Source organism: Williamsia herbipolensis, from assembly GCF_000964005.1.
GTDB classification, from domain to species: domain Bacteria; phylum Actinomycetota; class Actinomycetes; order Mycobacteriales; family Mycobacteriaceae; genus Williamsia_A; species Williamsia_A herbipolensis.
This window is the reverse complement of sequence record NZ_JXYP01000018.1, coordinates 57672-171150: the sequence shown is the minus strand read 5'-3', so window position 1 is coordinate 171150 and position 113479 is coordinate 57672. Positions and strand designations below refer to the sequence as shown.

General features: G+C 69.8%; 111 protein-coding genes, 4 tRNA genes and 1 pseudogene (2 of these 116 only partly in view). 58 read left to right on the top strand and 58 right to left on the bottom strand.

What is annotated here, in order from left to right; all coding sequences use genetic code 11:
• The 3 genes in view from ruvB to ruvC are tightly spaced (each overlapping or abutting the next) and all read right to left on the bottom strand, a layout consistent with a single transcriptional unit that may run on beyond the window.
• Positions 1 to 148 carry the 5' portion of a Holliday junction branch migration DNA helicase RuvB gene (gene ruvB, locus TU34_RS09485; protein ID WP_045822596.1) on the bottom strand. 965 nt of this gene lie to the left of the window's left edge, so the window shows 148 of its 1113 coding nt (coding positions 1–148); the start codon lies at positions 146 to 148; its stop codon lies off the left edge, out of view.
• On the bottom strand, positions 145 to 747 hold the full coding sequence (gene ruvA, locus TU34_RS09480; protein WP_045822595.1) for a Holliday junction branch migration protein RuvA: 603 nt from the start codon (positions 745 to 747) through the stop codon (positions 145 to 147). The genes ruvB and ruvA overlap by 4 nt, the downstream gene beginning before the upstream one ends.
• On the bottom strand, positions 744 to 1349 hold the full coding sequence (ruvC, locus tag TU34_RS09475; RefSeq protein ID WP_203225430.1) for a crossover junction endodeoxyribonuclease RuvC: 606 nt from the start codon (positions 1347 to 1349) through the stop codon (positions 744 to 746). Before ruvC ends, ruvA begins: the two co-directional genes overlap by 4 nt.
• Before the next feature lie 89 nt (positions 1350 to 1438).
• On the opposite strand from ruvC, the gene TU34_RS09470 reads away from it, so the two are divergent.
• Entirely contained in the window at positions 1439 to 2053 is a 615-nt protein-coding gene (locus TU34_RS09470) for a nucleoside/nucleotide kinase family protein (protein WP_052688837.1), read from the top strand.
• A gap of 1 nt (position 2054) precedes the next feature.
• Here the strand turns inward: TU34_RS09470 and TU34_RS09465 are convergent, their stop codons facing one another.
• The 12 genes and pseudogenes from TU34_RS09465 to TU34_RS09410 all read right to left on the bottom strand — a co-directional run bounded on the left by TU34_RS09465 (position 2055) and on the right by TU34_RS09410 (position 12848).
• Positions 2055 to 2810 carry a YebC/PmpR family DNA-binding transcriptional regulator gene (locus TU34_RS09465; protein WP_045822593.1) on the bottom strand — a complete coding sequence of 252 codons (756 nt, stop codon included), beginning with the start codon at positions 2808 to 2810 and terminating at the stop codon, positions 2055 to 2057.
• Between the two features lie 103 nt (positions 2811 to 2913).
• Positions 2914 to 3531 carry a pyridoxal 5'-phosphate synthase glutaminase subunit PdxT gene (gene pdxT, locus TU34_RS09460; RefSeq protein WP_045822592.1) on the bottom strand — a complete coding sequence of 206 codons (618 nt, stop codon included), beginning with the start codon at positions 3529 to 3531 and terminating at the stop codon, positions 2914 to 2916.
• Positions 3528 to 4376, bottom strand: coding sequence for an acyl-CoA thioesterase (locus tag TU34_RS09455; protein ID WP_045822591.1), 849 nt, complete (start codon positions 4374 to 4376; stop codon positions 3528 to 3530). The genes pdxT and TU34_RS09455 overlap by 4 nt, the downstream gene beginning before the upstream one ends.
• Entirely contained in the window at positions 4376 to 5170 is a 795-nt protein-coding gene (locus TU34_RS09450) for a PP2C family protein-serine/threonine phosphatase (protein ID WP_045822655.1), read from the bottom strand. The genes TU34_RS09455 and TU34_RS09450 overlap by 1 nt, the downstream gene beginning before the upstream one ends.
• A gap of 70 nt (positions 5171 to 5240) precedes the next feature.
• On the bottom strand, positions 5241 to 6164 hold the full coding sequence (pdxS, locus tag TU34_RS09445) for a pyridoxal 5'-phosphate synthase lyase subunit PdxS (protein ID WP_045822590.1): 924 nt from the start codon (positions 6162 to 6164) through the stop codon (positions 5241 to 5243).
• 186 nt (positions 6165 to 6350) lie between these two features.
• Positions 6351 to 6839: pseudogene (locus TU34_RS09440) on the bottom strand (exopolyphosphatase); the annotation flags it as partial.
• A gap of 57 nt (positions 6840 to 6896) precedes the next feature.
• Positions 6897 to 8021 carry a glycosyltransferase family 4 protein gene (locus tag TU34_RS09435; protein ID WP_082080079.1) on the bottom strand — a complete coding sequence of 375 codons (1125 nt, stop codon included), beginning with the start codon at positions 8019 to 8021 and terminating at the stop codon, positions 6897 to 6899.
• 16 nt (positions 8022 to 8037) lie between these two features.
• On the bottom strand, positions 8038 to 8952 hold the full coding sequence (locus TU34_RS09430; RefSeq protein WP_045822588.1) for a phosphatidylinositol mannoside acyltransferase: 915 nt from the start codon (positions 8950 to 8952) through the stop codon (positions 8038 to 8040).
• The gene (gene pgsA / locus TU34_RS09425; RefSeq protein ID WP_045822587.1) at positions 8949 to 9641 is read right to left on the bottom strand and encodes a phosphatidylinositol phosphate synthase; all 693 of its coding nucleotides are present in this window, start codon (positions 9639 to 9641) and stop codon (positions 8949 to 8951) included. The genes TU34_RS09430 and pgsA overlap by 4 nt, the downstream gene beginning before the upstream one ends.
• A 1-nt stretch (position 9642) precedes the next feature.
• On the bottom strand, positions 9643 to 10200 hold the full coding sequence (locus tag TU34_RS09420; RefSeq protein ID WP_045822586.1) for an ATP adenylyltransferase: 558 nt from the start codon (positions 10198 to 10200) through the stop codon (positions 9643 to 9645).
• Positions 10197 to 12269, bottom strand: a complete 2073-nt coding sequence (gene thrS, locus TU34_RS09415; protein ID WP_045822585.1) for a threonine--tRNA ligase — start codon at positions 12267 to 12269, stop codon at positions 10197 to 10199. Before thrS ends, TU34_RS09420 begins: the two co-directional genes overlap by 4 nt.
• 96 nt (positions 12270 to 12365) lie before the next feature.
• A complete protein-coding gene (locus tag TU34_RS09410) occupies positions 12366 to 12848 on the bottom strand; it encodes a TIGR02611 family protein (RefSeq protein WP_082080078.1) in 483 nt (160 codons plus the stop codon).
• Between the two features lie 303 nt (positions 12849 to 13151).
• Between TU34_RS09410 and TU34_RS09405 the strand changes: the two genes are divergently transcribed.
• From TU34_RS09405 to TU34_RS09370, 9 genes are all read left to right on the top strand, one after another.
• Complete coding sequence (locus tag TU34_RS09405; protein ID WP_045822584.1) at positions 13152 to 14318, top strand: tyrosine-type recombinase/integrase; 1167 nt, start codon at positions 13152 to 13154, stop codon at positions 14316 to 14318.
• A 205-nt stretch (positions 14319 to 14523) separates the two neighbouring features.
• On the top strand, positions 14524 to 14754 hold the full coding sequence (locus TU34_RS09400) for a hypothetical protein (protein WP_045822583.1): 231 nt from the start codon (positions 14524 to 14526) through the stop codon (positions 14752 to 14754).
• Positions 14755 to 14914: 160 nt separating this feature from the next.
• Entirely contained in the window at positions 14915 to 15118 is a 204-nt protein-coding gene (locus TU34_RS22975) for a helix-turn-helix domain-containing protein (RefSeq protein ID WP_082080076.1), read from the top strand.
• A gap of 91 nt (positions 15119 to 15209) precedes the next feature.
• A complete protein-coding gene (locus TU34_RS22330) occupies positions 15210 to 17777 on the top strand; it encodes a bifunctional DNA primase/polymerase (RefSeq protein WP_052688836.1) in 2568 nt (855 codons plus the stop codon).
• Between the two features lie 282 nt (positions 17778 to 18059).
• On the top strand, positions 18060 to 18536 hold the full coding sequence (locus TU34_RS09390; RefSeq protein WP_045822582.1) for a hypothetical protein: 477 nt from the start codon (positions 18060 to 18062) through the stop codon (positions 18534 to 18536).
• Positions 18533 to 19012 carry a hypothetical protein gene (locus TU34_RS22325; protein ID WP_052688834.1) on the top strand — a complete coding sequence of 160 codons (480 nt, stop codon included), beginning with the start codon at positions 18533 to 18535 and terminating at the stop codon, positions 19010 to 19012. Before TU34_RS09390 ends, TU34_RS22325 begins: the two co-directional genes overlap by 4 nt.
• A 228-nt stretch (positions 19013 to 19240) precedes the next feature.
• On the top strand, positions 19241 to 19501 hold the full coding sequence (locus TU34_RS09380) for a hypothetical protein (protein ID WP_045822581.1): 261 nt from the start codon (positions 19241 to 19243) through the stop codon (positions 19499 to 19501).
• Positions 19498 to 20217, top strand: a complete 720-nt coding sequence (locus TU34_RS09375; RefSeq protein WP_150116470.1) for a hypothetical protein — start codon at positions 19498 to 19500, stop codon at positions 20215 to 20217. Before TU34_RS09380 ends, TU34_RS09375 begins: the two co-directional genes overlap by 4 nt.
• 148 nt (positions 20218 to 20365) lie before the next feature.
• On the top strand, positions 20366 to 20920 hold the full coding sequence (locus tag TU34_RS09370) for a hypothetical protein (RefSeq protein ID WP_045822580.1): 555 nt from the start codon (positions 20366 to 20368) through the stop codon (positions 20918 to 20920).
• Position 20921: 1 nt separating this feature from the next.
• Here the strand turns inward: TU34_RS09370 and TU34_RS09365 are convergent, their stop codons facing one another.
• The 7 genes from TU34_RS09365 to TU34_RS09335 all read right to left on the bottom strand — a co-directional run bounded on the left by TU34_RS09365 (position 20922) and on the right by TU34_RS09335 (position 26232).
• Entirely contained in the window at positions 20922 to 21332 is a 411-nt protein-coding gene (locus TU34_RS09365; protein WP_045822579.1) for a hypothetical protein, read from the bottom strand.
• Positions 21329 to 22816: a terminase large subunit domain-containing protein gene (locus TU34_RS09360; protein WP_238981232.1), complete on the bottom strand. Its 1488-nt coding sequence runs from the start codon at positions 22814 to 22816 to the stop codon at positions 21329 to 21331. The genes TU34_RS09365 and TU34_RS09360 overlap by 4 nt, the downstream gene beginning before the upstream one ends.
• A gap of 62 nt (positions 22817 to 22878) precedes the next feature.
• Entirely contained in the window at positions 22879 to 23151 is a 273-nt protein-coding gene (locus TU34_RS09355; RefSeq protein WP_045822578.1) for a hypothetical protein, read from the bottom strand.
• 40 nt (positions 23152 to 23191) lie between these two features.
• Entirely contained in the window at positions 23192 to 23503 is a 312-nt protein-coding gene (locus tag TU34_RS09350; RefSeq protein ID WP_052688832.1) for a hypothetical protein, read from the bottom strand.
• Between the two features lie 329 nt (positions 23504 to 23832).
• Complete coding sequence (locus tag TU34_RS09345; RefSeq protein WP_045822577.1) at positions 23833 to 25059, bottom strand: ApeA N-terminal domain 1-containing protein; 1227 nt, start codon at positions 25057 to 25059, stop codon at positions 23833 to 23835.
• Positions 25060 to 25150: 91 nt separating this feature from the next.
• Positions 25151 to 26041, bottom strand: coding sequence for a hypothetical protein (locus TU34_RS22320; RefSeq protein ID WP_052688831.1), 891 nt, complete (start codon positions 26039 to 26041; stop codon positions 25151 to 25153).
• 116 nt (positions 26042 to 26157) lie between these two features.
• A tRNA-Val gene (locus TU34_RS09335) sits at positions 26158 to 26232 on the bottom strand.
• 241 nt (positions 26233 to 26473) lie between these two features.
• Between TU34_RS09335 and TU34_RS09330 the strand changes: the two genes are divergently transcribed.
• The 3 genes from TU34_RS09330 to TU34_RS09320 all read left to right on the top strand — a co-directional run bounded on the left by TU34_RS09330 (position 26474) and on the right by TU34_RS09320 (position 26743).
• Positions 26474 to 26546, top strand: a tRNA-Gly gene (locus TU34_RS09330).
• A 24-nt stretch (positions 26547 to 26570) separates the two neighbouring features.
• Positions 26571 to 26644 (top strand) — tRNA-Cys (locus TU34_RS09325).
• Between the two features lie 24 nt (positions 26645 to 26668).
• A tRNA-Val gene (locus TU34_RS09320) sits at positions 26669 to 26743 on the top strand.
• 139 nt (positions 26744 to 26882) lie between these two features.
• Here TU34_RS09320 and TU34_RS09315 read toward each other — a convergent pair.
• Positions 26883 to 28202, bottom strand: a complete 1320-nt coding sequence (locus tag TU34_RS09315) for a tyrosine-type recombinase/integrase (RefSeq protein ID WP_082080074.1) — start codon at positions 28200 to 28202, stop codon at positions 26883 to 26885.
• Positions 28203 to 28607: 405 nt separating this feature from the next.
• On the opposite strand from TU34_RS09315, the gene TU34_RS24620 reads away from it, so the two are divergent.
• The 7 genes from TU34_RS24620 to TU34_RS23900 all read left to right on the top strand — a co-directional run bounded on the left by TU34_RS24620 (position 28608) and on the right by TU34_RS23900 (position 33565).
• On the top strand, positions 28608 to 28808 hold the full coding sequence (locus TU34_RS24620; RefSeq protein ID WP_082080073.1) for a helix-turn-helix transcriptional regulator: 201 nt from the start codon (positions 28608 to 28610) through the stop codon (positions 28806 to 28808).
• Between the two features lie 113 nt (positions 28809 to 28921).
• Positions 28922 to 29983: a bifunctional DNA primase/polymerase gene (locus TU34_RS22315; RefSeq protein ID WP_082080071.1), complete on the top strand. Its 1062-nt coding sequence runs from the start codon at positions 28922 to 28924 to the stop codon at positions 29981 to 29983.
• Positions 29980 to 31137, top strand: a complete 1158-nt coding sequence (locus TU34_RS09305) for an AAA family ATPase (protein ID WP_082080070.1) — start codon at positions 29980 to 29982, stop codon at positions 31135 to 31137. The genes TU34_RS22315 and TU34_RS09305 overlap by 4 nt, the downstream gene beginning before the upstream one ends.
• A gap of 313 nt (positions 31138 to 31450) precedes the next feature.
• Positions 31451 to 31705 (top strand): hypothetical protein, encoded by a 255-nt coding sequence (locus tag TU34_RS09300; protein WP_045822575.1) that lies wholly within the window; start codon positions 31451 to 31453, stop codon positions 31703 to 31705.
• Positions 31702 to 32778, top strand: coding sequence for a hypothetical protein (locus TU34_RS09295; protein ID WP_150116469.1), 1077 nt, complete (start codon positions 31702 to 31704; stop codon positions 32776 to 32778). Before TU34_RS09300 ends, TU34_RS09295 begins: the two co-directional genes overlap by 4 nt.
• Positions 32775 to 33023, top strand: a complete 249-nt coding sequence (locus tag TU34_RS09290; protein ID WP_045822573.1) for a hypothetical protein — start codon at positions 32775 to 32777, stop codon at positions 33021 to 33023. The genes TU34_RS09295 and TU34_RS09290 overlap by 4 nt, the downstream gene beginning before the upstream one ends.
• A gap of 395 nt (positions 33024 to 33418) precedes the next feature.
• Positions 33419 to 33565, top strand: coding sequence for a hypothetical protein (locus TU34_RS23900; RefSeq protein WP_160298515.1), 147 nt, complete (start codon positions 33419 to 33421; stop codon positions 33563 to 33565).
• Between the two features lie 6 nt (positions 33566 to 33571).
• On the opposite strand, the gene TU34_RS09285 is transcribed toward TU34_RS23900, so the two are convergent.
• On the bottom strand, positions 33572 to 34210 hold the full coding sequence (locus TU34_RS09285; protein WP_045822572.1) for a hypothetical protein: 639 nt from the start codon (positions 34208 to 34210) through the stop codon (positions 33572 to 33574).
• A 1187-nt stretch (positions 34211 to 35397) separates the two neighbouring features.
• Between TU34_RS09285 and TU34_RS09280 the strand changes: the two genes are divergently transcribed.
• Positions 35398 to 35694: a putative quinol monooxygenase gene (locus TU34_RS09280; RefSeq protein WP_045822571.1), complete on the top strand. Its 297-nt coding sequence runs from the start codon at positions 35398 to 35400 to the stop codon at positions 35692 to 35694.
• Between the two features lie 143 nt (positions 35695 to 35837).
• Here the strand turns inward: TU34_RS09280 and TU34_RS09275 are convergent, their stop codons facing one another.
• Positions 35838 to 36293 (bottom strand): hypothetical protein, encoded by a 456-nt coding sequence (locus TU34_RS09275; RefSeq protein WP_045822570.1) that lies wholly within the window; start codon positions 36291 to 36293, stop codon positions 35838 to 35840.
• A 146-nt stretch (positions 36294 to 36439) separates the two neighbouring features.
• Here TU34_RS09275 and TU34_RS09270 point away from each other — a divergent pair, with 146 nt between their 5' ends.
• On the top strand, positions 36440 to 36988 hold the full coding sequence (locus TU34_RS09270; RefSeq protein WP_082080093.1) for a GNAT family N-acetyltransferase: 549 nt from the start codon (positions 36440 to 36442) through the stop codon (positions 36986 to 36988).
• A 10-nt stretch (positions 36989 to 36998) separates the two neighbouring features.
• Here the strand turns inward: TU34_RS09270 and zapE are convergent, their stop codons facing one another.
• Positions 36999 to 38012, bottom strand: coding sequence for a cell division protein ZapE (gene zapE, locus TU34_RS09265; RefSeq protein WP_045822569.1), 1014 nt, complete (start codon positions 38010 to 38012; stop codon positions 36999 to 37001).
• Positions 38013 to 38046: 34 nt separating this feature from the next.
• Here zapE and TU34_RS09260 point away from each other — a divergent pair, with 34 nt between their 5' ends.
• The 4 genes from TU34_RS09260 (at position 38047) to msrB (ending at position 42153) form a co-directional block, all read left to right on the top strand.
• Positions 38047 to 38796 carry a pyrimidine reductase family protein gene (locus tag TU34_RS09260; protein ID WP_045822568.1) on the top strand — a complete coding sequence of 250 codons (750 nt, stop codon included), beginning with the start codon at positions 38047 to 38049 and terminating at the stop codon, positions 38794 to 38796.
• A 32-nt stretch (positions 38797 to 38828) separates the two neighbouring features.
• On the top strand, positions 38829 to 40421 hold the full coding sequence (locus TU34_RS09255) for an alpha/beta fold hydrolase (protein WP_045822567.1): 1593 nt from the start codon (positions 38829 to 38831) through the stop codon (positions 40419 to 40421).
• Positions 40422 to 40558: 137 nt separating this feature from the next.
• Positions 40559 to 41719 (top strand): glycosyltransferase family 87 protein, encoded by a 1161-nt coding sequence (locus tag TU34_RS09250; RefSeq protein ID WP_045822643.1) that lies wholly within the window; start codon positions 40559 to 40561, stop codon positions 41717 to 41719.
• A complete protein-coding gene (gene msrB, locus TU34_RS09245) occupies positions 41716 to 42153 on the top strand; it encodes a peptide-methionine (R)-S-oxide reductase MsrB (RefSeq protein WP_045822566.1) in 438 nt (145 codons plus the stop codon). The genes TU34_RS09250 and msrB overlap by 4 nt, the downstream gene beginning before the upstream one ends.
• A gap of 30 nt (positions 42154 to 42183) precedes the next feature.
• Here the strand turns inward: msrB and hemQ are convergent, their stop codons facing one another.
• The 3 genes from hemQ to hemE are packed head-to-tail and all read right to left on the bottom strand — an operon-like array spanning position 42184 to position 45391.
• Positions 42184 to 42879: a hydrogen peroxide-dependent heme synthase gene (gene hemQ, locus TU34_RS09240; protein ID WP_045822565.1), complete on the bottom strand. Its 696-nt coding sequence runs from the start codon at positions 42877 to 42879 to the stop codon at positions 42184 to 42186.
• Entirely contained in the window at positions 42876 to 44336 is a 1461-nt protein-coding gene (locus tag TU34_RS09235) for an FAD-dependent oxidoreductase (RefSeq protein WP_203225428.1), read from the bottom strand. Before TU34_RS09235 ends, hemQ begins: the two co-directional genes overlap by 4 nt.
• Positions 44333 to 45391, bottom strand: coding sequence for a uroporphyrinogen decarboxylase (hemE, locus tag TU34_RS09230; RefSeq protein ID WP_420835171.1), 1059 nt, complete (start codon positions 45389 to 45391; stop codon positions 44333 to 44335). Before hemE ends, TU34_RS09235 begins: the two co-directional genes overlap by 4 nt.
• Positions 45392 to 45524: 133 nt before the next feature.
• On the opposite strand from hemE, the gene TU34_RS09225 reads away from it, so the two are divergent.
• The gene (locus TU34_RS09225; RefSeq protein ID WP_065973552.1) at positions 45525 to 46118 is read left to right on the top strand and encodes a DUF3000 domain-containing protein; all 594 of its coding nucleotides are present in this window, start codon (positions 45525 to 45527) and stop codon (positions 46116 to 46118) included.
• 11 nt (positions 46119 to 46129) lie between these two features.
• Positions 46130 to 47455, top strand: a complete 1326-nt coding sequence (locus TU34_RS09220; protein WP_045822563.1) for an HRDC domain-containing protein — start codon at positions 46130 to 46132, stop codon at positions 47453 to 47455.
• A 16-nt stretch (positions 47456 to 47471) separates the two neighbouring features.
• Here TU34_RS09220 and dxs read toward each other — a convergent pair whose 3' ends face one another.
• Genes dxs through TU34_RS09205 form a run of 3 tightly spaced genes read right to left on the bottom strand, consistent with a single transcriptional unit; the run spans position 47472 to position 52883 of the window.
• Positions 47472 to 49427 (bottom strand): 1-deoxy-D-xylulose-5-phosphate synthase, encoded by a 1956-nt coding sequence (dxs, locus tag TU34_RS09215; RefSeq protein WP_045822640.1) that lies wholly within the window; start codon positions 49425 to 49427, stop codon positions 47472 to 47474.
• Between the two features lie 31 nt (positions 49428 to 49458).
• Positions 49459 to 50817: a class I SAM-dependent RNA methyltransferase gene (locus tag TU34_RS09210; RefSeq protein WP_045822562.1), complete on the bottom strand. Its 1359-nt coding sequence runs from the start codon at positions 50815 to 50817 to the stop codon at positions 49459 to 49461.
• Positions 50814 to 52883: an APC family permease gene (locus TU34_RS09205; protein ID WP_045822561.1), complete on the bottom strand. Its 2070-nt coding sequence runs from the start codon at positions 52881 to 52883 to the stop codon at positions 50814 to 50816. The genes TU34_RS09210 and TU34_RS09205 overlap by 4 nt, the downstream gene beginning before the upstream one ends.
• A gap of 89 nt (positions 52884 to 52972) precedes the next feature.
• Between TU34_RS09205 and TU34_RS09200 the strand changes: the two genes are divergently transcribed.
• Positions 52973 to 53635 (top strand): potassium channel family protein, encoded by a 663-nt coding sequence (locus TU34_RS09200; RefSeq protein ID WP_045822560.1) that lies wholly within the window; start codon positions 52973 to 52975, stop codon positions 53633 to 53635.
• A gap of 46 nt (positions 53636 to 53681) precedes the next feature.
• Positions 53682 to 54341, top strand: a complete 660-nt coding sequence (locus TU34_RS09195) for a potassium channel family protein (RefSeq protein ID WP_045822559.1) — start codon at positions 53682 to 53684, stop codon at positions 54339 to 54341.
• Here TU34_RS09195 and TU34_RS09190 read toward each other — a convergent pair.
• Both TU34_RS09190 and TU34_RS09185 read right to left on the bottom strand, forming a co-directional pair.
• A complete protein-coding gene (locus TU34_RS09190) occupies positions 54331 to 55071 on the bottom strand; it encodes a DUF3159 domain-containing protein (RefSeq protein ID WP_420835170.1) in 741 nt (246 codons plus the stop codon). The two genes, TU34_RS09195 and TU34_RS09190, sit on opposite strands and share 11 nt — an antisense overlap.
• On the bottom strand, positions 55061 to 55435 hold the full coding sequence (locus tag TU34_RS09185; protein ID WP_045822558.1) for an OB-fold nucleic acid binding domain-containing protein: 375 nt from the start codon (positions 55433 to 55435) through the stop codon (positions 55061 to 55063). Before TU34_RS09185 ends, TU34_RS09190 begins: the two co-directional genes overlap by 11 nt.
• Positions 55436 to 55538: 103 nt before the next feature.
• Between TU34_RS09185 and TU34_RS09180 the strand changes: the two genes are divergently transcribed.
• Complete coding sequence (locus TU34_RS09180) at positions 55539 to 56270, top strand: hypothetical protein (protein ID WP_045822557.1); 732 nt, start codon at positions 55539 to 55541, stop codon at positions 56268 to 56270.
• 28 nt (positions 56271 to 56298) lie between these two features.
• Here the strand turns inward: TU34_RS09180 and TU34_RS09175 are convergent, their stop codons facing one another.
• Together TU34_RS09175 and dut are read right to left on the bottom strand one after the other, a co-directional pair.
• Positions 56299 to 57180 carry a DUF3710 domain-containing protein gene (locus tag TU34_RS09175; protein ID WP_045822638.1) on the bottom strand — a complete coding sequence of 294 codons (882 nt, stop codon included), beginning with the start codon at positions 57178 to 57180 and terminating at the stop codon, positions 56299 to 56301.
• 5 nt (positions 57181 to 57185) lie between these two features.
• Positions 57186 to 57671 (bottom strand): dUTP diphosphatase, encoded by a 486-nt coding sequence (gene dut, locus TU34_RS09170; protein ID WP_045822556.1) that lies wholly within the window; start codon positions 57669 to 57671, stop codon positions 57186 to 57188.
• Between the two features lie 22 nt (positions 57672 to 57693).
• Here dut and TU34_RS09165 point away from each other — a divergent pair, with 22 nt between their 5' ends.
• Positions 57694 to 58209, top strand: coding sequence for a DUF3093 domain-containing protein (locus TU34_RS09165; protein ID WP_045822555.1), 516 nt, complete (start codon positions 57694 to 57696; stop codon positions 58207 to 58209).
• Between the two features lie 118 nt (positions 58210 to 58327).
• Here TU34_RS09165 and TU34_RS09160 read toward each other — a convergent pair whose 3' ends face one another.
• Positions 58328 to 58627 (bottom strand): DUF4193 domain-containing protein, encoded by a 300-nt coding sequence (locus TU34_RS09160; protein ID WP_045822554.1) that lies wholly within the window; start codon positions 58625 to 58627, stop codon positions 58328 to 58330.
• 374 nt (positions 58628 to 59001) lie between these two features.
• Here TU34_RS09160 and cei point away from each other — a divergent pair, with 374 nt between their 5' ends.
• Positions 59002 to 59688, top strand: coding sequence for an envelope integrity protein Cei (gene cei / locus TU34_RS09155; RefSeq protein WP_045822553.1), 687 nt, complete (start codon positions 59002 to 59004; stop codon positions 59686 to 59688).
• A gap of 18 nt (positions 59689 to 59706) precedes the next feature.
• Here the strand turns inward: cei and TU34_RS09150 are convergent, their stop codons facing one another.
• The gene (locus tag TU34_RS09150; protein ID WP_045822552.1) at positions 59707 to 60555 is read right to left on the bottom strand and encodes an inositol monophosphatase family protein; all 849 of its coding nucleotides are present in this window, start codon (positions 60553 to 60555) and stop codon (positions 59707 to 59709) included.
• A gap of 236 nt (positions 60556 to 60791) precedes the next feature.
• On the opposite strand from TU34_RS09150, the gene ppgK reads away from it, so the two are divergent.
• Entirely contained in the window at positions 60792 to 61610 is an 819-nt protein-coding gene (ppgK, locus tag TU34_RS09145) for a polyphosphate--glucose phosphotransferase (protein WP_045822551.1), read from the top strand.
• 160 nt (positions 61611 to 61770) lie between these two features.
• Positions 61771 to 63147: an RNA polymerase sigma factor gene (locus TU34_RS09140; protein WP_045822550.1), complete on the top strand. Its 1377-nt coding sequence runs from the start codon at positions 61771 to 61773 to the stop codon at positions 63145 to 63147.
• A gap of 66 nt (positions 63148 to 63213) precedes the next feature.
• On the opposite strand, the gene TU34_RS09135 is transcribed toward TU34_RS09140, so the two are convergent.
• Positions 63214 to 63765, bottom strand: coding sequence for a hypothetical protein (locus tag TU34_RS09135; protein WP_045822549.1), 552 nt, complete (start codon positions 63763 to 63765; stop codon positions 63214 to 63216).
• Between the two features lie 106 nt (positions 63766 to 63871).
• On the opposite strand from TU34_RS09135, the gene TU34_RS09130 reads away from it, so the two are divergent.
• Both TU34_RS09130 and TU34_RS09125 read left to right on the top strand, forming a co-directional pair.
• Positions 63872 to 65119 (top strand): sensor histidine kinase, encoded by a 1248-nt coding sequence (locus TU34_RS09130; RefSeq protein ID WP_052688828.1) that lies wholly within the window; start codon positions 63872 to 63874, stop codon positions 65117 to 65119.
• Entirely contained in the window at positions 65116 to 65757 is a 642-nt protein-coding gene (locus TU34_RS09125; protein ID WP_045822548.1) for a response regulator, read from the top strand. The genes TU34_RS09130 and TU34_RS09125 overlap by 4 nt, the downstream gene beginning before the upstream one ends.
• A 64-nt stretch (positions 65758 to 65821) precedes the next feature.
• On the opposite strand, the gene TU34_RS24560 is transcribed toward TU34_RS09125, so the two are convergent.
• Entirely contained in the window at positions 65822 to 67180 is a 1359-nt protein-coding gene (locus TU34_RS24560) for a DUF952 domain-containing protein (RefSeq protein ID WP_052688827.1), read from the bottom strand.
• Positions 67181 to 67339: 159 nt separating this feature from the next.
• On the opposite strand from TU34_RS24560, the gene TU34_RS09115 reads away from it, so the two are divergent.
• A complete protein-coding gene (locus tag TU34_RS09115) occupies positions 67340 to 67546 on the top strand; it encodes a DUF7455 domain-containing protein (protein ID WP_045822547.1) in 207 nt (68 codons plus the stop codon).
• A gap of 100 nt (positions 67547 to 67646) precedes the next feature.
• Here the strand turns inward: TU34_RS09115 and TU34_RS09110 are convergent, their stop codons facing one another.
• Positions 67647 to 69341: a DEAD/DEAH box helicase gene (locus tag TU34_RS09110; protein ID WP_238981227.1), complete on the bottom strand. Its 1695-nt coding sequence runs from the start codon at positions 69339 to 69341 to the stop codon at positions 67647 to 67649.
• A 145-nt stretch (positions 69342 to 69486) separates the two neighbouring features.
• On the opposite strand from TU34_RS09110, the gene TU34_RS09105 reads away from it, so the two are divergent.
• Positions 69487 to 70704, top strand: a complete 1218-nt coding sequence (locus tag TU34_RS09105) for a YihY/virulence factor BrkB family protein (protein ID WP_052688826.1) — start codon at positions 69487 to 69489, stop codon at positions 70702 to 70704.
• Here the strand turns inward: TU34_RS09105 and TU34_RS09100 are convergent, their stop codons facing one another.
• Positions 70705 to 70947: a DUF3039 domain-containing protein gene (locus TU34_RS09100; protein ID WP_045822545.1), complete on the bottom strand. Its 243-nt coding sequence runs from the start codon at positions 70945 to 70947 to the stop codon at positions 70705 to 70707.
• Between the two features lie 90 nt (positions 70948 to 71037).
• Here TU34_RS09100 and TU34_RS09095 point away from each other — a divergent pair, with 90 nt between their 5' ends.
• The 3 genes from TU34_RS09095 to TU34_RS09085 all read left to right on the top strand — a co-directional run bounded on the left by TU34_RS09095 (position 71038) and on the right by TU34_RS09085 (position 74069).
• Positions 71038 to 71379, top strand: a complete 342-nt coding sequence (locus TU34_RS09095; RefSeq protein WP_052688825.1) for a DUF3099 domain-containing protein — start codon at positions 71038 to 71040, stop codon at positions 71377 to 71379.
• 43 nt (positions 71380 to 71422) lie between these two features.
• On the top strand, positions 71423 to 72925 hold the full coding sequence (locus TU34_RS09090) for a DUF7782 domain-containing protein (protein ID WP_045822543.1): 1503 nt from the start codon (positions 71423 to 71425) through the stop codon (positions 72923 to 72925).
• A gap of 151 nt (positions 72926 to 73076) precedes the next feature.
• Positions 73077 to 74069: a sigma-70 family RNA polymerase sigma factor gene (locus tag TU34_RS09085; RefSeq protein WP_045822634.1), complete on the top strand. Its 993-nt coding sequence runs from the start codon at positions 73077 to 73079 to the stop codon at positions 74067 to 74069.
• A 4-nt stretch (positions 74070 to 74073) separates the two neighbouring features.
• Here the strand turns inward: TU34_RS09085 and TU34_RS09080 are convergent, their stop codons facing one another.
• Together TU34_RS09080 and TU34_RS09075 are read right to left on the bottom strand one after the other, a co-directional pair.
• Positions 74074 to 76800 (bottom strand): bifunctional acetate--CoA ligase family protein/GNAT family N-acetyltransferase, encoded by a 2727-nt coding sequence (locus TU34_RS09080; RefSeq protein WP_065973550.1) that lies wholly within the window; start codon positions 76798 to 76800, stop codon positions 74074 to 74076.
• Positions 76793 to 78076 carry an acetoin utilization protein AcuC gene (locus tag TU34_RS09075; protein ID WP_238981226.1) on the bottom strand — a complete coding sequence of 428 codons (1284 nt, stop codon included), beginning with the start codon at positions 78074 to 78076 and terminating at the stop codon, positions 76793 to 76795. The genes TU34_RS09080 and TU34_RS09075 overlap by 8 nt, the downstream gene beginning before the upstream one ends.
• Before the next feature lie 124 nt (positions 78077 to 78200).
• Here TU34_RS09075 and TU34_RS09070 point away from each other — a divergent pair, with 124 nt between their 5' ends.
• Both TU34_RS09070 and galE read left to right on the top strand, forming a co-directional pair.
• Complete coding sequence (locus tag TU34_RS09070) at positions 78201 to 78881, top strand: iron-dependent transcriptional repressor DtxR (RefSeq protein WP_045822631.1); 681 nt, start codon at positions 78201 to 78203, stop codon at positions 78879 to 78881.
• 16 nt (positions 78882 to 78897) lie between these two features.
• On the top strand, positions 78898 to 79884 hold the full coding sequence (gene galE, locus TU34_RS09065) for a UDP-glucose 4-epimerase GalE (protein ID WP_045822542.1): 987 nt from the start codon (positions 78898 to 78900) through the stop codon (positions 79882 to 79884).
• Between the two features lie 17 nt (positions 79885 to 79901).
• Here galE and TU34_RS09060 read toward each other — a convergent pair whose 3' ends face one another.
• The 4 genes from TU34_RS09060 to TU34_RS09040 all read right to left on the bottom strand — a co-directional run bounded on the left by TU34_RS09060 (position 79902) and on the right by TU34_RS09040 (position 83573).
• Positions 79902 to 80954 carry a DUF4192 domain-containing protein gene (locus tag TU34_RS09060; RefSeq protein WP_045822630.1) on the bottom strand — a complete coding sequence of 351 codons (1053 nt, stop codon included), beginning with the start codon at positions 80952 to 80954 and terminating at the stop codon, positions 79902 to 79904.
• 88 nt (positions 80955 to 81042) lie between these two features.
• Positions 81043 to 81753, bottom strand: coding sequence for a DUF5642 family protein (locus tag TU34_RS22305; RefSeq protein ID WP_052688823.1), 711 nt, complete (start codon positions 81751 to 81753; stop codon positions 81043 to 81045).
• A 108-nt stretch (positions 81754 to 81861) separates the two neighbouring features.
• Positions 81862 to 82488 carry an MBL fold metallo-hydrolase gene (locus tag TU34_RS09045; RefSeq protein ID WP_045822539.1) on the bottom strand — a complete coding sequence of 209 codons (627 nt, stop codon included), beginning with the start codon at positions 82486 to 82488 and terminating at the stop codon, positions 81862 to 81864.
• Positions 82485 to 83573, bottom strand: coding sequence for an S-(hydroxymethyl)mycothiol dehydrogenase (locus TU34_RS09040; protein WP_045822538.1), 1089 nt, complete (start codon positions 83571 to 83573; stop codon positions 82485 to 82487). The genes TU34_RS09045 and TU34_RS09040 overlap by 4 nt, the downstream gene beginning before the upstream one ends.
• Positions 83574 to 83841: 268 nt before the next feature.
• Here TU34_RS09040 and TU34_RS24285 point away from each other — a divergent pair, with 268 nt between their 5' ends.
• The 4 genes from TU34_RS24285 to TU34_RS09015 all read left to right on the top strand — a co-directional run bounded on the left by TU34_RS24285 (position 83842) and on the right by TU34_RS09015 (position 88555).
• Positions 83842 to 84855, top strand: a complete 1014-nt coding sequence (locus tag TU34_RS24285) for a proteasome assembly chaperone family protein (RefSeq protein ID WP_045822536.1) — start codon at positions 83842 to 83844, stop codon at positions 84853 to 84855.
• Positions 84855 to 87383 carry a DEAD/DEAH box helicase gene (locus TU34_RS09025; protein WP_065973561.1) on the top strand — a complete coding sequence of 843 codons (2529 nt, stop codon included), beginning with the start codon at positions 84855 to 84857 and terminating at the stop codon, positions 87381 to 87383. Before TU34_RS24285 ends, TU34_RS09025 begins: the two co-directional genes overlap by 1 nt.
• 96 nt (positions 87384 to 87479) lie before the next feature.
• Positions 87480 to 88109, top strand: coding sequence for a DJ-1/PfpI family protein (locus tag TU34_RS09020; RefSeq protein ID WP_045822535.1), 630 nt, complete (start codon positions 87480 to 87482; stop codon positions 88107 to 88109).
• Positions 88106 to 88555, top strand: a complete 450-nt coding sequence (locus tag TU34_RS09015) for a MarR family winged helix-turn-helix transcriptional regulator (RefSeq protein WP_045822534.1) — start codon at positions 88106 to 88108, stop codon at positions 88553 to 88555. The genes TU34_RS09020 and TU34_RS09015 overlap by 4 nt, the downstream gene beginning before the upstream one ends.
• A gap of 31 nt (positions 88556 to 88586) precedes the next feature.
• Here TU34_RS09015 and TU34_RS09010 read toward each other — a convergent pair whose 3' ends face one another.
• Positions 88587 to 89822, bottom strand: a complete 1236-nt coding sequence (locus TU34_RS09010; protein ID WP_045822533.1) for an aminotransferase family protein — start codon at positions 89820 to 89822, stop codon at positions 88587 to 88589.
• A gap of 118 nt (positions 89823 to 89940) precedes the next feature.
• Between TU34_RS09010 and hrpA the strand changes: the two genes are divergently transcribed.
• Complete coding sequence (gene hrpA / locus TU34_RS09005) at positions 89941 to 93984, top strand: ATP-dependent RNA helicase HrpA (protein ID WP_082080062.1); 4044 nt, start codon at positions 89941 to 89943, stop codon at positions 93982 to 93984.
• Here the strand turns inward: hrpA and nrdR are convergent.
• On the bottom strand, positions 93922 to 94422 hold the full coding sequence (gene nrdR, locus TU34_RS09000) for a transcriptional regulator NrdR (protein ID WP_045822627.1): 501 nt from the start codon (positions 94420 to 94422) through the stop codon (positions 93922 to 93924). The genes hrpA and nrdR overlap by 63 nt on opposite strands.
• Positions 94423 to 94545: 123 nt before the next feature.
• A complete protein-coding gene (locus TU34_RS24280; RefSeq protein WP_052688822.1) occupies positions 94546 to 95037 on the bottom strand; it encodes a LysM peptidoglycan-binding domain-containing protein in 492 nt (163 codons plus the stop codon).
• Between the two features lie 202 nt (positions 95038 to 95239).
• Here TU34_RS24280 and lexA point away from each other — a divergent pair, with 202 nt between their 5' ends.
• Positions 95240 to 95920, top strand: a complete 681-nt coding sequence (gene lexA / locus TU34_RS08990) for a transcriptional repressor LexA (protein WP_045822532.1) — start codon at positions 95240 to 95242, stop codon at positions 95918 to 95920.
• An 84-nt stretch (positions 95921 to 96004) separates the two neighbouring features.
• Positions 96005 to 96868, top strand: coding sequence for an SDR family NAD(P)-dependent oxidoreductase (locus TU34_RS08985; RefSeq protein WP_045822531.1), 864 nt, complete (start codon positions 96005 to 96007; stop codon positions 96866 to 96868).
• A gap of 22 nt (positions 96869 to 96890) precedes the next feature.
• On the opposite strand, the gene TU34_RS08980 is transcribed toward TU34_RS08985, so the two are convergent.
• Positions 96891 to 98630 carry a phosphoenolpyruvate--protein phosphotransferase gene (locus tag TU34_RS08980; protein ID WP_045822530.1) on the bottom strand — a complete coding sequence of 580 codons (1740 nt, stop codon included), beginning with the start codon at positions 98628 to 98630 and terminating at the stop codon, positions 96891 to 96893.
• Positions 98631 to 98825: 195 nt separating this feature from the next.
• Here TU34_RS08980 and TU34_RS08975 point away from each other — a divergent pair, with 195 nt between their 5' ends.
• The 4 genes from TU34_RS08975 (at position 98826) to TU34_RS08960 (ending at position 103099) form a co-directional block, all read left to right on the top strand.
• Positions 98826 to 99593 (top strand): DeoR/GlpR family DNA-binding transcription regulator, encoded by a 768-nt coding sequence (locus TU34_RS08975; protein ID WP_045822529.1) that lies wholly within the window; start codon positions 98826 to 98828, stop codon positions 99591 to 99593.
• Entirely contained in the window at positions 99590 to 100564 is a 975-nt protein-coding gene (locus TU34_RS08970) for a 1-phosphofructokinase family hexose kinase (RefSeq protein WP_045822528.1), read from the top strand. Before TU34_RS08975 ends, TU34_RS08970 begins: the two co-directional genes overlap by 4 nt.
• A gap of 102 nt (positions 100565 to 100666) precedes the next feature.
• Positions 100667 to 102802, top strand: coding sequence for a PTS fructose transporter subunit IIABC (locus TU34_RS08965; RefSeq protein WP_082080061.1), 2136 nt, complete (start codon positions 100667 to 100669; stop codon positions 102800 to 102802).
• Positions 102803 to 102838: 36 nt separating this feature from the next.
• Positions 102839 to 103099 carry an HPr family phosphocarrier protein gene (locus TU34_RS08960; protein WP_045822527.1) on the top strand — a complete coding sequence of 87 codons (261 nt, stop codon included), beginning with the start codon at positions 102839 to 102841 and terminating at the stop codon, positions 103097 to 103099.
• 150 nt (positions 103100 to 103249) lie between these two features.
• On the opposite strand, the gene hflX is transcribed toward TU34_RS08960, so the two are convergent.
• The 4 genes from hflX to TU34_RS08940 all read right to left on the bottom strand — a co-directional run bounded on the left by hflX (position 103250) and on the right by TU34_RS08940 (position 107537).
• Positions 103250 to 104683, bottom strand: coding sequence for a GTPase HflX (hflX, locus tag TU34_RS08955; protein ID WP_045822624.1), 1434 nt, complete (start codon positions 104681 to 104683; stop codon positions 103250 to 103252).
• A gap of 212 nt (positions 104684 to 104895) precedes the next feature.
• A complete protein-coding gene (gene dapF, locus TU34_RS08950) occupies positions 104896 to 105816 on the bottom strand; it encodes a diaminopimelate epimerase (protein ID WP_238981225.1) in 921 nt (306 codons plus the stop codon).
• Between the two features lie 9 nt (positions 105817 to 105825).
• Entirely contained in the window at positions 105826 to 106758 is a 933-nt protein-coding gene (miaA, locus tag TU34_RS08945; protein WP_238981224.1) for a tRNA (adenosine(37)-N6)-dimethylallyltransferase MiaA, read from the bottom strand.
• A gap of 50 nt (positions 106759 to 106808) precedes the next feature.
• On the bottom strand, positions 106809 to 107537 hold the full coding sequence (locus TU34_RS08940) for a class III extradiol ring-cleavage dioxygenase family protein (RefSeq protein WP_045822526.1): 729 nt from the start codon (positions 107535 to 107537) through the stop codon (positions 106809 to 106811).
• 186 nt (positions 107538 to 107723) lie between these two features.
• Here TU34_RS08940 and TU34_RS08935 point away from each other — a divergent pair, with 186 nt between their 5' ends.
• Positions 107724 to 109283, top strand: a complete 1560-nt coding sequence (locus TU34_RS08935; RefSeq protein WP_082080087.1) for a DUF349 domain-containing protein — start codon at positions 107724 to 107726, stop codon at positions 109281 to 109283.
• A 19-nt stretch (positions 109284 to 109302) separates the two neighbouring features.
• Here TU34_RS08935 and TU34_RS08930 read toward each other — a convergent pair whose 3' ends face one another.
• On the bottom strand, positions 109303 to 109953 hold the full coding sequence (locus TU34_RS08930) for an Rv2732c family membrane protein (protein WP_082080085.1): 651 nt from the start codon (positions 109951 to 109953) through the stop codon (positions 109303 to 109305).
• Positions 109950 to 111506 (bottom strand): tRNA (N6-isopentenyl adenosine(37)-C2)-methylthiotransferase MiaB, encoded by a 1557-nt coding sequence (gene miaB, locus TU34_RS08925; RefSeq protein WP_045822523.1) that lies wholly within the window; start codon positions 111504 to 111506, stop codon positions 109950 to 109952. The genes TU34_RS08930 and miaB overlap by 4 nt, the downstream gene beginning before the upstream one ends.
• A gap of 196 nt (positions 111507 to 111702) precedes the next feature.
• Between miaB and TU34_RS08920 the strand changes: the two genes are divergently transcribed.
• Both TU34_RS08920 and TU34_RS08915 read left to right on the top strand, forming a co-directional pair.
• Positions 111703 to 112431, top strand: a complete 729-nt coding sequence (locus tag TU34_RS08920; RefSeq protein WP_203225432.1) for an amino acid ABC transporter ATP-binding protein — start codon at positions 111703 to 111705, stop codon at positions 112429 to 112431.
• Positions 112431 to 113479, top strand: the 5' portion of a protein-coding gene (locus TU34_RS08915; protein ID WP_045822521.1) for a glutamate ABC transporter substrate-binding protein. 4 nt of this gene lie beyond the right edge of the window; the window shows 1049 of its 1053 coding nt (coding positions 1–1049); it begins with the start codon at positions 112431 to 112433; its stop codon lies beyond the right edge, outside the window. The genes TU34_RS08920 and TU34_RS08915 overlap by 1 nt, the downstream gene beginning before the upstream one ends.

Here is a 113479-nt window from a genome sequence, read left to right as displayed (position 1 = left end):
CCCGTGGCTGGCCGATGAAGTCGGTGAGGCTGCGCGGACGCAGGTTGGTGTCGAGATCGCCGTCGGAGGTGACGGTGAACGGGCTGACATCACGATCGTCGGTGGACGAACCGGGGTCGCCGGCGCCACCGAAGGTGTCCTCGCTCATCGCGCGCCCCGGCCGAGGGAGGCCAGCGCGGTGCGCAGCGTGCGGGCGGAGTCGGCGTCGGGTTCGTCGGCGAGGACCGCGGCCACGGCGCGTTCGGCGGCCGGCGCGGGGAAGCCCAGACCGACGAGGGCCTCGACGACCTGATCGCCGACGCTCATCGAGGCCACGACACCGGCACCCGAGTCCGGTGTCGCGCCCGTCCTGTCGACCTTGTCGCGCAGCTCGACCACGAGCCGCTCCCCGACGCGCTTGCCGATACCCGGGACCGTGCACAGCGCCTTGACGTCGGAATCGGCCAGCGCGTGCCGCAGCGCCGCGGGCTCGAGCACCGCGAGGGTGGCCATGGCGAGACGGGGCCCGACCCCGGTGACGGTCTGCAACAGTGCGAACAGATCACGCGCGTCGGGTTCGGTGAACCCGTAGAGCGTCATCGAGTCCTCGCGCACGATCATCGCCGTGAGCAGCGTCGCCTCGCTCCCCCGCTGCAACGACGACAGCGTCGACGGAGTCGCGAGAACGCGGTAACCCACACCGCCGCAGTCGATCACGACATGGTCGAGCGCGATGTGCAGGACGGGGCCGCGTACCGATGCGATCACCGTGGGGTCCTGTTCGCGGCGACCTTCGCGCGACGGTCGGCGTCGGCCGCGGCGGCACGCGCGACGGCGGCCCGGGCCGCGGCCACCTGCACCGCGGCACGGGCCTCGGCGGCGGCGAGCCGCTCGGCGATCGGACCTCGCCAGCAGTGACATATGGCCAGGGCGAGGGCGTCGGCGGCGTCGGCGGGCTGCGGCTTGGTCTGCATCCCGAGGATGCGGGTCACCATCGTGGTGACCTGCGCCTTGTCGGCGCGACCGCTGCCGGTGACGGCGGCCTTCACCTCACTGGGGGTGTGGAAGCGCACCGGGATGCCATGCTGGGCCGCGGCGAGCGCGACGACGCCGCCGGCCTGCGCCGTCCCCATGGCGGTGCTCACCTGGTTCTGCGCGAAGACCCGCTCGACCGCGACGACGTCGGGGCGGTGGGTCTCGATCCAGTGGACCGCCGCGGAGTGGATCGCGAGGAGGCGTTCGGCGAGATCCATGTCCGACGGTGTGCGCACGACATCGACGTCGAGCGCGGTGACCGCCCGGCCCCCACCGGACTCGACGAGTGCGATACCGCACCGGGTCAGGCCGGGATCGACTCCCATGACACGCACGCATTCTCCCGCCGCAGACGAACAACTGTTCGAGATACTAGCGGTCCGGGCCGACGTCGTCGCCGATCGACACGACACAATGGACGCCGATGCCCACCTACCGTCCGACCACCCCCGACGCCCTCGTCGACCTGTGTGTCGAGGTCATCACCCGACGCCCCGGGGTGGTCGTGGCCGGTGTCGACGGCGCCGACGCAGCGCATCCGACCGACCTGGCCGAGCGTGTGGCCGCCGCGTTGCGCGCGACGGGGCGGGCCGCGGGGGTGGTCGCGGTCGGCGACTACGTGCGTCCGGCGTCGGTGCGGAAAGAATTCGGGCACACCGACGCCGAGAGCTACCGGACCATGTGGTTCGACTACGCCGCCCTCGACCGCGAGGTCGTCACCGCCGTCCATCGCTCGGGCTGCTGGTTGCCGCGTCTGTGGGACGAGGCGACCGACCGCTCGCCGCGGGATCGGCCGACCACAGCGGCGGCCGACCAGGTGCTGATCATCGCCGGACCGATGCTGCTCGGACGTGGTCTGGCCCTGTCACCGACGGTCCGCCTGGAGATGAGTGCGGCCGCGCTCGGGCGCCGCACACCCGACGCCGATCGATGGACGGTCGACGCCCTCGTCGAACACACCGACGACATCGGTGATCTCGCCGACATCAGCGTCCGCTACGACCACCCGGACCGTCCCGCGGTGGGCGGGATCGGCTGATTCAGTCCTTGTCGAGCTCGGCGAGGACCTCGTCGCTGATGTCGGCGTTGCTGTAGACGTTCTGCACGTCGTCGGAGTCCTCGAGCGCGTCGATGAGCTTGAACACCTTGCGTGCACCCTCGGCGTCGACCGGGACCTCCACCGACGCACGGAAACTGGCCTCGGCCGAGTCGTAGTCGATACCCGATTCCTGCAGTGCGGTGCGCACGGCCACGAGGTCGGTCGGCTCGCTGATGATCTCGAAGGAGTCGCCGAGGTCGGTGATCTCCTCGGCTCCGGCCTCGAGAACGGCGTCGAGGACCTGGTCCTCGGTCTGGTCGGCCTTCTCCAGCGTGACCACTCCGCGCCGGGTGAACAGGTAGGAGACCGACCCCGGATCGGCCATGTTCCCGCCGTTGCGGGTCATCGCGGTGCGCACCTCGCCCGCGGCACGGTTGCGGTTGTCGGTGAGGCACTCGATGAGCACCGCGACACCGTTGGGGCCGTAGCCCTCGTACATGATGGTCTGCCAGTCGGCGCCGCCGGCTTCCTCGCCGCCACCGCGCTTACGGGCGCGCTCGATGTTGTCGTTGGGCACCGAGGACTTCTTCGCCTTCTGGATGGCGTCGAAGAGCGTCGGGTTGCCCGACGGATCGCCGCCACCGGTGCGCGCCGCCACCTCGATGTTCTTCACCAGTTTCGCGAACATCTTGCCGCGCTTGGCGTCGACCACCGCCTTCTTGTGCTTGGTGGTGGCCCACTTGGAATGGCCGCTCATCGCCGGTGCCCCTCTCTCCTGGCCGCGCCGTGGAGTCCGCGCGTGCCGTACGTCATGCTGCGAGAAGCGATGTTACCCGCCGGGCCAGGTCGTTCCGTCGACGTCAGGCGCCTGCGGCGACGATGTCGGTGAAATAGCGGTGGATGCGCAGATCGCCGGTGACCTCGGGATGGAACGACGTCGCGACCACCGAGCCCTGCCGCACCGCGACGACGCGTCCGGCCGCGGGGCCGTCGGGAACGCGCCCGAGCACGGTAACCCCCGCGCCGGTCGCCTCCACCCACGGCGCGCGGATGAACACCGCCCGCATCGGCCCGCCGGGGACGTCGGTGATGTCGATGTCGGTCTCGAACGACTGCACCTGACGTCCGAAGGCGTTGCGCCGCACCGTGATGTCGAGAGCGTCGAGGTGGTGGGCGTCGGGGCGGGTGTCGAGGACGTCGGACGCCAGCAGGATCATGCCCGCGCACGAACCGTAGGCGGGCATGCCCTCGGCGAGTCGGGTCCGCAGCGGCACCAGCAGGTCCAACAGGTCGAGCAGTCGACTCATGGTGGTCGACTCGCCGCCCGGGATGACGATGCCGTCGATCGCGTCGAGTTCGGCGGGACGGCGGACCGTGACGGCGGTGGCCCCGGCGGCCTCGAGCGCGGCCACGTGTTCGCGGACGTCCCCCTGCAGGGCCAGCACGCCGATCGTCGGCCTCCGGTCGGTGCCGCTCACCCCTGTCGGGCGTGCTGATCAGTCGGCATGGTGCGACCCACCCGGGCCAGACCCTCCTGGGTGACCGCGGCGACCATCCGACCGCTCGTGTCGAAGATGCGGCCCTGGGTGAGCGCGCGACCGTCCTCGGCCGAGGGCGACGTCTGGTCGTAGAGCAGCCACTCGTCGGCGCGGAACGGCCGCAGGAACCACATCGCGTGATCGAGCGACGCCGACTGGGGGTTGGAATCGGGGTGGGCGACCTTTGCCGAACCGAGCAGCGTCATGTCGCTCATGTAGGCCAGCGTGCACACGTGGAACACCTGGTCGTCGGGCAGCCGGTGGCGGTACTTGAACCACACCCGCTGCTGGGCGGCGAAACGCTCGGCCCGGACCATCTGATCGGCCGGGACGATCCGGATGTCGAAGTTCTCCCACTCGCGGAACACCGATCGTTGTGCCTCGGTGCGGGTCTGGAACGGGTCCTCGAGCGTCTCCGGGTCGGGCGCGGGCGGCATCTCGTCCTGGTGCACCAGTCCCTCCGACGGCACCCCGAACGACGCCGACATGGTGAAGATCGCCTCGCCCGCCTGCACGCCGGTGACCCGACGCGTACAGAACGAGCGGCCGTCACGGATCCGGTCGACGAGGAAGATCGTCGGCTCGTCGGGGTTGCCCGGTCGCAGGAAATAGCCGTGCAGGGAGTGGACGCGGTACTCGGGTGCGACGGTGTGGGTGGCCGAGACCAACGCCTGTCCGGCGACCTGGCCGCCGAAGGTGCGCAGCAGCTGGCTGGTGTAGGCCTTGCCGCGATAGATGTCGGCGTCGATCGGCTCGAGTTCCAGGATCTCCTCGATCGTGGCCATCAGTCCTCTTCTCCCAGTTGACGAACCGCCGCGACCACGACGGTGACGTTGTCGCGCGCCCCCAGCGCCAGCGTCGCCGACACCAGTTCGGCGGCGAGCGCGTCCGGTGTCGCGGCGCGCTCGGCGATGATCTCCTCCAACTCGGAATCGGGCAACTCGCCGGTGAGCCCGTCGGAACAGATCAGCACGACGTCGCCGGCGACGACCGGGAACACGAAGAAGTCGGCCTCGGCGTCCATCCCCGCGCCCAGTGCGCGCGTGATGACGTTGCGACGGGGGTCGACGCGGGCCTGTTCCGGGGTGAGATGCCCCGCGTCGATGAGCTCCTGGACCTGCGAGTGGTCGGTGGTCACCTGCTCGATGACGGCGTCCGACCAGCGGTAGGTGCGCGAGTCCCCGATGTTGACCACCAGCCAGTGCGGGGCGCCCTCATAGTCGACGATGAGCGCGCCGGTCACCGTGGTGCCCGCGCGCCGGCCGTTGGCCGAGTCGATGTCACCGATGTCGTGGGCGGCGGTACGCAGAGCGCCGAGGACGGCGTCGCGGGTGGTCGTCAGATCGGACGGTTCGACGGCGCCCAGGGCGGCCAGCGCTGTCTCGCTGGCGATCTCCCCGCAGTCGTGACCACCCATGCCGTCGGCCAACAGGTAGCGCCGATCGGTGACCAGCGCCGCGTCCTCGTTGGCCTCGCGGACCAGGCCGACATCGCTGACCGCAGCCCAGTCGATCCCGAAGCCGCCGACCTCGTGGGACCCCGAGGCCGCGGAATCGCGCACTGTCGCCACCGCTGCCATCGTCATCGCCCGCCCGTCGTCATCGTCGCCATCGTCGCTCGTGCACCCCCGCGCGCACCGCGGCTACCGGCTACCAGCCCCGCTCGGCGAGCCGGTGCCCGACGGGGAGCTGCTCGACGTTGATGCCGACCATCGCCTCCCCCAGACCGCGCGAGATCTTCGCCAGCACGTCCGCGTCGTCGTGGAAGGTGGTGGCCTGCACGATCGCCGACGCACGCTCGGCCGGGTTCCCGGACTTGAAGATGCCCGAACCGACGAACACGCCGTCTGAGCCGAGCTGCATCATCATCGCCGCGTCGGCCGGGGTCGCGATGCCGCCGGCGGTGAACAGGGTGACCGGGAGGCGTCCGAGACGAGCCACCTCGACCACGAGGTCATAGGGCGCCTGCAGCTCCTTCGCCGCGACATAGAGCTCGTCGGCCGACAGCGAGGTGAGGCGACGGATCTCGCCGCCGATGGTGCGCATGTGCGTGGTGGCGTTGGAGACGTCGCCGGTGCCGGCCTCGCCCTTAGAACGGATCATGGCCGCTCCCTCGGAGATACGCCGGAGCGCCTCACCGAGGTTGGTCGCACCGCACACGAAGGGCACGGTGAAGCGCCACTTGTCGATGTGGTGGGTGTAGTCGGCGGGGGTGAGGACCTCCGACTCGTCGATGTAGTCGACACCGAGACTCTGCAGGATCTGGGCCTCGACGAAGTGACCGATGCGGGCCTTGGCCATCACCGGGATCGACACCGCGGCGATGATGCCGTCGATCATGTCGGGATCGCTCATCCGCGACACGCCACCTTCGGCACGGATGTCGGCGGGAACGCGCTCGAGGGCCATGACCGCGACCGCACCGGCGTCCTCGGCGATCTTCGCCTGCTCGGCGTTGACGACGTCCATGATGACGCCGCCCTTGAGCATCTCGGCCATACCGCGCTTGACGCGCGCCGTCCCGGCACCGGTCGGCTGATCGTGCTCGGTGGTTGCCTCGCTGGTCACTGTCATGTCTCCTGACGTACGTACTGCCTCGGTCGCGGCGGCCACGACCGGTGATTCCCGCAGTGGGGTGTCGCGTAATTCTAGGCCCACCACCGGCGGCGTCCCGCCGTGGCCTCCGACGCGGTCACCAGCACCGATGGCGACCATGACGGTGGTCACACCGGTTGCGCGCCCGCGAGCTCAGCCGAGGACGCGTTCGACGATCTCCAGGTATCGCGGCTCGGGGGCGGTACCACCGAGGCGCAGCAGTCGCACCGGACCACGCCCGCGCAGCGCGAGGGTGTCGCGGACGGCGTCGTTGTAGAACCGGCGCGAGATCATCACGCGGGTGTCGGCGTCGGCGAGCTCGGCGACCAGCTGGGCGCGCAGTGTCGACGAGTCGACCTTCGCGAGCTGGGCCGACACCTCGTTCTCGGCCAGATCGCGGTCGGCGCGATCGGCCCGTTCGGCGCGGTCGGCGCACGCGATCAGCTCGCGACCGTCGGCGCCGAGGCCCGCCCCGATGGTGCGGGCGACCACCGCGCGACGTGCCAGGGCGGCGTCGAGGGCCTGCCACGCGAGGTCGACGCGCACGTGGAGTCGGTCGAGTCGGTTCGCCGTCTTGTAGATCCATCCGATGCCGACGGACACGATCGCCACCACGATGGCAACGATCAGGATCGTCACAGCCGAAATTGTCATCATCTGCCCCTTCGATCAGTGGTCGGTCGGTTCGCCCGGTCTGCGCCGGGGCGGGTGTCAGTCGCTGACCGACACCTTCCCGGAGCCCACGGTGACCGACTCGTAGACCTGGAGGATCTGGTCGGCGATCCGCGACCAGTCGTACCGGCGGGCGCGCTGCTGTGCCCGGGCGACCAGCTCATGTCGTGTGTCGTCGTCGGCGAGGACCTCGATGACGCCGGAGGCCAGTGCGGCCGGATCCCCCGCGCGGACGAGTCGTCCGGCGCGTCCGTCGTCGAGGACGCGACGGAACGCGTCGAGATCGCTCGCGATGACCGCGGCGCCGGCCGCCATCGCCTCGACGAGCACGATGCCGAAGCTCTCGCCGCCGAGGTTGGGCGCGCAGTAGACATCCACCGACGCCAACGCGCGCGCCTTCGTGGCGTCGTCGACCTGCCCGAGGAACACCAGGTGATCCGCCAGCGCGCCCGCACGTCGGCGCATCGCCCGCTCGTGGCCACTGCCGACGACGAGGACCGTGATGTCGGGGAACGACCGGACGATGCGCGGCAGGGCGCGCATGAGCACGTCGATGCCCTTGCGGGGTTCGTCGTAGCGGCCCAGGAACAGGATCGATCGTCCCTCGCGGGGGAAGCCCTCGAGCGGTGTCGCCTCGGCGAAGGAGTCGACGTGGATGCCGTTGGGGATCTCGACCGCGTCGGACCCCAGCGATTCCATCTGCCAGCGGCGCGCGAGCTCCGACACGGCGATCTTGCCCATGATCCGCTCGTGGTACGGACGCAGGATGCCCTGGAAGGTACTGAGCCACAACGACTTCGTGGTGGAGGTGTGGAAGGTGGTGATGATCGGACCCTGCGCGACGAACAGCGACAGCATGGAGATGCTCGGCGCGTTCGGCTCGTGGACGTGCAACACGTCGAAGTCGCCGTCACGGATCCAGGTGCGCAGTCGACGGTAGGCGGCGGGCCCGAAGTTCACCTTCGACACCGAGCCGTTGTACGGGATGGCCAGCGCCGGTCCGACCGACACGACGTAGTCCGGCAGCGACGAGGTGTCGGCGGCCGGGGCCAGGACGCTCACGGTGTGGCCGCGCTCGATGAACACCTGCGCGAGTTCCACCACGTGCGCCTGCACACCACCGGGGGTGTCGAACGAGTACGGGCAGATCATCCCGATCCTCATCGCTGCACGATCCCCGTCATCGCCCGGACTCCCCGTGGATGCGGTCCCGCCGCTCCTGCGACCAGTCGGCCTCCCAGAGGGGCTGCAGCATGTGCCAGTCCTGCGGGTGCGCGGCGATGTTGCGTTCGAACACCTTCGCCACCCGCTGGGTCGCGTCGGCGACTCCCCCGCTGACGTCGACCGGCGGGTCGCACAGGATCTGCGACGACGCGCCGTCGGTGAAGAAGTGGTGGACCGGCATGAGAGCGGCGCCGGTCTCGATCGCCAACTTGGCCGGGCCCGCCGGCATACGCGTGGGTTCGCCGAAGAAGGTGACCGGCACCCCGTGTCGTGCCAGGTCGCGTTCGCCGAGCAGACACACGACGCCACCGGCGCGCAGCCGATCGGCCAGCAGGCCGAACGGGGGTTGCTCGCCGCCGCTGAGCGGGAAGATCTCGAAACCGAGACTCTCGCGGTAGGCCACGAACTTCTCGAACAGCGACTCGGGCTTGAGTCGTTCGGCCACGGTGGCGAACTGGCCCGTCTGCTGCACCAGCCACACCCCGGCCATGTCCCAGTTGCCGCTGTGCGGCAGCGCGAACACGACGCCCTTGCCCTGGTCGTAGGCGGTGGTGAAGTGCGCGAGATCGTCGGGTGCCACGTACACCCGGGAGGCGGCGGTGGTGAAGTCCATCGCCGGCAAGCGGAACGCCTCGAACCAGTAGCGGGCGTAGGAGCGCATCGCCTCGCGCATCAACGACTCGGGCACGGCATCGGGGGGCACGCCGAGCACCCGGGAGAGGTTCCGTCGCAACTGCTCCGGGCCGCCCCGCGACCCGATACGGGCGCCGGCCGCCTCGAAGGCGCGACGTGTCCGGGCCTCGGGCAGTCGGCGCACCACCGACCAGCCTGCGCCGTACCCGAGGTCGGCGACGCGCTCGCCGAAGGTCACGCGGGCGACTCCGGGGTCGACTGTCCTGAACCGCTCGCGGTCTCGGGGTCGGCGGGGCGACCGATGGGCAGCAGGTCGCGAGCCCCGGGAGAGTTCGAGATCGAGAGCATCCGCTGTCCGACCGTGACGACGCTGCCGACGGCCAGCAGCCACACCGCGACGTCGATCAGCCACGGCATGCCGAGCTCGCTGAACCCGGCCCCGACCAGGATGATGATGAGCCGCTCGGGACGCTCGATGAGGCCGCCGTTGCCATCGAGTCCGCTGGCCTCGGCGCGCGCCTTCGCGTACGAGATGACCTGTGAGGTGACGAGGCAGATCATCATCCCGACGAACAGCACCGGGTGGTCCTCGGTCTGCAGGCACCACCACCCCAGCGCCGCGAAGATGGCCCCGTCGGCGATGCGGTCGCAGGTCGCGTCGAGCACGGCGCCGAAGCGTGTGCCGCCGCCGCGTTCGCGGGCCATCGCGCCGTCGATCATGTCGAACATGACGAACAGCCAGATGACCAGCGCCCCGGCGAGCAGGTGCCCCATCGGGAACAGGGTCACCGCCGCCGCGACCGATGCGACGGCGCCGATGACGGTCATCGAGTCGGGCGTGAGACCGGCCTTGAGCAACACCCGCGCGATCGGCACGGTGATCTTGCTCATCCCCGCGCGACCGGTGATGGAGAGGAATCTGGCCATGTCAGTCCTCGAGAGCCGTCCACGCATCGGCGAGCAGGACCCGGGTGTCGCGCAGCAGCTGCGGCATCACCTTCGTCTCGCTGATCACGGTGATGAAGTTGGCGTCGCCGCCCCATCGCGGCACGACGTGCTGATGGAGGTGCTCGGCGAGTGAACCACCCGCCGCGGCACCGAGATTGAGTCCGACGTTGAACGCGTGCGGCCGCGACACCGACTTGATCGCGCGGATCAGTCGCTGCGTGAACGCCATCAGTTCCGCGCTCTCCTGCGGCGTGAGGTCCTCGAGGTCGGCGACCTGTCGGTACGGCACGATCATCGAGTGCCCGGGGTTGTACGGGTACAGGTTCAGCACGGCGTACACGCTCTCACCGCGCGCGACGACCAGCCCGTCCTCGTCGGACATCGTGGGGATGTCGATGAACGGGTGCGTCGAGTTCGCCGAACCCGAGCTCGGCTCCTTGATCGACGACGTGATGTAGGACATCCGGTGCGGACTCCACAACCGCGACAACCGGTCCGGCTCACCGGCGCCGCTGTCGTGGATCTGCTCGCCGGTCACGAGTCGCCGGCGGGTGCGGGTGCGAGGGCGGCGAAGAACTCCGCGGTGGGCGATTCGTTGCGCCGTGTGGTGATCCAGTCGGCCACCGCTGCGACCGCGGAGTCGACCGGAACCGAGTTGACCTGTGTGCCGTCACGGAACCGGAAGCTGACAGCACCGGACTGCTGGTCGCGGTCGCCGGCGAGCATCATGAACGGGACCTTACCGGTGGTGTGGTTGCGGATCTTCTTCTGCATCCGGTCCTCGGAACGGTCGACCTCGGCACGGATGCCGTGCGCCCGCAGCTTCGCGATCACCCCGTCGAGGTGATCGGCGTAGTCCTCGGCGACGGGGATACCGACGACCTGCACGGGCGACAGCCACGCCGGGAACGCGCCCGCGTAGTGCTCGGTGAGCACACCGAAGAAGCGCTCGATGGAACCGAACAGCGCCCGGTGGATCATGACCGGCCGGTGCTTGGCGCCGTCGTTGCCGGTGTACTCGAGTTCGAAACGCTCCGGCAGGTTGAAGTCGAGCTGGATGGTCGACATCTGCCAGTGCCGCCCGAGCGCGTCTTTGACCTGCACCGAGATCTTCGGACCGTAGAACGCCGCGCCACCGGGGTCGGGAACGAGGTCGAGCCCGGAATCGGCGGCCACCTGCGCCAACGTCGCGGTCGCTTCCTCCCACGCGTCGTCGGAACCCACGGACTTGTCGGGATTGCGGGTCGACAGCTCAAGGTAGAAGTCGTCGAGACCGTAGTCCTTGAGGAGATCGAGGACGAAGGTCAGCAGGGACGTCAGCTCGCCCGCCATCTGCTCACGCGTGCAGTAGATGTGCGCGTCGTCCTGGGTCATGCCGCGCACGCGGGTGAGGCCGTGGATGACGCCGGACTTCTCATAGCGGTAGACCGACCCGAACTCGAACATCCGCAGCGGCAGTTCGCGATACGACCGGCCACGCGACCGGAAGATCAGGTTGTGCATCGGGCAGTTCATGGGCTTGAGGTAGTAGTCCTGGCCCGGTTTGCGCACGGTGCCGTCGGCGTTGAGCTCCTCGTCGACGTGCATCGCCGGGAACATGCCGTCGCGGTACCAGTCGAGGTGGCCCGACACCTCGAACAGGTGCCCCTTGGTGATGTGCGGGGTGTTGACGAACTCGTACCCCGCCGCCGAATGCCGCACCCGCGAGTAGTCCTCGAGTTCCTTGCGGATGATGCCGCCCTTGGGGTGGAACACCGGCAGGCCGGAACCGAGCTCGTCGGGGAAGCTGAACAGGTCGAGCTCGACGCCGAGTCGACGGTGATCGCGCTTCTCCGCCTCGGCGAGCAGCTCGAGGTAGGCGTCCTGGGCCTCCGTCGATTCCCACGCGGTCCCGTAGATGCGCTGCAGACCGGCGTTGGCCTGGTCGCCGCGCCAGTAGGCCGCGGAGCTGCGGGTGATCTTGAACGCGGCGATGTACTTGGTGGTCGGCACGTGGGGACCACGGCACAGGTCGCACCAGATCAGTTCCCCGGTGCGGGGATTGAGGTTGTCGTAGGCGGTGAGCTCTCCCCCGCCGACCTCCATCACCTCGGGGTCGTCGGCCGAGCCTTTGTCGTCGACCAGCTCGAGCTTGTACGGCTCGGAGGCGAGTTCGGCCTTGGCGGCGTCGAGGGAGTCGTAGACGCGGCGCGAGAAGCGTTGGCCCGACTTGATGATCTGCTTCATCTTCTTCTCGAGCGCGACCAGGTCGTCGGGCGTGAAGGGATCCTTCACGTCGAAGTCGTAGTAGAAGCCGTCGGTGATCGGCGGGCCGATCCCGAGCTTGGCGTCGGGGAACAGCTCCTGGACGGCCTGGGCCAACACGTGCGCCGCGGAGTGTCGGATGACGCTGCGTCCGGCCTCGCTGGCGGCGATCACGGGCTCGACGTCGGTGTCGGTGGCCGGTACCCACGAGAGATCGCGCAGCGCACCGTCGGCATCGCGCACCACGACGACCGCCTCGGGTCCCTTGTTCGGGGCGTCCGCCTCACGCAGCGCGGTGCCCGCCGTGGTCGCGGCCGGCACACGGATCGTGGCGGGGCTGGCGACCACAGAATTCTCAGGCACGGACTTCGACTCCTCGAGGTGAAGACAGGAACGAACCCCGCGGCCGGACGACCACGGGAGGAATGCCTGTAGATGGTATCGGCGATGGGGGGACGGTCAGAAGATCGGGCTGTCCAGCCACGACGGGTCGTAGCCGACCCACCCTCCGACCAGCGCGAGAGCGCCGAGCAACCACAGCGTGGCCAGCACGATCGCGAAGGTGAAGATCCCGAACAGCGCCTGCACCGACCAGTGTTGAACCTTGATCCAGTCGGCGAAGGCGTCGTACTTGGCGCGGGCGAAGATCAGGAGTCGGTGCGCCCAGGAGAACTCCGTCGCGAGGATGCCGAGGCCGGCGAACACGATCAGCCAGCCCGGTCCGGGGTACGGGATCGCGATGATCCCGACGACGAGGACGGCGGTGCCGATCACGCCGACCGCGATGCGGTACGCGAGGTTCAGGGTCGGCTTCTCGGCGATCTTGTCGCGTCGACGCTGCAACGCGTCGGGCAGCAGCCCACCGGGTTCGCTGGCGTGTGCGGTGTCGGTGCGGGCGCCGTCGGTCGACTCGTCGGGAATCGCGGCAGGCTGGTCGGTCATCGCAGCGTCGTCCTCACTGACTCTTCCGGTGTGCACCACATCGGAACGAGGTGGCGTCGGGGACAACCCTACGGAATCGGACACTCACGGTGTCCCGTCCGAAAGGACGAGATGAGGCGGGGGTGGTCCCGGCTGGGATCGAACCGGCGGGACGGGCCGAGCGAATGTGGCCGCAAGCTGCGCGTTCAGGGCTAACATTGCAGGTAGAGAACCGATCGAGTGTTGGTCTCTGTCGGTGTGAGTTCGCCTCTGTGGGTCTCACTATTGCCCAACTATTGCCCGCCACTATTCCTCGGAGACCCCGTGCCCCCAACGCCCAAGACTCGCACCCGCCGCTCGTTCGGACGCCTTCGCCAGCGATCGTCGGGGCGCTGGCAGGCGTCGTACCTTCACCGCGGTGCGACCCACCTCGCGCCGCACACGTTCCCGACCAAGGACTCAGGCGCGGCCTGGCTGCTCGCCGAGCAGGATCTCATCGACCTCGACAACCGACGGCCCGGCGAGTGGTCGCCGCCGTCGGAGCGCGCCCAGCGCGAGAAGGCCGCACAGCTGACTCTCAAGACGTACGCCGAGCGGTGGCTGGCTCACCGCAACATCTCGCGGCGCACCCGCGACTCGTATCGGTCGGCGTTGGAGCTGCACATCGTGCCGGTTCTCGGCGACCACGTGCTCGCCGCGATCACCACCGACGACGTGCGCGCCTGGTACGCCGGGATGGGCACGGAGTACCCCACTCGCAACGCGCGGACCTACGGGGTGTTGACCGCAGTCCTTAACACCGCGGTCGACGACGGCCTCATCGAGCGCTCCCCCGCTCGTATCAAGGGCGCGTCGGCGGTCAGGCAGACGAAGCGCGGCGGCGTCGTATTGCTGGAGCCCGCCGAGCTGTCTGAGCTGGCAGCTGCGATGCCTGCACCGCTGCGACTGGCCGTCCTGCTGGCCGGGTGGTGCGGGATGCGCCGCGGTGAGGTGTTCGCCCTGACCCGAGCCGATATCTCCGTCGACTGCGCGACCCTCCGCATCACCAAGGGTGTGACCTACCGCAACCGCGAGTACGTCGTCGGCCTGCCCAAGACGCGCGAGTCCAACCGCACGGTGACGGTGCCGCCACACCTGCGGGAGGTCATTGCCGCTCACCTGAGCCAGCATGTCAGCGACGAGCGGACCGCGCTGCTTTTCACCGATCCGGTCTCCGGTGAGCACTACGCCGAGGGCCGGTTCCGCGTGCCGTTCTTCGCTGCGCGTACCGCGATCGGCAAGCCCGAGCTGCACTTCCACGACCTGCGCCACTTCGGCGGCGTGATGGCGGCCCTGACCGGCGCGACGACCCGCGAGGTCATGGACCGCCTCGGCCACACCACCAGCACCGCAGCGATGCGCTATCAGCACGTCGCGGCCGGGCGGGCCGATGCCCTCGCGGACAGGCTGTCGCTGCTCGCAGCGGCGCCCATGTCTGCCGAAACCGACTGAGCCGCAGCTCACTACGCACAGACTCGCGGGTTCCAACCGATACCCGCCCAAGTCCGCTAATATCAGGACTTGGCCGCATCTAGTCCCCGGCCAGCTCACGCGCCCGCTCATGTTCACGCCTGCTGATCACCCTCAGCGCCACGCTCACGCCCACGTTCACGTTTACGCCTGGGACGCAATCTGTTGAGCACACGGAGCACCTGCGATGAGCACCACTACCCCTCGAACCACCCCGACCCCCGGCGGCACGATCTGGGAGTCGATCCCCCAGGCGGCCAGGCGAACCGGGTTCGGCCCCGACTTCATCCGCGACAAGGTCGCTGACGGCAGTTTGTGCGGCTACCGCGCAACTCAGAAGCCCGGCGCTGCGATCCGCGTCAAGGCCGCCGACGTCGACGCAATGTTCGTCCCGATCATCCCTGAGGACGTCCGATGACCACCGCCGCGCCGATGGGACGGCGCCGCCCTCCGAGTGGCCTCATGAGGACAGCGCCGCCATCAGCCCACAGCTGGGCCGACAGCGCCACAGTATCGCTGCATGGTGCACACCTAGTGTCATCCGTAGTCGCCTGCACTCGGCGAGGAGGAGACGAAAGATGCTGACACGCAACAATACCGAGCCTGTTGGTGTTCTGACCGCGCGCGAGGCGGCGGCCGAGATCGGGGTCTCACTGGCAACGATCCGGCGCCGGGTCGCCGACGGCTCCCTGCCGGCGCACCGGGTTGGCGGGCGTCCTGGCGCCGCGGTGCGGATACGCCGTGCCGACCTTGACGCCCTGTTGGTTCCCACGCGCGAGTGAGATCCCCGTGCGCGCGATCCACCCCTGAAACCAAGAGAACCCCGCCCGGTGCCCACCGGGCGGGGCCGAACCCCTCGAAACGAGCCGAGCCATGACTCTCGACCAGAATACTAAACACTCTGCCGCTAGCGCGGTCTCGCGCGCCGAGGCGTTGACCCAGCTGCTCGCGGAAGCACCCGAGCCGGGGGACATCGACGATGTGCGCGTCCAGCTCAATGCTCTCTCAGATGAGGGAGCGCACATCCTGTTCTGCCACCCCGGCACAAAGATGCCCGCCGACCTGCGCGGTTCCGGCCAGCGGCGCGCGGCGGACAAGGCCGCCCAAGAGGCCGCACGCGCGGCGGGAGACGTTGGCTGGCAACGTCGCAAGGCCAGTCGCGGGGTCCACCTCGCGACCGACGACCCCGCGCACCTGAGCGGCTTCCTCGACGCCCACGTCGAGGCCCACGGCAGCCAGACACCGACGAACATCGCGGTCGCCGTAGGACCGTCGCGGATCGTCGTCGTCGACTGCGACACCGCCGAACAGGCCGCAGCGTTCCGCGCTACCGCCGGGCTTACCGAGGATGCATCTCCGACCGTCAGGACGCCGGGCGCCCGGGATGAGCACGGCGGGTGGGTCCACCGCGACGGCGGTCACTGGTGGTTCGTCGTGCCCGAGGACGTTGAACTGCCCGGCGCAGCAGGGTCGCTGACCGACCCGGAGGGCAAGTACGCCGTCATGTGGTCGGGCAGTTATGTCCTGATGCCGCCCTCGGTGCGCCCCGAGGGGCGGTACGAGACGGCCGGCAAGGTCGAGATGCTTCCCCACTGGCTGCACGAGCGGATAAGCGCGCACGGCTCGGCGCGAGCTGCACGGGCCGACCGGGCGTTCGACGCCAACAGCCCCACCGCTGATCGCATCGAGCAGTGGGGCGCGTCGGTGACGTGGGCGGAGATTCTGGAGCCGCTGGGGTGGACCGAGAGGCCGCGCCCCGAGTCATGCGGCTGCCCGACGTTCACCGCCCCGGGTGCCCACGCCTCCCCCAAGTCTGCCGTCGGTCACGAACGGGGGTGCACCCTCTGCCGCGACTCCATCGACCCGCCGCTTCACCTGTGGACCGATCACGACGTCGAGCCGTTTGAACGGCTTTATGCCAAGGGCAAGACCACCATCACCCGGCTCGACGCCGTCGCCGCGGGGTACTACGACCACCAGATCGGGGCGGCTATGACCGACCAGGACCTGCACGACGACAGCAACGTGCTGACGCTCCCCGGCTCGCTGCACGGGAAAATCACGCCCCCTGCTGCGCAAATCGCCGGCAAGCCCTCGTTGCGAGGACGTGCGGACACCCGGCTGCCTGAGGAGTTCTGGGCGGCGCGGCCTGCGCTGGCCCACATCCGGGCTGCGGCTCACTCGGGGGTCAACAGCGCCGACGCGGTGCTGGGGGTCGTCCTGGCGCGCCTGAGTGCCAGCGTGGACCCGGTCGTGCGCGTCCGAACTGGGGTCAAGAGTCCGCTGCCGCTGAACACCTTCGTCGGCGTCGTCGGGTCGAGCGGTACGGGCAAGTCGAGCGCCGCGACCGAGGCCGAGAACCTGATCAACGCCGCCCCCGTCGACCCGCTCGACAGTCGGCTGATCGCTGGCGGGCGGGCGCTCAAGGAGATGCCTGTTGGCACGGGTCCCGGCGTCGCGGAGGCGTTCATGGGGCCGGACCCGGATCGCCTCGCGGCCAAGTCCGCACGGTGCCAGGTGGTCCACAACCTACTGATGCAGTGCGATGAGGGCGCCTCGTTGGTCGCCGGGATCATCGACAACAAACGGGGGCAGGACATCGGACCGACGCTGCGGTCGGCGTGGAGCGGGAAGCTGCTAGGCCAGGGCAACGCATCCGTCGAGCGGCGCCGCGAGGTGCGCGTCTACAGCGTGGGGCTGGAGGTGGGGTTCCAGCTCGAAGCGATCGCGGCGCTGTCGACGCCGGAACAGATGGAGTACGGCACCCCCCAGCGGTTCCTGTTCGTCTCGGCGACCGACCCGTCGATCCCCGACGTCGCCCCGGTTCACCCCGGGCCGCTGGCGGTGACGCTGCCTGCGGAGCCCCTCACGTACGACGACGAGCTGTGTGAGTGGGTGCGGTCTGCGGCGTTGGCTCGCGCACGCGGTGAGGTCGACGGCGGCAACGCGGATCCGATGCAGGCGCAGCGGCCCGCGACGGTTGCCCGGCTCGCGGCGCTGCTCGTGATCCTTTGCGACCCCGGGCGCACCGTGGTCCACCGCGACGACGTCGAGCTCGCCGAGATGCTGATGAGCACCTCGGCTGCTATACACACGACCGCACTGGAATGGCGGCGGGATCGTGTCGAGGCCGAGGAGGAGCGCCTTACGGAGAAGCGCATCAGTGAACAGGTCGCGGGCGCTCTGGCCCTCGACGGCCGGGCGGATGAGCTGACGAGGGTGCGGACCCGCATCCTGCGCTACCTCGCCGAGGCTGACGGCCCGGCGTTGTGGAACGGCACTGAGGGGCTGCGCAAGCGGAAGTTCAAGGCGAACCTGCGCCGCATCGCAGACACGGCGCTGGAGGGGCTGGAGGACGAGGGGGCGGTCGAGCGGAACGCCGACGGGCTCGTGAAGCTGACCCCTGCGGGTGGGTCGTTGGCGACCCCCTCGGCGGGGTGAGGGGGGTCAGGGGGGTCGCTATTCGACCCCCCCGGTCTCGCGCGTCATACGATCCAATTCTCTACTCTATTTTCCCTGGTCGCCCGGCTTCGCCGACCGAGCCGTGCGAGCCGAGTCCGCGTTCACGACCGGGGGGGTCGACCCCCGACCCCCCGCGACCCCCCTCGATCGAATAGTGCCAGAGCCGTGCAGCCCGGGCGGCGAACTCCGTTGTGTCGCAGTGCCACAACCCCTAACACTGTCGGCGTTCTCGGGTGCACGTAGTTGAGACACCATGGAGACATGGCACCGAGCATGAGTCGTGAGGACAGTCGGCGGCGTGCCGAGCGCGCGCACCGGTTGCGGTCACTCGGGCGAACGTGGCAGGAGATCGCCGACGCCGAGGGGTTCCAGAGCCGCGGCGCCGCGCAGGTCGCGGTGCGGCGGTTCGTGAGTGCTGAGCCCGCCGAGGGTGTCGATGAGGTCCGGCGCTCGGCCAGCGAGACGCTGCGGATCGTCCGGTCAGTCCTCGTCGGCCGATTCGCTGAGGCCGCCCGTTCTCGCGATGACGAGACTCTGGTCAAGCTGAGCCGCGAGGTGCACCGCAACCTCGGTCAGTGGGCCACTCTCGTCGGCGCCAACGCACCCGAGCGTCACGAGCATGACGTTCAGGTGACCCAGACCGCCTCGGCCATTCTCGATCGCGCCGAGGCCGACCTGCTCGCCCTCGCCCAGACTCGGCCGGCGCCGATCATCGACGCGGAGGTCATGGACTCATGAGCAGCCACACCGTCACCACCGACGACGTCGTCAAAGCTGGCATGGCGGTCGCCCGCGACGCCGCCGAGGGCAGGCTCGACCCCGCCACTCTGACCGCTGAGTTCGCCGCTGAGGCTCGAGAACTGTTCGGGCGGGTGATAGGCCCCAAGGATGCGCTGTGGCCGCTACAGGTTGACGTCGCCCGTCAGGTGCTCGGGCTCGCCGGCATCGGTGGCGACGAGCTGTCCGAGTGGACCGCGGTCGCACGCCTGCGCGAGGGCACCACCGAGCCCGAGCCGGTCGCCGACGTGATCGAGATCGACCCGGGCACAACCGAGCCCGGCCCTGCCGAGGCGGCGCCGGCCACCAGCGCCGACCGGCTGCGGGCCGTGCTGGCCGCCGATGACCTCGCCGCACAGACCAGCGGGCCGAGGGTGCCGCCGGAGCTGAGGGCGCAAATCGAGCGGCGGGTCGCCGAGCTGGGCACCGAGACCTAGACATACCAACGCATTCCACCTCCGGCCGGGTTAAACCCAGCCGGTGCGTGCAGCTCAGGCCGCTATTCGCCTCGCCTGGGCTCCTACTTGGCTCCGTTGCGCCGATTGTGCGCCTCATCCGCCGCAACACTTAGCCCACCTGACAACCCCGACTGTGTTAGCGAAAGTGGCTGCGCCCCTGCGTGACTGCGCGGCTGCGCTGCATGCAGGCAGCCTACTGTTCGCCCCATGGCCCCCACCGTCTCCCCGCCCGACCTCACCGGCATAGATCCGTCGACCAAGTCCGCGATCGAGTGGGGCACCCGCCTCGCCGCCCTCGCGAGCCACGGCACGCCCCACGACGACCCGCGAGTCGTCGAGGCCCGCGCCGCCCTCGCATTCCACCGCGTCAAGCGCGCCATCGACGCCGAGCGCGGGCAGCTCGACGAACACCACCTCGACGCCCTGTGCGAGTCGCTGCGGGCCGCGCAGGCGGGAGTGCCGGCGTGACGCGCGCACTGCGACGACGGCGGGTGTTCTCGTTCGCCGAGCCCGCGCTGCCCGACGCCCCCGCTGAGCGCCAGGCCGCCCAACGCGAGCGCCGCCGCGCGCACCTGACCGTTGTCCTCGACGGAGGTTTCGACCTGGCCCTCGAGGTGGCCGCCTCGCTCGACCCGCTGGCCGATCGGGCGGCAGCTGCGACATCCTCCCGGGCTGTGCGCGCAGCGATCGACGACGTCGCCGACGCCGTGGACGGACTCGTCGCCGTCGTCGCCCGCCTTCTCGCCGAGTCAGACGCCCACCACCGCACCGCGGGCCTGCCGTTCGAGCAGGCGGCGTCTGCGCGGCGCGCACTGCTGCAGCTGCACCGGCGGCCCACGGCCCCGCAGATCGCCGACGGCGCCATGGCGGACGGAACGTGGGCCGAGGCTCTGACCGACCACGCCGCGTCGGCCTCGGACCCGTTGGCGGCGCTGCTGGTCCGCGCTCTGCCGCCGGGCGCGACTCGCGGCGCCCTGTCTGCCTCCGAGCGGGTACTCGAGCCGCTGCGCGACCTCGACGCTGCGTGCACCGCGTTGAGCCGCGCACTCGACCGCGCCGAGCAGAGCGGCGGCACCACCGACCTCATCGCCGACCGCGAACGCCGTCACCGCGACGAGGCCCGAGCGACCCTCACCGACCTGGGCGTCGAGCTGACCGCAGACGAACGCGGTGGCGCCCTTTGACCACCTACGCGAGGCGACGAGTAACCGGGAAGTTCCTCGCCGCCGACATGGCCGTCGCCGGGGGCGGTGCTGGTTACGGACCGGCCGCCCTCGGCGCCGACCCGCGTGACACCGATGTAAGCACGATCTGAGAATCAGGAGACCCACCATGACGATCACCGAACCGACCGTGGACCCAGCGCTGCTCGAGCGTATGGCCACGAGCTTCCACGAGGCGGGCCACGCCCTCGTCGGCCGCGTCCTGGGCGTTTCCACCGGTGTGACCCGTATCAAACGCGCCGAGCTCGTGGCGGCCGGTGACGCGAGCGGGCACGCCGGCCGGTGCACGTTCGGCATCACCGCCGACGGGTACGGGCAGGCGCCGTTGTCGGCAACGTGGGCGGGCCCACTGGCCGAGGAGAGGTTCCTGCGCGGGCCGTCGATGTCGCTGAGCCACGTCCGCGACGCGCTCGCCGATCACCTCGACGACCGGGCGGTGATACAGGCGCGGGACTACGCGCTCGACGGTGGGGCGGAGCTCGACGACGCCCGCGCCTCGGTGGAAGTGCTGTGGCCGTTCATCACCGACCTCGCCACCAGGATCGAGGCAAACGGCTTCGCCGACGACGGCGACGTCCGTGCCGTTCTCGCGCTGCCCGCGACCGGTGACGTCACCGCCGAGCTGCAGCAGCTGCGCAGGACCGTGCTCGGCCTGTTCGGCTGAGCTAGTGAACCGGGCACCCGCCCGCGAGGATCACGCTCGGCACATCGGGCACCGCTTCGGCGTCGGCGAACTCGGGCGCCCACCCACCGCACGCCGGGCACAACGCCGCCCCGGTGAATTCGACGACGTCGAGCCCGAGCAGGAACATCGGCCAGTCCGAGACGTGACCGACTGCCAACTCGGCCTCGGCCTCGCTGGTGCAGAACGCGTTCATCGGCTTGGCGGCGCACCGAGGGCACTGGCACGGCGCACTCTGCGGTGTCAGCAGCGCAGCGAGAAGGCGGGCGCGACCCGTCGACCGGAGCGTGCCGTTGAGGTCCGCGCACGGGCACTCGGGCACGCTGCACACCTCACCGCCCTGCACTGTCAGGCACGGCAGGTCGGTCGCGTCGCCGTCGTACAGGTCGCTCATCCGGCGCGCCCATCGGTGATTCGGCGGCGGTGAGCGTCGAGGCTGGCCACCGGCGGGCCGTCGCTGACCCGGCGCGCGAGCGGGCCGCCGAGCCCGCGACCGTCGCCGAGTCGCCCTGTCGGGGCGATGATCCGAGAACCCGACCGCGCGGCGTGCGAGCAGACGTCGTGGGCAATCACCGCGGCGGCGAGGGCGTCGGGCTGGTGCTGCCCTGACTGCCACCGCGTCGCGGCCTCCTCGAATGCCGGCAGGTGCCCGGCGATCCTGCACGTTCCGGTCTCGAGGGCCTGCAGCAGCGGCGAGCTGCGCGCCATGGCATCGCCGCGACCGCGACCGGATCCCTTCGGCGGCCAGGCGGTGACCCGGATAGGCCGCTGGGGGCGGTACCGTGCCAGCGCCTCGAGGACCACACGGCGATACGTGGTCCCGGCGGCGAACGACTCGACCGCGATCTCGCTGGCCTGCAGCTCGATCGCGAGCTCGACGGCGCGGCGCGCCCATTGATCTGATGTCATCTGCGCCGAGGCATCGGCGACGAGTGAGACCACACCGTCGCGCCCGAGGCAGGCGGCGACGATTCCCGCGGCGTCCCCGGTCCCTGAGTCCGCGGGGTCGACGGCGACCACGGTCATCGTCGGGGCGACCGGGGCCGCGGCCACCCGCCATCTGTCGAGCCAGTGCCCCTTGATCAGCCCGCCCGATGGCGCCGACGGCACACCGAGATAGAGCGCCGCCCAGGCGCGTTCGCCAGACGTGCGGCGCTGGGCGGCGAAGTGGTCAGCGGTGTAGCCCAGCGCCGAGACCATCGCGACGCCGGGCGCACGCCGCAACGCATCGGGGACGCCGGCCTCGGCGACCGCGGGGACGTTCGTGTGCGTCCACACGTCGGGCTCGGCCTCGAGCAGCTCCCCGGCGAGGTCGCGTTCGTGCCACCTCGTCATCACCAGCAGCACGGAGCCGCCGGGGTGGACGCGGGTCGCGAGCGTGGAGCGGTATTCGTTGACGACACGCCGCCGGTGTGCGGCCGAGTCTGCCTCGGCGGCGTCCTTGACGACGTCGTCGAGGATGAGCACGTCGGCACCGAACCCGGTGACGCCGGAATTGATTCCGGTCGCCAGCAGCCCACCTCGTCGTCCCTCGACCCGCCACCTGCCCACCGCGGTCTTGTCGGCGGCGAGTGCAATCCCCAGGGCCGCGCCGTGCTCGGCGATCAACGCCCGGGCCTCGCGGCTGTGCGACTGCGCGAGGTCGTCGGCGTAGCTGACCAGCACCACCTGTGCGTCAGGGTCGCGCCGCAGGGCCCACACCGTGGTCCACACCGCCAGCAGCCGCGACTTTCCGGTGCGCGGCGGCGTGGTCACGATGTCGCGCTGGTCGGGCTCGGTCACCGACCGCACGGCGACATCAGACAGCAACCGGATCGTCGGCGTCACCCGGAAGCCGGGCTCGAACTTGCGCGCCAGCTCAGCCGGGTTGTCGGGCATGAACCGACTACGAGCAGCAGCCAGCGCACCCGCGGCGACCATCGAGCGCACCGCAGCAGTGGTCACGCGACCGCGCGTTCGAGGATCGGCCGCGAGTTGATCATGACCACGTCGGCGCCAGGGCGCAGGCAGGTCCAGGTGATGCGCCCCTCCCCGATCAGCCGACCGAGCAGCGCCTGCCGCCGAGTTCGACTGAGCCCCTTCAACAACGGGCGCAACTCGCGCCACGCCATCGGCTGGTGCACCTCGGCCAGCTCGCGGAGAACCGCCTCGGCCGCGGGGTCGGGGTCAGTCAGGTCGGGCATCTCGAACTCGATCTGGGTTCGGTTCGTCATCGGGGCTCCTCGGGGGGGTCGTGTTGGGACGACGCCGCAGCTAACGCGGCGGGGGAAGTTCGGCGAGTTGGTCGAGGACGCGGTCGACGTTCGCCTGGGTCATCCGACCGGACTCGACCTCAGCAGTCAGACGGCGCGAGACCGCCCACCAGGCGAGTGCGGAGCGGGCCTCGTCGACCCGCTCCCCCGTCGTCTCGCCGCGGCTGGCGAGCACCGCCAGCCGTGCAGACCACGACCGCGGGTCGCGCGAGCGAGGGTGGCTGACGGTGTCGGCGTGCGCGACGCCCCCCTGATCTGCGCTGGCAGACAGAGAGGTTCGGCCGGTGGGCTGTGGTGTCGGTGATGTGCTCATGCCCGAACGCTACGAAACGAGGGTGCAGCGCTACGGAACGCTGCGTAGCCCGCCGGACTGCGTTGTCGGACGCCGTCGCTACCGTGTGGCTCACTCGTCGCGGGCCGAGGAGGTCACCCGCGTGTCCCGCGTCATCGAGTGGAAGCCGCGCCGCTGCCCTGTCTGCGGTAGTGACTGGCGTCCGCCCCGAACACACCTCGTCGGCTGGGCCAATCAGCGCCCAGTCCCCCTGCCGCACCTGGGTGTGCCGCCGCTGCGAGGCCGTCACCTACCGCGGCGACCTCCCCGCCGCCGGCGGCCCAGACGTCCTCGACGGGTCGGCCTGAGTCTTACGGTGCCGAGATCGCGTCGCGCTCGCGGATGTGGGCCTCAAGGTTGGCGCGGTAGAACCCGTAGCGCTGGTGATCATCGACGGCAGCCTGCATCTCGGCGGCGTCGAGACCAAGCTCAGCTAGCAGACAGACGCGCAACACCCACATCGTCGTCGACTCTGCGATGAGCCAGTCCCAAAACACCTTCTCGAACGGGCGGCCGGTGTTGTGGTGTGCGAGGTCATTCCGGGCCTGCCTGACCAGCTCAGCCCAGCCAGCGCCGACAGACCCGGTGAGGTCGGGCTCGGGCAGGATCGCGGTCGCTCGGGCGTAGAGGTCTCGGGCGCGATCGACGAAGTAGGTGTCATCGTCCGTGACCAGTCGTTTGTGGATGCCCTCGATGAGCGAGCCAGAGACCAGCGCGCTCACCTGGACAGCGACCGCCTCGGGTGGGAACGCGACAGCCGCCGCGAGCCCGTCCATCCGTTTTTCGAGAGCGAGCCAGTCGGCGAGGCGCTGCAACGTCAGCCAGCTCGGCGGGAGCAGGTCGTCGGGGCTCGGCCACGAGGTCTCAGTCGGGTCCTGATCGCGCGTCAGCACTATGAGCCACTCTGGGGCGCCGGCAGCCCGCACGTTGACCGTGAGAAGTGTCAGCTCGGCGCCCAGCGCCAGCATCGCGATTGTCTGCATTGAGCGCAGGCTGCGGTCGGCCGACCGGATCGTCAGCGGCGCCACGGGTCGGTATTCGAACGAGACCACCCCCTCGCTGTCGCGCGAGCAGCTGAGTTCGCCAGCGGCGGTGGTGACCGTCTCGGCGTCGGCGAGGTGAGACCACCAGCCCGGGGTGTCGAGGACGAACCGCACGGCGTCGAGCGCTGTGTCGTGGCCCGGCAGGTGCGCCCCGACGATAAGCGTCTGGACGTCCCACCGCTGACCGAACGCCGTGGCTACGCTGCCGAAGCTCGGCGGGCCGAGGTAGGCATCGACGCATGTGACCGGCCCTCGGTCGGTGTCGCCGTGCAGGACTCGGGGCGTGCCGTCCTCCACGATCTTGTACGGGTCGCCCGATTGGATGATCGTGGTGGTGCCATTCGAGTGCTCGATCGGGGCGGCCACCTCGTCGATGACTCGCATCGCGAGGACCAGCTCAGCCTTGGCGCCAGGCCCCCAGCTGAGCTGCCCGTCGGCCGCACGGTCGTGTGTCGTTGCGATCCAGAAGCGGCCATCGGCCTTGAATGGCTCCATGTCAGGCACCGTAAACCGGCGGCTACCTCACCGTCGGGCAGAACGCGGCAAGTTCAGTCGGTCGACCGATGCGGCTCCCTGGGCCGCCGTCTTAGGTGCTGAGCGGCCACTCGCTTCGCTCGGTGGCGTAGCCGCAAGCTGAGCACTCCTGCCACACCTCAAGGCGCTCATCGTCGGTCCAGTCGGTTGTCTCCGAGAACCGACGAGACCCGCATTGAGGACACTCAACGGGGCTATCCCGCTCGATGTAAAGGCGCATATGGGAGAACAGTTCGAGAGCGTGCTCGACCGCATTGAACGCGATCGCGGCGTCAGGTTCTCGCGCGGATGAGTCGTGCTGCAGGTGCACGACCAAATCCCACGCTCTGTCCCAGACTCCCCGTAGGTAAGCGCGTTGCCGCCGCTTGGTCGACAGCTTGCCGGCGAACACCTCGAGCCAGCCCTTGACGTTGGCCAGCTGAGGGCGATCGGTCACATCGCTAACCCAGTCATCGTCGGCATAATCCGACACGAGCGCGATCATCGCCTCGCGCAACCTGACGCCGACCGTCTGGAAGTCCTCGGTGTCTCGCGCTGCCGCCCACGCCTCGCCAGCGTCGTCGAGCTTGCGCCATGACCGCTCACTCACCGAGCGCGCCTCGGGGGCGACTTCGCCGCGGTCGCGTTCCCACAGCCGCGTCATCAAACCGAGGTGGAACGAGAAGGCGTAGTCGGCGGAGATGAAGTCATCTTGGCTGTACAGATTGGTCATGTTGGTGATCACCCACCAACGACTGCGCACGCAACGCACGTCGAACACCTCGAAGCTGCGTTCGAGCAAGCGGTGACGTTTTACCAGCGCGACCGACTCAACCTCATCGTCGCCCCCGTACCCCTGAGCCTCGACGTATTGGCGAATGTTGCGCTCCTCGGCCGTCTCGTCACGACGAGTCTGGCGCAAGGTGAAGTGCCGGTTCGACTCGCCACTTAAGTCGATGAGCATCCGACCACTTCGCTCAAGCAGGCGGCGGACCCGAGTGTGAGCGGGCATCCGACCACCTTTCGAGCGGCGCTCTACGGCCCGGTAATAGCCCGAACCGGGCGAATAACGCCTCTACCTGGTGGTCCCGGCTGGGATCGAACCAGCGACCTTCCCGGTGTGAACGGGACGCTCTTCCACTGAGCCACGGGACCGCGATCGGCGTGGTGTTCCTCGCCGACGACCGCAGAACGTTATCACGACGACAGGGTGATCCCGCCAATCGAGGTCAGACGTCTCGTGGCCGCCCGCGGCCCGTCGCGACCGTCGAAACGGCGACGTCTCATCGGTGGTGTGTCCCCGGGGACTCACCGATGACCAGCGGATTTGTTGGGTCGCCCGCGATTCGGATAGTGTTTCGCTTCGCACCGCGAGCCCACAAGGTTTGCGGCGCACGCGGACGTGGCGCAGCTGGTAGCGCACAACCTTGCCAAGGTTGGGGTCGCGGGTTCGAATCCCGTCGTCCGCTCGGAAGAGCGATTGAGTCCACCGTGGCGGTGTGGCCGAGTGGTGAGGCAACGGCCTGCAAAGCCGTGCACACGGGTTCGATTCCCGTCGCCGCCTCCACGAGCGTTTCCCAATTAAATACCCGCGCGATTAGCTCAGTGGGAGAGCGCTTCCCTGACACGGAAGAGGTCACTGGTTCAATCCCAGTATCGCGCACCAGAGTTAGACCAGTTGAGAGGCGGTTTCCGAGAGTGTCGGGGGCCGCCTCTTCTGCTACCCGAGGTCGCGTGCACGCACTCTGCACGCACGAGGTCCAGATACCGCCGACTACCGCGACGTCCTCGGCTCGACTTTGACGTCACTTCGAGGCCGCGAGCGCAGCGGAGACGAGGTCCGCGGACGCCGAAAGATCCTCGTCGAAAAGGCCGACGTAGACCCGTTGCGTGATCGCGACCGAGGCGTGCCCCATCCACCGGGAGACAATCTCTATCCGGACCCCAACCGACGCGCAGATACTCGCGTAGGTGTGACGCAACGTGTGCGCGGTGACGCCGTCGAGGCCGGCGAGATCAGCGGCCGGCCCGATCACGCGCTTGTTGAGGTTGCCGCGACGCAGCGGCGCACCTGTCGCACCACAGAACACAGTGTCAGTCGGCGCCTTACCCGCGATATGCGCGCGGAGATCCTCGACGAGGTGCGGCACGAGGTCGAGCGACCGGACCTTGCCACCCTTGGGCAGACCGGCGACGAGCCGGCCGGCCACCTCTGTATTGGCTCGTCGAACATGGATAGTGCGTCGCTCGAGGTCGAGGTCACGCACCTGCAGGCCAGACAACTCCCCCACCCTCAGCCCCGAATACGCACCGAAGCGGATCAGCAGACCATCTGGGGAGGGCTCAGCATCCGGGATGATCGGCACCCCCGTGGGGTCGAGGTCGACTGTCTTCTCACCTACGCGGTCGCGACCGGCGCGCCGGCGATCGGAGCGACTTGCGTAGAGATAGTCCGCGGCCGCGGCGAGACGCCCGACCTCCGCGTGCGACAGATAGACGTCAGCGCTCGACGTGATCTTGGGTAGCTCGACCTTGGCGGCAGGGTTTGCGCGGAGACGGCCGTCAGCGACCGCGTAATCGAGCACACCGGAGAACACGATCCACGCCTTGTGCACGGTCGCGGGTGACAGTGTCTCCGACGTCGATCCGCGGCGCGGGGTGCGCGTCAGCTCAGCAACCCACCGTGTGACGTCGTCGTGCGTGATCGAGCCAACTTCCCGACTCCCCCACGCTGGTAGTACGTGGTTGGCGAGCACCGACGCATAGTTCGCTCTAGTGCTCTGCGCCTTGGACACCAGCGACGCCGACCACGACTCGGCGACGGTCGCGACGGTGGTCTGAGACTTTCGTCGGTCGACGTGCGAACCGTCCGTCAGCTCGGCGGTGAGCGTGTCCGCGCGTGCCTGTGCTTTGCCCTTGGCCTCGAATGTCTCGTAGCGCTCGCGGCCGTCGAGGTCGACGTAGCGCACCTGCCACCGCTCGCGCTTAGGCACCTCGTGGCCGTCGACGACGTGCCACCCGCTCGCTCGCTTCACCCGCCGCCGATAGTCGCTGTAATGCGCGTCGAAGACTCGGACGTTGCCCGGTCGCCGGCGCGGTCGATTGCTCGTCTGTTCTGTGCTCACGGTTAGTCAGAGTACGCACGATGTTAAGACGTCACTCGAAGAAGGCAACGACACGCCGCGGGACACGCCGAGACACGAAACATTCCTCCGGGTCTACCTTGCGGGTTTCTGTTCGGGCATCGCGCGGGTCATGTGCGCGTCGCGTCGCTCTGTTGTCGCACCGCGAACGAGGTCTCAAAAACGCCGTGTGAACTGCCCGTATGGGACGCGCCCGAGGGAGTCAGAATGGTGCCCACTAACGAATCATGTTGTGCCACAGAGTTGTAAGCTTTGACGCCAAAGCTTACCAATTCGATTCTGCGACAGTGCTTTACGGCCGATACGGGGTAGCGAAAATCCACCCGGGGTGCTTACCTGAGGTTCATACAAGACGTAGAGCCGAGTTACCCACAAGAGAGCTGACCCATGACGACCACCACGCATGTACCAACCGACACCAACCGACTCTGGAGTCGAAAAGAGACCGCTGCCTACCTCGGAGTCGGAGAGCAAACGCTTTCGAACTGGCAGACCCTCGGACGCGGTCCCCGCTGCCTTCACGTCGGACGGCGCGTCATGTATCGGCCGCTCGACGTCGAACTGTGGTTGGAGCAGACGAATAGCTGACCTCGACCCGCAACAACCGAGATAGCTCTACCGCTCGCGTCCGGCAACCGCGTGAGCGTCACCCCATCGGCGAAAACCATTGTCGCCGTTCCGCGTAACAGAAAGCGTTGCACATGCCTCACAACGAGAAAACCCGCCGCAGTCACCCCGACTGCGACGGGTCCCCGTCCGCAACGGCGCTCAACCACACCGCTGGCATCGAGGATACCGCCGGGCTCGGACAACCGGCCACTGTCGCCGCAGACCTCGCGGCTGAGGTTGACCTCGCCGGCCAGGCAGTCGCATATGCCATCGCCGGCACCCCAGTGTTTCCCTGCGTGGTCGACGGCAAGGCGCCCGCGACGCGCAACGGGTTCCACGCCGCAACCACCGACGCTGACTGCGCCCGTGACCTATGGCGACGACACCCCAACGCGAACATCGGGATCGCTGTCCCGCGGGGATTCCTAGTAATCGACATCGACCTGCACAAGCACGGCGCCGAGGAGACCATCACGGCGCTCGAGAGCCGGCTCGGCCCGCTCCCCGCGTGTCCGGCGACCAGGACCCCGCACGGCGGCTTGCACTACTGGTTCAGCGTGCCGGACGACGTGACGTTCCGAGCTACCGCGGGCCGTGGGGTCGACCTCCGTGCCGGCGGTAGGCACTACGTCATCGCGCCACCGTCGCGGATCGGCGACCGCCGTTATGAGGACATCGCCGGGGACGAGGACTACCCACCACCGCTACCCGAGAGATGGGTCGACGAATTGCGTTGGCGCCGTCCACGGCTACGCACTACCGGCGTTCCGTTCGATTGGCAGCGGCTCACCGGAGTCGAGATCGCGCAGGTGACTGTCGATGATCTCGACGCCTACCTCGACGCACTGCCGGTGGGTGAACCGGACCTCGCGATGCTCGCGGCCATCGGCCGCGCGAACCTGGCCGAGCAGATGCGGGCAAGCGCACACGACACGTTGGTGTCTCGGACGTGGCGCGTGCTCTCGACCGGCGTCGAGGGGCACCCGGGCGCGGCCGCTGCGCTGAGCGTTGTGCTCGAGGCGTTCCTAGCCGAGCTGTCGCGCCGCGCATCGTCCGGTGACGCCGGTGTCCGGTCGGTCGAGGAGGCCGAGGCCGAGATGCTGCGCGCCGTGTTCGGCGCGATCGTCCGAATCTCGGATGGGGGCCGACGATGAGCACCTTCTCGGAGTGGATCGCCAACAATGCACCCAATGACCTCGACGACGACGCAGCCTCGGAGCCCGCGCACCTGTCCTACCTTCGTGCCGCCGAGCGCTGGTTCGGCGCTCAGGGGTCCGAACCGGACACCAGCGACGAGGCCACACAAGCCCTGGAACAGCTGATAGACGGCGCGGCATTCATCCTCGACACCCCCGACATCCCGACCGCTGTGTGGGGTGAGGGGAAGAACATCCTGTGGGCTGAGGGTGAGGCCCTGATCGTCGCCGGTGTGAGCGGCGTGGGCAAGACAACCATTGCCGCTCAGCTGGTCTCGGCTCTCCTCGGTTTCCGGTCGTCGGTGCTCGGATTCCCCGTCCGGCCGGCCTCGCGCGTGCTGGTGCTCGCGATGGACCGCCCCGCGCAGGCAGCGCGCGCCTTCGCTCGAATCTTCTCGGCCGAGGACCGCGGGGTGCTGGAGGCGCGGCTGACCGTATGGCGCGGGCCGCCGCTGGCCGACTTCGCTACCCACACAGATAGCTTCCTCGCGATATGCCGCGCTGCCGGTCTCGACGCCGGTGACGCGGTGGTGGTCGATTCTCTGAAGGATGCCGCGGTGGGGCTATCGGAGGATCGCGTCGGCGCGGGCTACAACCGAGCCCGCGGCCGGGTGATCGCGGCCGGCATCAACGTTCTCGAACTGCACCACCTCGTGAAGCGTGGCGCCGATGGCAACGCGCCCAAGTCGCTCGCCGATATCTACGGCTCGGCCCACATCGTCAACGGCGCGGGGTCAGTCGTGGTGCTGCACGGCGAGTCCGGTGACCCGATCGTGCGCCTCCTGCACCTCAAACAGCCCATGCACGACGTGGGTCCGCTCAGCGTGATGCACGCGCCTGACGGGACCTCGAGCACCACCGGCACTGCGCACGACGTCCTCGAGATCGTGAAGGAGTACGGGGCCAAGGGTGCGACGGCCGACGACGCCGCGGTGCTGTTGTTCGATACCGCTCGACCGACCGCTGCCCACCGGGAGAAAGCTCGACGCCGGCTCGACAAGGCCGTGGACCGCGGAGTCCTGGTGCGCACAGACGGCACCCGCGGGGCCGATCCACAGCCCGCGCGGTGGCACCTGGCCGCACGCGGGGGAGAACTGGAGTCGCCGTCGTGACGACCCATCACACGAGCGGTCTGCCCCTTCACGCACCCTTCACGTTTTCGGGGCCTGCTCGGCATAACCGCAGGTCACGACCATCACGGCCGTTTAGCTTCACGGTGCCCTTCACGTTTGCTTCACGCACCTTCACGCGTGAACGCAAAACCGCAGGTCGCGACCATCACGCACCCCTTCACGCACCCACCCCTTCACGTTTCCGACCCCTCTATAAGAGGGGGTCGGAAACGGTGGACCCCCGCGTGGCCGTGCACGACTGGTCCGACCTCACCAACCACCTGACTAACGCCGGTGCGATCGGAGCTATGACATGAGCAAGCCCGCACCGGCGGCCAAGCCCGCCGAGATCGACCGCCGAGAGGCGATGGATCGGTGGATGATCACCGACTTCCGACGCCCCACGACGACGTCGGTATTCCACCCGCTCTACCGCTGGCCGTCCGACACAGACGACGACTACGCGGCCCGCTGCGCGGCGTTCGAGGCCCGACAGCGCACCACACAGACCACCGACCGCACCCGCGGCCGGCACCGGGGAGACACCCACAGGAGGACAACACCATGACTCAACCTCACCGACACACACCCAACCTCGGGCCCGACGCGCCGCAGGTATTCCAGCCCATGCCCGAACCCGACTACGCCGACGACAATTCGGCCAGCGCCGACGACATCGAGCGGGCCAACGCCGCGGTGCTCGCCGAAATGGGAGACAAGCGACTGAGTCAGGTCGTCACCCACCCCGCGCCCACGCCGGCCACACCGCCGGCGCAGCACAAGCCCGCACCGGGGCTCGGCGCGGCCGGCGACCTCGGAGCCAAGGTCGCCGAGGTGCTGCAACTCGACCTGATCGAGGCGACCGCGCGCAGGGTGCGCAGCCGGATCACCGACGAGGCCGCCGCGCTGAACGCCGCTGTAGCGGCACAAGTCGACGACCACACCCGAGGGCTGCTCGACGAGGCGTGGGCTCAGTCCAAGGCCAAGGCCCGGGTGCCTGAGATCGTCGAACGCGGGATGCGCTTCTACGAGCACGAGCGTTTGCAGACAGCGCCATCCTTCGAGGCAGCACGGCTCGCCGAGGCGGTCGACCACCGCATGACCGTCGAGGCCGGCGCGCGGGTCCGAGACACCCTCGACGAGATCGACACACTCGTACTCGACGCAGCCCGCGGCGCGGTGTCCGACGCCCAGCAGGCAGCACAGCGGCTCGAGTTTGCCGACCTCACTGTCGACGCCACCGATACCGACCTCGTGCGCAACGGCGACGCGGGAGCGCTCGCGGCACGGCGCCTGTGGTTGCAAGCGGTGTCGTCGTGGGCCGATGCCCAAGCAGTCCGACAGTGGGTCGCAGCGATCCTCGACCGTGGGTTCACCTCGACCGCCGGCAAACTCACGCTCACCCGACCCCCACGGGTGCGCTCGGGTCCGTTCGCGCTGACCGAGGAGAACAAGCCGACAGCCGAACAACGTACCCAGGGGTCCGCATGGCAGGGGGTCACAGTGAGCCTCGCATCGTTCGAGGGGGTCGCACCCGATGACGTTGCACACGCGGCGCTGAGGTGGTGGGTCGCACAACCGGAGAGCAAGCGACCGATACCGAGCGGTGTCACCTCGAGCACACCCGAGGCCGCGGCATGAGCGCGCGCTCGAGCGACCGTGGCACCACCGACCGCGGGTTCGCCAAGTACCTGACCGACGAGCACCGACAGCGACGGTCGGGCCCTCAGCCCGGCGACGTCGTCGATGGGGTCACGATGGTCGAGAACTCCGACTACCGGCCGTCGAGCGACAACGCACGGCCGCCGTCCGCGTCACTGGCCTACGCGGGCCGTGACCGCGGGATGGGTCGCTACCTACCCGACGGCGGCTCGACCGAACGCTAGGCCGGCAGAACGGCACACAGCCCCGACACCACCACACCGGTGGACGTCGGGGCTGTTGTCGTCGAGAGGGGTCGAGTCACACCCCCCGGGGGAGGGACCCCCACCCGGCCGATCACGCAGGACCACGCCGCGTACTAACGCCGTGCGTCTGTACGATATTGGAGAAATGGCCTTAACCTAGCTAAATACCGCTTTGACCAGCGGATATGCGCGTTGAGGTCCATTCTCGAGTCGCGCGAATATGTCGCCGGGCACCCGTCCAAGCCCTGAGAACCGTTGTCGCTGAACATATTCCGCTCAGCGGCGCTGCGTGCCGACCGCGGAACGCTGACGTGTCGGGTGCCGGCGATACGATGACAGTGCCGGGGAGATCCACCGAGACACCGAGGTTGATCATGGCAAGCAAGGCAGCACACGTCACCGCGGCTGAGACCGCAGTCGCCACCGCCGAACTCGAGGCGCAGAAGACGAACATAGGGCTCGCGGCCGTCTATGCGGCGATCGCACAGGCACACGCCGGTATCGCGGCCGTCACGACGTAGATCGTCCTACGTTGGGCCGGTGACGCCGTCGTCGCTATTTCCGAACAACTGCGTGCGCCGTATCGAGCGCTCCAGCTCTTCTGCGAGCGCCACAATCTCGTACGCGTCTGGCAGACGCAAATCCTGCGCGTATCCATGTGTCAGCTCGTTACGGATACCCCACAGGTACCTGGCGCTCTTAGCGGCTGAATCGGACAACCCGTGTTGTCGGAGCAGTTCGATTCGCTTCTGAAACGACATGGTCCTGCTCGACCGATCGGGCTCGAACTGCCGCACAGCGTCACGCGCCGCCGACTCTAGGTCGACAAAAGCGGACAGCATCGCTGCGCGCTGATCGACCGCTAAGAGCCGCTTAAGCCTCTCGTGTTTCGACATTTCCACGGGGTCGTCCGCGACTGGCGGGGCGTCGTTTTGCGGCTGCTCTTCATTCTCTTCGCGCAGCTCCTCCGTGAGCTCTTCTGTTAGCTCCATAGCGATCTGGCCGGACCCGACGCCGGCACTGAACTTAGTCGCGCGCGCGAACATCGCGACAAAACCTTCCAGTACCCGACTGATAGAGCGACGCAGAACGACGACAGCGACGCCCGCCGTCAGCGGCCACGCGAGCGAGTCGACGACGTGAGACCAGAACTCCAGTGCACCCACGCGCAGAAGCTAGCACCGGTGCAGCTCCGTTCGGGGGACCACGGTCGAGCGGAGTAATCCCTGCACGCACTCTGCACGCACTTGCGGCGGTACCCCCCAGTTTCCGCCGGTAGCTCACTGGTACGTCAGACCGCGATATAGACAGATAGACGGGTACTTTGATACTTCTCCCGGTATTCCGCGGTACGTCGCGAACACCGAGAAGCGATAACTGACACGGAAGAGGTCACTGGTTCAATCCCAGTATCGCGCACCACAGGCGAACAGGTCAGCCCCGGTACTCCACCGGGGCTTTCTTGGTGTCTGACCTGCCGTGACCTGGTCGGCAGTGAGTGAGATGATCTGATGCCCTGGCCGGGCTGACGGATGAGGCGACCGGTCTCACTCGCCGAGCCGAGCGCAGCGACCTCCGGAGACCGTCTCTGTTTCACGTGCCGAGAACCTGGCCCGATCCTCGGTCTCGCGCTCCTCTCGTACCGACCTCGCTGCGTCACGCGAGACGGCGCCCGGCGAACCGTTCGGCGATGGCCCGCACCTCCCGCTACGGAGTCCTGTCGGCCGCGCCGAGACCGCGGCAGTGCGGGGACGTGGCGCCGTGGCCTCGACCAGCCGCTGGGCCCTGGGCGCACGCACGGGACACGGCAGCGAAATCGATTTCGTGAAACGCACATCCAATGATCGAGATTCCACGCCCGGCGTCCCGAAACTCTCTGTGCGCCATTGGACTCCAGACGGGAGCCACATTCCGGTCATGGCCGCGACCACCGCGCCTCGCCTCATACACACAACGTTGCCTCTCGAACTGACACCCGCCCCCGCCCGGTCACTCGCGTTCTGAAAGAACACGATTCATCACCGGGATCGACGCCAAGGGTGTTCAGCGGCGGAGACATCGTGTGGCGGACAAAAGTTCCGGCGAGCGTGACGCCCGAATCACCCGCGAGACCGACGACCGCGGAGTAGGTCCTCAAAACCCCTGAAACACAAAGGATCCTGGCGCCTCGGCAGACCACGCCGATCGTCCTGCGGACACGACCGTTCTCTGTACCGGCCAGTCTCCTCTCAAAATTTCACGATTACCAGAGGCGGGACAGTATTGCGTGAATCCGGGCTCGCGAATCCTTCCCTTTACCGATCGATGGTGTGATGCTGGACCACGTCCGACAACTTCAAACAGGAGATCCGCCATGGTCAACAAAGCGCTACTGGTCCGACTCGAAGCCGGACCCGGAAAAGAGGGCGCGGTGGAGGATTTCCTTCGATCGGCGCTGCCCCTCGTGGAGCAGGAGCCCGACACGAAGCCCTGGTTCGCAGTACAGTTCGGTCCCTCGACCTACGGCATCATCGACGCGTTCCCCGACGACGACGCCCGTGACACCCACCTCAACGGACCGGTCGGCAAGGCGCTCGGCGAACGCGCCGAGGAACTCTTCTCCACGCCACCCGACATCAGCTACCTCGACATACTCGCCAGCAAGCTCTGATCTCCGGTGACCGTTCAGGACCCGACGCATCCTCTTGGTCGGTCCTGACCGGGCATCGCAGCCGGTAGGGAGACGCGGAGGATTCGGACTGGCAATTGCGCAGTGCACGAACGAACGTCCGGTCGATCAGCGTGGCGACACCCTCAGGCGACGGAACGCGTCACGGTCCCGTCATCGCGCACCTCGACGAGATCGGCGTCATTGGCCCGGAAGATGGGCTCGATCGTCACCTCGGCGAGCTCGGCGGCAGCGGAGAACAACCGCGCCCATCCGCGATCCCAGGGCGAGATCGTATCCACCCCGGGCCGGGTGATGAGCATCGCGACGCTCACGACGTCGTCTCCGTCGATGACCTCCGAGAGTCGGTAGAACAGCAGGTCGGCCAGGAACGCGTCAGGTGGACCGTCGAGTGGAAGTCGGTTGAGGGCCGGGAGGACATGTCCGGTCGCGTCGACGAACGCGAACCAGAGCAGGGTCTCGGAGAAGCCGAGTGGACCCATCAGGGTGTGCCATCCCTCCCGTAGCTGGTCGGTGTGCAAGGCCTGCGAGGCCGTCGCGACGTCGGGCGTCGGGTCGGAGAGCGTGCGTCGTGTCGTCATGCCCTGCACTGTGCGCCGGCGAGGTCGTCTCGCCAAAAGTGTTGTCCACAGCGCCTTTCGCTGTGGACAACGGGATTGACACGGCGGCTCTGAGTGGTACGGACGGACCGCGAAGGCGGGATCGACGGCGCCGTGTGCTGGAATCGGTGACCGTGCCCACCGATGTGATCGTCACGATCGACACCTGCCCCGATCACGCCACCGAAATCGCCGACGTCGCAGCGGCGACGTTCCCGCTTGCCTGTCCCCCCGGCACCACCGACGCCGACACGGCCGATTTCATCGGCAAGAACCTCACGGCGGCGCACTTCCGCGATCATCTCTCCGACGAGAACCGCGACGTGGTGGTCGCCCGGGTCGACGGCGCGATCGTCGGGTACTCACTCGTTCTGCACGGTGACCCCACCGATCCCGAGGTACGGGCGGTGGTCACGCAACGGCCCGTCTCGGAGCTGTCCAAGATGTACGTGCTGCCGCGGGCGCACGGCGCCGGTGTGGCACACGAGCTGATGTCGACCGCGGTCTCGGCCTGCGCCGAGCGCGGAAGCGTCGCGGTGTGGCTCGGGGTCAGCAACGTCAACCTGCGGGCGCAACGGTTCTACGGCAAGGCGGGGTTCGTCGAGGTGGGCCGTAAGTCGTTCTGGCTCAACGGCGACGAGCAGCGCGACTTCGTGATGGTCCGCGCACTGCGCTGACCCTGCTAAGTCAGTTGGTCGATTCGGCGAACCGAGAGAGCGCGAGCAACCGCGACGTCGCACGCAGGTACTTCTTCTTGTAGCCACCGGCGAGCATCTCCTCGGTGAAGATCTCGTCGAGCTTGGACCCCGAGACCATCAACGGGATGTTCGCGTCGTAGAGACGGTCGGCGAGCACCACCATGCGCAGGGCGACCGTCTGATCGGGGGCCGGGTGCACACCCGACACGCAGACCAGCGTGACGCCCTCGACAAGCGCCTTGTACTTCGAGGGGTGCAGCGTCGAGAGATGCTTGCACAGCTCGTCGAAGTCGTCGAGAGTCGCGCCCTCGGTCTTGCCCGCCAGCTCGGCGAGTTCGGCATCGGTGTGGGGTTCGGGCGCCGGCGGCAGGTCGCGATGCCGGTAGTCGGGTCCGTCGACGCGCACGGTCTCGAACACCGCCGCGAGCTTGCGGATCTCGCGCAGGAAGTCCTGCGCGGCGAAGCGCCCCTCGCCCAGTTGACCGGGCAGGGTGTTCGACGTCGCGACGATCGACACGCCGCGGGCGGTGAGCTCGGTGAGCAGCCGCGACACCAACATCGTGTCGCCCGGGTCGTCGAGCTCGAACTCGTCGATGCAGATCACGCTGTGGTCGCTGAGGCGATCGACGGCCGCGGTGAAGCCCAGGGCACCGACGACGTGGGTGACCTCGACGAAGGTGGCGAACGCCTTCGGGCCGGGCATCTCGTGGTAGATCGACGCGAGAAGGTGGGTCTTGCCGACGCCGAAGCCGCCGTCGAGGTACAGGCCGATGCCCTGCCCGGGAGTCTTCTTCCCGAACAGCTTCCGCTTGCCCGCCCGTGCCCCGCGCGCCCGCTCGACGAACTGCCGGCAGCTCGCCACCGCCGCGGACTGCGACGGCTCGTTCGGGTCGGGTATGTAGCTGTCGAAGCTGACCTCGTCGAACATCGTCGGCGGCACCATCTCGTCCACCAGTTCCTCCGGCGGAACCTGGGGCGAGCGGTCGCTCAGACGTGCGGTCATGCGCCGACACTAGCGACGCCGTAGAAATGACCTGGTGTACCTCTTGCAGAAAGCGACTCAGCTCACAGTTGACCGCGACGCCCTGACCGATCTCTACGCCTACCCCGCCACCGACGCCGGCACGTGTCATGTCCGGGCCAACATGGTGACCTCGCTCGACGGTGCGGCGGCCGCGGACGGCCTCTCGGCCGGGTTGGGCGGCGACGGCGACAAGCAGGTGTTCGGGTTGCTGCGTGACCTCGCCGACGTGGTGCTCGTCGGCTCGGCCACCGTCACCCAGGAGGGGTACGGCCCGATCGACCCCGAGGGCGACGACCCGTCGATCACCACGCTGGCGATCGTGTCGGGATCTCTGCACCTCGACGCCGACCAGGACGCGGTCACCGCGGCGAGCACCGTCGTCCTCACCCACGAGGGCGCACCGGCCGACCGACGTGCCCGGCTCGTCGAGGCCGGCGCGACACTCCTGGACTGCGGGACCGACGACGTCGACCTGCATCGCGCGCTGGCACACCTCGCCGACCGCGGTCGCACCCGGGTGTTGTGCGAGGGCGGGCCCGGTCTGCTCGCCGCGTTGTTCGCCGACGATCTCGTCGACGAGCTGTGCCTCACCACCGGCCCCACCCTCATCGGCGGGGACGCCGGGCGCATCACCCACGGCGACACCGGCGGCACGCGTCGCCTGCGCCGCGCACACGTGCTCGCCGACGACGAGGGTTTCCTCTTCACCCGGTGGGTACGGGGCGAGCGAGGCGAGAGCACCGCCGCCTCCGACGACAACTGAGTGCTCCCGCGGCGATGACTAGGCTCGCCGGTATGCCTCGCGTCCCCCAGCTCCGGTCCCCGCGATCGGCGACCGTGGTCGTGGTCCTCGCGATCGTCGGGGCCCTGCTCGCGGGATGTGCCGTCGGTCCCGACACCGGACCGGGTCTGGTCATCGACAACGGCGGCGGTGGTGGCGGCCCCGCCGCGAGCACCGAGGCGCCGGCCGCACCGGCACTGAACGCACCCCGTACCGATCTCGGCTGGCGGACGTGTCCCGACGACGTCGCGGGTCGCTACGGATTGTCGGCGACGGCCGCCGACGTGCGCATCGAGTGCGCCGACTTCCAGGCCAGCATCACCCCCGGGGTCGCCACCATCGACGCCGTCGACGTGGCCGCGGTGCGGGTGCGACTCACCAGCACCCCCGCGTCGGCCGCGCCGCTGGTGCTCACCTCGGGCAGCGACATCCCGTCGGCGTTGACCGCGGTCCTCGTCGCGAACAGCCCCGGCCGCACCCTGCTGGCCTCCCATCCCCTCGTCGCGATCGACCGACGTGGCACCGGCGCGAGCTCGCCGCTCGACTGCCTGACGGTGCGCGAACGCAACACCCTGCTGGACAACGGTTTCGACAGCAGTGACGCCGCGAGCGGTGTCGGACCACGGCAGACCCGGCTGGCGACCACCGCGGCCGAGGCCTCCGACGGCTGTTCGGAGACGATCAGCCCGCATCAGCTGGCCTACACCGCCGCCAACACCGCCGGTGACCTCGAACGTCTGCGGACGATCTGGGGTGTCGACCGGATCGGCATCGTCGGGGTGGGCGCCGGATCCGATGTCGCCCTGGCCTACGCCGGGCTCTACCGCAACCGGGTCGCACGGCTCGTGCTCGACACTCCCCCCGCCTACCTGGCGTCGGCACGGGATCGCGCGCAACAGGTCGCCGCGGGTACCGACGCCGCGTTGACGACCTTCGCGACCGACTGTGCATCCGCGAACTGCTCACTGGGCACCGGTGCACGGGCCGCGATCCTGTCGCTGATCGACCGCGCAGCGGCCGGGCGGCTCGCGACCCTCTCCGACGCCGACGTCCTCAGCGCGATCACCACCGAACTCGCGGTCACGACCACCGATCGGACGAGCACCGTGGCCCGGGTGTCCCGACTGCTGTCGTCTGCGATCGCCGGCGACGTCGGTGGGCTGACCCAGTCCGCCGCCCGGGCCCGCGCACTCCGTGGAACCGACGGACAGCTGCTGTCGCGGTGCAACGACACCTCGCAGCCGGTGGGTCAGAACGAGATCGGCGCCCTCGTCACGTCGTGGAGCGGGCAGTACCGGTTCACCGGCACCGACACCGCCCTGTCGCTGCTGCGCTGCTCGGGGTGGCCGGCCGGCCCCGCCGCACTTCGACCGAGCGGATTCGACGTCCCCGTCCTCCTGCTCACCAGCGGTGACGACACGATCAACGGTGGCACCGGTTCGGGCGCCCTCGAGCCGCTGTTCGTCTCGGCGGGTGCCAAGACCAGCACCGTCACGTGGGACGGGCTCGGCTTCTCGGTCGCCGCCCACTCCGACTGCGCCGCCGACATCGTCACGCGGTACGCCGAGTCCGGCGAGATCCCCGACACCGGCGCCTGCCCGTCCTGACATCACGGCCGTGGCGGACCGCGGCGCGTCCGACCGCCTTCGTCCCCCTGCGCCCTCGGCCGCCGGTGCCGTAGTACGGTTCGTCGGTGCCGGTTGCCCACGAACCCGACCTGACCTCGCGGCGGCTGCTCCCGACGATGGACACCGCCCGGATCGTGTCGCTCGCGCTGTGGCCGATCACCGTGCTGCTGGTCATCCACCGCTCTCTGATCCTCGGCGTCAACGGCGACCGGACCGACGACTTCACCCCGGTGTACAACGCGGGCCTGGCGTTCCTCCGGGGCCAGGCGGTCTACGGCGAGAACTACAACACCGTCGACCCGCACTACCTCTACCCGCCGTCGGGGACGCTGCTGATGGCGCCGCTGGCCTACATCGACCCCGAGCGCGCCCGCTGGCTGTTCATCGTCGTGTCGGTGATCGCGCTGATCGCCGCGGCGTACTTCCTCGTGAAGCTGTTCGGGTTCTCCTCATCGTCGGTGGCCTTCCCCGCGGTGCTGTTCTTCTTCTTCTGCACCGAGACCGTCTCGCACACCCTGATCTTCACGAACTTCAACTCGTTCGTGCTGCTCGGCGAGGTCCTGTTCATGACCCTCGCGCTCAAACGCAAGGACCTCTGGGCCGGTGTCCCGCTCGGGATCACGTTCGCCGTCAAACCCGTGCTGGCCGTTCTCCTCCTGCTGCCGTTGCTCTCGCGGCAGTGGAAGGTGTTCGTGGGCGCCGTCGGCGTGCCACTCGTGCTGACCGCGCTGGCCTGGCCGCTCACGGCCGACCCGATGGACTTCGTGAAGCGGACCGTGCCCTACCTCGGCGAGGCCCGCGACTACTACAACAGCTCGATCGCCGGCAACGGCGCGTACTTCGGCGTGCAGCCCTGGCTGCTGTACGTGCTGCGCATCGCGTTCGTATTGATGGCCGTGTTCAGCCTGTGGTTCCTCTACAGGCAGTACCGCCGCACCGACGAGCTACTGTGGATGGCGACCTCGTCCGGTGTCCTGTTGGCGACGTCGTTCCTCGTGCTGTCGCTCGGCCAGGGTTACTACTCGATGCTGCTGTTCCCACTGCTCATGACCGTCGTCCGGCCAGGATCGGTGATGCGCAACTGGCCGGCGTGGCTCGGTGTCGCCGGGTGCATGACGTTCGACTCGTTCCTGTCGACTCGGTGGGCCGCGTTCGGGCGTGCGATCGAGTACAACAAGGTCACCTGGGGTTGGTCGCTGCTGATGATCGCGGTGTTCTGTGTGCTGTTGTTCCGCTGGCTCGACCTGCGGGAGCAGCGCGCTACCGTGGAGGCATGACCACCGATTCCAACACCGCCGGTTCGACCCCCGTCTCCGATGCCGCGGGCCTGACCGACGAGCAGTGGCGCGCGAAGCTCACCCCCGAGGAGTACCGCGTGCTGCGCCAGGCCGGCACCGAGGCCCCGTTCGTGGGCGAGTACACCGACACGAAGACCACCGGTGTCTACCGCTGTCGGGCCTGCGACGCCGAGCTCTTCCGCAGCGACCAGAAGTTCGAATCCCACTGCGGCTGGCCGTCGTTCTTCAGCCCGCTGGCCGGTGAGGCGATCATCGAGAAGGTCGACCGCTCGATGGGCATGAAGCGGACCGAGGTGCTCTGCGCCAACTGCCACAGCCACCTCGGCCACGTGTTCGAGGGCGAGGGGTACGACACCCCCACCGACCTCCGGTACTGCATCAACAGCATCTCGATGCGGCTCGAAGAGGCCTGACACCTCGGGCCGCCGGGCAGGGCCCGTCGGTCAGGGCAGCGAGCTCACCAACTGCTCGACCGGCACCCTCGGCCCGGTGAAGAACGGGGTCTCCTCGCGCACGTGCATGCGGGCCTCGGTCGCACGCAGGTCGCGCATGAGATCGACGATCCGGTGCAGCTCAGGCGCCTCGAACGCCAGCAGCCACTCGTAGTCGCCGAGCGCGAACGACGACACGGTGTTCGCACGCACGTCCTTGTAGGCCCGCGCGGCCATCCCGTGATCGGCGAGCATCTTGCGTCGCTCGTCGTCGGGCAGCAGGTACCACTCGTAGGACCGCACGAACGGGTACACACAGATGTACGCGCCGGCCTCCTCACCGGTGATGAAGGCGGGCAGGTGGCTCTTGTTGAACTCCGCCGGACGATGCAGTGCGACATTGCTCCACACCGCGTTGCTGACCCGGCCGAGCGCGGTGGTGCGCCGGAAATCGGCGTAGGCCCGCTGCAGGTCCTCGATGTTCTCCGCGTGCCACCAGATCATGAAGTCGGCGTCGGCGCGCATCCCGGCGATGTCGTAGAGGCCGCGCACCACCACCCCGGTCGTCTCGAGCTTCTCCACGAACGTACGGGTCTCGGCGATCACGTCGGCCCGGTCGTCGGGCAGCTCCCCCGGGCGCACGGCGAAGACCGAGAACATCAGGTAGCGGACCGTGGAGTTGAGTTCGGCGTAATCGAGTCGCGTCATGACCCCATCGTGCCACCGCCGTGTGGGCCCCGGTCGGCGAGATGGGTCACCACCTGCGCGGCCGCGACACCCGCGCGCGCGATGCACGCCGGCACGCCCACACCGTCGTAGGTGGAGCCGCAGAACACCAGGCCCGGCGGTACGTCGGTGAGCGCGGAGGCCACCAGATCCCGGTGGCCCGGCGCGTACCGCGGCAACCCCACCGGCCACCGCTGCACCGTCGAGTCGACCAGGTCGGCGGCGGTGAGCGGTCTCGATCCACCGGCCAGGTCGACGATCGTGGCCAGATCCGCGACCGCCGCGCTCACGAGGTCGTCGTCGGTGAGGTGATCGACCGGATCGCCGTAGCGTCCGAACGAGGCGCGTACCAGCCCCGGCCCGCCGTCGGAGGCGAGGTGGGCCCACTTCTGCGACGACAAGGTGATCGCCTTCGCCGTGGTGGCCTCACCGGTGGCCATCAGCACGCCCGAATGCTCGGGCAGCGCCACGTCGGGGGTGATCGCGAGCATCACCAGCGCCGTACTGGCCGTGGCGACGGTCGCGACACCACGCGCCGCCTGCGGGGCCGCGTGCGCGACGACCGTGGCCGCCGCCGGCGCGGGCAGTGCGACCACGACGGCGTCGTGGGAGCTCTGCGGTCCGGAGTCGAGGGTCACCGTCCACCGGGCACCGTCAGCGTCCACCGACGACACGGGCGAACCGAGATGCATCGTCGCGCCACCGGCCTGCACCAGGCGATCGACGAGCAACCGGTAACCGCCGTCGAGCGCACCGAACACCGGAGCCGTCGACGGCGGCGGGAGCAGTTCGTTCACCGCCGTGGTTAGATCCGGTGCGCCGGAGTCGAGCCGGGCGGCCAACGCCGGTAGCGACGCCCGGACACCGATGTCGTCGGAGCGGCACGAATAGACCCCCGACAGCATCGGGTCCACGCTGCGGTCGACGACCGAGCGCCCGAAGCGATCGGCGACGAGCTCCCCCACCGAGCGATCGGAGCCGGTCGTCCAGTCCATCGGGCGACCGACGTCGCCGCGCATCCGTTCGACATCGACCGCATCGACGAGGTCGACGACCTGATCGACGTCGGCCGGGATCCCCATCAGGGTGGGTCGCGGCAGGTCACGCAACCGCCCGGCGGCCAGGATCGCGGGACGACGGGACGTGGGACTGACCACCCGATCGGCGAGACCGAGTTCCTCGACGAGGCCGACGGCCTCGGGGCGTCTCACGATGAACGACTCGGCGCCCGCATCGAGCAGGTGCCCGTCGAGCCGGCGCGAGGCGAGGAGACCGCCCGGGGTGTCGGATGCGTCGAACACGTCGATCACCGCCGCCGCACCCAGAGCCTGCCGCAGCCGGTAGGCGGCCACCAGCCCGGAGACACCGGCACCGACGACCGCGACGCGCACGGTCGTGCCGGTGGCCGCGGTGGCGTTGGTGGTCGTCGGGGAGGTCACAACGTGTGGACGAGCTCGACGATCCGCGTCAGCACATCCGGGTCGGTCGACGGCAGCACGCCGTGACCGAGATTGACGATGTGGCCGGCCGCACCGGCCGCGACAGCGGCGTCACCCTCGGCGACGACGCGGCGCACGTGGCCCTCCACCACCTCCCACGGCGCGAAGAGCACCGCGGGATCGATGTTGCCCTGCACTGCTTTCCCGGATCCGATACTTCGCGCGGCGACGTCGAGAGGGATCCGCCAGTCGACGCCCACGACATCGGCGCCCACCTCGCCCATGGCGTGGAGCAGCTCCCCGGTGCCCACCCCGAAGTGGATGCGCGGACGGCCGAAATCGGCGACCTCGGCCAGGACCCGACGGCTGTGGGGGGCGACGAACCGCTCGTAGTCGGCCAGCGAGAGCATCCCCGCCCACGAATCGAACAACTGCACCGCGTGCACGCCCGCCTCGAGTTGGACGCGAAGGAAGGTGATGGTGATGTCGGCCAGCGCGCCGACGAGTTCGTTCCACACCTCCGGCTCGCCGTGCATGAGGGCCTTGGTGCGCTCGTAGTTGCGGCTGGGCCCGCCCTCGACGAGGTACGACGCGAGGGTGAACGGGGCGCCCGCGAACCCGATGAGGGAGGTGTGCTCGGGCAGCTCACCCAGGATGTTTCCCACGGCATGGGCGACCGACCCCACCGATTTCGGGTCGAGGCGCGGCAGAGCGCGCACCGCGGCGCGGTCGCGGACCGGGTGGGCGATCACCGGCCCGGTGCCGGCCACGATGTCGAGATCGACACCGGCCGCGCGCAGCGGCACCACGATGTCGGAGAAGAGGATCGCGGCGTCCACATCGTGGCGACGGACAGGCTGCATGGTGATCTCGGTGACCAGATCGGCGTCGAAGCAGGACTCGAGCATCCCGCGCCCCACCCGCAGCTCGCGGTATTCCGGCAGCGAGCGGCCTGCCTGACGCATGAACCAGACCGGCCGGCGCGACGGTCGGTCGCCGGTGGCGGCGGCGATCAACGGCATCCGTCGGACGTGGTCGGGGATCGAGGGGGTCATCACCGAATTCATGCTGCCATGTGCGACCCACTCCGCAGACGGCGCGCCTCCGGCTGTGACGACGGCGCGCCTCCGGCTGTGACGACGGCGCGCCTCCGGCACGGACGAGTCCGTTCGGCCTACCGTCTCCGGTGTGACCTCACCCGGGGCTTGCGCGGAGCCTGTCGATTTCCGCAGCGCGGTCGACTCGATGCATGCGGCACGGATCCGTCCCGACATCGAGGTCGGCAGCATCCGTCCGCCCCAGCGCCTCGCGCCCTACAGCCACGCCATCGGCGCCGAGGTCACCCAACCCGAACCCGACGGTGAGATCCCGACCGACTCCGACGGCAGCGCCTTCGGACGACTGATCCTGCTCTACGACCCCGACGGCCAGGACGCCTGGAACGGGACGATGCGTCTCGTCGCGTTCGTCCAGGCCGAGGTCGAGGCAGCACTGGCCACCGATCCCCTGCTCCCCGAGGTCGCATGGAGCTGGCTGGCCGACGCCCTGGCGGTCACCGACATCACCGCCCTCGGCGGCACCGTCACCTCCACGACATCGGTCCGCTACGGCGACATCTCGGGCCCGCCCCGGGCACACCAACTCGAGCTGCGTGCGTCCTGGACCGCCACCGGGACCGACCTCTCCGCCCACGTCGAGGCCTTCTGCGAGGTGCTGTCGTCGGCGGCGGGTCTGCCGCCGACCGGTGTCACCAACCTCGGTGTCGGCGGCGCGGCCACCTGAGTGGTCGCCCCATGACCGATCCCACAGCGTCTGATCCCACAGCGCCCGATCCCGGTTCCGTGCCGGCCTCGGACGCCCCCGAGGCGGCCGCGGAACCGGAGATCACCCCGCTGACCCAGCCCGCCGAGGGCGTGCCGCCCGTACTGCGCACCCCGGCCGAGTTCGACGAGGCGGCGGCACGTCTCGCCGCGGGCGAGGGACCGGTCGCCCTCGACACCGAGCGCGCGTCGGGCTTCCGCTACTCCGGTCGGGCGTATCTCGTGCAGATCCGCCGACGCGGTTCGGGCTCCTTCCTCATCGACCCCATCGACCACCCCGACGCGTTGGGCGGCGTGATCGCCGCCCTGGACGGACCGCAGTGGGTCCTGCACGCCGCCGATCAGGACCTGCCCTGCCTGCGCGAACTGGGCTTCGTGTGCGCCGACCTGTTCGACACCGAACTCGGCGGACGACTCCTGGGTCTGCCCCGGGTCAACCTCGCGGCCATGGTGGCCCACCATCTCGGCCTCGGACTGGTGAAAGGGCACGGTGCCGCCGACTGGTCGCGCCGACCGCTGCCCGAGGACTGGCTGAACTACGCCGCCCTCGACGTCGAGGTGCTGGTGGAGCTACGCGACGCCGTCGCCGCCGACCTCGTCGCGGCCGGCAAGGACGAGTGGGCGGCCGAGGAGTTCGAACACGTCCGCACGAAACCCGAACCGCCGCCGAGGGTCGACCGGTGGCGCCGGACGTCGTCGCTGCACACGGTGAAATCGACCCGGGCACTGGCGATCGTCCGCGAACTGTGGTCCTCCCGTGAGGAACTCGCGATCGAACGGGACATCGCGCCGGGCCGGGTACTGCCCGATTCGGCGATCGTCGCCGCCGCGCAGGCCTCCCCCGCGACCGCCGAGGATCTCACCCGACTCCCCGTGTTCGGCGGCCACCGTCAGCGCCGCCTCGCGCGCCGCTGGTTCGGTGCCATCGACCGGGCCCGCCGACTCGCCGACGCCGATCTCCCCCCGCGCAACGCCGGCGGTGTCGGGCTGCCCGCGGTCAACCGGTGGGCCAACCGCAATCCCGAGGCCGCACAACGCCTGTCGGCCACCCGTACCGCCCTGGCCGAGCTCTCCGAGCGTGTGGGCACCCCGGCGGAGAACCTGCTGCAGCCCGACCTGATGCGTCAGATCTGTTGGGACGGCGTCGGTGAACCGGTGACTCTCGACGCGATCACCGAACGCCTCACCCGCGGTGGCGCACGGCGATGGCAGCGTGAGTTGTGCACGCCGCTGATGTTCACGGCGTTCACGGCGCCACCGGAACCGGAAGCACCCGCGGACGCCGAGCCGGTGAGCTGAGACCTTCGTCTCGCGGCTAGTTCTCGGCGGTGACGTCGGAGTCGACGGAGACGTTCTTCTCGGCGGTGACGTCATCGCCCATCGGCGTCATCGACTGCATCGTCGACACCGTGGCGGTGATGGTGCGCGCGAGATCCTGCGCGGTGAGCCCCAGGTCGCCGAGGATCTCGTTGCGGCTGCTGTGAGCCAGGAACTCCTGCGTGATACCGCGCTGCTGCACCGGCACGTCCACACCGGCTCGGCGCAGTCGGTCGCTGATAGCCGATCCGACGCCGCCGTGCACCCCGTTGTCCTCGAGGGTCACCACGAGACGGTGGTGTCGCGCGAGGTCGACGATCGAGTCGTTGACCGGCAGCACCCACCGGGGGTCGACCACGGTGACGTCGATGCCCTGCTGTGCGAGACGGCCCGCGGTGTCGACGGCCAACGCGCAGAACGCGCCGACCCCGACGACGAGGACGTCGGCCGGACCCGTGCTCGACGAGCGGTAGAGGACGTCGGTGCCGTCGGCGAGTCGCTCGATCGACCGGATGTCCTCGGGCACAGCACCCTTGGAGTAACGCAGCGCCGTCGGGCCGTCGGCGGTGTCGAGTGCCTCGCCGAGCTCCTCGCGGAGACGGACGGCGTCGCGAGGCGCCGCGACGCGCAGGCCGGGCACCAGCGCCATGAGCGACAGATCCCACATGCCGTGGTGGCTCGGGCCGTCGGGCCCGGTCACACCGGAGCGGTCGAGGACGAGGGTGACGGGCTGTTTCAGCAGCGCGACGTCCATCAGCAACTGATCGAACGCGCGGTTGAGGAACGTGGAGTAGATCGCGACCACAGGGTGCATGCCACCGAGCGCGAGCCCCGCCGCCGAGGTCAGTGCGTGCTGCTCGGCGATGCCGACGTCGAAGAGCCGGTCGGGGAACTTCGCCCCGAACGGGGCGAGGCCGGTGGGCCCGGCCATGGCCGCGGTGATGGCCACGACATCATCGCGCCGGGAACCGGCTTCGACCAGCGCCGCGGAGAACACCGAGGTCCAGTCCTGCGGGGGCACGCTCGTCGCACGACCGGTGAGCGGGTCGATGATGCCGATGCCGTGCATCTGGTCGGCCTCGTCGTTCTCGGCGTAGGCGTAGCCCATCCCCTTGCGGGTGACGGTGTGCACGATCACCGGGCCGCCGAACGACTTCGCGCGCGCCAGGGCACTCTCGAGCGCCGATTGGTCGTGCCCGTCGACCGGGCCGACGTACTTGATGCCGAGATCGGTGAACATCGCCTGCGGCGCGAGGAAATCCTTGATGCCGCTCTTCATGCCGTGCAGCGCGGCGTAGGCCACCGACCCGACGACCGGCACGCCGGTCAGCATGCGGCGACCCTCGTCGAGGAATTTCTCGTATTCGGGCTGCAACCGCAGGCCCGCGAGGTGGTCGGCGAGACCGCCGATGGTCGGGGCGTACGAGCGACCGTTGTCGTTGACGATCACGACCAGGGGGCGGTCGCCGGCGGCGATGTTGTTCAACGCCTCCCAGCACATGCCGCCGGTCAGCGCGCCGTCACCGACGACCGCGACCACGTGGCGGCGGCGACCGGTCAGCTCGAACGCCTTGGACAAGCCGTCGGCGTAGGACAGCGCGGCCGACGCGTGCGACGACTCGACCCAGTCGTGCTCGCTCTCGGCCCGCTCCTGGTAGCCGGTGAGACCACCGCGTTGACGCAGGGTGTCGAAGGCGTCGCGGCGGCCGGTGACGATCTTGTGGACGTAGGACTGATGTCCGGTGTCGAAGATGACGGCGTCCGACGGCGATTCGAAGACACGGTGGATCGCGAGGGTGAGTTCGACGACGCCGAGGTTGGGGCCGAGGTGCCCGCCGGTGGCCGACACCTTGTCGATCAGGAAGGTACGGATCTCCGCGGCGAGCTCCTCGAGCTCCGCTGCGGTGAGGCCCGCGAGATCTCGCGGCGAATAGATCCTCTCGAGCACACCCATCGACGCTCCTTCCAGCATGGTGACGTCGAGTCTACGGAAGGGGCTCGTCCGATCGGCCACTGCCGAGTGTGGGGTCGGGCACCAGGGCCGCGATGGCCTCGACGTGGTGGGTCAACGGGAAGGCGTCGAGCCCGACGAGTTCGACGGGTCGGTAGCCGAGTTCGCGGTAGGTTCCGAGATCACGGGCGAAGGTGGCGGCGTCGCAGCCGACGTGGACGACCAACGCCGGGGCCGCGGCGCAGATGCCCTCCACGACCGATCGGCCGGCGCCGCTGCGCGGTGGGTCGGCGACGACGACGTCGGGGGCGGGGAGGTTGGCCAGGGCGGCGTCGACGGGTCCGCGGTACACCGCCACCCGGTCGTCGTCGGCGTAGGTGGCGCGCGCCGCGGCCGTCGCCGCGGCGTCGGCCTCGACCACCACCACCGAGGTCAGCGTGTCGATGGCGTCGCACAGTGCGCCGGCGAACACCCCGACACCGCCGTAGAGATCCCACGCCGACGTCGCTGTCGGGGCGTGGCGCGCGGCCATCTCCGCCACGAGCTCGCCGTAGCGGGTCGGGGCGGAACGATGTGCCTGCCAGAAGCCGGTCACCGGCAGGAGCCACGTGCGGCCGCCGACGCGGTGCACGGCGGTGTCGGGTCCCGCCACCACGGTCTCCCGCGACACCGAACGGTCGGCCCGTGCCCGCTGCGCCCGTCCTCGACGGTCGTTGCGACCCCGTCCGGACCGACCCCGCGCGGGTGTCGTGGGGCTCATGACGAGTTCGGTCAGGTGCATCACACCGTCGTCCCCGGCCACGGCCACCACCTCGGCGCCCGGCGTCCAGGAGTGGGCGTCGAGTCCGTCGAGGAGCCCTGCGATCGGCTGCGCGCATCGTGCACCGGTCACCACGACATCCGACGCCGGGGCGTGCACACCGACGACACCGGCGGCGTCGACGGGCATACGGACGCGGGTACGCCAGTGCGTCGGGGCACCGAGGGGCGCGACCCCGACCGCGTCGACACCGGACGCGCGCAGCGCATCCGCCGACCACCCGCCGAGCCGTTCGAGCTGTTCGCGCAGGACCGTCGCCTTGATGTCGCGCGCATGGTCGTCGGTGACGAACGAGAGGTCGCAGCACCCGGCGCCGGCCGCGGCCGCGGCGCACACCGGATCGATCCGGTGTGCGGACGGTTCGACGACCTCGACGACGACGGCGTGACAGTAGGAGCGGTGGCGGTCCTCGGTCACCTCGACGAGGACGCGTTCACCGGGCAGGGCACCGCGCACGAACACCGCGCGACCCTCGTCGCGACCGACCATCGCACCCCCGTGTGCCGGACGCAGGTCGGTGAGTTCGCGCCGCGACCCTGTCCAGCCTCCGGACTCGGCAGGCCGCGCGCTCACGGGGTGTCGCTGCCGGAGCCGCGGGCACCGGGCGGGGTGCTGCGGGTTTCCGCGCCGAGCGGTTCGGGGGCACCCACCATGCCGCGACGCAGGTCGCCGGGTGCGTTGTAGATGCGGTCCTTGTTCTTGCGGCGGTCCGACGAACTGAGCTGCCACGGAACCGATGTCACCATCACGCCGGGCTCGAACAGGAGTCGTCCCTTGAGGCGCAGCGCCGACTGGTTGTGCAGGATCTGCTCCCACCAATGACCGACGACGTACTCGGGGATGAACACGGTGATGACGTCGCGCGGCGATTCGCGGCGGAGCCGACGAACGTAATCGATGACGGGACGGGTGATCTCACGATAGGGCGACGCGATCACCTTCAGCGGGACGGTGATGTCGCTGCTCTCCCACTCGGCCACGAGCCGCCGGGTGTCGCGGTCGTCGACGTTGACGGTGATGGCCTCGAGCGCGTCGGGGCGGGTGGCACGGGCGAAGGCCAGGGCTCGCTTGGTGGGCAGGTGCAGTTTCGACACCAGCACCACCGAGTGGGTGCGGCTGGGCAGGATCGTCTCGTACTCGCTGTTGTCGAGCTCGGTCTGGACCGACGCGTAGTGCCGGTGGATGAGCTGCATCAACCCGAAGATCGCCACCATCGCCACGATCGCGATCCAGGCGCCGGCGAGGAACTTGGTGATGAGGACGATGACGAGGACGGTGCCGGTCATCGCCAGGCCGATCGAGTTGATGATGCGTGACCGTTGCATCCGTCCGCGCGCACCGGGGTCGGTCTCGGTGCGCAGGTGGCGGGTCCAGTGCCGCACCATGCCGATCTGACTCAGGGTGAACGACACGAACACGCCCACGATGTAGAGCTGGATGAGGGCGGTCACCTGGGCGCCGAACGCGACGACGAAGGCGATCGCGGCGATGGCGAGGAACAGGATGCCGTTGCTGAAGGCGAGGCGGTCGCCGCGGGTGTGGAGCTGGCGCGGCAGGTACCGGTCCTGCGCGAGCACCGAACCCAGCACCGGGAATCCGTTGAACGCGGTGTTGGCGGCGAGCACGAGGATGAGCGCGGTCACGATCGTGACGAAGTAGAAGCCGGGCGTGAAGTTCGCGAACACGGCGTGGGCGAGCTGGGCCACCAGGGACTTCTGCTGGTATCCCGCGGGAGCGCCGGTGAGATCGGCGGCCGGGTTCTCCACGTACTTCGCGCCGATCTTCTGCGCGAGCAGGATGATCCCGAGCAGCAGCACGACCGCGATCGCGCCGAGGAGGAACAGTGTCGTCGCGGCGTTGCGCGACTTCGGCTTCTGGAACGCGGGCACGCCGTTGCTGATGGCCTCGACACCGGTCAGCGCCGCGCAGCCCGAGGAGAACGCGCGGGCGATGAGGAAGACGAAGGCGATGCCGACGAGGTGGTTGTTCTCGGCCTTCACGCCGAAGTCGGCGGTCTCGGAGCTGATGTCGTCACCGAGGACGAAGATCTGCACGAAACCCCAGATGAGCATGACGACCATGCCGGCGATGAACGCGTAGGTCGGGATGGCGAAGGCGGTGCCGCTCTCCCGGATGCCACGCAGGTTCACGCTCGTGAGCAACACGATGGCCACCACGCAGAACAACACCCGGTGCTGTTCGACGAACGGGATGGCCGAACCGATGTTCTCCGCCGCCGAGGAGATCGAGACCGCGACGGTGAGGATGTAGTCGACGAGCAGGGCACTGCCGACGGTGAGACCGGCCTTGGGCCCGAGGTTGACCGTCGCCACCTCGTAGTCGCCGCCGCCGGAGGGGTAGGCGTGCACGTTCTGCCGATAGCTCGCGACCACCACGGCCATCACCACCGCGACGGCGACGCCGATCCACGGGGTGTAGGTGTAGGCCGACAGGCCGGCGACCGAGAGCACCAGGAAGATCTCCTGGGGCGCATAGGCGACCGACGACATCGCGTCGGAGGCGAAGACCGGCAGTGCGATCCGCTTGGGCAGCAGCGTGGCGCCGAGGGTGTCGCTCCGGAACGGACGTCCGAGGACGAGCCGTTTCGCTGCTACGGACAGCTTGGACACGGTGGACACTGGGCAACCATAGGACGTGGTGGTCACCGCGGCGACGTGGGGCGGTAGCGTTTCCGATCGCAGGTCCGGTTGTACCGAGGAGGACGCTGGTGCGGGTAGTGATCATGGGGTGCGGCCGGGTCGGTTCGTCCCTGGCTCTGGCCCTGGAGGGCAAGGGGCACGAGGTGGCGGTCGTCGACCGTGACTCCTCGGCGTTCCGTCGTCTGGGCAGTGCTTTCGGCGGGACCACCGTCAAGGGTGTGGGCTTCGACCGGGACGTGTTGCGGACCGCGGGCATCGCCGACGCCGACGCGTTCGCCGCGGTGTCCTCCGGCGACAACTCGAACATCATCGCCGCGCGTGTCGCGCGCGAGACCTTCGGTGTGGAGAAGGTCGTCGCCCGGATCTACGACGCCAAACGCGCCGCGGTGTACGAACGTCTGGGCATCCCCACCGTCGCGACGGTGCCGTGGACCACCCAGCGGTTCGTCGCCGCACTCGGCGAGGGCAGCCCGTCGACGGCCTGGCGGGATCCCTCCGGCTCGGTGCTGGTGACGCTGATCCCGTTCCACGAGAGCTGGATCGGCCAGACCGCCGCGGTGTTCCAGGAGGAGACCGGGGCGCGGATCGCATTCATCAACCGATTGGGCAACGCGCTGTTGCCCGAACCTCGCACGGTGCTGCAGCAGGACGACAACGTGTTCGTCTCGGTGCTGCGCGACAACCGCGACAAGGCCTTCGAGGTCGCCGCGGGCGAACGGGACGCAGGATGACCGGGGCCGTGATCGTCGGCGGTCCCCACGACGAAGGTGGTCAACGGTGAAGGTCGCCATCGCCGGGGCGGGTGCGGTGGGTCGGTCGATCGCCCGCGAACTGCTCCACAACAAGCACGAGGTGATGTTGCTCGAGCGACGCGTCGACAACATCGACGAGGCCTCGGTCCCCGGGGCCACGTGGATCAACGGTGACGCCTGCGAGCTCGACAACCTCGAACAGGCGCAGCTGCACACCTACGACGTGATGGTGGCCGCCACCGGCGACGACAAGGCGAACCTCGTGGTGAGCCTGTTGGCCAAGACCGAGTTCGCCGTGGAGCGCGTGGTGGCCCGCGTCAACGACCCGCGCAACGAGTGGCTCTTCGACGAGGGCTGGGGGGTCGACGTGGCGGTGTCCACGCCGCGCATCCTCGCCTCGTTGGTCGAGGAGGCCGTCTCGGTCGGGGATCTGGTGCGGCTCATGACCTTCCGGCAGGGTCAGGCGAACCTGGTGGAGATCACGCTGCCGCAGGACACCTCGTTCGCGGGCAAGCCGGTGCGCAAGCTGGTGCTGCCGCGGGACGCGGCGCTGGTGGCGATCCTGCGCGGTGGGCGGGTGATCGTGCCCCAGGCCGACGACCCGGTCGAGGGCGGCGACGAACTGGTGTTCATCGCGCCGGCCGAGGTGGAAGAGGCTCTGCGCGAGGCGATCCTCAGTCTCTAGCCGCGGGCGCCCCGCCGGTCTCGTGTGCCCCGTCGGGGTCGATCGTCACATCGGGCCCGGTCGCCTCCTCGCGCTCGGCCCAGCGCACCAGCAGAACCGTCGCCAGGCCGGCGGCGATGGTGAGCGGCCATCCCATCCCGATGCGCGCGACCGCCAGCAGGCCGGTCTGGTCGGAATCGTAGAGGAACGACTGGACGAGGTAGCGGACCCCGAACAGCACCGCCCACACCGCGGTCGCGAGGTCGTAGGCGAGCAAGGTCTTCCGGTGCTTGCGCCACGCGGTCCCGTTGCCGTTCACCACGTTCCAGATGACGCCGACCAACGGCCAGCGGACCAGGATCGACAGCAGGAACGCGCCCGCGTAGACGAGCGTCGTCCAGATGCCGACGAGGAAGAACCCCTTGGCGTCGCCGGTGCGGTGGGCGATGAACACGCAGATGGCCACACCGAACAGACCCGAGACGGCGGGCTGGATAGGGTCGCGGCGGATGAGCCGGTAGGCGAAGATCGCCACCGACACCGCGACGGCGGCGATGATGCCGGGGGTGAGACCGCCGATGGCATTGGCCGTGACGAACACGACGATCGGGACGGTCGAGAAGATCAGGCCGGGTATGCCGCCCATCTGCTCGAGCAGGGTGGGCGCCGCGGCCGCGGCTGTCGTGACGGTATCCGGGGTGTCGGGTGCGTGTTCGGGGTCGGACAGGCCACGCGAGGGGTCAGTCGTCACCGAGGAGCTCGTAGTACGGGTTGTAGATCACCTTGGCGCCGTCCTTCTCGCCGAGACGTCCGCGCACGGTGATCTTGCGTCCCGGTTCGATTCCGGGGATGCGGTTGCGGCCGATCCACTTCAGCACGACGACGTCCGTGCCGTCGAAGAACTCCGCGACCACACCGGTCTTCGTCGCCTTCGAACAGGTCTGCACCGACCGCAGCTCACCGAGCATGCTGACCTCCTCGCCGCGCGAACAGTCGCACGCGCGCTGGGCACCGGTCGCCTGCGACTGCTCCGAGATCTTCTCGGCGTCAGCCTGCTCGAGATCCTCGGTGAGACGCCTGGTGAGGCGCTTGAGGTATCCGGCTCCTGCGGTCATCGCACCCTTTCACGGTAGCTGATCGGGGCCTTGATGACGGCCCCTGGATCGCCAGGGTAGACCTCGCCCGATCACCACACCACCCACGGGGCAGGATCATGGGATGGCCACCGTCACACCTTCTGAGACCAGCGGTCTCGCAGGTGCATCGGTGCTGGTGGCGCTACCGGGAACGGGTTCCGACGCCGACTACGCGAGGCGCGCCTTCACCCCCCTCGCCGACGCCCTGGGCCTGCCGCTGGCCGCCGTCGATCCCGGCCCCGACGGGGTCGAGACCGCCTACCTCCGCGCGCTCGAGGGCGCTGCCGCCGGCGACGGTTCGGTCCTCGTCGCCGGGATCTCCATCGGTGCCTGCGTCGGCGTCGGGTGGGCGCTCGAGTCCGACGCGTGCGCAGGTGTCGTCGCCGCGATGCCGCCCTGGCTGTTCGACGGGCAGTCCGCGCCGTCGCCGGCGGCGCTGAGTGCTCTGGCGACGGTCGATCTCATCGACCGTCTCGGGATCGACGGCGCCACCGCGGAGATGCGCGTGAACACCCCCGCGTGGCTGGGCGAGGAGCTGGCGCGGTCGTGGAGGTCGATCGGGGCGCCCCTGCGCTCACAGCTCGGTGAGGCGGCGGCGATGCGCACACCGACGGCCGGGATGCTGTCGGCACTCGGGGTGCCGCTGGCGGTGGTGGGAGTACGCGCCGACCCCATCCATCCTCACCACATCGCGGAGCATTGGGCGCACCTCGCGCCGCGGTCGGCGCTGCGGTCGATCACCTTCGACGCCTGGGGCGACGATCCGGGCACGATCGGACGAGCGGCGGCGTCGGCCTGGGCCGAACTGGCCTGAGCCGCCGTTCACTTCGTGCCGTGGGGGTCTACTTCTTGCCCTGTCGTCGGCGCAGGCGCTGCAGCGCCGACCCCGACGACCGACGGGACCGATCCGCCTCGGCCTCCGACGGTTCCTGTGCCGCGGCGTCGGTGACCTCGATGTCGGGGTGCACGTCGGTCCCGACGGGATCGTCCTCACCGATGACGTGCGCACGAGCGCTCTGGGCGATCGCACCCTCGGGCGCGACCTCGGTGTCGGCACCGGCACCCGTCACGGTGGACGTCGGCTCGGCCGGTGGGGTGCCGGTCTGCTCGGCGAGTTCCTCGGGGGCCGCGGCGAACTGATCCATCACACCGTCGGCCTGCATCTGTTGCTGCGCGGCGAACACCTGCTCGGCGAGCACGGGCGGCAGCGAGACGGGCAGCGGATCACGGGGCGGATGTGGATCGGAGCCGCGTCGCACCACCGACTCACTGAGCACCGCGCGCGCGACGGGCGCGAGGTCGTCGGCCGATTCCGGCGGACCGCTCGCGACGCAGCGGACCATCCAGCGGGGTCCCTCGGCGCCGATGAACCGGTGCACACCACCGGGCACGACGGCCACGACCTCGCGGCCCCAGTGTCCGTCCTCTGTGGAAGCCTCGGCGCCGTCGGTGCGCAGGGTGTCGACCAACTCCCCCACCACCTCTCGCCACAGGCCGGGTGACCGCGGGGCGGCGAACGCCGCGACGCTGATGCGACCGTGCGGGGTCACGAGGTGGACCGCCTGGGGTTGATGGTCGGCGGTCATCTCGACGGTGACCTGCCCGCCCTCCACGACCGGTACGAGCACCGATCCCAGGTCGAGATGCGAGTTGGACAGGTCGACGTCGTCGGCCAGATCTTCGATGTCGTAGGGGCCCCGCCCCGAACCGATCTCCTCCGTCATGGTCGTCATCCTTCCCGACGCGGATCGACGAGCGACGCGTGACCACCACTCGAGCCGTGGCCGCCGGTCCCACGACTGGTCTCGTCGAGCGTGTCGACCTCCACGAACTCGGGGAGTTCGACCCGCTGCACCAGCAGCTGCGCGATGCGGTCGCCCCGGTGGATGGTGATCGGCTCGGACGGGTCGAGGTTGATCAGACACACCTTGATCTCGCCGCGGTAGCCGGCGTCGACGGTGCCGGGCGCGTTGACGATGGAGAGTCCGACGCGGGTGGCGAGACCCGAGCGCGGATGGATCAGGCCCACCGTGCCGACGGGCAGCGCCACGGCGATGCCGGTCGGGACGAGCTCACGCGCACCGGGGGCCAGCACGGTGTCCACCGTGCTGCACAGATCGACCCCGGCATCGGAGTCGTGAGCGCGGAGCGGAGGGGGGACCGAGGGGTCGAGTCGTCGGAATGCAACCGTCTCGACCTGCGCATCGACTGCCACAGGCGAAGACTACGCTGGCCTGGTGGCATCGTTTTCATCGACCGACGAGCGCGGCTTGTCCCCTGTCGCCGACCGTTTCACCGAGCGTCTGCGGGTCCCGTGGTGGTGGTGGCCCGCGGCCGCGGTCGTGGTCGGCGTGTTCGGGTACGAGATCCAGCTCGCGGCCCGGCAGGCGTCGTGGAGCGCCGTCGCCTATGTCGTGGTCGCGGTGCTCGCGGTGTGGATGCTGTGGTCGATGGGCCGTGTCACCGTCCGTGTGACCGCCGACGGTGAATTGTGGGCCCACAAGGCGCATCTGCCCGTGTCGCTGATCGCCCGCGGCGCCACCATCCCGGCGACGGCGAAGAGCGCGGCGCTCGGCCGGCAGCTCGACCCGGCGGCGTTCATGATGCATCGGGCGTGGGTCAAGACGATGGTGCTCCTCGTCCTCGACGACCCCGATGACCCGACGCCCTACTGGCTGGTCAGCACCCGACATCCCGCCGAGTTGCTCGCGGCGATCGGGCTGTCCGACGCCTCGGCACGCGACCAGGACTGACGACCGACCTCACACACGACGAGCGCCGACCCGCCTCCAGGGCGGATCGGCGCTCGCTGTCTCTCGTCGCCGTGGGACGGCGACATCGTTCACTCCCCAGTCGGGAAGACCTTCTCGATCAGGCGCAGTCCACGCAGATCAACGAGTTGCCGTTCTCACGGGCCAGTCGACTGCGGTGGTACACGAGAAAGCAACTCGTGCAGGTGAACTCGTCTGCCTGCTTGGGAACGACCCGGACGGAGAGCTCTTCTCCGGACAGATCCGCACCGGGCAGTTCGAAGGACTCGGCCGTGTCGCCCTCGTCGACGTCGACCGACGCTGCCTGCGCCTCGCTCCGTCGCGCTTTGAGCTCCTCGAGCGAGTCCTCGCTGAGGTCTTCGGTTTCGGTTCGACGTGGGGCGTCGTAATCAGTAGCCATGTTTCCGCCTTCACTCAATACCTTTGGCCGGCGCGACTGCGTTCCGCTTGTTTCGCGAGATCGTCGGGCGCCGTGTGTGGACGACCCGTTTGCTTCGAGTCGTCCCGTCCCTCACGGGTGTGCCATGTAGTAACGACACATCCGTCGGTTTTGTTGCCCTCGCCGGAGTGCTGTGCAGTGAGCTTGACCACAGGGGCCGAGTTTCTGAACCACAAGCCCAGTTACGCTAAGGCGGGCGAAGCGTAGCTCACCCACCGGATGGGGTCAACTGCGTATGTCGCACCGGCGCGGCACCGCGCTCGCCGCCTATGGTGAGGGTCGCCGCCGGGACCATCACCGAACCCCGGCCACCTGCGAAGGGAAGTCAGTCGAGCGTGGTTTCGCAGATCACCATCGGATACCCCACCGACGACCACGGTCGTCCTTTCCGACGCCGCCGCTTCATCCCGTTCGTCGTCGCCGTCGTCGTGCTGTTGGTGCTGGCCCTCGTCGTGTGGATCAGCGCTCTGTCCGACGGCGGCTCGGCGTCGGCGACGACGAGCTGCAATCCGCCGCCGGTCCCGTCCTCGGCCGCCCCCTCCGGCGCATCGTCGGCCGCGCCGACGACGACCGTCGCCAACAGCGATCTGCTCGACGTGGCGCCGGGAGCGCTGTCGACCTTCCAGGTGCGTGTCCTCAACGCCTCGGCCGAGCGCGGTCAGGCACGCAGCGTGCTCGACGACCTGACCTCGCAGGGGTTCACCCCGGCGACCGACACCCCGTACGCCGACGACACCGTCTACCCCGATCAGAACCTCGACTGCGTCGGACAGATCCGCTTCGGCCAGGCCAGCCGTGCCGCCGCCGCGGCGCTCTGGGTGGCCGAGCCCTGCGCCCAACTCGTCGACGACGGCCGGTCGGGTTCGGTGGTCGACCTCGTGCTGGGAACCCAGTTCACCGGCCGTGAACAGTCGCAGGACGCACAGGCCGTGCTCGAGGCACTGCGTCAGGCCGATCCGTCGAACCCGCGAACCGGCGCCGATCCGGCGTTGGTCTCCGCCGTGCACAACGCATCCTGCTGAGACCCTCCCCGCACCCGATCAGCTGATCGGACCCGACGCACCGATCTCGTCGAGCAGCGCCAGGAACTCCGTGGCGATACCCGGTGCGACGGCGATGGTGACCGGCCCCTCGCCGCCCCGCGACTGCGGACCGGGCGTGCGGACCACCGCGCCGGCCTCCTCGGCGATGAGGGCGCCTGCGGCCCAGTCCCACGGGTTGAGTCCGTGCTCGAAGTGCGCGTCGACCGCACCGGAGGCCACCATGCACAGATCCAGCGCTGCCGACCCGACCCGACGGATGTCACGGATGCGCGGGAGCAACTCGGCGATCACCCGGCCCTGTGCGCGGCGCCGGTCCGCGCCGTAGCCGAAGCCGGTGGCGACGAGCGCCAGCGACACCGACGACACCGCGTTCGCCCGCAGGGGGTGCGGTCCGGTGCCGTCGTCACGGACCGCTCCACCACCCCGGGTGGCCGAGTAGACGATCGACCGTGCGACGTCGACGACGGCGCCGGCGACCGACACCCCGTCGATCTGCGCGGCGATCGACACCGAGTACGCCGGGATCCCGTAGAGGAAGTTGACCGTCCCGTCGATCGGGTCGACCACCCAGCGCACCCCCGAGGGCACCTCCAGCGACCCGCCGTCCTCCTCGCCGAGGAACGCGTCATCGGGGCGCAGGCGGTGCAGATGGGCACGGATGGCCGCCTCGGCCTCGGTGTCGACGACGGTGACCGGATCGGTGGGTGTGCTCTTCGTCGACACCGCCGAGGAGTGCATCGGCGCCGCCGCGTGCTCGATGAGGTCACCGCGGCGGGTCCGGATCAGTGCGGCAGCGTCGCGGGCGACGTCGACGGCGATGGCGGTCAGTTCAGCGGCAGAGGTCACGCCACCATGTCAGCACACCCGTGCGGGCGGTGCCGCGGTCGCACCCGCCAGGACGTCGACACGGGTGAGACGCGGATGGCGTGTGGATCGGTGAGCCCGCAGCGCGAGGTCGCGGTCATGACTAGCCTTGAGCGCGAGTCGGAGTCGGCCACCATCGGTGACCACCGACGGTCACATCCACGAGCCACGCCGGGCGCGAGAGCCGTTCGGACGCCGTCTGCCGAGAGGACCTCGCCATGAGCGACGCGACACCCGCCACCGACCCCGCGACGCCTCTGGGCGCCGACGGCCCGCGCGACGGGTCGGGAGGTCTGGCCTTCGGCGTCGACGTCGGCGGGTCGGGCATCAAGGGCGGCATCGTCGACCTGTCGACCGGAGAGCTCGTCGGCGAACGATTCAAGGTGCTGACCCCGCAGCCGTCGACCCCCGCCGCGGTCGCCGACGGGATCCATCAGGTGACCGACCACTTCGCCTGGACCGGGCCGGTGGGTGTCACGCTCCCCAGCGTCGTCTCCGGGGGTGTGGTGCGCAGCGCCGCCAACATCGACAAGTCGTGGATCGGGACCGACCCGTACCCGTTGCTCGCCGGTGCACTCGGCGACCGCGACTTCTCCGTCCTCAACGACGCCGACGCGGCGGGGATGGCCGAGGACGCGTTCGGAGCAGGCAAGGACGCCGCGGGCATGGTCATGCTGTTGACGTTCGGCACCGGCATCGGTTCGGCGATCCTGTTCCACGGGAAGCTGGTGCCCAACACCGAACTCGGCCACATGGAGGTCGGCGGGGTCGAGGCCGAGCACCAGGCGTCGTCGAAGGTCAAAGAGGACAAGGACATGTCCTACGAGAAGTGGGCCGGCCACGTGTCGAAGGTGCTCACCGCCTACGAGAACCTCTTCTGGCCCGACCTGTTCATCGCCGGCGGCGGTATCAGCCGCAAGGCCCACAAGTGGGTACCGCACCTCACCAACCGCACACCGGTCGTCCCGGCGACACTGCTCAACACCGCCGGGATCGTCGGCGCGGCGATGGCCGTCAGCGCCCATCTGCGGCCCTGAACGGCGGTTATGGCGACGCCAAGCGTGGTGTGGCGAACGGCGGGGCCGTCGAATCGTTACAATGGGTCGGTCGGCCATCGAGCCGGCCCATCACGCCCCCGCTCCGCCGAGGTGATCTCTCGGTGTGACGCCACATGATTCCAGTCCCGAAAGGTCGTACGTGGCAGCCACCAAAACTCGCCAGGAAACGGACAGCGACGAGTCCTCGGACGTGACCGCACCGCGAGCAGCAGCGAAGAAGACCACTGCCCGGAAGACGGCCGCCAAGAAGGCACCCGCGAAGAAGGCACCCGCCAAGAAGGCGGCCCGCAAGGCCACCGCCAAGGCCCCGGCCGCCGCCGATCCCGCCACCGATGGCGACGAGAACCCCGAGTCCATCGACGATCTCGACGCCCCCGAGGGTGAGATCGACGAGGAGATAGTCGTCGACGACATCGAGGTCGAGGAACCGTCCACCGACTCCGACGGCGCCACCGCCAAGGTGAAGCCGGCCGCCAAGGCCGACGCCGAGGAGATCGAGGAGCCCACCGAGGAGGACAAGAAGTCCGGCGACTTCGTGTGGGACGAGGACGAGTCCGAGGCGCTGCGTCAGGCCCGTAAGGACGCCGAGCTCACCGCCTCGGCCGACTCGGTCCGCGCCTACCTCAAGCAGATCGGCAAGGTCGCGCTGCTCAACGCCGAGGAGGAGGTCGAGCTCGCCAAGCGCATCGAGGCCGGACTCTTCGCCACCGAGCGCATGCGCCGTATCGCCGACGCCGGCGAGAAGCTCACCGTCGCCCAGCGCCGGGACCTGTCCTGGATCTCCCGCGACGGCAACCGCGCCAAGAATCACCTGCTCGAGGCCAACCTCCGTCTCGTCGTCTCGCTCGCCAAGCGCTACACCGGCCGCGGTATGGCGTTCCTGGACCTGATCCAGGAGGGCAACCTCGGTCTGATCCGCGCGGTCGAGAAGTTCGACTACACCAAGGGCTACAAGTTCTCGACGTACGCCACCTGGTGGATCCGTCAGGCGATCACCCGCGCGATGGCCGATCAGGCCCGCACCATCCGTATCCCGGTGCACATGGTCGAGGTCATCAACAAGCTCGGTCGCATCCAGCGCGAACTCCTGCAGGACCTGGGCCGCGAGCCCACCCCCGAGGAGCTCGCCAAGGAGATGGACATCACGCCGGAGAAGGTGCTGGAGATCCAGCAGTACGCGCGTGAGCCCATCTCGCTCGATCAGACCATCGGCGACGAGGGCGACAGCCAACTCGGTGACTTCATCGAGGACTCCGAGGCCGTCGTGGCCGTCGACGCCGTGTCGTTCACGCTGCTGCAGGATCAGCTGCAGTCGGTGCTCGAGACGCTCTCCGAGCGTGAGGCGGGCGTGGTCCGTCTGCGTTTCGGTCTCACCGACGGTCAGCCGCGCACGCTCGACGAGATCGGTCAGGTCTATGGCGTGACGCGTGAGCGGATCCGTCAGATCGAGTCGAAGACGATGTCGAAGCTGCGTCACCCATCGCGTTCGCAGGTCCTGCGCGACTACCTCGACTAGGCACACCCGTTCCACCGACTCGGCCGCCCCGGAGATCGTTCCGGGGCGGCCGAGTCGTCGTTGTGGTCAGGAACGGGCACGGCTCCCCCGGTCGACCACCGCCCACACCGGTCCGGTGACCAACCAGATCGCGGTGATGATGCCGAGCAGGGGGAAGATCCCGAACAGGTCGCGCGCCTGGTCGCCGTCGGCGACGGTGGCGGCCAACCCGAGGATGCAGGCCCCTGCGACCGCCGCGGCGAGCAGCCATCGCCCGAACTCGGTGACCTCGCGACATACCGCCTCCGGCCCGTGCTTCACCCGTGGCGGTGGCGGCGGACCGTCGAAGAACCAGTGCGCGCACCGCACATCGGCCCACCGGATCATCGAATGACCGAACGCGACGGTGACGCCGAGGTAGATGCCGGCGATGCGGTGGATCTGTTCGACCTGCGCACCCGCGTGCAGATCGAGCGCGACCGCGGCCAACAGCACGAGATCGACCACGGGCACGAGCCGCAGGACGAGTGTGGACGCACGCTGCGCACGCAATCCGTAGCGCACCGCGAGTCCTGCGAACACGATGACCCAGAAACCGATCTCGCAGCCGATGATGACGAAGAGCACGGGGGAATCCATGTCCTCCAGCGTCGTCGGACGACATGGATCCTCGCGTCGGCCGCAAGCGCGATCTCGCGGCTCCGGGCTCATCACTTCGGACGATCCGTGCCTCGGGGTACCCGTGATGAGATGGAATCCACAGGCGACGGAGGTGGACGAGGTGTGGAGTGCGGTGGCCGATCGGCCGCGGTCGCGGGACCTGTGTGTCTGTCTGGCCTTCGGCGCCCTGGGGGTCGTCCTCTACGTGGCCGATCTGAACGTCGTCGGCGGCGACTCCGGCACACCGTTCGACCTGCCCCGGTGGCTGGGGCTGATCACCCTGGCCGCCGCCTGCGGAGCGCAGTCGGTGCGTTCCACCTCGCCGGGAACGGCCCTGGCCCTGTGCCTCGCCGTGGTCGCGATCGACACCGTTGTCGCGCAGTCACTCTCGGTGTGGTTGGTGCTGTCGGACGTGGTGTACGCCGTGGCGTTGTACGCCGGCCGTCGCACCGTCCACACCATGTACGCGGTTCTCGGTGCGGCCGCCGTCCTCGCCTTCGCGACGGTGATCGCGCTCGGGGCCGGCTGGCAGACGGTGTTGCTCGCCGGACTGTGGGTGCTGGCCCTGGTGATCGGCCCCATCGGGTACGGCCGCGCCATCGCCGAACATCGCGTGGCCGCGGCGGCCGAACGGGAACGGTCGGCGATTTTGGCGCAGCTCGCCGACCGCGACCGTGCCGACGCCGTCACCGAGGAACGGCGACGCCTCGCCCGCGATCTCCACGACATCGTCGCCGGCCACCTCTCCGGCATCGCCCTGCAGTCGGCCGCCGCCCTGACGGCGGGCCCCGCCTCCCCCGCCACCGCCGAGGTGTTGGCGTCGGTGCGCGCCAACAGCGTGGCGGCACTCGGCGAGATGCGCGCCCTGATCGACGTCCTCGACGGCGACGGCCGCGCCGGGACGTGTGACGGCACCGATGACCACGAGGGTTCGGTACGCACCGCGTCGCTCCGCCGCATCGACCACCTGGTGACGACGGCGAGGACCGCGGGATCCCCGGTGTCGGTGACCCCGCAGATCCCGGCCGATCTGCCGCCGGCCGTCGACGTGTGCGCCTACCGGATCGCAGCCGAGGCACTCACCAACGCCACCAGACATGCTCGACGACAACCGATCTCGATCGAGGTCGTGGTCGCTCCGCGCGAGCTGACACTCACGGTCCGCAACGCCGTCCTCGACGAGGCGGCCTCGTCGACCCCGGGTGGGCACGGTGTCGCGAACATGGCGCTCCGGGCTCGGGCCGCCGGAGGCTGTTGCACTGCGGGACGTGTGGGCGGCGACTGGGTCGTCGCCGCGTCGTTGCCCCTCCCCGACAGCGGGGCCGCCGCATGACCATCACGGTCGTCATCGCCGACGATCACACGGCGATCCGCGCCGGACTGGCGATGATGCTCGGACAGGCCGACGGCATCGAGATCGTCGGCGAGGCCCGCGACGGTGACGAGGCGGTCCGCCTCGCGCGGTCGCTGCGACCCGATGTCGTGGTGATGGACATCCGCATGCCCGGCACCGACGGCATCACCGCCACCACCGAGATCGTGCGCGACGGACTCGCCTCGGTGCTGGTCCTGACCTCTTTCGACATCGACGACCAAGTGTTCGCCGCGCTCGACGCCGGTGCAGGCGGGTTCCTGCTGAAGACCGCCGAGACCGAGGCGATCGTGGCGGCGATCGAGGCGGTCGCACGCGGCGACGCGGTGTTGGCGCCCGAGGTGACCCGCCGCGTGATCGACCGGTTCGCCCGGCATCGCTCGACCACCCGGTCGACCTCACAGGTGGACCTCTCGGTCCTCACCGATCGCGAACGCGAGGTGCTCGACTGCATCGGTGACGGGCTGTCGAACGCCGACATCGCCGCGCGGCTGTTCGTCAGTCCGACGACGGTGAAAACCCATGTGTCGCATGTCCTGGCGAAGCTCGACGTCCGGTCACGGGTGCAGGCGGCGATCATCGCGCGCGACGGGCGGTAGCCACGTCCCGGTCGTGCTGCGGACGGACTGCAGTCGTGGTGCAGCGCCCGCGACTGCAGTCGAGTCAGTGCGCGTCGAGGCTGGTGCGCGCGCCGAACGTCCCATCGGGCCCCGGCTGATAGTCGTGCACGCGGATCACCGCCGTCACCGGGAGCGGACCGTAGAGGTGCGGGAACGCGATGCCGTCGGGATGCGGCGGATCGCCGTCCTCCCACACGATGTCGGCGGGTACGCGCTGCGGGTCGATCTCGAGGAGCACGAGGTCGGTGCGACCGGCGAAGACCGCGTTGGCCGGGATGTGCACGTGGCGGAGGTCGGAGAGGTGGATGAACCCGACGGTCGACAGTGACTCCGGCTCGAGCCGTCCGTGGCTCGACGCGTGGACCCAGTCGGGTTTGGGACACAGGTGCACGACCGGACCGGGGTCGTCGGCAGAAGGCGATGTCATCGACGTCCACGGTGCCACATCGGCCGGGGCGTGCGGTCGTCGATCCGGCGATTCGGGCGTCACGCGCCGAGGTCGACCCGCCGAGAGCGCTATCGCCGCGATGACCAGCGCGATGCCCACGAGCTCGAGAGGGGCCGGGATCTGCGCGAGGGTGATGGCGCCGACGATCACCGCCGTGGCGGGCAGCAGCGACAGCATGAGCGCGAACCGCCCGCGGTCGATCCGGGTGAGGACGATCTGGTCGAGGACGTACGGGACCGCACTGGAGAGCACCCCGACCGCCGCCGCCGCGCCGACCAGGCCGACAGACAGGTTCGGTGCTCCCGTGACCACACTCACACCGAGGACGAACGGCGCCGACAGCACACCGGCGATCGCGAGGCCGACACCGAGATCCTCGACACCGTGCCGCCACCCGCTGACACCGCTCTCGGCGGCTGCACCGGCCGCCGAGACCCGGGCACCGAACACGATGTACCCGCCCCACAGCGCGCCCGCGAGCAACGCCCAGCCGACCCCGATCGCCGACCCCTGCAGCGACACCCCGCTCACCAGCACGACACCGAGCGCCACCGCGACGAGTGCGGCGATCGCACGCGCTCCCCGGGCGGCGAGAGCGGCGACGGTGATCGGGCCGATGAACTCGACGGCGACGGCGACACCGCGGTCGACCTGCGAGATCGCGAGATAGAACGTGATGTTCATGGCGGTGGTGACGAGTCCGAACACCGTCGCACGGCGCAGACGGACACGGTCGCCCACGATCGCGACCGGTCGGGTCAGGACGACCAGCACCACCCCACCGGAGAGCGTGCGCAGCCACGCCACGACCTCGGGATCGGTCCGGTCGAACAGCGGCACGGCGATGGCGGCGCCGAGGTACTGACACACCGCGCCCACCACGAAGAGGACCCAGACGAAGCGAGCCCGGTCGCCGCCGGGGTGTCCGGGGCCGCTCGGCGTGCGCCCGATCACCGCAGGCCCCCGGTTGTTAACGATGAATGACGACCGGTGTGCTGCGGCGCGGGAACAATACGGGGAGCTGATTCGTCTGAAAGAGTGAGAGAAGCCCACCACTCCTGGTGGGTCAGCTCGCGAAGGGAAGCGCTCGCGCTCGCCCGGGACGGAGGAACCATGTCAGATGTCATCACCACCACCTCGATCTCCATGCCCCTCACCGCTGCCGACCGTTGTGACCGTTGCGGTGCAGCAGCACGTGTACGCGCGACCCTCCCGGCCGGCGGTGAACTGCTGTTCTGCCGCCACCACTACAACGAGCACGAGGCCCGACTCGCTGACATGGGCGCCACGGTGACCCGTTCCGAGGAAGAGATGGTCTGATCATCCGGCCGCCTCGCGGTCACTAGAGCTGTCGTCCACGGCACCGTCGCATCGCGACGGTGCCGTCGGCGTCTCTGCGGGAGCATCGTGGTCGGTGTCGTCACTTCCACGTGCGCAGCGCGCTGATCCGCTCCTTGAGTTGATCCGCGGTCGCCATGGCGGTGGGCGGCCCACCCAGTCGGGTGCGCAGCTCGTTGTGCACCATGCCGTGCGGTTTCCCGGTGCGGTGGTGGTGCATCGCGACGAGGCTGTTGAGCTCTCGACGCAGCGCCGAGAGCTGCTGTCCGGTCGATTCGGTCTTCTCCCGCTGCGGCGGCGGGGGTGCCGCGGATCGCGTGGTGATCTGGTCGGTCTGGCGTTGCCGGAGCAGGTCGCGCACCTGGTCGGCGTTCAGGAGCCCCGGCAGGCCGAGGTAGTCGGACTCCTCGTCGCTGCCGGCGAAGGTGGCCGTGCCGAAGGACGAGCCGTCGAAGATGACCTGGTCGAGTTCGGCGTCGGCGTGCAGGGAGATGAACGCCGGGTCGTCGTCACCGGGTTCGTCCTCGGTCTTGTTCGCCTCGGCGATCAGCTCGTCGTCGAAGCCCTCCTTCTCGCGGTCCGGCTTCCCGAGGACGTGGTCACGCTGCGCCTCGAGCTCGCTGGCCAGGCGCAGCAGCACCGGCACCGACGGCAGGAACACGCTCGCGGTCTCGCCGGGGCGTCGTGATCGCACGAACCGACCGACGGCCTGCGCGAAATACAGCGGGGTCGAGGCGCTCGTCGCGTAGACGCCGACGGCCAGCCGCGGGACGTCGACACCTTCGGACACCATGCGCACGGCGACCATCCAGCGGTCATCCGACGCAGCGAACTCGTCGATGCGGCTCGACGACGACGCCTCGTCGGAGAGCACGAGGGTCACCGGCGAGGCCGAGATCTCCTCGAGCAACTCGGCGTAGTCGCGAGCGGTCTTCTGGTCGCTCGCGATGACCAGTCCACCGGCGTCGGGGACGCCCGAGGTGCGCAGCTGGCCCAGGCGGGTGTTGGCGGCGGTGAGCACGGCGGGGATCCAGTCGCCGTGCGGGTCGAGCGCGGTGCGCCACGCGCGCGCGGTGTGCTCGGCCGACAGCGGTTCGCCGAGTCGGGCGGAGAACTCCTCGCCGGCGCTCGTGCGCCAGCTGGCCTGACCCGAGTACGCGAGGAACACCACCGGCCGCACGACGCCGTCGGCGAGGGCGTCGGCGTAGCCGTAGCTGTGATCGGCCTTCGAGCGCAGCGCCCCGCCGCCGTCGGGTTCGTAGGTGACGAACGGGATCTGCGCGTCGTCGGAGCGGAACGGCGTCCCGGTGAGCGACAACCGACGGGTCGCGTCGGAGAACGCCTCGGAGATCGCATCGCCCCAGGTCTTCGCGTCGCCGCCGTGGTGGATCTCGTCGAGGATCACCAGGGTCCGACGGTTCTCGGTGCGCACGCGATGTCGGGAGGGATGGGCGGCGACCTGGGCGTACGTGAGAACGACGCCGTCGAAATCGCTGCTCGTGACGCCGACGGTGTTCCGGAAGTTGGCGTCGAGAGCGATCCCGACACGCGCGGCGGCCTGCGCCCACTGGAATTTCAGGTGCTCGGTCGGCGCGACCACGGTGATCTGGTCGACGGTGCGGTCGCCGAGCAGTTCCCGTGCGATGCGCAGCCCGAACGTCGTCTTGCCGGCGCCGGGTGTCGCCACGGCGAGGAAATCGCGCGGCGCGGTCGCCAGGTACTTGGTCAGCGCACGGCGCTGCCAGGTACGCAGCGACTCGGTGGCCTGCGGAACCATGACCTCGGAAATCTCAGAACTCCTCGACATACGCCGAAACGGGGGGTGGGCAGTCGTGACGGGCGTTCGTGATGGGCGGGGGATGTCGACGCGCCGTGGGCGACGAGGCGGCCCGTCGGTCACACCGATCGCTTCCGCCATCCGGGTGGACCGACGCACCGACCGCATCAGATCGTACCCTCGCGGCGGCCCCGAACGTCCCGCCCGCGACCGGCGACACGGTCGTCGCGGCGACCTCCTACGCCCACCGCGCTGCTCGATCGGGGATGCTGAACCCATCACCCCCGCCGGCGACCTCCCCGACCACGAACCGACACGCACCGCGTCGCCGGGGCGTCCGCATGTGCTGCGGTCGCTCCCCCGGGTCATGTGGCGGGCGATCGTCAAGGCGTGGGACGACTCGATCTTCGGCATGTCGGCGCAGGCCGCGTTCTGGCAGACGTTGTCGCTGCCGCCGTTGCTCCTCGGGTTGCTCGGCAGCATCGGCTACATCGGAGGATGGTTCGGTCCGGGCACCACCGAGATGATCCGTACCCGGATCATCAACTTCGCCGGGCAGACCTTCAGCGACAACATCGTCGACGAGATCATCACCCCGACGGTCAACGACGTCCTCGCGCGCGGCCGCGGTGAGCTCATCTCGCTGGGTTTCGTGTTGTCGCTGTGGTCGGGGTCGTCGGCGATGTCGAGTTTCGTCGACTCGATCAACAAAGCCCACGATCAACACGATGTGCGGAATGCGGTGTGGCAGCGGGTGTTCGCGCTCAACCTGTACATCGTGTTCCTGGTGGTCGCGACGTTCGTGCTGCCGCTCGTCGCCCTCGGCCCCACCTACGCCGCCGACATCGCACCCGACTCGTGGAGACCGTTCAGCACGCAGGTGATCCACATCGGCTACTACCCCGCCGTCGCGATCCTGCTGATCCTGGGGTTGACCACCCTCTACCGGGTGTCGCTGCCGAAACCACTCCCCTGGCATCGACTGGTCGGGGGCGCCGTACTCGCCGGCGTCGTGTTCTGGTTCGCCAGCGCCGGTCTGCGGATCTACCTGGGGTCGATCACCAAGACGGGTTACTCCTACGGGGCACTCGCCACGCCGATCGCGTTCCTGCTGTTCACGTTCTTCCTCGGGTTCGCGATCGTGATCGGTGCGCAGTTCAACGCCGCCGTGCAGGCGACGTGGCCCACGGCGGGACCGACCCACATCGAGCAGGTCAAGGACTGGGTGTCGGCGCAGACCACCGATCTCACCGACCAGCTGAAGTCGGTGCCCAAGCGCATCCAGACCGGCCCGATCCGCCGTCAGTCGCGGCCGCCCGAGGCCGATGTCCCCGAGAGTCGCGAGCGCATCAGGCCGCGCTGATCACTCGCCCTTCTTGAGCTTCTCGTAGATCTTCTTGCACTTGGGGCACACGGGTGAACCCGGTTTGGGTGAGCGCGTCACCGGGAACACCTCGCCGCACAACGCAACGACGTGGTTGCCCATGACCGCGCTCTCGGCGATCTTGTTCTTCTTCACGTAGTGGAAGAACTTCGGGGTGTCGTCATCGGTGGTCTCGTCGGTGTCGATGTCGACATCGGGGCGTTCGATGGTCTGCGTTCCCATGACCCCATTCTGCCTGATTCCCAGAGGTGACAAACGTCGTATGTGAGCTGCATCGATGCATTGTTGGACAGAAAGTGCAACAGTGGAGCAATGGCACACGAAGAGGCACGAGAAGCGATCCTGATCACCCAGGCGCAGGTCTCTCAGGAAGACCAGCACAAGGCCCGGGTCCGTCGCTACCTGAGCCTGATGGCCTTCCGTGTCCCCGCCCTCGTGATCGCCGGGATCGTCTACGGCGCGACGGGATCGGGCCTGCTGGCCCTCGCCGTCATCGCGTTGTCGATTCCGATCCCCTGGGTGGCCGTGCTCATCGCCAACGACCGGCCGCCGCGCGAGAAGGGTGAGGTCCCGCGCTACAAGTGGTCCGGCGACGCCGACCCGCCCGCGGTCGCCGCCACGCACTTCCGTCAGCTCAAAGGCCACGACGACTGATCCACCCCCGCTGCACCTGTCGGCGGTGTGACACGGTCGTGCCATGACCGAGCCCGCCGCGACAGACGTCGCGCACCTGCACACCGTGGCCGACGATCTGCGGGCCGCGTTCGTCGCCCACCGCTACGACGCCGACGGCGTCCTCGACCTGCTCGGTGAGGACGCCCACGCCGCGCTGGGGCGCGGCGAACCGGTTCCGGTACGTCGGGCCTGTGCCGGCGGCGGCGAACTCGGAACGCTGACCCGGCTGCTGCTGATCGGTGACACCTGCGACCGATCGGAGGTGGCCGCCGCTCTCGGCCCGCTCGACCTCGACACCGCGGAGTCGGTCGGACTCCTCCGCCCCGACGGCGACGGGGTGCGCGCCGCCGTCGACGTCCGTCCCCTCGACACCGGCCGCGGCACACGCTGGCTGTTCTCCGACCTCGACGGCGCCACCCGCGAGACCACGATCGCCCCGGACCACGTGCTGGGCGTCGGTCAGGCGTCGTTGTCGCTGCTGCGGGCGTCGGTGACCGCGTCGGGATCGGTGCTCGATCTGGGGACGGGATGCGGCGTGCAGGCGGTGCACGCCCTCGACACGGCCGATCACGTGGTCGCCACCGACATCACCGCACGCGCCGCGGCGATGACACGCGCGGGCATGGCGATCAACGGTGTCCGCGCCGACCGCTACGACCTGCGCACCGGTCCCTGGTTCGCACCGGTCGACGGGGAACGATTCGACCACGTCGTCGCGAACCCGCCCTTCGTCGTGGGCACACCGACGGTGACCCACAGCTACCGCGATTCCGGGCTCGACCTGGACGGCGCGAGCGCGCTGGTCGTGTCGACGGCCGCCGATCACCTCGCCGACGGTGGCACCGCGTGCCTGCTGGCCTCGTGGGTCGTCACCGGCGGCGACTGGCGCGAACGGGTCGCCGGCTGGATCCCCGACCACGGTGTCGACGCCTGGGTGGTGCAGCGCGACGTCGCCGATCCCGCTCTCTACGTCGGCACCTGGTTGCGCGATGCGGGCCTCGACCCGCGGTCGGGTGACGGCGCGCGCCGCGCGCAGGAGTGGCTCGAGCACCTCGACCGCGCGGGCGTCGAGGGCGTCGGGTTCGGATTCGTGTTCCTGCGGTCCACGGGCGAGGCGACCGATCTGCTGGCCGAGGAGATGTCGCACGCGATCTCCGACCCGATGGGACCGGAGGCCGATGCCTACCTGTCCCGCGCCGCGTGGCTGCGCACCCACGACATCGACGACGCCCGACTGCAGCTCGCCCCCGACGTGGCGCTGGAACAGATCTCGACGATCGGCGCCGACGGCGCCGGGTGGTCGGAGGTGGTGTGCCGGCTGCACCGCACCGACGGACCGCGGTGGACGCACGAGATCGACTCCTGGGGCCGCTCGCTCGTCGCCGGTCTCTCCCATGACGGGTTGTCGGTCGCCGACGTCGCCGATCTGCTCGCCGCGGCCACCGGCGAGTCGCTCGATCCCGCGGTGCTGCGGGGTTTCGTGAACGACCTGGTGCGCCACGGGATCCTCCTCCCACCCGGCTGACCGGCGAGGCTAGGGGTACTCTCAGCAACTTCTCAGACCGGTCTGGACATCGCCACAGGTCAAGGGTGTTTGGTCAGGGGACAGCGGGGAACTATTCGCGTAGAGCGAACCGTTGAACCCCATGAAGACACACGCTCGCGAGGAGGCCGACATGCCCAGTTCCACCGCCACGACGATCAGGCCCGCAGACACCATCCGCCCGCAGATGACCGACGCGGATCTCGACGCCCAGAGCCCGGCGGCAGATCTCGTCCGGGTGTACCTCAACGGGATCGGCCGCACGGCTCTCCTCAACGCCGAGCAGGAGGTCGACCTGGCGAAGGCCATCGAGGTCGGCCTCTACGCCAAGCACGTCCTCGCCACGAAGAAGCGGTTGTCGCCCACCAAGAAGCGCGATCTCGCGCAGCTCGTCCGCGAGGGTGAGTCGGCGCGGTCGCATCTGCTCGAGGCCAACCTGCGTCTCGTGGTGTCGCTGGCCAAGCGCTACACCGGTCGTGGCATGCCGCTGCTCGACCTGATCCAGGAGGGCAACCTCGGACTGATCCGCGCGATGGAGAAGTTCGACTACGCCAAGGGATTCAAGTTCTCGACGTACGCGACGTGGTGGATCCGTCAGGCCATCACCCGCGGCATGGCCGATCAGAGCCGCACCATCCGGCTCCCCGTCCACCTCGTCGAGCAGGTCAACAAGCTGGCCCGCATCAAGCGCGAACTGCACCAGCAGCTCGGGCGTGAGGCGACCGACGACGAGCTGGCAGAGGAGTCGGGCATCCCGGCCGAGAAGATCGCCGATCTGCTCGACCACAGCCGCGACCCGGTGAGCCTCGACATGCCCGTCGGCACCGACGAGGAGGCGCCCCTGGGCGACTTCATCGAGGACGCCGAGGCCACCTCGGCCGAGAGCGCCGTCATCGCCGGTCTGCTCCACACCGACGTGCGCACCGTGCTGGCCACCCTCGACGAGCGCGAGCAGCAGGTCATCCGCCTGCGCTTCGGGCTCGACGACGGGCAGCCCCGCACCCTCGACCAGATCGGTCGCCTGTTCGGCCTGTCGCGCGAGCGGGTCCGTCAGATCGAGCGTGAGGTCATGTCGAAGCTCCGTCAGGGTGATCGCGCGGAGCGTCTGCGCGCCTACGCCAGCTGATCGATCACGTAAGTCTCCTCGGCCCGGTATCCGCTCTCGTGGGTACCGGGCCGATGCGTATCCGGCCCGAGAGCACCTCGGCGCCGTGCTCGGAGCACAGGATCGGATCGAGGGCGACCTCACGGATCTCGGGGAGGTCGTCGACCAGGGTCGACACCCGGATGAGCAGGTCGGCCAGGGCGTCACGATCCACCGCGGCCTGCCCGCGATACCCGGTGAGCAACGGAGCCGACCGCGGTGCGGCGATGAGTTCGTGTGCGTCGGCCTCGGTCAGCGGGATCGCCCGGTGGGCGTGATCGCCGAGCAGATCGAATGTCGCGCCCGACAACCCGAACGAGATCAACGAACCGAACGACGGGTCGTCGCGGACACGGATGATCGCGGCCACCCCGCGTGCCGCCATGCGCTGGACCTGCAGGTACCGCTCGCCGGTGACCGCGGTCAGCTCGTCGAACGCCGATCGCACCGTCGCGGCGGTCGAGAGGTCCAGGCGCGCGCCCTCGCCGTCGAGTCGACCGCGCCACTTGGTCGAGACGGCCTTCACCGCGACCGGATAGCCGAGTCGCTCGGCGGCCGCGGCGGCGGAGTCGGCGTCGTCGACCTCGACGAACTCGGTCACCCCGATCCCGTAGGCCGCCAACACCTGCGCCGACCGGCGTTCGTCCAGGGCGACGGTCTCACGGTGGGTGTCGTCGCCGACGGCGCGCACCGCCTCGCGGGCGGCGTCGGCATCGACGTCGGCCGGGCGGATCACGGGTGACTCGGGGCGGGCACGCCACTGCGCGTAGCGCCACGCCTGCCCCAGCGCCGTCGCCGCCCGCTCGGGTGCCGGATAGGACGGGATGGAGCCACGCACGGGGGTGCCGTCGCCGTCGCGCACGGTGAGGTTGGCCGGGATGCCCTCGACCGCCAGGAACGTCGAGACGATCGTCTTCGCGCTGCCGGCGGTGGCGTCGGTCAGAGCTCGGGCATAGCTGTCGGCGCCCACCGCGACCGGCGGTACGAAGACCGCGACGATGGCGTCGACCCCGTCGTCTTCGACCACCTTGCGCAGCGCGGCGGCGAACTCACCCGCCCCGGCCCCGGCACCGAGGTCGATCTGCTCCACCACGCGCAGACTCAAGCGTTGCCCGGCGCTGCCGGCGAGCACACCAAGGACCGTCGAGTTGCCGACGATCGCCACCCGGGGGCCCTGGGGCAGCGGTTGGTAGGCCAGCACGGTGGCGCAGTCGAAGAGATCGGCGATCGTGTCGACCTGGATGACGCCGGACTGTTCGAGAACCGCACGCGCGCTGGCGTCGTCGAGGGTGGAGTCGCGTCGCTCCTGCGACGGTGCGACCGCCGACCGCCCGGCCTTGACCGCGACGATCGGCTTGTTCCGCGAGACTCTGCGCGCGAGCCGGGAGAACTTGCGCGGGTTACCGAAGCTCTCGAGGTACAGCAGGATCACGTCGGTGCGCGGGTCGCTGTCCCAGTACTGCAGGAGGTCGTTGCCGGAGAGGTCGGCGCGGTTGCCCGCCGACACGAAGGTCGACAGGCCGAGGTGACGCCGTGCCGCGGCGTCGAGGATCGCGATGCCGAGCGCCCCGGACTGACAGAAGAACCCGACGCGCCCGGGACCGGGCACGCGCGGTGCGAGGGTGGCGTTGAGGGCGATGTCGGGGTCGGTGTTGATGACGCCGAGGGCGTTGGGGCCCACCAGACGCATGCCGTGGGCGCGGATCTCGTGGACCAGGGTGCGTTCGGCGACCGCACCGGCGTCGCCGGACTCGGCGAAACCGGCCGACACCACGACCATCGTCTTCACCCCCTTCGACAGACAGTCCTGCAGCACGTCGCCGACGGTGTCGGCGGGTACCGCGACGACGGCCAGGTCGACCGGGTCGGGGATGTCACGGACCGAGGCATAGGCGCGGATGCCGCGCACGGCGCGGGCCTCGGCGTTGACCGGGAACACCGGCCCGTTGAAACCGCCCTCGATCACGTTGGCCAGCAACGCGTTCCCCACCTTGCGTCGGTCGGCCGAGGCCCCGATGATCGCGACCGATCCGGGCGCCAGCAGGTTCGAGACGCTGCGGGCCTCCGAGCCGATCTCGCGTGAGTTGCGCACGGTGAGCAGCGCGTCGGTCGGGTCGATGCGGAACTCGACGTGCACGGTCGAGCCGTCGAAGCTGCGGGAGAGCTGGTATCCCGCGTCGCGGAACACCGCGAGCATCGCGCGGTTCTCGGTGAGGACCTCCGCCTCGAAGCGGTCGAACCCGTTCTCCGCCGCGGCCCCGGCGAGGTGTTCGAGCAGCACCGTGCCCAGCCCACGGCCCTGGTGGTCGTCGGCGACGACGAACGCGACCTCCGCGGCGCGCGGTCGACCCGCGAAACGGAGGCTCTCGTAGATCCCGATCGCGATGATCCGGCCACCGAGCAGCGCCACGAGTGCCACCCGGTCGTGGTGGTCCACGGTGGTCACGTGACGCACGTCCCGTGCCGACATCTCCGGGTACGGGCCGAACCAGCGCATGTAGCGCGTCCGCTCCGACAGCGTCGCGTGAAAGGCCACGATGCGGTCGGCGTCGTCGGGGACGATCGGTCGTAGATGCACCGCTCCCCCGTCCGACGCCAGCACGTCGGCAGTCCAGTGCTGCGGGAAATCCCAGGGGCCGTTGCCGATTCCGGCTGATCCGTCCGCCGGCGACGGTGTGGTGCCGTCGGGCGACGTCGCGTCGCGGTCAGTCACGCGGATCCTCCGGGTCGAGGCCGCGCAGAGGGAACACGGCGCGGCGGCTGGCGAGGATGGCGGCATCGGTCGCCGAGTGCAGGTGGGCGGAGATCCCGTCGGCGGGTTCCTGCCCCCAGTTGCCCTCCCACCTGTCGAAGTCGATGTCGCCGCCGTCGGACATGGTCTCGGCGGAGACGTCGGTCGCGAAGTCCTCGTGGACCGCCGACGCCGCGGCATGTGCCGAGGCGCGCCACGCCTCGCCGGTCGGTGTCGCCGGGTCGACATCGCGGTCGAGAGCCGCGGCGATGAGGTGGGTCCAGATGCGCGGCACCACGTCGACCACCCCGTATCCGCCGCCGCCCACGGCGAGCCAACGGCCGTCGCAGTGGCGGTCGGCGAGGTCGCGCATGGCGTGGATCGCCGCTCGTTGACCGTCGATGGTGAGCGCGAGGTCGGTGAGCGGGTCGGCGCGGTGACTGTCGACGCCGCACTGGCTGACGATGATCTGCGGTCGGAAATCGGCGACCAGGCTCGGCACGATCGCGTGAAAGGCACGGAGCCACAATCGATCCGGTGTCCCCGGCGGCAACGGCACGTTCGAGGTGGTGCCCGCACCGTCGCCCTCACCGACGTCGCTCGCGTACCCCGTCCCCGGGAACAGCGTGGTGGGGTGCTGGTGCAGCGACACCGTCAACACCCGCGGGTCGCCGACGAAACACCGCTCGACACCGTCGCCGTGGTGGGCGTCGATGTCGATGTAGGCGATGCGGTCGAAGCCGGCGGCGAGCAGTCGGTGGATGGCGATGGCGCAGTCGTTGTAGACGCAGAAGCCCGAGGCGCGGGCGGGCATCGCGTGGTGCATCCCGCCGCCGATGTTCACCGCACGACGGGCGACCCCCCGCGCGATCGCGTCGGCTGCGGCCACCGTCCCGCCGACGAGCAGCGACGCCGCCTCGTGCATCGCCGGGAAGACCGGGTTGTCGGCGCCGCCGAGGCCGAAGATGCGTTCGCCGACCGCGGCCGAGTACCCGGGGACCACGTCGCCGGAGGCGGTGGCCCCCGCGGCCCGCACCGCCTCGATGTACTCGGCGCGGTGGACGGTGGTGAGCATGTCGTGCGACGCCGCGTCGGGGACGAGCGGATCGACACCGGCGAGCACGCCGAGGTGATCGGCCAGCGACATGGTCAGCGCCAGTCGGATCGGGTTCATGGGGTGGCTCGGACTCCACCGGTACCCGAGGAAATCGTCGGTCCAGACCACCAGCGTGTCGGTGCGTGCACCCGTTCCGATCACTGCCGATCGCTGTTCGCCGCCATGCCCCCAGGCTAGAGCGACTCGCCTCGGCATGGAGCGACCCGGATGCGGGTAATCTGTCCGATGTGACGATGATGCCCCGAGTGGCGGAGGGATGGGCACCGTGAACGATCTGGTGGACACCACCGAGATGTACCTGCGCACCATCTACGACCTCGAGGAGGAGGGCATCGTACCCCTCCGGGCGCGGATCGCCGAGCGCCTCGAGCAGAGCGGACCGACGGTCTCGCAGACCGTGGCGCGGATGGAGCGAGACGGCCTGCTGCGCGTCGCCGGGGATCGCCAGCTCGAACTCACCGAGCAGGGCCGGTCGTTGGCCATCGCGGTGATGCGCAAGCACCGTCTGGCCGAGCGACTTCTCGTGGACGTGATCGGCATGCCCTGGGACGAGGTCCACGCCGAGGCGTGCCGCTGGGAGCACGTGATGAGCGAGAACGTCGAGCGACGTCTGCTCGAGGTGCTTGAGCATCCGACCACCTCGCCGTACGGCAACCCGATCCCCGGGCTCGATCTCCTCGGTGTCGAGGGCGCCACCATGGACAACGCGACGCGCCTGTCGGACCTGCCCGAGGGCGAGCCGGTCGCCGTCATCGTGCGACGTCTGTCCGAGCACGCCCAGGACGACCGCGACCTCATCAGCAAGCTGCGCGAGGCGGGTGTGGTGCCGAATGCCCGCGTGACCGTGACCAGCGAGCACGGAGCGGTCACCATCAACGCCCCCGGACACGGTGGACTGCACCTGTCGTCGGAGATGGCGCACTCGGTCCACGTGGAGAAGGTGTGACGCGGCCGGTGACCGCATGAAGCTGCTGGTGACCGGAGGGGCCGGCTACGTCGGCAGCGTCTGCGCCCGGGTGATGATCGAGGCCGGTCACGAGGTGACCGTCGTCGACAACCTCATCACCGGTAATCGTGATGCCGTTCCCGACGCCGCGGACTTCGTCGAGGGCGACGTCAGTGCCGTCGCCTCCGACGTCCTCGGCGGGTCGCGGTTCGACGGCGTCCTGCACTTCGCGGCGCAGTCGCTCGTCGGCGAGTCGGTCGAGCACCCCGAGAAGTACTGGTACGGCAACGTCGTCGAGTCCCTCGACCTCCTCGAGGCGATCCGCAGGACCAACACACCGCGTCTGGTGTTCTCCTCGACCGCCGCGACCTACGGTGAGCCCGAGTCGGTTCCGATCCTCGAGTCGTCGCCGACCCGTCCGACCAACCCGTACGGGGCCACGAAGTTGGCGATCGATCACGCGATCACCTCCTACACCGGCGCTCACGGTCTCGCCGCGGTCAGCCTGCGGTACTTCAACGTCGCCGGCGCTTACGGCGGCGCCGGGGAGAACCGGCGCGTGGAGACGCATCTCATCCCGATCGTGTTGCAGGCCGCGCTCGGCCACCGCGAGTCGGTGAAGATCTTCGGCACCGACTACCACACCGACGACGGCACCGCGGTCCGTGACTACATCCACGTCTACGACCTCGCACGGGCGCACGCCCTGGCCCTCGAATCGGCCGTCGCGGGCCGCCACGAGATCTACAACCTCGGCAGCGGATCGGGATTCTCGGTCCGCCAGGTGATCGAGACCTGCGCCGACGTCACCGGTCTCGAGATCCCGGTCGAGGAGGCACCGCGTCGTGCGGGTGACCCGGCGGTGCTGATCGCGTCGAGCGACAAGGCGATCAGCGACCTGGGGTGGTCGCCGACGAACACCGCGCTACCGACGATCGTCGCCGACGCGTGGGAGTACACCCGAGCACTCGGCGACCGCGCGCACTCCGCTCCCCGGGCCTGACCCGCCCCTTGGCGGTGTCAGGCGCCGCGCCGCATCCGGTGCGTCGGGGGTAGGGCGACACCGAGACGACGTGCGAGATCGCGACTCGTCGGCAGCAGTTCGGCGAGCACGTCCGGGCGCATACCTGCCCGGAGCGACTCGTCGAGCAGTGTGGCGAACGAGTTCCCCGGATCGGCGGCGAGCGCGGCGTCGAGTGCGATGCCCGCCATCGCACCGTCGCCGGCGACATAGTGCAGGTGGGCGAGCAGCGTTGCCGCCGTGGCGCGGCCGCGTCCGCGTAACCGTCGGGTGAGATCGGCCCACAGATGCTGTGCGTCGTCGGCACGATCGCTCGCGGCCAGGGCCAGCAGCGCGTCGCGGACGTGCACCGACCGGATCGCGTCGTCGAGGGCGACCACGTCGGCGCATCGCGGATCCGTGCCCAGACCGGAGTCGACGGCAGCGAGCACCAGCCGCAGACGTGTGGTGTCGTCGGGCGTGGGTCCCGACACGGTCGCGTCGGCGGCACAGACCCCTCGCTCGCAGTGCACCCCGGGCTCGACGGCGGCGGTCATCTCCGCGCGCGACCCGGCCATGACGCGTCCGGTGGTGACGGCATGGGCCACGGCCGTCGGCGTGAACCGTGGATCGGCGAGTCGACCTCCGGCCAGGTGGTGGTCGGGGTGTCCCCACGCGGTGTACCAGCGTGCGCCCGAGACGATCTCGTCGGTGGCGAACCCGGCGGCGAGCCCCAGATCGGCGAGACCGAGGTCGATGACGTCGAACACCGACGCCCAGCGCGGGTCGTCGCCAGGGATGCGGTCGTCGACGACGACGGCCACGACCGCCGACGCGCGCTCGCGCAGACAGACGCCGCAGAGGAGCTCGATGACGGCGCACATCGCCTCACTCGGTTCGCCGAACGGATCGAGATCGATGTCGTGGCGCATCGTCACCTCGACCCGTGAACCCGAGCCCGCGAAGGTGAGCAGGACCAGGGAACGCTGCGGGACGAAGCCGAGCATCGCGGGCACGGCCGCGATGAGGTCGCCGGGATCGTGGAGGGTGACGGTGGTGGGTTCGATGCTCATGCGACGACCGTGACCCACCACGGCGACACGGTCGCACGGACGAGAGGCGATCAGGCGCGGTTGTGCACAGTTCGCCCCGATCCCCACGTCACCGACCGCGGGAACGCTCCACGGCCTTGGTGAACACCGCGTCGAGAGCGGCACCGTCGGGTCGCGACCCCGAGAACGAGAGGTACGACGCGTACACCCGGATCCCGTCGTTCTGCGCGGCGAGGACCGTGGTGGTCTGCGTGAGGGTGACCGGGGCCCGCCCGGAACTCGACACGCGACGGAAGGCGATGGACTCCTGCGAGTCGACGGGTGAGGCGGGCAGCACCTCCTGGGTCACCCGGGAGGTGACCCCGCCGATGTCGGCGGTGTAGCTCCCGCACCGCGACACCAGGTCCGACAGATCGGACAGCGGTGTCTGCGCGCGCGTGGTCACGACGGTGAGATTGCCCCCGGTCGCCGACATCCCGGTGATGACGACCGAATCGCCCGAACCCGACGGGATCTGCGGCGGCAGGCACGATGTGGGATCGACCGTGCCACCGAGGGGTCGACCGGCGAGATCGGCAAGGGCGTCACCGGCCTGCTCGCTGCGCAGTCGGGTCGCGGGGTAGTCCGACGGGAAGTCCGACGGCGACAGCGCCAGGCGGTCGATGGCCTGCGCGCCGTCGGACGCCGAGGCTCCCGAGGCGGCGACCGGTGTCCCGTCGATCCCGTCGGTGCACCCCGACAGCAGGCACACCGCCACGACCGCGCCGACCAGTGCGGCACCCAGCGGTCGGTGGGTGTGGAGGGTACGTGCGGCGGTCACCGTGACGACTGTGCCATCTCGCCGCATCTCACCCGCGGACCGACACGTCCTCGGCGTCAGCTGCTGCCGAACACGACCCGCTGAGGCTGCTTCAGCACATGAGCAGCCTCAGCTGCCGCGGGCGATCCACTCCTCGAGGTGCGGGGCCTCCTCGCCGACCGACGTCGAATCACCGTGACCGGTCCGCACCTCGGTACCCGGGTCGAGGGTGAAGATGCGCTCCCGGATCGAGGAGATGATGGTCGGGAAGCTCGAGAACGATCGTCCGGTGGCGCCTGGCCCACCCGAGAACAGGGTGTCGCCGCTGAAGAGCACGCCCGCCTCGGGCAGGTACAGGCAGCACGACCCCGGCGAGTGTCCCGGGGTGTTGATGAGCACCAGCTCGGTCCCCGCGACCGGGATCCGCTGCTGGTCCTCGATGTCGCCGTGGGCGGCGTCGGGATGGGTCTCGCGCCACAGCATGTCGTCGCCGGGATGCAGCAGGACCGGCGCGTCGAGTCGCTCCGACAGCTCCGGTGCGACGGTGATGTGGTCGTTGTGGCCGTGCGTCGCCACGATGGCCCGCACCGTCCGGCCCGCGACGGCGTCGACGATCGGCTCGGCCGAGTGCGCCGCGTCGATGATCACGACCTCGTGCTCGTCGCCGACGATCCAGATGTTGTTGTCGACATCCCAACTGCCGCCGTCGAGTTCGAACTTCCCGGAGGTGACGACGTGGTCGATGCGGAACGTCACAGCTCGACCACCGATCGCAGGACCTCGCCGGCCTCCATCTTGTGGAACGCCGATTCGATGTCGTCGAGCGAGATCCGCTCGGACACGAACTTCTCCAGCGGCAGACGCCCCTGCCGGTACAGATCGACGAGCATCGGGAAGTCACGCTCGGGCAGACAGTCGCCGTACCAGGAGGACTTGAGCGATCCGCCGCGGGAGAAGAAGTCGACCAGCGGCAGTTCGAGTCGCATCTCCGGGGTGGGGACACCCACGAGGACCACCGTGCCGGCCAGATCGCGCGCGTAGAAGGCGGTCTCGTAGGTCTCGGGACGGCCGACGGCGTCGATCACGACGTCGGCGCCGTTGCCGTCGGTGAGTTCCTGGATCGCCGCGACGACGTCGTCGACCTTCGACCCGTCGATGGTGTGGGTGGCCCCGAGATCGGTGGCCCAGGCGAGTTTGCGGGCGTCGCGGTCGACGGCGATGATCGTCGACGCACCGGCAAGGCGGGCTCCGGCGATGGCGGCGTCCCCGACACCCCCGCACCCGATCACCGCGACGCTGTCGCCGCGCTCGACGTGACCGGTGTTCATCGCCGCACCGAGCCCGGCCATCACGCCGCAGCCGAGCAGTCCGGCGACCGCGGGATCGGCCTCGGGGTCGACCTTGGTGCACTGTCCCTCGTGGACGAGGGTCTTGTCGGCGAAGGCGCCGATACCCAGTGCGGGGGTCAGCTCGGTGCCGTCCTCCAGCGTCATGGGGGCGCTGGCATTGTGGGTGTCGAAGCAGTACCAGGGACGCCCGCGCTTACAGGCACGACACTGACCGCAGACCGCGCGCCAGTTGAGCACCACGTAGTCGCCGACGGCGACATGGGTCACCTCGTCGCCGATCTGCTCCACGGTGCCGGCGGCCTCGTGACCGAGCAGGAACGGGTACTCGTCGTTGATGCCGCCCTCTCGATAGGCGAGGTCGGTGTGACACACCCCGCACGCCGCGATCGCGACGACGACGTCGCGGGGCCCCGGATCGGGCAGCGTGATGGTGACGACCTCGGTCGGTGCACCCTTGCTCTTCGCGACTACCCCTCGCACCTGCTGTGGCATGGAACGTCTGACCCTTCGTCGGTGTGGCGTGCTCGTGCTTTCATGCCGATCTTGGCATGAGTGATCGGCGACACGCGATCGTCGCCGCACCCACCCGCGCGCCGCACACGGGAATCGCCGGTGGTGTCGCGGTCGTTGAGGTCGATGACACCGACATCTCCCCGCCCGTCGATCGCCGCGATTGTGGTGACCACCGTGGTCATGGGCGACAATGGACAGATGCGACCGAGGGTCCAGCCCTCGTCGTCGCGATCACAGGAGGACAACCATGGACGAGAAGTCCACGCTGTACGAGCTCGAGTTCCCCGTGCCCCAGGTGGCGGGCGAGGAGGGAACCGGCCCGGTGCTGGTGCACGCCATGGAGGGATTCGCCGACGCCGGACACGCCGTCGCCCTGGCCGCCGAGCACCTGCGTGACAGCCTCGAGTCCGAACTGGTCGCGACCTTCTCCGCCGACGAGCTGATCGACTACCGCTCGCGTCGCCCCACGATGACGTTCTCCGGCCAGGAGTTCACCGACGTCGACATGCCCGAACTGACGATCCACGCGATCCGCGACAACGCCGGTCGCCCGTTCCTGTTGCTCGCCGGCAACGAACCCGACCTGCGGTGGGAGCGTTTCGTCGAGGCGGTCCGCGGCTTGAGCGATCACTTCAACGTGTCGTCGGTCGTCGGTCTCAACGCCATCCCGATGGCCATCCCGCACACGCGTCCGTCGACCATCACCGCGCACGGGTCGGATGCGTCGCTGCTCGGTGACCTCCCGCGATGGGGCAGCCCGCTGAAGATCCCCGCGAGCGCCTCGATGCTCGTCGAGCTCCGTCTCGCCGAGCACGGGTACCCGACGGCTGGGTTGTCGGTGCACGTGCCGCACTACCTGTCGCAGGCGCAGTACCCCGGCGCGTCGGCGATGCTGATCGAGTCGTTGGCCACCGTCACCGGGCTCGATCTCCCCGTCGCCGCCCTGGAGAACGCCGCGGCGAAGGTGCGTGTGCAGATCGACTCCGAGGTCGAGGGCAACGCGGAGGTCGAGTCGGTCGTGTCGGCGCTGGAGAGCCAGTACGACGCGTTCACCTCGTCGGAGACCGAGAAGGCCTCGTTGCTCGCCGCCGACGAGTCGCTGCCCAGCGGCGACGAACTGGGCGCCGAGCTCGAGGCGTTCCTGGCCGATCAGACCGCGGGCGACGATGTCGATGTCGACGGCGCGCGGCGCGAGCTACCCGAGGACCACGACGGACCGGACAGCCCGAACCCGACGCCGCCGACCGGAGACGGTGTCTGATCGCCGAATCCGCCACTCTCCCGACCCCGGCGTCCGCCGACGCCGACGACCTCTTCGACGCACTCGGTGAGTGGGTCTCCGCGCGGGGGATCTCGTTCTACCCCGCGCAGGAGGAGGCGCTGATCGAACTGGCCTCCGGGGCCAACGTGGTGCTGTCCACGCCCACCGGATCGGGGAAGTCGCTCGTCGCGACCGGCGCCGCCTACTTCGCGCTCGGGCGAGGGCAGCGCACGTTCTACACCGCGCCGATCAAGGCGCTCGTGAGCGAGAAGTTCTTCGACCTCTGCGCACAGTTCGGTGCGGAGAAGGTGGGCATGATGACCGGCGACGCGACGGTCAACCCGGGTGCGCCGATCATCTGCGCGACCGCCGAGGTGCTCGCGAACCTCGCGTTGCGCACGGGCGCCGACGCCGATGTCGGTCTCGTGGTGATGGACGAGTTCCATTACTACGGTGACACCGAGCGTGGCTGGGCGTGGCAGGTGCCGCTCATCGAGTTGCCGCACGCTCAGTTCCTGCTGATGTCCGCGACGTTGGGCGACGTGACCTTCTTCGTCGACGACCTCACCGAGCGCACGGGACGTCCGACGGCCGACATCAGCGGCACGCAACGACCGGTCCCCCTGGAGTACAGCTACGTCCTGACCGCGGTGCACGAGACCATCGAGCGGTTGATCGAGGCCGACCGCGCGCCGGTGTACGTCGTCCACTTCACCCAGCAGTCGGCCGTCGAACGCGCTCAGGCCCTGCTCAGCGCGAAGATCATCACACGCGAGCAACGCGACGCGATCGCCGCCGAGATCGGCGACTTCCGCTTCTCTGCCGGCTTCGGTTCGACGCTGTCGAAATTGGTACGTGCGGGGATCGGCGTCCACCACGCGGGGATGCTGCCCCGCTACCGGCGTCTCGTGGAACGGCTTGCGCAGCAGGGACTCCTCCGGGTCGTCGCCGGCACCGACACCCTCGGCGTCGGCATCAACGTCCCCATCCGCACGGTGTTGTTGACCGGTCTGACGAAGTACGACGGCGTCCGCACCCGCCATCTGCAGGCGCGTGAGTTCCACCAGATCGTCGGACGCGCGGGCCGCGCGGGCTACGACGATCGCGGTTACGTGGTGGCGCAGGCCCCCGAACACGACGTCGAGAACGCCCGCGCGGCCGCCCGCGCGGGCGACGACCCGAAGAAACTCAAGAAGATCCAGCGCAAGAAGGCACCCGAGGGCTTCGTCTCGTGGGGCGAGCCCACCTTCGAACGGCTCATCGCCGCACCGCCGGAGCCGCTGCGGTCGCATTTCCGCGTGTCGACCTCGATGGTCATCGACGTGATCGCCCGCCCCGCCAACTGCTTCACGGCCATGCGTCACCTGCTGGAGTGCAATCACGAACCACGCGAGCGGCAGCGGCGACACATTTTGCGCGCCATCGAGATCTACCGCGGGTTGCTCACCGCAGGGCTGGTCGAGCCGATCGACCCGTGGACCGCCGAGCCCTCCGACACCCCCGGCGGCAAGACCGTCCGCCTCACCGCCGACCTCCCGGCCAACTTCGCGCTGTCGAACCCGTTGTCGTCGTTCGCGATCGCCGCTCTCGAGCTGCTCGATCCCGCCGACCCGGGTTACGCGCTCGACGCCGTGTCGGTGATCGAGTCGATCGTCGAGGACCCGCGGCAGGTGTTGCGGGCGCAGCGCTCGGCCGCCCGCGACGTCGCCATCGCCGAGATGAAGTCCGACGGCATCGAATACGAGGAGCGGATGGAGCTGCTCGAGGAGGTCGACCACCCCAAGCCGCTGGCCGACATGCTCGACGCCGCCTTCGAGATGTACCGACGCGGCCACCCGTGGGTGTCGGGCACTCCCCCGGCCCCGAAATCGATCGTGCGCGAGATGGTCGAGGGCGCCATGGGTTTCACCGATTTCGTGGGCACCTACAAGCTCGCGCGCAGCGAGGGTGTGGTGCTCCGCTACCTCACCGACGTGTACCGCTCGGCGCGACACGGACTGCCGACCGCACTGCACACCCCCGAACTCGACGACCTCGTCGAGTGGCTCGGGGACCTCGTCCGACGGGTCGACTCGAGTCTCATCGACGAGTGGGAGCAGTTGACCCACCCCGACGACACCGGCGACGGACGTGCGACTCCCCCGCCCACGGCGGGTCCGAACGTCCGCGCCCTGCGCGTCGGTGTGCGCAACCACATGTTCGCACTGGTCTCGGCGTTCGCGCGGCGCGATGTCGCGGCCCTGTACCGCAAGCACCCCGACGTCGAGTGGCGCGACGACCTCGACGACTACTTCGACGAATACGACGAGGTCGGGATGGGTCCCGACGCGCGGAGCCCGCAGCTGTTCACCCTCGACACCTCCGAGCAGCCGTGGCGGGTGCGACAGACGCTCGACGATCCCGAGGGTGATCACGGGTGGGCCATCACCGCCCTCGTCGACCTCCCCGATGTCGAGGCCGACGATGCCGACGGCGCGTTGTCCGACGGTCAACCGGTGATCCGCGACGTCGAGGTGGTCGCGGGCTGACGCGAATACGGACGCACGCCTGGGGTCTCAGGTATTGACAGCAGCCTGTCAATACGACAGTGTGTTGTCATCTGTTGGCCACGTCAGGAGTCCCCCATGAGCACCGCACCCCGCCCCGTCCTCCTCGCCGTCTACGACACACTCGCCGACTGGGAGTACGGACTCGCCACCGCGCACATCAACTCCGGCGCCCACCAGATCGACCCCGGTCGGTTCACCGTGGTCACCGTCGGGCTCACCGACGCGCCGATCCGCACCATGGGCGGGATGCGGGTCGTCCCCGACATCACCATCGACGAGGTCGACGACACCACCACGGCTGCACTGATACTGCCCGGGGCGGAGGCGTTCTCCGCCGGTTACGGAGCGCCGTGGGCCGACCTCGCCGAGCGGCTCCTCGCCGTCGGCATCCCGGTCGCCGCGATCTGCGGGGCGACCTCCGCCCTCGCCCGCCACGGGCTGCTCGACCATCGCCCCCACACCAGCAACGCCGTCGAATACCTCGGCGCGCAGCCGGGATACCGCGGCGGGGAGTTCTACGTCGACGAACTCGCCGTCACCGACGGCGACCTGATCACCGCGAGCGGCATCGCACCGGCGCACTTCGCCCGCGCCGTGCTCGAACGGCTCGGCCTCTACCGACCCGAGACGCTCGCGGCGTGGTTCGACCTCTACGAGAACCACGACCCGGCGGCCTACCCGCGCCTGATGGCCGAGTCCGCGTGACACACCCCCAGAGGTTGCTGAGCGACTCCGCGCTGCTGGCGTTCCGGCTCAACGGGCAGTTCCTCGCCCTCGCCGAGCACCTCGCGGCGCCTGCCGGACTCACCGCGACGCGGTGGCAGGTTCTCGGGGCGGTCGTCGCCGAGCCACTCCCGGTATCGCAGATCGCGCGCGACATGGGCATCACCCGGCAGAGCGTGCAACGCACCGCCGACCTGCTGGCGCATGACGGCCTCGTCGAGTATCTCCCGAACCCGGCACACCGCCGGGCCAAACTGGTCACGCCCACCGCCGACGGACGAGACGCCATGGCCCGCATCTCCCCCGGTCACGCCCGCGCCGCCGCACTGCTCGTCGACGAGGTGGGGGCGCAGCGGTGGGAGACCATCGTCGAAGGACTGCAGGCGCTGTCGGTCGCCCTCGACGCGACCGCCGAGCGTGAGACCTGATCGGGCCGGGAACGGGTGCCCGGGGCCGACGTCAGACGAGTTCGTCGAGCCCGTCGGACATGCGCTGGGCCAGTTCGTGGGTCTGCTCGGTGGTCATCACGAACGCCGGCGAGATCTGTAGCGCTCCCGCGCCGGCCGCACGTCCGCTGACACCGTGACGGCGCAGCGCGGTGACCGCGACTGGCCCCTGCGCGGGGTCGGCCAACTGCACCGCCGCCACGGCCCCGATGCCGCTGCGCACCTCCGACACCACGGCGTGCTCGGCGAGCGGCGAGAGCGCGGTGTGCAGGTCGGACTCGAGTCGTCGTGCCTCGTCGAGCAATCCCTCGCGCTCGATGATGTCGAGGTTGGCCATCGCGGCCGCGGCCGCACCGGCGTGGCCGCCGTAGGTGTAGCCGTGGCGCCACCACACGCCGCCGGAGAAGAACGGCTCGGCGATGTGGGGGGCGACGAAGACCGCACCCATCGGCACGTAGCCCGAGGTGAGCCCCTTCGCGGTGGCCATCATGTCGGGCTGCAGGTCGAAACGCTGTGAGGCGAACCAGGACCCGCCGATGCGCCCGAACCCGGTGACGACCTCGTCGGCCACGAACAGCACGTCGTGGTCGCGGCAGATCTGGCGCACCTCGGTCAGGTACCCCTCCGGCGGGAGATAGATGCCGCCGGCGCCGATGACGGGTTCGCAGAAGAACGCCGCCACGGAGTCGGGGCCGACGCGCTCCAGGAGTCCGAGCAGGCTCTTGGCGTCGTCCCACTCGACGGTGGCGGCGTCGGCCATCAGGGTGCCGTAGCCCTCGCGGTTCGGCGGCAGCCCCGACAGCGCGGTCCCCGCGACGTGCATCCCGTGGTAGGCCTTCGTTCGCCCGATGATCAGTGTCTTGTGCGGTCGACCCTTCTCGTGCCAGTACCGGCGGGCGAGCTTCGCCGCGGTGTCGATGGAGTCGCTGCCGCCGGAGGTGAAGAACACCTTGCTGTCCGCGATGGGCGCGATCCCGCCGAGTCGCTCGGCCAGCTCGATGGTGACCGCGGGCGCGACGTCACCGAAACCGGAGTAGTGCGCGAGGGTGCCGAGTTGGCGTGCCACCGCGTCGGCGATCTCGGTCCGACCGTGGCCGACGTTGGTGAACCACAGACCCGCGGTCGAGTCGATGTACTTGTTGTCGTCGGTGTCCCAGATGTGCACCCCCGAACCGCGAGCGATCGCGAACGGTCCGGAGGAGCTGACCGCCCCCATGTCGGCAAACCCATGCCACAGCGTCGACGTCATGGGCCAATCATGCCTGTCACCCACCGGCGTGGCGGGGGCACGGTCCCCTGTGGCGAGGAGTCGTCGCGCACACGGCGCGGGGCCCGCCGCAGAGGGAACGAATATCGTAGGAGACATCATGTCCCGACCCCCTCGCGCGCGTTCGACCGACGACCGGTCGGCACGTCGCCGTCCGAACGGCCCCCGGGGTCCCCGCACCGACTCGACGGCCACGACATCCGAGCCACTCGTCATCGACGAGGACGAGGTCACGATCGTCGATGCCCACCGGTTGCGGCGACGCGTGTCCGGGGCGCGCGACGACCGTTCCCGCCACCGGCTGGCCGGTTCGATCGACGCGGCGCGGGGGCGTCTGGCCCGCAGGAAGACCCTCGTCCCGGAGCTGAGCTATCCCGACGAGCTGCCCATCTCGGGGGCGCGCGAGGAGATCGCGGCCGCGATCGCCGCCCACCAGGTCGTGGTCGTCGCCGGGGAGACCGGATCGGGCAAGACCACCCAGCTACCGAAGATCTGCCTGGGCCTCGGGCGCGGTGTCCGCGGCGCGATCGGCCACACCCAGCCGCGCCGGATCGCCGCACGCGCCGTGGCCACACGCATCGCCGAGGAGACCGACACCGAGGTGGGCGCCGCCGTCGGGTTCGCCGTTCGTTTCGACGACCGGTCGGGCGCCGACACCCTCGTGAAGGTGATGACCGACGGCATCCTGCTCCGCGAGATCGGACGCGACCCGCTGCTGCTCGCCTACGACACGCTCATCATCGACGAGGCCCACGAGCGCAGCCTCAACATCGATTTCATCCTCGGCTTCCTCAAACAGCTGCTGCCCCGACGACCCGATCTCAAGGTCGTGATCACCTCGGCGACCATCGACCCCGGCCGCTTCGCCGAGCACTTCGCCACCCCGGACCATCCGGTCCCGGTCATCTCGGTCTCCGGCCGCACCTACCCGGTCGAGATCCGATACCGACCACGAGACGCCGAGACCGACGACAGCGACCCCGACGGTGACACCCGAGGCGGGGGCGACCACGACGACGTCGACCAGATCCAGGCGATCGACGCCGCGATCGGTGAACTCACCCGCGCCGGACCCGGCGACATCCTGGTGTTCCTGGCCACCGAGCGCGAGATCCGCGACACCGCCGACGCCCTGCGACGGCGCCTCGACGACCGTGTCGACATCCTCCCGTTGTTCTCACGGCTGTCGACCGGCGATCAGCAGAAGGTGTTCACCACCTCGCAGCGCCGACGGATCGTGTTGTCCACCAATGTCGCCGAGACGTCGCTCACCGTGCCCGGCATCCGCTACGTCGTCGACGCCGGCACCGCGCGCATCTCCCGGTACTCGTTGCGTACGAAGGTGCAGCGGCTGCCGATCGAACCCGTCTCGCAGGCCAGCGCGCGCCAGCGAGCCGGCCGGTGCGGACGCGTCGCCGACGGGATCTGCATCCGCCTGTACTCCGAGGAGGACTTCGACAGCCGCCCCGAGTTCACCGAACCGGAGATCCTGCGCACCAACCTCGCGTCGGTCATCCTCACGATGACCGCGCTGAACCTCGGAGACATCACCGATTTCCCGTTCGTCGAGGCTCCCGACGCACGGTCGATCCGCGACGGCATCGGCCTGCTCGAGGAGCTCGGCGCCGTCGACGGGTCCGGCACCCGCCGCGGTCTCACCCCGGTGGGTCGCGACATCGCCGACCTGCCGATCGATCCCCGGTGGGCGCGCATGGTGGTCGCGGCGCACGAGAACGGCGCGCTGGCCGAGGTGCTCGTCATCGTCGCTGCCCTGTCGTTGCCCGATGTCCGCGAGCGTCCCACCGAGAAGCGACAGGCCGCCGACGAGTCGCACGCGCGATTCGCCGTGGCGGGGTCGGACTTCCTGTCGATCCTCGCGCTGTGGCGACACCTCGAACAGATGCGGGACGAGTTGTCCAACAACCAGTTCCGCAAGCGGTGTGAACGCGAGTTCCTGCACTGGCTCCGGATCCGCGAATGGCGCGAGCTGGTGCGACAACTCGAACGCATCACCGCCGACAAGGGATGGACACCCAACACCTCCGATGCGTCGCCCACCGCGGTGCACCAGTCGCTGCTCGCCGGTTTGCTCGGACACATCGGCGTCCGCGACGGCGACACCCGCGAGTTCCTCGGCGCGCGCGGCACCCGGTTCGTGGTGTTCCCAGGGTCGCCGCTGGCCAAGAAGCCGCCGCGGTTCGTGATGGCCGGTGAGGTGGTGGAGACCTCGCGGTTGTTCGCGCGCACGGTGGCGGGCATCGAACCCGAGTGGGCCGAGAAGATCGCCGGGCCGCTGGTGAAACGTTCGTACAGCGAGCCGCACTGGTCGTCGAAGCGGGGTTCGGCGATGGCGTACGAACGCGTCACGCTCTACGGCGTCCCCCTCGTCGCGCACCGCGCGGTGCCGTTCGGGCGGGTCGATCCCGAGACGTCGCGGGACCTGTTCATCCGGCACGCGCTGGTCGAGGGTGACTGGCGCACCCGACACCCCTTCTTCGACCGCAACCGGGCCCTGCTCGAGGACGCCCGCGACCTCGAGCACCGCGCGCGCCGCGGCGACCTCGTCATCGACGACGATCAGCTCTTCGACTTCTACGACCAGCGCATAGGTCGAGAGGTCGTGTCGGCGGCCCATTTCGACACCTGGTGGAAGTCCGCGCGCCGCGCGGACCCCGAACTGCTCGACCTCACCCCCGACACGGTCGCCGACACCGACGCGGTCTCGGCGACGGAGTTCCCCGACCGGTGGCAGCAGGGCGAGGCATACCTCGATCTGACCTACCAGTTCTCGCCCGGCGCCGAACGGGACGGGGTCACCGTCCACATCCCCCTCGCCCTGCTGCCGCGCGTCCGTCCGTCGGGCTTCGACTGGCTGGTCCCCGGACTGCGCACCGAGCTGGCCGTGGCGATGGTGCGGAGCCTCCCCAAATCGGTGCGCCGACGGCTCGGTCCCGCCGCCGATGTCGGGGCTGCGGCCATGGCCGCACTCACCCCGCGCAGCGAACCGGTCGCCGTCGGTCTGGCGCGTGAGGTGAGTCGCCAGACCGGTGTCGCGGTGTCGCCGAACGATTTCGACCCGACCACGTTGCCCCGCCACCTGCGCATGACCTATGCCGCGGTCGCCGAGGACGGATCGGTGGTCGCCACCGCCGAGTCGCTTGCCGAGCTGCGCGACGCCGTGGGGGGACCGGCGCCCGCGGCGCCGCGGCGTGGTGCCTCGACGTCCCGGAGCGGTGCGTCCGCCGCACCGGCGCCACCGCCGATCACCGAGTGGACGGCCGCCACCATCGGGACCATCGCACCGTCGATCGTGGAAACTGTCGCCGGTCAGCAGGTCACGAGCCACCCGTGCCTGCTGGTGGTCGACGGCGGTGTCGTGCGGGCGGTCGCGACCACCTCGGCCGAGGCCGACCTGCAGACCCATCGGGCCATCCGACGACTGCTCGAGATCTCGATCCCCGTCCTCAAGCCCTCGGCCACCGGCGGGCTACCCGTCGCGGCGCGGTTGGCGTTGTCGCAGAGTCCCTACCGCTCGACCGAGGACCTGCTGCGCGACTGCACACGGGCAGCCATCGGCGATCTCACGGGGTCGACCGGCACGGTGCGCGACCCCGCCGCGTTCGCGGCGCTCCGGGCGTCCGTCGCCCGTGACACCCCGGCGGTCGCCCGCGCCGCCCTCGCGACCGCGGCCGACGTGCTGACCCGCGTCGCTCCGATACGGGCGGAACTCGACCGCCTCCGCTCGGGTGCTGCCGTCGCCGACATCACGCGCCAACTCGACGATCTCGTGTTCGACGGGTTCATCGCCGCCACCGACGCCGAGCACCGCGCGCGTGTCGCGGTGTATCTCGACGCCATCCTCGTGCGATCGGCGCGCCTACCCGCCGGGGCGGCGACCGACGCCCGGGCGATGGAATCGTTGGATTGCGTCCTCGACAGGTGGGCCGAGGTGGTCGAGAGAGCGACGCCGGCACGGCGTATCACGCTCGGGGAGCAGATCCACTGGATGGTGGAGGAATTGCGCATCGGGCTGTTCGCCGAGCGCATCCGGCCCGCCTACCCGGTGTCGGAGCAGCGGATCCTACGTGCGATCGACGGTCTCGCCCGCGGAGCCGACGGAGGCGGTGGCGGCGCGCGACGGTGACGACCGCAGGTCGTCGATCTCGCGCTGGAAGTCGTCGACGGACTCGAACGACCGGTAGACCGAGGCGAAGCGCAGGTAGGCGACCTCGTCGAGTTCCCGCAGCGGCCCGAGGATCGCCAATCCCACCTCGTTGCTGGGGATCTCGGCCGAGCCCGAGGCACGGACGGCGTCCTCGACCTGCTGGGCCAGGAGCCGCAACCGGTCCTCGTCGACGGCGCGGCCCTGGCAGGCGCGACGGACGCCGAGCATCACCTTCTCGCGGCTGAACGGCTCGGTCACCCCGTTGCGCTTCACGACGGCGAGCACCGCGCTCTCCACCGTGGTGAACCGACGACCGCAGTTCGAGCACGAACGGCGGCGGCGGATGGCCTGTCCCTCGTCGGCGACACGCGAGTCGACCACTCGGGTGTCCTCGTGCTTGCAGAAGGGGCAGTGCATCGACGTGTCCTCGAACCTGATCCGCGGGCGACGCGCGTCGAGGACGGACCCCGGGGCGTCACAGGGTCCGATGTGGACCCACGGTCGCGAGGATACCGACCCGGGTGGACCGTCACACACCGGTCAGTTCCGGTAGAGCGGGGCGAGCAGCGGTTGGCCGGCGGTGAGGGCCGATCCGCTCATGTGGTTGAGCTCCTTGATGTCGGCGACGACCGCCGACGTCGACCGATCCGGGGCGACGCGCTGCGCGAGCTCGCCCAACGACTCCCCGCCGCGGACGTGGACCACGGAGGTGCCGGCGATCGGCGCGGCGGTCGACTCGGTGGCGGCCGCCCCACCGATGACGACCGCCCACACCGCGATCGCGAGGGCGATGCCGGCGACGATGGCCGCGCCCCATCCGATGGGGGCGGGACGGCGCGACACCGGTGCGTGGCGGCGTCCGTCGGCGCACACGACGCCCGCGGGGCGTGCCGCGACCGGCCGACCCGAGGGGCGGCGGCGTGCGGGCACGGGGCGCGGCGCCGGACGCGGCGCGCGCTCGACCGTGGCTCCGGCGGGCCGGTGACCCGCGTAGCCGGTGGTGCTGCTGTGACGCGTGAGAGTCTGATTCATGACGTGCTCCTCATCGACCAGACGTTCGAGTGAACGTGTGTTCGATTTGTATCACGCACCTCCGACAATGTCCCGACACGGTCGAACAAATGTTTGAAAGTTGTTATCTGCTGCACTACTGTCCCAGGTGACAGCAGGTCCGCGCGTCGTCCGAACCGTTCGAACAGACCGGTCGGGAGCGGGCCGCGACAGGAGGGACACCGTGTCCGACACCACCGTCACCACCACCGACTTCGCCGACGGCCCGATCAGCGAGGCCGATCTGACGCCTCGGCAGGCGAAGGTCCTCGAGGTCATCCGTGCGTCGGTCCGCGAGCGCGGTTATCCCCCGAGCATCCGCGAGATCGGGGACGCGGTCGGCCTCAACTCCACGTCGTCGGTCGCCCATCAGCTCCGCACCCTGGAGCGCAAGGGCTTCCTCAAGCGCGACGCGAACCGCCCCCGCGCGGTGAACGTCCAGGACGCCGATCCCGGTGACGGCGGCGGGTCGGATGCACTCTCGCTGCCGACCCCGACCTTCGTCCCGGTCCTCGGCCGGATCGCGGCCGGCGGGCCCATCCTCGCCGAGGAGGCCGTCGAGGAGGTCTTCCCACTCCCCCGCGAACTCGTCGGCGACGGCGCGCTCTTCCTGCTCCGGGTGGTCGGCGAGTCGATGATCGACGCCGCCATCTGCGACGGCGACTGGGTGGTCGTCCGCCAGCAGAACGTCGCCGACAACGGCGACATCGTCGCGGCGATGATCGACGGCGAGGCCACGGTGAAGACCTTCAAGCGCACCGACGGACACGTGTGGCTGATGCCCCACAACCCGCAGTTCGACCCCATCCCGGGTGACGAGGCGGCCATCCTCGGCAAGGTCGTCACCGTCATGCGTCGCCTCTGATCGACCGCACGCACCCCGCAGATCCCATCTGACCACGCCGCGTGTCACACTGAGCTCCCCGTTCGGCGGACGACAGGAGAAGTGATGGGCGCGCAGCGATTGGTCCTCGACGGGGCGGTGGTCGTCGTGACCGGCGCCGCCGGCGGCATCGGGCGAGAGGTCGTCCGTGAGGTGCATCGCCGCGGTGCCCGGGTGGTCGCACTCGACCTCTCCCAGGCGGCGGTCGACGACGCCGTCCGCGGACTCGATCCCGACCGCGTGCTCGCGGCACGCGCCGACGTCACGGTCCCCGCTGACCTGTCCGACGCGGTCGATCGCGCCGTTGGGCGGTGGGGGCGGATCGACGTGGTGTTCGCCAATGCCGGTATCTCCAGCGGAGATTCGGCCGACACCGTGGCCAGCGTGGCCGACGGCGTGTTCGAGCGCGTCATCGGCGTCAACCTGATGGGCGTGTGGAACACGGTGCGGGCGGCACTGCCCCACATCATCGACTCCCGGGGCCACGTCCTCGTCACCTCGTCGACGTACGCCTATCTCAACGGGATGGTGAACGCGCCCTACGCGGCGTCGAAAGCCGCCGTCGAGCAGATCGGACGCGCGTTGCGCAGCGAGCTCGCGGCCCACGGTGCGACGGCCGGGGTGCTCTACCCCGGATGGGTCGCGACCCCCATCGCCGACGTCGCCTTCGGCAAGGACGAACTGGCCACCGCGCTGATCAAGCGGGCCTTCCCGCGTCCCCTGCTCACGCCGATCAAACCCCGACGGGTCGGCCTGGCGGTCGCCGACGGGATCGAGGCCCGGTCACCGCGCATCCAGGTGCCACGCCGGTGGATCCCCGTCGCCGCACTGCGCGGGATCGTCAACCCGCTGTCGGATGCCGCCCTGCACCGTGATCCGACCATGATCGGCCTCGTGCGTGAGGTGGAGGACCGAGCTCACCGGCGGTGAGCCCGATCGACCCTCGTCGCCGTCAGGCGTGCAGTGCCGCCGCCGCGGCGGCCCGTGCATCTGCCGGATCCGCAGTCGCCAGCGCCGCCTGCGCCGCGGCCCGGCACTGCGCCGCGCTCACCTGACCCAGCGCCGCACCCACCCCCGCCGCGGCCGCGGGTGCGCTCGACAGTGACGTGACCCCCATGCCCACCAGCACACAGGCGAGCAACGGGTCGGCGGCGGCCTCACCGCACACGCCGACGGACTTGCCGGTCGCCGAACCCGCTGAGGCGACCATGTTGATCAGCGCGAGGACGGCGGGCTGCCACGGGTCGGTGAGGTAGGCCAGTTCGGCGGACATGCGGTCGGCCGCCATCGTGTACTGCGTGAGGTCGTTGGTGCCGATCGACACGAAGTCGACCTCGGCGAGGATCGACGGCGCGAGCAGTGCGGCCGAGGGGATCTCGATCATCACCCCGGCGACCAGGCCGCGGGCACGCACCTTCGCCGCGAAGTCGCGCGCCTCGGTCGCGGTGGCCACCATCGGGGCCATCACCCACGGGGACGAGCCGGTGGCCTCGGCGGCGGCCGCGATCGCGTCGAGTTGCCGGTCGAGCAGACCCGGGTTGCCGAACGCCACCCGCAGACCGCGCACACCGAGAGCGGGGTTGGCCTCGGTTCCGTTGTCGGCGAACAGGAGCGGCTTGTCGGAGCCGGCGTCGAGGGTGCGGATCACGATCTTCGCGTCGGGTTGCCCGGCGGAGGGGACGAACGCCTCGATGACCTCGCGGTAGAGCGCGGTCTGCTCGGCGGCGTCGGGCTCCTTCGCGCGGTCGAGGAAGGCCAACTCGGTACGGAACAGCCCGATGCCCTGGACCGGGAAGTCGGTCGCCGAGCGGGCGGATGCACCGTCCTGGACGTTGGCGAGGATCGACACGTCGAGGCCGTCGGCGGTGCGCCCCGGCCCGCTCCAGCGCGACACCAACTCCGCGGCGTCGCGAGACCGGGCGACGGCGGTGCGGGCGGTCTCGGCGTCGGGACCGACGGTGACGGTGCCGGCCTCGCCGTCGAGCATCACCGGCGTCCCCGCGGCGACCGAGGTCAGCGCACCGACGGCGACGACACACGGAATCCCCAACTGGCGGGCGATGATCGCGGTGTGGCTGGTCGGGCCGCCCAGACGCGTGGCGAGGCCCAGCACGAGGGCAGGGTCGAGCCCGGAGGTGTCGGCCGGGGCGAGGTCGTCGGCGAAGAGGATGACCTCGTGGTCGGGCTGGGCCAATCCGGGTTCCGGGTCACCGGCGAGTTCGGCGAGCACACGGTCGCGCACGTCGAGCAGGTCGGTCACCCGCTCGGCCATGAGGCCGCCGAGCTTGGTGAACATGGCGACGAACTGTTCGGTGGCGTCGACGGCGGCGTTCGGTGCCGGTGATCCGGCGCGGATGAGCTTCTCCGCCGAGGAGATCCAGCCGCGGTCCTGTGCGAGGGCCGCCGTCGCCGAGAGGACCTCCGAGGCCACTCCGGTGCCCGCGGAGGCACGGGCGCGCAGTCGGTCGGCCACGGCCGCCGCCGCGGCGACGAAGCGCGCGCACTCGGCCTCGGCGTCGGCCGGTGGTGTCCCCGGGCCCGGCAGGGCCGGCCGCTCACCCGGCCACATCACCGGCGCGAAGGCCACGCCGGACACGACCGGTGTGCCGGTGAGGACCGTGGGGGCGGCGGGATCGGTGGAGCTGGACACGTCCTCCGTGGAGAGGTCGTTCGCTGTCGCGTGGGGAGCCATGGGGTGCCTATCGATCGTTGCTGTCGGCCGATCATCCGCCGCGGCGTCCGATGTGGACTCTCGACGAGGTGATTGTCATTGCGGTGCTGTTGTGTGACTCAAATTACAAGAAAAGCTTGACTTGTCAACACATCCAGGCGTAAACACAACAATATCAACATCCAAAGCCACACATTCCAACCGAAACGGGGACGCGTGTACGCCGAAGAGCGACAGCAGGCCATCGCCGACCAGGTACTCGCCCACGGTCGCGCGTCGGTGACCGCGCTGGCCGAGGAATTCGATGTCACCAGCGAGACCGTGCGTCGCGATCTCGCCTCGCTCGAGCGGGCCGGATTCCTGCGTCGCGTGCACGGCGGCGCCGTCCCGGTCGACGCCGTGCGGGTCACCGAACTCGGCGTCGCCGAGCGCGCCGATGCCCATCCCGACGAGAAGGAGCGCATCGGCACGGCCGCGTGTCGCTTCGTGCCGTCCGACGGCGGCAGCCTCGTGATCGACGCGGGCACCACCACCGTGCAGGCCGCCGCCCGGCTGCCGCGCGATCGCTCGCTCACCGTGTTCACCAACTCTCTGCCCGTCGCCGCGTCGGTGGCCGATCACCCGGGCGCGCAACTGCACTTCCTCGGCGGTCGCATCCGCGGGCTCACCCAGGCCGCGGTCGGCCCCGCCCCCATCACCGCACTCGCCTCGTTCCGCGTCGATGTCGCGTTCATCGGCACCAACGGCATCACCGAACGCCACGGGCTGTCGACACCCGACCCCGACGAGGGTGCGGTGAAGTCGGCGATGATCGCCGCCGCCAATCGTGTTGTCGTGTTGGCGGATTCCTCCAAGCTCGGCGCCGAGGACATGACGCGCTTCGCCGGCCTCGATGAGGTCGACGTCCTCATCACCGACGACGGCATCGACCCGAGCTTCTCCGCGCAGCTGTCCGCGCGCGGTGTCGAGGTCGTGATCGCATGATCGTCACCGTCACCGCCAATCCCAGCGTCGACCGCACCATCGTGCTCCCCGGCGAACTGGTCCGCGGATCGGTCATCCGCGCCGCCGACGCGCGTGTCGAGCCCGGGGGCAAGGGCGTCAACGTCTCTCGCGCCGTGCAGATGGCCGGCGCGGCGACCACCGCAATTCTGCCCGCACGCTCCGGCGATCCGCTGCTCGTGGGACTCGACGCCGTGGGGCTCGTCCACCGCACCGTCGATGTCGCCGTCGACGTCCGCAGCAATCTGACCATCACCGAACCCGACGGCACCACGACCAAGCTCAACCTTCCCGGCGCGGTGATGTCACCGGCCGAGCTCGCCGAGATGACCCGCCTGGTCCTGGACTCCGCCTCGACCGCGACCTGGGTGGCCCTGTGTGGATCGCTCCCGCCGGGCGTGCCCGACGACTGGTACGCCGACCTCGCCGACCGGCTGTCGTCGATGCCCTGCCGGGTCGCGGTGGACACCTCCGGGTCGCCGTTGACCGCCGTGCGCGCCGCCATGCCCGCGGTGTCGGTGGATCTGATCAAGCCCAACAGCGAGGAGCTGTGCGAGATCACCGGCGCCGATCTCGCCGCGCTGGAACAGGCGGCCGACGCCGGCGACTTCGGTCCCACCCACGACGCGGCGCGCGCCCTGCACGACCTCGCCGGCTGTGCCGTCCTCGCGACGTTGGGTGCGGCCGGCGCGATGCTGGTGACCGAGACCGGCGCCTGGCGCGCCACGCCCCCGCCGATGATCCCCGTGAGCACCGTCGGGGCCGGTGACGCAACCCTCGCGGGTTACCTGCTCGCCACTCTCGACGACGCCGCCCCGGCCGACGCCCTGCGTCGCGCCGTCGCCTACGGATCGGCGGCGGCGGGGCTCGCCGGCACCCAACCACCCCGACCCACCGACCTCGCACTGTCCGCGGTGCGCGTGAGCGAGGTGGCGACACCCCACGCGGTGTGAGGCCCTCGCGCCGCATCCCCTGACCCGACCACCCGCTTCACCGAACAACCAGAAGTCGACCAGCCTCCACCGTGGAGGCTCCCACCGAGAAAAGGCACAACGATGTCCGACACCCACATCGGCACCGCTCCGACCGGAGCGCCCGAATCCGCCGATCCACCGCAGATCATCGAGGCAGCGACCGTCGCCCTCGACGTCGCCGCCGGATCGGACAACCAGGCGGTGATCACCTACCTCGCCGACCTCCTGGTCCGCAGCGGCCGGGCCACCGACGCCGACACCCTGGTGAGCGCGGCGATGGCGCGGGAGGCCCAGTCGGCCACCGGCCTTCCCGGCGGGATCGCGATCCCCCACTGCCGCACCGAGTCCGCGGTGCGCGCGAGCCTGGCCTTCGCCCGCCTCGCGCCGCCGGTCGATTTCGGCGCCACCGACGCACCCGCCGATCTGGTGTTCCTGATCTCGGCGCCCGCCTCGGGCGGCTCCGAGCACATGAAGCTGCTCAGCGCGCTGGCCCGGGCCCTCGTCCGTCCCGACTTCGTCGCGAAGCTGCGTGCCGCGTCCGACGCGGACGCCGTGGTCGCCCTCGTCTCCGAGGTCGTCACCCCCGCGGCGCCGACGACCACTGCGTCGACGAGCGCTGCCGCGACCGGCGCTGCGACGACCGCCGCCACCGCGACCTCGGCCGGCACCACTCCGCCCGCCGCCACCGGCTCGGCGGCTGCGACCACGGTCGTGGCCATCACCGCCTGCCCCACCGGTATCGCGCACACCTACATGGCCGCCGACGCCCTCACCTACGCCGCGCAGCGCGCCGATGTGGACTTCGTCGTCGAGACCCAGGGGTCGTCGAAGACGACCGCCATCGATCCGGCGGTCATCGCCCGGGCCGACGCGGTCATCTTCGCCACCGACGTGGGTGTGAAGGGCCGGGAGCGTTTCGCCGGCAAACCCGTCATCGAGTCGGGGACCAAGCGCGCGATCAACGAGCCCGACACCATGATCGCCGAGGCCGTCGCCGCGGCGAAGGACCCCAACGCCAAGCGTGTGGGTGGCTCGGCCGCCGCGGCCGCCGCCGGCGCATCGGCCGGCTCGAGCGAGCTCGGCTGGGGCACCCGCACCCGGCAGATCCTGCTGACCGGTGTCAGCTACATGATCCCGTTCGTCGCCGCGGGCGGCCTGCTCATCGCACTGGGCTTCCTGCTCGGCGGATACGAGATGGCGCTCAAGCCCAACGGCGCCACCGATCCCCTGGGTGCGACGATCGCGCTCAGCAACAGCCTCACCAACCTGCCGTCGGGCGGGTTCGCCCAGTACCTCGGTGGCGTGTTCTTCGAGATCGGGTCGCTGGCGTTCTTCTTCCTGGTGCCCGCGTTGGCCGGCTACATCGCCTTCGCGATCGCCGACCGTCCCGGTCTGGCTCCCGGTTTCACCGCCGGCTACATCGCGTCGGTCGTCGGCGCCGGCTTCATCGGCGGCCTCGTCGGTGGTCTCATCGCCGGCTTCGTGGCCCTGTGGATCAGCCGGATCCCGTTGCCGCAGTGGGCGCGTGGACTCATGCCCGTCGTCATCATCCCGCTGCTGGCCACACTGATCACCGGCGCGCTGATGTTCATGGTGCTCGGACGCCCGCTGAAGTGGATCACCACCTCGCTGCAGGACGCGCTGTCGAACATGTCCGGCAGCTCGGTCATCATCCTCGGCATCATCCTGGGTCTCATGATGTGCTTCGACCTCGGCGGTCCGGTCAACAAGGCGGCCTACGCCTTCGCGGTCCAGGGGCTCGCGGTCGGTGCGGCGCCCGACCTCCGCATCATGGCCACCGTCATGTGTGCGGGCATGGTCCCGCCGCTGGCCATGGCGCTGGCCACCACCATCCGCCCCAAGCTCTTCACCGAGCCGGAGCGCGAGAACGGCAAGGCGGCCTGGCTGCTCGGTGCCTCGTTCATCTCCGAGGGCGCGATCCCGTTCGCCGCAGCCGATCCGCTGCGTGTCATCCCCTCGATGATGGCCGGTGGCGCCGTCACCGGTGCGCTGACGATGGCGTTCGATGTGGGCCTGCGGGCCCCGCACGGCGGCATCTTCGTCTTCTTCGCGATGACCAACGTGTTGGGCTTCCTGATCTCGCTCGCAGCGGGCACAGTGGTCGGAGCCGTCCTGGTGGTCGCGGCCAAGCAGATGCGGTCCAAGCCGGTCGTCGCGACCTCCGAGGTCGCCCTCGGCGCTCCCGTCCCCGCCTGATCCGCCCACCCGTCACCACCACAGAAGGAACTGAACATGCCCAGTACCACCATCGCCGTCGGGTCCGCCGTCGGACTGCACGCCCGTCCCGCCACGATCATCGCCGAGGCCGTCGCCGCGGCCGGCTCGGCGGTCACCCTGGCCGTCGAGGGCGGCGAGCCCGTGGACGCCGGTTCGGCGCTGATGATCATGACCCTCGGCGCCGAGAAGGGCACCCAGGTCGTGGTCAGTGCCGACGATCAGGCCACGCTCGACGAGATCGCCGGGCTGGTCGGCAAAGATCTCGACGCCGAGTGAGCGAGCAGTTCGACACCGAGTGAGCGAGCAGTTCGACACCGAGTGAGCGAGCGATTCGACACCGAGTAGATCGTCGACAGAGAAGAACGGGCAACGGCCGGTGGGACATCCCACCGGCCGTTGCTCTGTCTGTCGCGTAACAGGTCTCGCTCAGCGCCAGGCGATGTCGACGAGGTCGCCGGCCAGCGCGGCCGGGACCTTCACCCGCATGAACGTCCCGTCGTCACGGTGTTCGGTCTCGAGGACGTCGCCGTGGGCGTGGATGCGCGAGACGAGGTCGCCACGCGAATAGGGCACGAGCACCGACATCTCCACGTCGTCGCGCCCGATGACGTCGCGCACGCGGTCGAACAGCTCGTCGAGCCCCTCGCCGGTGACCGCGGAGACGAACACGGCGTCGGAGAACTCGCCGCGCAGCGCGGCGAGGGTGAGCGGGTCGGCGGCGTCGATCTTGTTGACCACCAGTATCTCCGGCGGTGCGGTGGCCTTCTCGCTGCGCACGACCTCGTCGATCACCGTGCGCACGGTCGAGATCTGGTCCATGGGCAGCGGATCGGACGCGTCGACGACGTGGAGCACCAGGTCGGCGTCGACGACCTCCTCGAGGGTCGAGCGGAACGCCTCGACCAGCTGCGTCGGCAGGTGTCGCACGAACCCGACGGTGTCGGTGAAGACGACCTCGCGGCCGTCGTCGAGCGTCGCACGACGGGTCGTCGGATCGAGCGTCGCGAACAGGGCGTTCTGGACGAGCACGCCGGACCCGGTCATGGCGTTGATGAGACTGGATTTCCCGGCGTTGGTGTACCCGGCGATGGTCACCGCGGGCACCGACGACCGACGGCGGCCACTGCGTGACACCGTTCGCGCCGTCTTCATACCGCGGATCTCGCGACGCAGCTTGGCCATCCGTTCACGGATGCGCCGTCGATCGGTCTCGATCTTCGTCTCACCGGGACCACGCAGGCCCACACCGCCGTTGCTACCCGCCCGACCGCCGGCCTGACGCGACATCGACTCACCCCAGCCGCGCAGCCGCGGGATCATGTACTCCATCTGCGCCAACGCGACCTGCGCCTTGCCCTCACGTGAGGTGGCGTGCTGGGCGAAGATGTCGAGGATCAGGGCGGTGCGGTCGATGACCTTGACCTTCACCACCTTCTCAAGCGCGTTGAGCTGGGCCGGTGTCAGTTCGCCGTCGCAGATCACCGTGTCGGCGCCGGTGGCCAGGACCACCTCGCGGAGCTCGTGCGCCTTGCCCGATCCGATGTAGGTCGCGGGGTCGGGACGATCGCGCCGCTGCATGACCGCGTCGAGGATCTCCGAGCCCGCCGTCTCGGCGAGTGCGGCCAACTCGGCCATCCGCGCCTGCGCGGTGGAGGCGCTGCCGTCGGTCCACACCCCGACCAGGACGACCCGTTCGAGGCGGAGCTGCCGGTACTCGACCTCGGTGACGTCGGTGAGTTCGGTGGACAGTCCGGGTACACGCTGTAGCGACGATCGCTCGTCGAGCTGCAACTCGCCCGTGGTCGGCGTGCGGCGCCGGAACTGTTCGGTGATGCCCGACGTCCGGTCGGTCTCGTCGATCGCGTCGGTGTGGTCGATCGTGTTCGTGTCGGTGAAGAAGGTGTTCTCCTCTGTGTCGTCAGCGGTGCCGTGATGGTCCGGTGATGCCGGATGTACCGCGTGTGGTGTCAGTGATCTCACGGATCGGGGTGCCCGCGCATCCGATTTTCCGGTCGGTCCCCCGGTGGATGCGGTGCCGTCGGCGAGGCGTGGGTCGGCTTCCCGCGAGGACGTCACCGGGTGGTGGTCCGGGGTGGGTTCGAGGCCCGGTCCCACCCGGGTCGCAACACACCCGAGCCCACGAGAACCGACGGGCCGGTCAGGTAGGCGGCGTCGGCTTCGAGGCGAATGGTCACCCTGCCACCGGGTACCTCAACGTCGATGGTGCCCAGCTGATTCCCGGTGGAGGCCAGCAGTGCGGCCGCCGCGGCGGCGACGGTCCCCGTACCGCAGCTGCGCGTCTCACCCACGCCGCGCTCGAGGACCCGCATCGCCACGACACCGTCGCTCGGTGGCGTGACGATCTCGATGTTGACGCCGGCCGGGAAGACGTCGGTGTCGAATCGTGCACTCGACGCGAGGTCGATCGCATCGAGGCCGGCGCGGTCGAGATCCGGTACGACACAGGCGAGATGGGGGTTGCCGACGTCGACGGCGACCCCCGCGACGGTCAGGTCGCCGAGTGTCGCCTTGCTCTCGACACCCACGGTGACCGGCCCCATCTCCACGGTGACGGTCGCGGTGGTGGCGTCGGCGTCGGAGACGTGCACCGCACGCGCGCCCGCGCGCGACCCGACGATGAAATCGGGGCCGTCCACGAGCCCGGCGGCGACGAGGTGGTGGGCGAACACACGCACCCCGTTGCCGCACATCTCCGCGATCGATCCGTCGGCGTTGCGGTAGTCCATGAACCAGTCGCGGGTACCGACGCCCGCGGGGAGTTCGTCGAGCGCGCCGGTGACGCACAGCGCGTCGGCACGGGCGACGCGCAGCACGCCGTCGGCGCCGATCCCGCGACGTCGATCACACAGGGCGATGACGAGGTCGGCGGTGAGATCGAGGCGCGCGTCGGCGTCGGGCAGCAGCACGAAATCGTTCTGGGTGCCGTGCCCCTTGAGGAACGTCATGCCCTCGATGTCGACGTCTGCTGCCATGGGCCCAGGTTACCGTTCGTGCCCGTCGCCCGCGGTCGGTGCTCCGGGCGTGGGGGTGGTGTCCACCAGGGCCGAGACGGCGTCGAGCAACGACGGGTCGGCGGCGTCGAACCAGTGGATGCGCGGATCACGCCGAAACCACGAGCGTTGTCGGCGGACGTAGCGCCGGGTGCCGGTGAACGTGAGCTCGCGCGCGGTCGCCATGTCGTGTCGTCCGTCGAGGGCGTCGAGGACCTGCGCGTACCCGATGGCGCGCGGTGCGGTCGTGCCCTCCCGCAGTCCGCGCCCCACGAGCGTGCGCACCTCGTCGACGAGTCCGTCGTCGAACATCGCGTCGGTGCGCCGACGCAGACGGTCGTCGAGGACGTCGGTGTCGCGGTCGAGCGCGACGATCGTCGTCGCCCATCGCGGGGCCCGGCCGATCGGCGGCGCCGACGCCGCGAACGGTTCCCCGGTGATCTCGACGACCTCCAGCGCCCGCACGATGCGGCGTCCGTCCGACGGCAGGATCGATGCCGCGGCCGCCGGATCGACCTGCACCAGCCGTCGGTGCAGTGACCCCACCCCGTCGGAGGCGAGCTCGTCCTCGAGTCGCGCGCGCACGGCGGGGTCGGTGGCCGGGAAGGTCCAGTCGTCGAGGAGCGACTGGATGTACATCATGGACCCGCCCACGATGATCGGGCGGCGATCGGCGGCGATGATCGCCTCGACGTCGGTACGGGCGGCCGCCTGATACCGCGCGACGGTCGCGGTCTCGGTGACGTCGAGGACGTCGAGTTGGTGGTGGGTGACCCCGCGGCGCATCTCGGGCGGCACCTTGGCCGTCCCGATGTCCATACCCCGGTACTGCTGCATCGCGTCGATGTTGACGATCTCGCCGTCGTGGCGCTGCGCCAGGTCGAGGGCGAGCTCGGATTTCCCGGTGCCGGTGGGGCCGATCACCGCGATGGGTGTGCGAACCGGGTCGCGGGGCCGAGGCGCTGACGGCCCGGTCAGCGTTCCCACCACGCGACCTGATACCCCACCCCGAACGGCGCCCCGCGGTAGAGCGATGCCGAGGTGGCCGACGCGGCGCCGGACGCGGTCCACGCCGCGGCCGCGACCTGCCACGCCGCGCGGCCGGCGATGCGCATCTGCGCGCAGGTCTGCTCCTCGAGCCGGGCGAGGGCCTCGAGGTCGGCGGCGGCGAGCGCGTCGTCGATCCGGTCCTGCAGTGCGGCAGCGCCGTCGAGGAGTCCGGCCGGTGCCCGGTCGGTGAGTCCGGTCGACCCGTCGCCGACGACGAGGACGCCGACCGTCTCGCCGGATGTCGCACTGCGGCGCCCGAGCTGTTCCCCGATCACGGCGCACTCCGTGGCCGGGGTCGACGGGTCGACGAGCACCGGCTCGACGGCGGCGCCATCGGCCACGCGGCCGCGCAGCCAGGCGGCGATCAGCATCGGGGTGGGCATGGTGTCGGCGTCCGGTCGTGCGGCGGGACCGGGGTCAAGCGACACCGTCAGGTCGACCCCGAAGCCCGCGAACGTCCCGTTCCGCGGTATCGCGGAGCCGTCGCTCGGGGCGACACCGATCGCGATCCAGGTGCTCGCCCGGGCGGCCAGTCGTCGGCCCACCTCGAGTACGGCGGCGCGGACAGGGTCGACGTCGGCGACCGCTGCCGGACCCGACACCTCCGGGACGATCAGCGGGGCCCCGGGGACGAAGGCGACAGCGGAGATCACACCGCAGACGCTAGTCGACGCGGCCCCGCGCCCCGGCGCCCGCGCACGGCCCGCGGCGTTGACGCGACTGCACACGAAATCGGCGCCCGCCTGCTTAGATGGGGCCACGACATACCGGGTCGGCACGCACCGGGTCGGACGACAGTGGCAGCCGTGACGCGCGGCAGGGACGAGGTTGTGACGGACATGAGTGAACCGACAGCGCAGCGCGCGGACTCCGCGGTCGAGCCCGCGGACGCACCGAGCCCGACCGTCTCGGACCCGACGCCCCCCACCGGGTCCGCTGCAGCGGCGCCCGCACCGGCCGCTGCCCCCGACGCCGCATCGACTCCCGGCGAGCCCCCGGCCGCCGAGTCCTCACCCGCTGCCGCCACACCGAGCACGCCGTCGCCCGGCGGCCCCAAGCCCGGACCACGCCCGGGTCCCCGACCCGGCCCCCGTCCCGGAGCGCCCCGGCCGGGCGCGGCGAACCCGGCGGCGGCCACCGCTGCACCGGCCGTCGAGCACCCGGTGCGGGTGCGACCGGCGAGTGACCCGCGACAGTTCGGTCGGGTCGACGACGACGGCACGGTGTGGCTCACCTCCGGCGACGAACCCCGACAGATCGGTTCGTGGCAGGCCGGCACCCCCGCCGACGGCCTCGCCCACTACGGCCGACGGTTCGACGACCTCGCCACCGAGGTCGAGATCCTCGAGGAACGGCTGGCGGCGGGAACCGGTGATCCCCGCAAGACGAAGACCGCCGCGGTGGCTCTGCGCGACTCGCTGCCCACGGCTGCGGTCATCGGCGACGTCCCGACCCTCGAACGACGGCTGACGGCCATCATCGACGGCGCCGACAGCATCGCCGAACAGCGCACGAAGGAGCGTGACGCCGCCCGGACGGCGGCCATCGCCCGCAAGGAGACCCTGGCCGCCGAGGCCGAGCAGATCGGCGCCGAGACCACGCAGTGGAAGCACGCCGGTGACCGTCTGCGCGAGATCCTCGACGAGTGGAAGACGATCAAGGGCGTCGACCGCAAGACCGACGACGTGCTGTGGAAGCGCTACGCGAAGGCCCGCGACGCCTTCAACCGCAGGCGCGGTGCGCATTTCGCCGATCTCGACCGCGAACGCGCCGGCGCCAAGGCACGCAAGGAAGAACTCATCGAGCAGGCGCAGGCCCTCTCGGACTCCACCGACTGGGGTCCCACGGCGGGCCGTTTCCGCGATCTGCTGACCGAGTGGAAGGCGGCCGGACGCGCACCCCGCGACACCGACGACGCCCTCTGGGAGCGTTTCAAGGCCGCCCAGGACATCTTCTTCGCGGCCCGCAACGCGGCGAACTCCGAGCGCGACGAGGAGTTCGGGGCGAATGCGGCGGCCAAGCGTGCACTGCTCGACGAGGCGAAGTCGATGGCCGACCCGGCCAAGGACCTCGACGCCGCACGCACCCAGTTCCGATCGCTGCGCGACCGGTGGGACGCGATCGGGAAGGTCCCCCGCGAGCAGATGCAGTCGCTCGAGAAGGGCATCCGCGCCATCGAGAAGCGCATCGCCGACGCCGAGAACACGCACTGGCAGCGCACCGACCCCGAGGTGAAGGCCCGCGCCGACCAGTTCGCCTCGCGCGTGGCCCAGCTCGAGGAACAGGCCGAGAAGGCTGCCGCACGCGGCAAGGACCGCGAGGCGGCGGATCTGCGGGCCCAGGCCCAGCAGTGGCGCGAATGGTCACAGGCGGCGCAGAGCGCCGTCTCCGACCTCTAGGAACCGGGTCGGGGGACGCTCAGTCGCCGAGGCGGTCGGTCGGCTCGGCGTCGTCGGCGGGTGCGTCGGTGACGCGGGCCTGCGACGCCCGTCGCTGCAGCGCGCGGGCGCGGTCCTCGGCCTCGGTGGCCTCACGACGACGACCCTCCTCGAGCGCGAGCTGATAGTTCGTGCGCGCCCAGACCACCCGCGCCCAGTGGAACGTGATGACCAGCAGGGCGAACCACCCGAGCACCAGCCCGACACCGACACCGTGCGGCGGGGCGATCCCGTCGACGCCGGGGGTGTTCCGCGACCACCAGGCGAGCATCCCCGCGACACATCCGACCGCCGAGCCGCACAACGCGACCCACGCGATGACCCACCGTCGGGTCACCAACGCCAGCATCGAGAACCCGATGCCGAAGATCACCAGCAGGTAGATGAACACCCGGGAGGTGATCGTCACCCGCTCGGCCGTCGAGTCCGCGGCGAAGGTCAGCACGTCGATCCCGTTGGCCGAACCGGTGTGCGGCAGGATCATCGCCAGGATCGCCGCGAGTACCGCGACCGCCACCACGACGGCACGTCCACCCGGGTCGATCTCGCCGGCCACCTTGCGTTCGGCCTTGCGTAGGTCCCCCTCGAACGCCGAGAAGCCGTCACCGTCGGTCGATCGTGCATCACTCATGACCCACATCCTCCTCCGCATGACCCGCCTGCGGTACCGCCGGGCGCGTCGGCGACCGCAGGCACCCCCATCGCGGGCATCCCGAGACCCACGCCGATCGGCGGGGTCTGAGCGGTACGTCCGGCCGCCGAGGCGTCGCCTGCACGGGTCCGGCGGTGTGACAGCACGCCGTCGTCGGCGATCAGGTGGTGCGGCGCCGCACCGGTCACCACCGTCTCGATCACGTCGCCCGCGCGGATCGACTCGGCGTCACCCGCGGTGAAGTGCACCAGTCGTCCGTCGCGCGCGCGGCCCGTCCGACGCCTGGTCTCGGCGCTCTTGCGGCCGCTGTCGGCGGTCACGAGCAGCTCCACACGATTGCCGACCGTCCGTCGGTTCTCCTGCAGGCAGATCTCGTCCTGCAGCGCGGTCAGGCGCAGATACCGTTCGGTGACAACCTCTTTGGGCACCTGGTCACCCATCGTCGCCGCGGGCGTTCCCGGTCGCGGCGAGTACTGGAACGTGAACGCCGACGCGAAGCGGGCAGTGGCGACCATGTCGAGCGTCTGGGCGAAGTCCTCCTCGGTCTCGCCGGGGAACCCGACGATGATGTCGGTGCTGATGGCGGCGTCGGGGATGCGGTCACGCACCTCGTCGAGGATCGACAGGAACCGGGTCCGTCGGTAGCTGCGACGCATCGACCGCAGCACCCGGTCGGAGCCGGACTGCAGGGGCATGTGCAACTGGGGACACACCGCGGGGGTCTCGGCCATGGCGTCGATCACGTCGGTGGTGAACTCCGCCGGATGCGGCGACGTGAACCGCAGTCGTTCGAGCCCGTCGTTGTCGCCGGCGGTGCGCAGCAGATCGGCGAACGCCGAACGCTGCCGTCCCAGGGCCGGGTCGACGAACGACATGCCGTAGGCGTTCACGTTCTGGCCGAGCAGCGTCACCTCGAGCACGCCCTCGTCGACGAGGGCCTGCACCTCGGCGAGGACGTCGCCGGGGCGACGGTCGACCTCCTTGCCGCGCAGCGCGGGCACGATGCAGAACGTGCAGGTGTTGTTGCACCCGACCGACACCGAGACCCACCCCGCGTACGACGACTCCCGGCGCGCGGGCAACGTCGAGGGGAACTCCTTGAGCGAGTCGAGGATCTCGACCTCCGCCGCGGCGTTGTGGCGGGCGCGCTCGAGGAGCACCGGCAGTGACCCGAGATTGTGTGTGCCGAACACGACGTCGACCCACGGCGCCTTGTCGACGACGGCGCCGCGGTCCTTCTGCGCGAGGCAGCCACCGACGGCGATCTGCATGTCGGGGCGTTGCTGCTTGATCGGCGCGAGATGCGACAGGTTGCCGTAGAGCTTGTTGTCGGCGTTCTCGCGCACCGCGCAGGTGTTGAAGACCACGAGGTCGGCGTCGGTGCCGTCGGTCGCGCGCACGTACCCGGCGTCCTCGAGCACACCGGAGATGCGCTCGGAGTCGTGCACGTTCATCTGACAGCCGTGGGTGCGGACCTGGTAGCTGCGGGCGCCCTGCCCGGCGGGCGCGGTCGGCGGTGAATACGCTTTCATCGCAGCCCAGGGTACGTCCGCGGGAGGGCACAACCGGAATCGGCGACGCCGACGAGCCCCACGGGCCCGAGAGTAAAGATTTGGTTACCCTCGGCCGCGCTTTCGGGTCACTCGGGGTCACGGTGACCGTAAGGTGCCCTGCATGACCGCTTCGCAATCCGGACCGGCCGCGTCCGCGACATCGGCCACCACGCCGATGATCTCGCTACACGGTGTCGACAAACACTTCGGTGACCTCCACGTTCTCAAGGACATCAACCTCGACGTCCCGGCCGGGCAGGTGGTCGTGGTGCTCGGCCCCTCCGGCTCGGGCAAGTCGACGTTGTGCCGCACCATCAACCGCCTCGAGCCGATCGACAACGGCGAGATCCGTATCGACGGTGAACCGCTGCCGTCGGAGGGCAAGGGACTCGCCGCCCTGCGCGCCGAGGTCGGGATGGTGTTCCAGTCGTTCAACCTCTTCGCCCACAAGACGATCATCGACAACGTCACCCTCGCGCCGATGAAGGTGCGCAAGAAGAGCAAGGACGCCGCCCGCAGCCGCGCGATGGAGTTGCTCGAGCGAGTGGGTATCGCGGCCCAGAGGGACAAGTACCCGGCGCAGCTCTCGGGTGGCCAGCAGCAACGCGTGGCCATCGCGCGATCGCTCGCCATGGACCCGAAGGTGATGCTGTTCGACGAGCCGACGTCGGCTCTCGACCCCGAGATGGTCAACGAGGTCCTCGACGTCATGGTCTCGCTGGCCAAGGAGGGCATGACGATGCTCGTGGTGACCCACGAGATGGGATTCGCCCGCAAGGCCGCCGACCGCGTCATCTTCATGGCCGACGGTGCCGTCGTCGAGGACACCGATCCGGAGAGTTTCTTCACCCGTCCGGAGTCCGAGCGTGCCCGGGACTTCCTCGGCAAGATCCTGGGCCACTGATGCGGGCATCACCACAGCCGGTGACGACGGCACATCCCCGCCGCCGTCGGTGGTCGACCGTCGCCGTGTTGGCCGTGACGCTCGCCGTCACCGCGGCATCGCTGACCGCCTGCGGCAACACCAACCCGCGTGACCTCATCGCGTCGATCAAGGACGGCTCGGTCATCCTCGGCACGAAGTACGACCAGCCCGGCCTCGGACTGCGGGAACCGAACAAGGACTTCACCGGCTTCGACACGCTCGTGTCGCGCTACGTGGTCGATTCCATAGCCGACGACCTCGGCGTCGCGCACCCGAAGATCACCTGGCGCGAGACGCCGTCGGCCCAGCGCGAGACCCTTATCGAGAACGGTGAGGTCGACATGATCGCCGCCACCTACTCGATCAACGCCGCGCGCTCCGAGCGCGTCGCCTTCGCCGGGCCCTACCTGGTGAACTACCAGGGACTGCTGGTCCGCAAGGACGACGACAGCATCGCCACGCTGACCGACCTCGACAAGGGCAAGAAGCTCTGCTCGGTGACCGGATCGACGTCGGCGCAGAACGTCAAGGCCCAGCTACCTCGAATCCAGTTGCAGGAGTACGACTCCTACTCCGGATGCGTGGAGGCCCTGCGCCTGAAGAAGATCGACGCGTTGACGACCGACGAGGTGATCCTCGCCGGCTTCGCGAACTTCGACATCTACGACGACCAGTTCAAGATCGTCGACATGACGTATCCGAAGGACGCGTGCGTGACCTCGTCGGGGAAGAAGGTGCTGCGCAAACAGGGCGCGCCGTTCTCCACCGAGCGCTACGGCATCGGTATGCCGAAGAACTATCCGGCCAACGTCACTGCCGCCAACAAGGCGCTGGACAAGATGCTCACCCCCGACGGATCGGGATCGTCGCCGTGGGAACGCGCCCTGCGCGAGTCCATCGGTGACGAGGAGGTCGAGATGTTGATGAAGCGGGCCGACGCACCCGACTCACCGTTCACCTTCACCCCGAAGCCCGGTGACCTGTCGTTCCTCGACTCGAAGTCCACCCCGTGCCCGGCGGGTCTGTC

Excerpts from the sequence above, each read along its gene's own strand:
- TU34_RS09400 (WP_045822583.1), top strand. The coding sequence starts at position 14,524 with ATGAGCACCACTACCCCTCGAACCACCCCGACCCCCGGCGGCACGATC.
- TU34_RS09300 (WP_045822575.1), top strand. The coding sequence starts at position 31,451 with ATGAGCAAGCCCGCACCGGCGGCCAAGCCCGCCGAGATCGACCGCCGA.
- TU34_RS08930 (WP_082080085.1), bottom strand. The coding sequence starts at position 109,953 with ATGAGTGATGCACGATCGACCGACGGTGACGGCTTCTCGGCGTTCGAG.
- TU34_RS09450 (WP_045822655.1), bottom strand. The coding sequence starts at position 5,170 with ATGGCAGCGGTGGCGACAGTGCGCGATTCCGCGGCCTCGGGGTCCCAC.
- TU34_RS09010 (WP_045822533.1), bottom strand. The coding sequence starts at position 89,822 with ATGACGTCGACGCTGTGGCATGGGTTTGCCGACATGGGGGCGGTCAGC.
- dxs (WP_045822640.1), bottom strand. The coding sequence starts at position 49,427 with ATGGGTGTGCTCGAGAGGATCTATTCGCCGCGAGATCTCGCGGGCCTC.
- TU34_RS09290 (WP_045822573.1), top strand. The coding sequence starts at position 32,775 with ATGAGCGCGCGCTCGAGCGACCGTGGCACCACCGACCGCGGGTTCGCC.
- TU34_RS09390 (WP_045822582.1), top strand. The coding sequence starts at position 18,060 with ATGGCACCGAGCATGAGTCGTGAGGACAGTCGGCGGCGTGCCGAGCGC.
- TU34_RS22975 (WP_082080076.1), top strand. The coding sequence starts at position 14,915 with ATGCTGACACGCAACAATACCGAGCCTGTTGGTGTTCTGACCGCGCGC.
- TU34_RS09020 (WP_045822535.1), top strand. The coding sequence starts at position 87,480 with ATGAGCACCGCACCCCGCCCCGTCCTCCTCGCCGTCTACGACACACTC.
- TU34_RS22320 (WP_052688831.1), bottom strand. The coding sequence starts at position 26,041 with ATGCTCATCGACTTAAGTGGCGAGTCGAACCGGCACTTCACCTTGCGC.
- TU34_RS09175 (WP_045822638.1), bottom strand. The coding sequence starts at position 57,180 with ATGACGGAGGAGATCGGTTCGGGGCGGGGCCCCTACGACATCGAAGAT.
- TU34_RS09100 (WP_045822545.1), bottom strand. The coding sequence starts at position 70,947 with ATGGGAACGCAGACCATCGAACGCCCCGATGTCGACATCGACACCGAC.
- TU34_RS08920 (WP_203225432.1), top strand. The coding sequence starts at position 111,703 with ATGATCTCGCTACACGGTGTCGACAAACACTTCGGTGACCTCCACGTT.
- TU34_RS09130 (WP_052688828.1), top strand. The coding sequence starts at position 63,872 with ATGAGATGGAATCCACAGGCGACGGAGGTGGACGAGGTGTGGAGTGCG.
- hrpA (WP_082080062.1), top strand. The coding sequence starts at position 89,941 with ATGTCCCGACCCCCTCGCGCGCGTTCGACCGACGACCGGTCGGCACGT.
- TU34_RS09060 (WP_045822630.1), bottom strand. The coding sequence starts at position 80,954 with ATGAGCATCGAACCCACCACCGTCACCCTCCACGATCCCGGCGACCTC.
- TU34_RS09220 (WP_045822563.1), top strand. The coding sequence starts at position 46,130 with ATGACCGATCCCACAGCGTCTGATCCCACAGCGCCCGATCCCGGTTCC.
- TU34_RS09135 (WP_045822549.1), bottom strand. The coding sequence starts at position 63,765 with ATGGATTCCCCCGTGCTCTTCGTCATCATCGGCTGCGAGATCGGTTTC.
- TU34_RS09115 (WP_045822547.1), top strand. The coding sequence starts at position 67,340 with ATGTCAGATGTCATCACCACCACCTCGATCTCCATGCCCCTCACCGCT.
- TU34_RS09125 (WP_045822548.1), top strand. The coding sequence starts at position 65,116 with ATGACCATCACGGTCGTCATCGCCGACGATCACACGGCGATCCGCGCC.
- nrdR (WP_045822627.1), bottom strand. The coding sequence starts at position 94,422 with ATGCACTGCCCCTTCTGCAAGCACGAGGACACCCGAGTGGTCGACTCG.
- TU34_RS09095 (WP_052688825.1), top strand. The coding sequence starts at position 71,038 with ATGGCACACGAAGAGGCACGAGAAGCGATCCTGATCACCCAGGCGCAG.
- TU34_RS09090 (WP_045822543.1), top strand. The coding sequence starts at position 71,423 with ATGACCGAGCCCGCCGCGACAGACGTCGCGCACCTGCACACCGTGGCC.
- TU34_RS22330 (WP_052688836.1), top strand. The coding sequence starts at position 15,210 with ATGACTCTCGACCAGAATACTAAACACTCTGCCGCTAGCGCGGTCTCG.
- TU34_RS09455 (WP_045822591.1), bottom strand. The coding sequence starts at position 4,376 with ATGGCCACGATCGAGGAGATCCTGGAACTCGAGCCGATCGACGCCGAC.
- TU34_RS24280 (WP_052688822.1), bottom strand. The coding sequence starts at position 95,037 with ATGAATCAGACTCTCACGCGTCACAGCAGCACCACCGGCTACGCGGGT.
- pdxS (WP_045822590.1), bottom strand. The coding sequence starts at position 6,164 with ATGACAGTGACCAGCGAGGCAACCACCGAGCACGATCAGCCGACCGGT.
- TU34_RS09040 (WP_045822538.1), bottom strand. The coding sequence starts at position 83,573 with ATGCCACAGCAGGTGCGAGGGGTAGTCGCGAAGAGCAAGGGTGCACCG.
- dapF (WP_238981225.1), bottom strand. The coding sequence starts at position 105,816 with ATGGCAGCAGACGTCGACATCGAGGGCATGACGTTCCTCAAGGGGCAC.
- zapE (WP_045822569.1), bottom strand. The coding sequence starts at position 38,012 with ATGACCGCACGTCTGAGCGACCGCTCGCCCCAGGTTCCGCCGGAGGAA.
- TU34_RS09345 (WP_045822577.1), bottom strand. The coding sequence starts at position 25,059 with ATGGAGCCATTCAAGGCCGATGGCCGCTTCTGGATCGCAACGACACAC.
- hemQ (WP_045822565.1), bottom strand. The coding sequence starts at position 42,879 with ATGACGCGACTCGATTACGCCGAACTCAACTCCACGGTCCGCTACCTG.
- TU34_RS09470 (WP_052688837.1), top strand. The coding sequence starts at position 1,439 with ATGCCCACCTACCGTCCGACCACCCCCGACGCCCTCGTCGACCTGTGT.
- TU34_RS08965 (WP_082080061.1), top strand. The coding sequence starts at position 100,667 with ATGTCCGACACCCACATCGGCACCGCTCCGACCGGAGCGCCCGAATCC.
- TU34_RS09465 (WP_045822593.1), bottom strand. The coding sequence starts at position 2,810 with ATGAGCGGCCATTCCAAGTGGGCCACCACCAAGCACAAGAAGGCGGTG.
- pgsA (WP_045822587.1), bottom strand. The coding sequence starts at position 9,641 with ATGGCCAGATTCCTCTCCATCACCGGTCGCGCGGGGATGAGCAAGATC.
- TU34_RS22325 (WP_052688834.1), top strand. The coding sequence starts at position 18,533 with ATGAGCAGCCACACCGTCACCACCGACGACGTCGTCAAAGCTGGCATG.
- TU34_RS09355 (WP_045822578.1), bottom strand. The coding sequence starts at position 23,151 with ATGACGAACCGAACCCAGATCGAGTTCGAGATGCCCGACCTGACTGAC.
- TU34_RS09185 (WP_045822558.1), bottom strand. The coding sequence starts at position 55,435 with ATGACCGCAGGAGCCGGATACCTCAAGCGCCTCACCAGGCGTCTCACC.
- TU34_RS08970 (WP_045822528.1), top strand. The coding sequence starts at position 99,590 with ATGATCGTCACCGTCACCGCCAATCCCAGCGTCGACCGCACCATCGTG.
- TU34_RS09365 (WP_045822579.1), bottom strand. The coding sequence starts at position 21,332 with ATGAGCGACCTGTACGACGGCGACGCGACCGACCTGCCGTGCCTGACA.
- TU34_RS09435 (WP_082080079.1), bottom strand. The coding sequence starts at position 8,021 with ATGAGGATCGGGATGATCTGCCCGTACTCGTTCGACACCCCCGGTGGT.
- TU34_RS08960 (WP_045822527.1), top strand. The coding sequence starts at position 102,839 with ATGCCCAGTACCACCATCGCCGTCGGGTCCGCCGTCGGACTGCACGCC.
- TU34_RS09275 (WP_045822570.1), bottom strand. The coding sequence starts at position 36,293 with ATGACGACACGACGCACGCTCTCCGACCCGACGCCCGACGTCGCGACG.
- TU34_RS24285 (WP_045822536.1), top strand. The coding sequence starts at position 83,842 with ATGGACGAGAAGTCCACGCTGTACGAGCTCGAGTTCCCCGTGCCCCAG.
- TU34_RS09180 (WP_045822557.1), top strand. The coding sequence starts at position 55,539 with ATGGCCACCGTCACACCTTCTGAGACCAGCGGTCTCGCAGGTGCATCG.
- TU34_RS08980 (WP_045822530.1), bottom strand. The coding sequence starts at position 98,630 with ATGGCTCCCCACGCGACAGCGAACGACCTCTCCACGGAGGACGTGTCC.
- TU34_RS09305 (WP_082080070.1), top strand. The coding sequence starts at position 29,980 with ATGAGCACCTTCTCGGAGTGGATCGCCAACAATGCACCCAATGACCTC.
- TU34_RS09380 (WP_045822581.1), top strand. The coding sequence starts at position 19,241 with ATGGCCCCCACCGTCTCCCCGCCCGACCTCACCGGCATAGATCCGTCG.
- TU34_RS23900 (WP_160298515.1), top strand. The coding sequence starts at position 33,419 with ATGGCAAGCAAGGCAGCACACGTCACCGCGGCTGAGACCGCAGTCGCC.
- TU34_RS09350 (WP_052688832.1), bottom strand. The coding sequence starts at position 23,503 with ATGAGCACATCACCGACACCACAGCCCACCGGCCGAACCTCTCTGTCT.
- galE (WP_045822542.1), top strand. The coding sequence starts at position 78,898 with ATGAAGCTGCTGGTGACCGGAGGGGCCGGCTACGTCGGCAGCGTCTGC.
- TU34_RS22315 (WP_082080071.1), top strand. The coding sequence starts at position 28,922 with ATGCCTCACAACGAGAAAACCCGCCGCAGTCACCCCGACTGCGACGGG.
- TU34_RS09085 (WP_045822634.1), top strand. The coding sequence starts at position 73,077 with ATGCCCAGTTCCACCGCCACGACGATCAGGCCCGCAGACACCATCCGC.
- TU34_RS24620 (WP_082080073.1), top strand. The coding sequence starts at position 28,608 with ATGACGACCACCACGCATGTACCAACCGACACCAACCGACTCTGGAGT.
- hemE (WP_420835171.1), bottom strand. The coding sequence starts at position 45,391 with ATGACCCCCTCGATCCCCGACCACGTCCGACGGATGCCGTTGATCGCC.
- TU34_RS09410 (WP_082080078.1), bottom strand. The coding sequence starts at position 12,848 with ATGACCGACCAGCCTGCCGCGATTCCCGACGAGTCGACCGACGGCGCC.
- TU34_RS09160 (WP_045822554.1), bottom strand. The coding sequence starts at position 58,627 with ATGGCTACTGATTACGACGCCCCACGTCGAACCGAAACCGAAGACCTC.
- TU34_RS09295 (WP_150116469.1), top strand. The coding sequence starts at position 31,702 with ATGACTCAACCTCACCGACACACACCCAACCTCGGGCCCGACGCGCCG.
- TU34_RS09255 (WP_045822567.1), top strand. The coding sequence starts at position 38,829 with ATGCCTCGCGTCCCCCAGCTCCGGTCCCCGCGATCGGCGACCGTGGTC.
- miaB (WP_045822523.1), bottom strand. The coding sequence starts at position 111,506 with ATGAAAGCGTATTCACCGCCGACCGCGCCCGCCGGGCAGGGCGCCCGC.
- TU34_RS09360 (WP_238981232.1), bottom strand. The coding sequence starts at position 22,816 with ATGCCCGACAACCCGGCTGAGCTGGCGCGCAAGTTCGAGCCCGGCTTC.
- TU34_RS09280 (WP_045822571.1), top strand. The coding sequence starts at position 35,398 with ATGGTCAACAAAGCGCTACTGGTCCGACTCGAAGCCGGACCCGGAAAA.
- msrB (WP_045822566.1), top strand. The coding sequence starts at position 41,716 with ATGACCACCGATTCCAACACCGCCGGTTCGACCCCCGTCTCCGATGCC.
- TU34_RS08935 (WP_082080087.1), top strand. The coding sequence starts at position 107,724 with ATGAGTGAACCGACAGCGCAGCGCGCGGACTCCGCGGTCGAGCCCGCG.
- TU34_RS09110 (WP_238981227.1), bottom strand. The coding sequence starts at position 69,341 with ATGGTTCCGCAGGCCACCGAGTCGCTGCGTACCTGGCAGCGCCGTGCG.
- TU34_RS09370 (WP_045822580.1), top strand. The coding sequence starts at position 20,366 with ATGACGATCACCGAACCGACCGTGGACCCAGCGCTGCTCGAGCGTATG.
- ppgK (WP_045822551.1), top strand. The coding sequence starts at position 60,792 with ATGAGCGACGCGACACCCGCCACCGACCCCGCGACGCCTCTGGGCGCC.
- TU34_RS09250 (WP_045822643.1), top strand. The coding sequence starts at position 40,559 with ATGGACACCGCCCGGATCGTGTCGCTCGCGCTGTGGCCGATCACCGTG.
- TU34_RS08985 (WP_045822531.1), top strand. The coding sequence starts at position 96,005 with ATGGGCGCGCAGCGATTGGTCCTCGACGGGGCGGTGGTCGTCGTGACC.